The sequence below is a fragment of the Rossellomorea aquimaris genome, assembly GCF_020171925.1.
In the GTDB taxonomy this organism is placed as follows: Bacteria; Bacillota; Bacilli; order Bacillales; family Bacillaceae_B; genus Rossellomorea; species Rossellomorea aquimaris_F.
Window position 1 is genome coordinate 57,672 of record NZ_JAIVAR010000004.1, and the last position, 115,343, is coordinate 173,014.

The window sequence follows — 115,343 nt, forward strand, 5'->3', positions numbered from 1 at the left end:
AGAGCATTTTTTCATCAGCAACGGGTACCCTTCTAACCAACATCACACCCAAATCCCGCTTCACTCCTACCCAACTCTCATAAAAATCCCCATTTCATCATTTCCATTAACAGTAATCAAACAAAAAAAGAAAGAAACCCCGAATAGAGTTTCTTCCTCAAAAATCAATCAGCTTACTTCTACAATCTTCACGCTCATTTCGCCGCCTGGAGTCTGAACAGAGACCTTTTCTCCGACTTTGTGGCCAAGCAGGCTCTTTGCGATCGGGGAATCATTGGAGATTTTCCCTTCGAATGGATCTGCTTCTGCACTTCCGACGATTGTGTATGTTTCTTCGTCTCCATCCGGCAGTTCCACAAACGTAACTTTTTTCCCTAATTGTACGGTATCTGAATTCATGTCATTTTCTTGGATGATCTTTGCGTTACGGATCATATTTTCGAGCGTAGAGATGCGGCCTTCCACGAATGCCTGCTCATCTTTCGCTGCATCGTATTCAGAGTTCTCGGATAAATCACCGAAGCTCCTTGCAATCTTGATGCGTTCCACGACCTCTTTACGTTTTACCGTCTTAAGGTTTTCTAATTCTTTCTCTAATTTTTCCTTACCCTCTAATGTCATCGGGTATACTTTTTCTGTACTCATGACCCTCTTCACTCCTTAACTGTCTTAGAGCTTCCCATGCTCCTTATGTAGTCATACTTGATGTTACGCTAATGTAAAGGCAGGGAATGGAGGGAACGACCTTATCCTCCATTCCCCGATTCCAATACATTGATGGGAATTTAACCTATATATGTTTATCTATGTTATCGTATTACAAAAATGACTTTTGTTCAAGAATTGTTTGAATTTTTGTTACCATTAAATCGATTGCCACGTGATTATGCCCACCTTCAGGGATGATCACATCTGCGTAACGCTTTGTTGGTTCAATGAATTGATTGTGCATCGGGCGGACCACGGTGATGTATTGATCGATCACAGAATCGATGGAACGTCCCCTTTCTTTGATATCGCGGAGCATCCTTCTGATGATGCGAAGATCTGCATCGGTATCGACATAGAGCTTGATATCCATTAAGTTGCGCAATCTTTCATCTTCTAATACTAAAATTCCTTCTAAAATGATAACATCCTTCGGCTCTACCAAAATGGTTTCATCGGATCGAGTGTGCATTTTATAATCATAGACCGGTTTTTCTACCGCCTGGTGATTCAATAACCCGTTCAGATGCTCAATGAGAAGATCATTGTCGAATGCCAACGGGTGATCATAATTCGTTTTCAATCGTTCCTCAAATGGAAGGTTCGATTGATCTTTATAATAATAATCTTGTTGCAGCATGAGGATCGAATGTCCTTGGAATTGTTCGTAGATCGCTTTTGTCACGCTTGTTTTTCCTGATCCGGATCCTCCTGCTACACCAATAACAACCGGTTTATGTTTCATAAGTTTTATATGTTCTCCTTTCGCATCATGTTGTCAGGATATACTCTCTGATCAACCTTGAATTTCACGATTTGCAACGGGTGACGCGCAACATCCAGCTCGTTCCCTTTTTCATCCCACATCTTGCCGACTACCTGTGTGAAATTTGAAATTTCCGGTCCGAAGAATTCCACTTCCTGTCCGGATTTAAAATGATTTCTTTGCTGAAGGGTGACCATACCGGACTCTTCATCATAATCAAGCACCAGTCCGACAAATTCAAAATTCGTATTCTTCTTATCATGCACGCCGAACATTTGCTCTTTGAAGCCCGGCACCCCTTCGAAGAATGCAGGCGCAGTTTCACGATTAGCGCATTTTTCAAGCTCATGGAGCCATTCTTCCTTGATGCTGAAATTGTCAGGATCCGCGCAATATGCATCGATGACTTTACGGTAAACACTCACAACGGTGGCAACATAGTGGATCGACTTCATGCGGCCTTCGATTTTCAAGCTGTCGATTCCAAGTTCGATCATTCTCGGAATGGACTCGACAAGCTTCAAATCTTTCGGACTCATGGCGAAAGGAGCATCTCCATCACTGTAAAGGGCCTGTTCATTTCCCTCTTCAAGTTGATATAAGTCATAATCCCAACGGCAGGACTGACAGCAGCCACCCCTGTTGGAATCACGCGCCGTCATATGATTGCTCAATGTACAGCGTCCTGAATATGCGATACACATCGCACCGTGGATGAATGTTTCAATCTCGATATCCACTTTTTCCTTCATCTCACGGATTTCCTCGCCACTCGTTTCACGGGCAAGCACAACGCGATCCAGCCCTTCCTCTTTCCAGAACTCGACCGCTTTCCAGTTCGACAGACTTTGTTGTGTGCTTAAGTGTACCTCGACTTTCGGAGCGACCCGTCTGCACGTCTCGATGATTAAAGGATCGGCCACGATGATCCCGGCAATCCCGGCTTCTTGAAGGCCCATTAAGTATTCTTCGAGCCCGTCCATATTCTCATTATGGGCATAAATGTTTGTGGTTACATAAATCTTCGCCCCGTACTTCTTGGCAAACTCTACGCCCTCTTTCATTTCCGCCAATGTAAAGTTTCCGGCGTTTGAGCGGAGACCATATTCCTGGCCACCGATATAGACAGCATCCGCACCGTAGTGTACGGCAATTTTCAATTTTTCAAGGTTACCGGCAGGAGCCAGTAACTCAGGCTTTTTCACAATCACACGTTTACCGTCTATAACTTTTGCGATAGGGTCTTTTACAACCATGGTCAACGTTACTCCTCCGTTCTATTCATCTATCTTGACTATAATGGGATTGATTTCATATAAGCATCAATAGACCGTTTCTTTAAAGAAAAATCCAGTATCGAGAGGACGATTATCAGGTTGCAGCTGTTTAGCCTCTTCTAACAGCTCATCCTTTTGCTCATCATATTGGTCTTCGTCACTGACGAACAGATCGATGGCTTTACGGTAAAGCTTTGTGATCTCGATCATGTATTGAGTTGATTTCAACACTCCGTCAATTTTGAAAGAATCGACTCCGGCCTCGATCATCTCGCCAAGTTCATCAATGATGCACATGTCGTTCGGGCTCATGATATGTGTTCCATTCTCATCTTCAAAGATCGGATATTTATTATGACGTTCCTTGTCATGCAAGAACATATTCTTCTGCTGCTTGCGGTTTTCGATTTCCATGACTTTTCCTTGGTATTCAAAATAGTTCCCGAGCAAGGAACGTTTCGATTGGAACATACAAGTCATCCCGTGTACCTGTACCTCTATCTCCACTTCCGCATGTTCCTTAATTTCTACAATCGAATCCATGCTCAGTTCCCGGGCAAGGACGGCGCGCTTTGCCCCTTTTCTCCCCCAATAATTGCATGTATACCAATTGGTCGCTGTCGTTTCCGTGTTCCAGTGCAGCTTCATATCCGGTGCTGAGGTCCTTGCAGCCATGAGGACTGCAGGGTCGCCGAACACGATGGCGTCTGCTCCTGCTTCTTTAAGAAAAGAAATGTAATCTTCAAGCTCGGCAATTTTGTCATTATGAAAAATCGCGTTCATGGCGACATATACTTTTTTACCACGTTCATGGGCGGTTTGAATGGCCTTCTTCACATCATCCTTTGGGAATTCACCCGCCAGGCGCAATCCGAATTTCTGCTCTCCGATTATGAAGGCGTCTGCCCCGGCACTTGCCAAAGGCTCGATATCCGAAAGGGATGTCGGAGTCACTAATAGCTCCGGCTTATTCATTTCCTTCACCTCTTCTTCTACTAATGGCAATCCCATCCCCTACAGGCAGGATGGATGTGTCGTAATCTTCATGGTTCATCAGCCACACATTATAATTCTGAAGCTTCTTCACCATGTTCCTGATTCTCTTCTGTTCGATTTCTTCTTCTGCTACCAAACCTTTGAATAAGACATTGTCGGAATACACAACACCATTTTCAGAAAGCATGGTTGAATAGATATCGAAGAATTTTTGGTACTGCCCTTTAGCCGCATCAATGAAAATCGCGTCGAATGGACCATATTCAGCGACCTGATCCTGTAACTCAAGTGCATCGCCAAAAAGAGTGTGGATCTGCTCGCGGTGTTCGGAACGTGAAAGAAACTCTTGTGCCGCCCCATACCGTTCTTCGTCACGCTCGATCGTCGTGATTTCCGTACCTGGCAGGGCTTCCGCCATCCTCAAGGCAGAATATCCAATCGCCGTCCCGATCTCGAGTATGCGGGCTGGCCGTTGGATGGTCAGAATGCCAAGGAGGGTTTCGATTCCCACCAACTCCATGATGGGAACATTATGTTCTGCTGCATACTTCTCCATTTCATCCACCAATGGAGAACGCTTCTTTATGATTGATTCTATATAGTTGATCACCTGTTCGTTCATCATATCATTTCACAATCCTCATCTATAAACTGCTATGATGCGTCACAACATGAAAAGAAGAAAGCTGCCTTGAGCTTTCTACTTCGTTTCAGATATCCATATAGTAAACGCACTTGTTAAAAATAACTTGTATTATTTTATCACAAACCGAAGGAGAAGGCGAATACTTCTTTTCCCTTCTCCTCTGGTTGAAATCACGGTATTTATTCTGATTTGTTCGTGATGTACTTGGCTTTCTTTTCATTATGCTCTTCAAGTGTTTCCGAATAATAAACAGAACCATTTGAAGAAGCAAGGAAGTAATAATAGTCCGTGTCATCAGGTTGAAGGGCTGCCTCGATTGATGAAATTCCTGCATTCGCAATCGGACCAGGCGGGAGTCCTTTGACTTTATACGTATTGTATGGGGAATCCACTTTTAAGTCATCATAGTTCGTACGGGATTTATGTTCCCCAAGTGCATAAAGGACTGTTGGATCGGTTTGAAGGGGCATATCCTCCTCCATACGGTTGTAGAATACGCTTGAGATCTTACCTCTATCGGCTTTTTCGGTTGCTTCTTCTTCAATCAAGGAAGACAGCGTCAGTAACTGATGCGCAGTATATTGCTTATCCTTCATTGATGCCTGATATTGTGCCAGTACTTCATCCGTCTGAGCAATCATTTTCTTCAGGATCTCCTCTAATGAAGGTTCCTTTTCATAGAAGGGATAGGTCGCTGGGTAAAGGTACCCTTCGAGCGGCCTCTTGATCTCTTTATTAAGTATTTCGTCTGTTACCAAATTCGGATATTCCTTTTTTAGTTGCTCGAGCCATTTCTTATCATTCAGCTTCTTTTCTATTTCATCTTTTTTATATGGTGTTTTATCTGCGATGATTTTTGCGATTTGATCAAGTTGAAGTCCTTCAGGCACAGTGATCTTGAATTCAGCCTTTCTCATGACTTTACCTGTCTTCAGACTGTTGACAATTTCATTCAACGTCATGGAAGGTGTCAGATCATATGAGCCTGCCTGGAATCCGGCTTCATTATTGAACTTCACATAATATTTGAACACCGTTGCATTCTTTACAATGCCGTTCTCTTCAAGGATGTTTCCAATGGAAGTGACCCCGGAACCGATCGGGATTTCCACTTTCACCGGTTTCGTATCATCGGGATCAACAGGCTTCAGGGCTGACTTTACATAGAGATATCCTCCCACTGCCGTGCCCCCGATTATGATAATGAGAGATAGCAGGATAAGTCCGACGATCTTCCGTATCACTTTCGCCTCTTCCTGTCTTTCTAACAATTTCTTCATTAGCGTCTCTTTCATATTCTTTCTATCTTCCATCCTTCATTCCCCCCTTCGAGCAAAAAAGCGGGATATCCGTCAAATTGATTTTCGACATCATCCTCCCTATTATACAATATTTTGCACAAAGTGAAACAGGGACCGACAAAAAGGATAGATTTTATCCTTTTGCCGGTCCCTGTTATTCATGATCTTATTCGCCTTCTTCTTCATCAAGGAACGTATTCAGCATTTCCTCGATCATGTCCCATTCTTCCTCGGTCTCGATCGGCTTCAATTCGCCTTCTTCACCTTCGTCACCAGGTACGAATGCAGAAGCGTGGATTTCAATTTCTTCTTCGTCGTTTTCATCTGCCCCTAGTGGATAATAAAGGACATATGATTTGTTAAATTTATCTGATTCAAATGTGAACAAAACCTCACAAAGCTGTTCATTTCCTTGTTCGTCCACTACTGTGATTTGCTTTTCTCCGTGTTCCATTAATCATTCACCTCATTATTTTTGACTGTCCAAATATCCTTGAAGGATCATGACTGCAGCCATCTTATCGATCACTTTTTTTCGTTTCTTCCTGCTGACGTCCGCTTCGAGGAGGACCCTTTCAGCAGCCATCGTACTTAATCGTTCATCCCAATACTTAACCGGTATGGATAATTCAGTTTGAATTAATTCGCCGTAAGCTTTCGAAGCCTCTCCTCGAGGTCCGATCGTATTGTTCATGTTCTTCGGTAGTCCGACAATGATCGTATCGACTTCGTATTCTTCGGCTAATTCCTTTATGCGGTCAATACGGAAATCGCCTTCTTCTTCATTGATCCTGACTGTTTCGATTCCCTGTGCAGTCCAGCCCAGGGCGTCGCTGATCGCAACGCCTACAGTTCTCGAACCAACGTCCAATCCCATTACTCGCATCCATTATCCCTCTTTATGCTGTTTCAAATACGATTTGACTAATTCTTCGATGATTTCATCACGTTCCAAGCGACGGATGATATTCCTGGCGTCTTGATGTCTTGGGATATAGGCAGGATCCCCAGATAATAAGTACCCAACAATTTGATTGATCGGGTTATACCCTTTTTCTTGAAGCGCATCATGAACTTGAAGCAGTACTTCCTTGACATCATGTTCAAATGGCTCGTCAGAAAAATCAAATCGCATCGTTTTGTCAAAAGAACTCATTCTTTGCACCTCTCTTCAGGCTTGTCTTTCAAACAAACGAATTGTTAATCGTTACCTACATTGTACACCACTTTATCGTAGAGTTAAACGGATTTCACCCATTCTTCTACAAATTGCAATGCTTCCTCAAGTTTTTCGGGGTTCTTACCGCCAGCCTGTGCCATATCAGGACGGCCGCCGCCTCCTCCGCCGCAGCGGGATGCTACTTCTTTCACGAGTTTTCCGGCATGATAGCCTTTGTCGACCAAATCCTTGGTGACCCCTGCGATGACGTTCACTTTTCCATCTCCTGCTGTACCGAGGACGATGACAGCGGAACCGAGCTTCTGCTTAAGATCATCCATCATCGTGCGAAGCGCATTGCTGTCGCCTGCTCCGACTTTTGCCGCCAATACATTGACACCATCGACCACTTTCACTCGATCGGTTAGACTTCCTGCTTCTATGTTAGACAACTTCGCCTTTAATGATTCATTTTCCCTTTGTAATTCCTTCATTTCCATTGTCAGGGCATCTACACGAGTGACAATATCTTTAGGATTCGACTTTAATTTATCTGCAGCTTCATTCAATAGCGCGACTTTGCCATTCAAGAGCTTGTATGCATTTTCCCCGGAAACAGCTTCGATACGACGAGTTCCGGCTCCGATTCCGCTCTCGGAAACGATTTTGAACAATCCGATTTCCGAAGTGTTTGATACGTGACAGCCGCCGCAAAGTTCCAGGCTGTAATCCCCGATTGAAACAACACGGACAACGTCGCCGTATTTCTCACCGAATAAAGCCATTGCTCCCATGTCTTTTGCTTCTGACAGTGACTTTACATCTGTATTGACTGAGATCGCTTTCCAAACTTGCTCATTCACGATGCTCTCAATCTTCTCCATTTCTTCATCCGTTACAGAACCGAAGTGCGAGAAATCGAATCGCAGACGGTCAGGCTCAACGAGGGAACCAGCCTGATTGACATGCTCTCCCAACACATCCTTCAACGCTCTATGAAGAAGATGCGTGGCTGTGTGGTTCTTCTCCACTTTCTTCCTAGCGTCGCGCGATACTGTAGCCATGACCTTTTGTCCTTTTTCAAGGGTCCCTTCTTCAACGATGGCTGTGTGAAGGTTTTGACCGTTAGGCGCTTTTTTTACATCGGTGACATACACCCTTACTCCTTCGCCTTCAAGGTATCCCTTATCCCCGATTTGACCTCCGCTTTCTGCGTAGAATGGAGTCTTGTCGAGGATGAACTGGAATTCCTGACCCTTGTCGGCTTTCGGCTGTCGTTCTTTATCAACGAGAACTTCGAGGACCGTCGCAGACGCTTCAAGGTTTTCGTATCCGACAAATTCACTTTCCGTTGTAATATCGCTCAGGATGCCTCCTTGCACCTGCATGCTTCCTACATCCTGACGTGCAGCACGCGCCCTCTCACGCTGACCTTCCATTTCCTTTTCAAAGCCTTCATGGTCGACCGATAGACCTTCTTCTTCTGCGTACTCTTCCGTCAATTCAACCGGGAATCCATACGTATCATAAAGCCTGAACACATCTTCACCAGGGATGATCGTGCTTCCTTCCTTCTTCTCACGCTCGATGATGGAAGAAAGAATCGCCAATCCTTCATTCAATGTTTCATGGAAGCGTTCTTCTTCATTTTTCACCACTTTTTGGATGAATTCCGCTTTTTCCTTCACTTCCGGATAGAAATCAACCATGATTTCAGAGACAACTGGTACCAATTCATACATGAATGGGCGATTGATTTCGATTTGCTTCGCGAAACGGACCGCACGACGCAATAATCGTCTCAGTACATAACCGCGCCCCTCATTCGAAGGGAGTGCACCATCACCGATTGCGAATGAAACAGTCCTGACATGGTCTGCAATCACTTTGAAAGCGACATCGGTTTCTTCATTCTGTCCATAGACCCTTCCAGAAATCCCTTCAACGGCTTTCATGATTGGCATGAACAAATCTGTATCGAAGTTCGTAGGCACTTCCTGAACGACGCAAGCCATCCGTTCAAGTCCCATACCCGTATCGATGTTTTTCTTTGGAAGGGGTGTGTATGTTCCATCAGGGTTATGGTTGAATTGAGAGAACACCAGGTTCCAGACCTCAAGGTAGCGGTCATTTTCTCCGCCTGGATATAATTCAGGATCTTTCGGATCGTTTCCGTACTCTGGACCGCGATCATAGAAGATTTCAGTATTCGGACCACTTGGACCCTCACCGATATCCCAGTAGTTTCCTTCAATTCGGATGATTCGCTCCGCAGGGACGCCTACTTTATTGTTCCAGATTTCAAACGCTTCTTCATCTTCAGGATGGATTGTCACGGATAGTTTCTCGGGATCGAATCCAATCCATTTCTCATCCGTCAGGAATTCCCACGCCCACTCGATGGACTCAACCTTGAAGTAATCACCGATGGAGAAATTCCCAAGCATTTCGAAGAATGTGTGGTGTCTAGCCGTTTTCCCGACATTCTCGATGTCATTCGTACGGATTGATTTCTGTGCATTTACGATTCTCGGATTCTGCGGGATGACGCGGCCGTCAAAGTATTTCTTCAACGTCGCCACACCACTGTTGATCCATAATAATGAAGGATCTTCATGCGGCACAAGGGAGGCACTAGGTTCCACACCATGGCCTTTTTCTTTAAAGAAATCTAAAAACATTTGTCGTATCTGTGCTCCGGTTAGTTTGTTCATGTAACTTCCTCCTTAAAATTATGTATTTGGCTCCACTGAAAAACATCGCTATCGGGAGACGCCAGTGCTAAAAAAGCATACAAAAAAAGCCCTCATCCCCATGACAGGGACGAGAGCTCTACTCGCGGTACCACCCTGGTTGTGAATAAAAAAATCCTATTCACCCCTCAAACACCTTAACGCGGCTAGACGGCAGGGTTCTCCTGCACTCTGGATTAGCATTCGGTCATCCTTCATCTGGAATTTCTTTCAGCCTTGGAAATTCCTCTCTTGCGTACATCTGTACTCAGATGGACTATAACCTACTGGATCCTTCATCATGTTCGCTTATAGCTTATATGTTGGATTATAGAAACATTCAATCCTTTTGTCAATGTTATCAATCAGTTTTTTGCATGAATGAAATGTTTTCTGCCGTGCAGAAAGGCAACCTTCAAGACAGCAAGCACCGGAACGGCCACAATCAACCCGATGATCCCTCCCATTTCCCCTCCGATAATCAATGCACCCATGATGAATAGTGGATGCATATGAAGGCTTTTCCCGACAATCAATGGGGATAGAATGTTCCCTTCAAGAAATTGCAGGACAATCACCAGAATGACGACATAGAGGATCATATTCAGGGACATGGTACTTGCAACAAGAACAGCGGGGATTGCCCCGATGATCGGCCCGAAATAAGGGATCACATTGGTGACCCCCATGATGACCCCAAGGATGAGTGGATACTTGATACCAAGAAACCATAATACCCCTGCAGAAAGAGCGCCGATGATCAAGCAAACCAACAGCTGCCCCCTGATATAACCACCAAGTGATTCATCCACATCCCGGGAGAACCTCAGAGCACTATCCCTCCATTTTCTCGGAGTCAATTCCCAAAAGAACTTTTTCACTTTCTCTATGTCCTTTAATAAATAGAAGGAAACAAAAGGGACAATTGCAATGATCAGCAGACTATTCATGAGCTTTAATAGGATCGCCAGTGCAGCTGCCACAAGACCCGTCAGCCAGGCTTCCATTCCTTCGATCCTTTCATCCAATTGCGATTGGATCCCGTCCGGCCATGTTGACGTTTCACTTTGGATGAACTGGAGCCACTTCTGGTATTGCGCCGTGAAAAGTGGTGCGTTTTCAGAAAGGTCCCTCAATTGGTGGATGATGACCGGGATCCCTTTATAAATGGTGTATCCCAACCCGCCAAAAAACAGGACATAAATAAGGGTGATGGCAATCCCCCTGTGAATCCCTGCCTCATGGATTTTCTCTACTAATGGATGAAGTAAATAGGCGATGAATCCCCCGACTATGAAAGGCAGTAGGGAGAGGACGGTCACCTCCAGGATGGGATGCCAGACAGGCTTGAGCAAAAAGAGTATGTAAAGAAATAATGACACAACCAAAGCGATCGACAGTCTGTAAAGCCATTTGGCATAATTTCGTGTTTCCATCCGACACCCCTCCTTTCCTACTTATTGTTAGAAGTTGGGGGAGGTTTTTATACATGGGTCTTTTTCGGGAGATAGTTCGTTGCATCCATAGGTAAAAACACAACCTTCAGTGCTTAAAAATAAAACTGACTCCCCAGTAGGAGAGTCAGCCAAAGAATTGTGTCTTAAAACATTTTCTTCATTTGTTTACGAAGTCGTTTCATTTGTTTACGATTCATCATGTTGGATCGCTGTGAATAGATCGATGCGGCGATTCCCGCTCCAAATCCAACAATCGATGCAAATGTTCTGTTCAAGAAAGACACCCTCTTTTCTAAATTAATTGGCGGTCTTCCTCATCAAACAAGTCGTCTAAAGAGCTCAACGATCCATCTTCTTCCACTTGATGGGTATGAATGACCCCTTTTGACAAGGAAAGCTCGATAAAGCAACCCCAACAATAATATTGGTTGATGCCGATCTTCCCTATATCTTTGCTCTGACAGTTTGGACATTTCATCGTAAGGTTCACCTCGATTACACCATATAAATTGGTGATTATTCCCTACCATCATGTCCACTCAGGGTCAATCATATACTTATCCGACAAGAAACACGCCTGAATGGTTTACCCATTCTTATTTAGTGTGGGACATTTCTTGCATTTCATGAGGAGATACTTTTTCCATTGAACATTCATTACATACCTGAACATGATCTGTCATTCGCAATCATAACCTCCACAACGCCTCTTCAAAAAAGCTGTTCTCGTAAACATTGTGCTTAAAAAGTGTCAAGAACCAAAGAAAAAACGGACGAAACCATCGCTTCATCCGCTCACTTTTAAAAATATTAACTCTGCTATACCAATTGTTCAGCACTGATTTCGTTCACGTAGTCGATTTCAAAACCAAGGTCCTTAAGCATTTGATGGTCGGCCGTTTCCTCTTGACCGGCTGTTGTCAGATAATCCCCTACAAAGATGGAATTGGCTGCATAAAGTCCAAGAGGTTGAAGGCTCCGTAAATTCACTTCGCGTCCTCCTGAGATCCTGATTTCCTTCGTTGGATTGATGAACCTCATCAAGCACAGGACCTTCAAGCAATACCTTGGATCGAGTTCATTCGTTCCCTCCAAAGGCGTTCCATCGATGGCATGAAGGAAGTTGACCGGTATTGAATCGGCGTCAAGTGCCCTCAGGCTTCTCGCCATGTCCACCACATCCTGAAGACTCTCCTTCATGCCGACGATGATGCCGGAGCATGGTGAAATCCCCTGCTTTTTGGCCACTTCCACCGTATTTACACGATCCTGATATGTATGAGAGGTTGTGATTCGTTCATGGTGGTTTTCAGAAGTGTTGAGGTTGTGATTGTATCGGTCGACCCCGGCTTCTTTAAGTTTCTGTGCCTGTTCTTCCTTCAACAGTCCCAGGCAGGCACACACTTTCATATCGTAGGTTTCTTTGATTTCTTTCACTGCCGAAACGACCTTGTCAACATCGCGGTTTGTCGGTCCCCTCCCGCTTGCAACGATGCAGTATGTCCCCACATTCAAGCGGTGCGCTCTTTCTGCGCCTTTCAAGATCGTGTCTTTATCGACCATCGCATATTTCTCAATAGGAGCCTTTGATACGATGGATTGTGAGCAATATCCGCAATTTTCAGGACAGAGTCCAGACTTCGTATTAATGATCATATTGAGTTTTACTTTATTGCCATAATAATGCTTTCTAATCTGATACGCTCCGTTCAGAAGCAGGAGTAGCTCTTCATCAGGACTTTGTAACATGGATAATGCTTCATCATCACTGATTTCTTTACCATCCAGAACTTCACTGGCCAACGTGGTCCATGTTTTATTCATTCTCTTCCCCCTTTGTTCGTTTTAAGCCGCTCGATTTACATTCCTGAATGTGCTCTTTGATAACACTGATTTCTCGAGACGGTGAGCCATGATCCCTGCGCATACCGCCAATATGATATCTTTAGGTAGCGGCACCATCATCCACGACCAGACCAGGCCATATGTCAAGCCATCCGGAGCTGCGGCCCAAAGCTTATATGCTGCATACATCCAGTTGGTTCCTACCACATAATTCACAACCATCCCGACAAGCGCTGCCACGATATATACGTTAACCCCTTTGTTCCTTTCAACAATCTTTCCGGTTATATAAGCCGTGAAGATAAACGAAACGATAAATCCAAATGTAGGACTGACGATCGAAGAAAGACCTGCACCGAATCTTGCAAAGACTGGCACACCTACAAGTCCTACAAGCGCATAGACAGCCATGGAAATTGCACCGATCCGACTTCCCAATAGTGCACCCGCCAGAATTGCAAAGAATGTCTGGAGCGTAATCGGCACACCTCCGATGACCAAAAACGGCACGAATGAGGTGATGTTCGCTCCCACTGCCATCAACGCTACAAACATCGCTGCAAGTGTCAAATCGATTGTTCTTAACTTTTTGTTCATTTCTCTCATCCCCTAAATCTAAAGTTGTTTTACTATTTAAGAATATCGTTGTCCCTTTCTTTATGTCAACCTAATTTTATTTTAAGTTTACAAAAGAAGAGACACTGCCGTGCATGTAGAAGCGACTAGTAGTCGGGTTGCGCTTCAGGTGCCTCGCCCCTTCATGAAACTACCAAAATAAAAAAAGGTTAACAAAAACCCACTATGGTCTTCGTTAACCTTTTCATTCAACTTCCATGAAGTCATAAGGAGTGACGCCATCCATCCCGATCAACGGATCTTCTTTCATCAATTGATCAGCCATTGACAGTTCTTCTTCTGGAACCTTTTCATCATTCTCACCGATTAAGCCGGAAAGCTTCTCACACAATGTTGTTTTGCGCATGAAATCATCTTCCCGTTCTACTCCGAGCTTGAATGCATCGAATTCACCGCAAAGGATCAGAAATTGCTTACTCCTCGTAATGGCAGTGTATAAGAGATTCCTGCGCAACATACGGAAATAACTTTTCACAACAGGTAAGATGACGATTGGAAATTCACTTCCCTGTGATTTATGGATGCTGCAGCAATAAGCGTGGGTGATTTGAGTAAGATCCTGTCTTGTATAGGTCACTTCAATTCCATCATACGAAACAATGATCATGTCTTGTTTTTCTGTGTTCTCTTTTGCATAGAAAATCGAAACGATTTCCCCGATATCGCCATTGAACACGTTGTTCTCAGGCTGATTCACGAGCTGGAGGACTTTGTCCCCGATCCGGTAATGAACATCACCAAAGGAAATTTCCTTCCTCGTCCCATCGTTGCTGTTGAAAATCTCCTGCATTAGCTTGTTCAGATTATCAATACCCGCCGGACCCCTGTACATCGGCGCGAGGACTTGGATATCCTTCGGCGTATATCCTTTTTTCTTCGCGTTTTCAACCACCTTACGGACTACTTCTGAAATCTGGTTGGTCTTACAAGGGAAGAAAGAACGATCCTTCTGCTGCTTAGTCAGATCTGCAGGTACTTGCCCGCTCTTCATCTGGTGGGCAAGCTCAATGATGGATGAACCTTCCTCCTGACGGTAAATATCCGTGAGTCTCACGGTAGGGATCGCCCTTGAAAGGAGCAGGTCCTTTAGCACCTGTCCAGGTCCAACGGATGGAAGCTGATCTTCGTCTCCGACGAAAATGACCTGAATGTCGTCAGGAAGTGCCTTCAAGAGCTGATGGGCGAGCCACGTATCGACCATCGACACTTCATCTACGATCAACAGTTTTCCTTCGATCGACCTGTCTTCATCGTTTTGAAACCCTTCCTGACCGTTCCATCCAAGCAAACGATGAATGGTCATGGCAGGAAGTCCAGTCGATTCGGTCATTCGTTTTGCCGCACGTCCCGTAGGTGCAGTCAATAACACCGGGAAAGGCTCATCTTTATAGTCTTTTGGATCAAGAGAGCAACCATGAAGGTCCGCAAATAGCTCGACGATCCCATTGATGACCGTTGTCTTTCCCGTTCCGGGCCCACCGGTGAGCAACAGCATGGGGGACATCAAAGCGGTCTCGATGGCTTCACGCTGGGAGGGGGCATATTGAACGCCCAGCCTGTCTTCGAGAGCACCCAATGCGAGCAGGAACTCGGATTGCGGGAACTGATCTTCATATTGTGTTTGAGAAAGGATGCTCTCGATACTTGTCACTATGCCCTTCTCAGAGAAGTACAGGGAAGGGACATACACTTTGGTACCCTCACCGATGACCTTTCCTTCTTCCTCCAAGGAAACCAACTGACTTGAAATATCAGTATAGTCGATGGTTTCAGGCTGACTCTTCTCCAACAGTTCCTTGACTGTGACAATTAATTCTTCCGCTTCAAGATATACGTGTCCCTGCTTAACACATACCTGTTCAAGTGAATAAAGGCATCCCGCCTTGATCCTGTCAGGATGGCTGCCGGTGATCCCGATTTTCGAACCAAGTTCATCTGCTCGTGTGAAGCCTACACCTTCAATATCTTCGACCAGCTTGTACGGATTATTCTGGATGATCTCCAGGGCCTGCTCTTTATAGGCTTGATAGATCTTCATCGAAATTTGGGGCCCGAATCCAAGATCGTTCAATACGATCATCACCCGTTCCAAGCCCTGGTGTTCGGTCAATGTATCATAAATGGTTTTTGCTTTATCGGGTGGGAGCTTAGGGACCTCGTCCAATACAGATGGATTTTCAAGAATCTTTGAGATGGCATTTTCGCCGATATGCTCCACGATTTTCTCGGCTGTTTTCTTTCCGATCCCTTTAAAGAGATCACTGGACAGGTAATGGACGACACCTTGGGTGGTATGTGGGATTTCCTTCTTGAAATGCTTGGCGAGAAATTGCATGCCGAACTTCGGATGCTCTTGGAAGCGTCCGTAAAACACATACGTTTCTTCTTCATGTATGCGTGGGAAATGCCCCGTGATCACTGCTTCCTTTTCATCGTACGCATCATCATTTGTTTCATCGACCCTGATCCTTACAACGGTATATAAGTTATCCTCGTTATGAAAAATCGTCACAAGGTGCCTGCCCTTGATATATCGTTCCTCGTCTCCAAACAGCTTCATGGAATCTTGTTGGCTCAACGTATTTGATCCCCCTGACTATTCACTCTTCATTTTTTCGATCATCTTGATGCCGTAACCCGCCAGCATATGGTCAGGTTGGACCTCTATCGCTTTATTAAAGAACTCAAGTGCTTTGTCGGCATCGTCTTTATAACCTGCATACGCTACCCCGAGGTTATAGTAGGCATCTGCATGTTCAGGATCCTTCTCGATCACCTTTTCGAGGTGCCCGATGGATTCTTCATATGCTTCAGCCTGGGCAAGACTTAATCCCAGTTGGAATCTTGCTTCGGTGTCTTCTTCATTCAATTCCACACTTCTTTGCAGATAAGGCACGGCAAATTTGGGCTGTTCCAAGTTGATCAGACTCACACCCAGCATGAAGAATACATCTGAGTTTTCCATACCTTTTTGTACTGCTTTCTCAAATTGGGTTTTCGAGGACTCGTAGTCACCTTCATTGAAGTATAGATTTCCAAGTGAATAATAGGCGGTTGCTGCATCCTCATCAACCGAAACCGCCCTTTCGAAGAATGACTTCGCCTTGTCGTTGTCTCCGACCGACAGAAGGACATTCCCGAAGTTGATATATCCAACGGGATCTTTCGGATTTTCTTCAATGGCTTCCGTGAATAGTTTGACTGCTTCCTCCAGCTTCCCTTCTTGCAATAACTCGATTCCTTTTAGATTCTTATCCATATTAGCACCTCTATTATGTAGTCATTTTTACGAATTTGTTTTTTTATTTCTATCATATCATAGTTGCACATGTAAAAAGAGCGCAAAGAAGGACTGGGATGAAGGAATCATTCATTCGCTTCGTCTCAGTCCTTATGCTTTCATGCCGTCATCAGCCGACATACGTCAATTGTTTTTCATCTTTATAAATGGTGTCGATCGTTCCGCCTCCGAGGCAGACATCCCCATCATAGAATACAACTGCCTGACCAGGCGTCACGGCACGGATCGGCTCTTCAAAGACCACTTTTGCACGGCCATCTTCAAGAGGGATCACTGTGACCGCATTATCAGCCTGACGATAGCGGAATTTAGCGGTGCATTTGAATTCTGACGGTTTTTCCCCATTGGAAGTCCAGTGGACATCCGTTGCGAGAATGGAATCTGAATACAACGCAGGGTGTTCAAACCCTTGTCCGACGTAAAGGACGTTTCGCTCAAGATCCTTCCCAATGGCGAACCATGGATCACCGGCGCCGCCGATCCCCAGTCCGTGGCGTTGTCCGATTGTATAGTACATGAGGCCATCATGTTTCCCCATGACCTTCCCATCCATGGTTTCCATGTTCCCGGGTTGTGCAGGTAGGTAATTGCCCAGAAATTCCTTGAAATTCCGTTCACCGATGAAGCAAATACCCGTACTGTCTTTTTTAGTGGCCGTTGCTAGGCCGGCTTCCTTGGCGATTTCCCTTACCTTTTTCTTATCGATTCCACCTAGAGGGAACATGACTTTTTCAAGCTGTTCCTGTCCGAGCTGGTTGAGGAAGTAGGTCTGATCTTTATTATTGTCGACGCCGCGGAGCATTTTGTACTCTCCATCGCGGTACTCGACCTGTGCATAGTGACCCGTCGCCAGATAATCGGCTCCGAGCTTCATGGCATGCTCAAGGAAAGCCTTGAATTTGATTTCCTTGTTGCACATCACATCAGGATTCGGCGTTCTTCCTGCTTTATATTCATCCAGGAAATAAGTGAATACTTTATCCCAATATTGTTTTTCAAAATTGACAGCGTAGTAAGGGATCCCGATTTGATTACATACTCGAATGACGTCATTGTAGTCTTCGGTCGCGGTACACACTCCATTTTCATCTGTATCATCCCAGTTTTTCATAAAAATGCCGATGACTTCATACCCTTGCTGCTTCAATAATAAAGCTGCAACCGATGAATCCACTCCTCCGGACATCCCGACGACCACTCTCGTATCTTTAGGTTCCTTTTTCATTTACGCCACCTCCTTCATGCATTCATATTTATGATAGCCATCTCTTCTATTCGGAAACAGCTTTTTAAGCAATTGCCTTTATGAAGTCAATCTCTTGACTACCTTGGAAACTTCATTGGCAGCCCGTACGATTTGATCTTCTGTATTCCCAAGACCGAAGCTGAAGCGAATCGAATTCTTGGTACGCTCCGATCCTTTACCGAACATGGCAACGAGGACATGGGAGGGTTCAATCGATCCCGCTGTGCAGGCAGAACCGCTTGAAACGGCAATTCCGGCCATATCCAAGTTCATCAGCATCGATTCCACATCGGTGCCGGGAAAGCTTAAGTTTAGCACATGGGGCAATCCGTGCTCAAGAGATCCGTTCTCATGGAAACTTACACTATTTTCCACAAGAGTCTCCTTGAACAAACGCTTGAAGCCATTGTACATTTCACTCTTTTCATCGCAGCCTGCGCGCGCAAGTTCCACCGCTTTACCCAATCCTGCAATGGCTGGTACATTCTCAGTACCTGCCCGCCTCTTTCGTTCCTGTTCGCCGCCGAATGTACCAGGCTGCAGATTCACTTCCCTCCGGCAATATAGAAACCCAATTCCTTTTGGACCATTGATTTTATGACCGGAAACGGACAGCATATCGACCCCCAGCTCCTTCACGTCAAGGTCGACCAATCCGAATGCCTGGACAGCATCTGTATGAAAATAGGCATCATGATCTTTCAAAAGCTGTCCGATTTCCCGGATGGGCTGAATGGTCCCGACTTCATTGTTCCCATACATGATGGTGACCAGGATCGTGTCAGGGCGAAGGGCATTCTCCACATCAGTCAAAGAAACTCTCCCTGTTTCATCTACAGGCAGATACGTGACTTCGAACCCCTCCGATTCAAGGTGTCCACATGCATGAAGGACAGCATGATGTTCCAGCGCTGTCGTAATGATGTGATTTCCCCGCGTCCTATTTGCATGCGCTGTACCGATTATGGCTAAATTATCGGCTTCCGTTCCGCCACTTGTAAAGATGATGTCATTGTAATCGGCGTTCAAGCTTCCTGCAATCTTCATCCGTGCCTGGTCAACGAGATGACGTGCAGAACGTCCGAATGAATGGATGCTTGATGGATTGCCGAACACCTCTTTCATGACAGAGGTCATTTCTTCGATCACATCAGCATCCATAGGGGAGGTTGCCGCATGATCCATGTAGATTCTATCCATCTTATAAGTACCTCCTAGATATAAAACATATATGCGTCAGACTCACCGTCGTCTGTATGACTGGCTAAGTCTTCAATCGTCGTGTTATCCAGCACGTCCTTCACCGCATCCCTGATCCTGATCCACAGTTCCCTCTTTGCGGGTTCTTCATCTTCGATTCCTTCCACAGGGCTGATCGGCCCTTCTAGAATCCTTATGATGTCCCCTGCCGTGATCTCGGATGGTTCATGCCCAAGTACGTATCCTCCGTAAGCGCCTCTGATACTCCTCACCAAACCGCCGTTCCTGAGCGGCGCCACAAGCTGTTCAAGGTAGTGTTCGGAAAGCTCATGCTGCTGAGCGATGGTTTTCAGGGAAGTTGGTCCTTCTCCATGTCGCTTCGCCAATTCAATCATGATGGTTAATCCATAACGGCCTTTAGTTGAAATCTTCATTTTCACAGCACCTCTAACATTCTTTATATGTTGAGCAATTGGGGGCGGGTATGATCATCCACTCTGATTTCAATCATCATACAATCCAACCCAACCTGCTCAATATCAAATCTATCTATACCATCCGTTGAAATGAATGGTTTATTTACCCCTGTCATTATAGCATATCCGCCTATGCACTGTGAAAAGGATCGTTCGCTCCCCCTTTGGACGGAATCATTTCCTATTGAACTTTCCCTATGATAAAGTAATAGTACGCGAGAACATCAGTTTGGAGAGATGGATATGTCAATTAAACCACTTGCCTATAAGATGAGGCCCAGAACCATTGACGAAATCATCGGCCAGCAGCATTTGGTCGGTGAAGGAAAAATCATCGATCGCATGGTGAAGGCAAAACAGCTTTCCTCCATGATCTTATATGGCCCTCCCGGTATAGGAAAAACCTCGATCGCGAGTGCCATTGCCGGTAGTACGAAATACCGGTTCAAAACACTGAATGCCGTCACAAATAATAAAAAGGATATACAAATCGTTGCAGAAGAAGCAAAAATGTCAGGGAAGGTCATCCTCCTACTCGATGAGGTCCATCGCCTGGATAAAGGGAAGCAGGACTTTCTCCTTCCTTATTTAGAGAATGGAATGATCACGCTCATCGGGGCGACGACCAGCAACCCTTATCATGCCATAAATCCCGCCATCAGAAGCAGGTGTCAGATCTTCGAATTGAAGCCTCTTACCACTGAAGAAATGAAAACGGCTCTAAATAGGGCAATCGAAGACAAGGATCGGGGGTTGGGGGATTATTCCCTGGATATATCTGATCGCGCAGTGGAACATTTCGCAAGCAGCAGTTTCGGGGATGTCAGAAGCTCCTTGAACGCGCTTGAATTGGCTGTATTGTCGACATCACCCGATGAAGAAGGAACGATCCACATCGATGTGGGCATCGCGGAGGAGTGTCTACAGAAGAAAAGCTTCTCTCATGATAAGGATGGCGATGCCCATTATGATGTGTTAAGTGCTTTTCAAAAATCGATACGGGGCAGCGATGTCAACGCTGCGCTTCATTATTTAGGCAGACTTGTCGAAGCGGGTGATTTACCCAGCATTTCTCGCCGGTTGCTCGTCATCGCCTATGAGGACATCGGCCTTGCCAATCCCGGGGCGGGATCAAGGACTCTCGCTGCCGTTGAAACGGCTGAGAAGATCGGGTTCCCTGAAGCACGGATCCCGCTCGCCAATGCCATCATCGAACTGTGCCTTTCCCCAAAGTCAAATTCTGCCATCTCAGCAATCGACAGCGCATTGGCTGACATACGTAAAGGGAAGAGCGGAGAAGTTCCCGACCACTTAAAAGATGCCCACTATAAGGGAGCAAGCGAGTTGGGAAGAGGGGTAGAATACAAATTCCCGCATGATTATGAGTCAGGATGGGTCGCACAAACGTATCTGCCTGACCGATTGAAGAATGCCCGCTACTATAACCCGAAATCAACGGGTAAATTTGAACAGGCCATGGCAGGGATATACGAAAAGATCAATAAGCAAATGAAATGATATCGTGATAGGGTCCGAATTTTTCGGGCCTTTTTTAATTGGTGAAGAACTCGTTTGGATGAAAGTTCCAGACTGTGTGTCCCATACATACACTGATAAAAACTCCTCGGAGGTTTCGCCGATGATTATACTGAATGACGGCTCTTCCACCAATGGCTTAAAAGGGTCATCCCCGACAGAAACGATGATCCTGAATGCCCTTGAAAAAAGCAAGATACGCTATGAATATACTGATTTAAAAGAGCTCGCATTTGAACTGAAAGTAAGGGATAGAATCATAACGAACAGCCGCATCCTAAACGATAGTGCCGCAATATTTGCCACATTCCCCAACTCCTCCTTCAATCCCTATTATTGGATCAAAACAATGAGTGGTTACCGGCTCCGCCCAGGCATGCGACCATCCGCTGCCATAAGGGATGTATTCGAACACTCATATCTATATAGTTTCGAGTGTGTGACAACGGTTGTCCTTGTTTACTATAAGAGCATCCTCGATACAATCCGCACCGATTATTTCGACCGGTTGTATTCACCCATGATTATTTGGGGACATAACTTTAACGATGCCATGCACATGGTGACGTATGAGGGGATCGACAACATCCCCGGAGACGTCTATTACTTCTCTAATCCCGATTACGAAGATCCGATCTGGATGGGGGAGAACTCCGTGTTCCTTGAAAAGAATCAATACTTCGGGCATGGGATCGGGATTGTGACTCATCAAAAGATGATCGAAGCACTGAATACACTGAGGAAACCGAATGCCACAAGGTCGGCGTTTCAACTGAATCAGACGACCAGACTCGATTTCGCTGCACTCTATAAGTACACATAAAAAATGACGGCCTTCACCGAGACCGTCATTTTTTATTAGGCTGTTTTCGTAAACATTGTCGCTTTAGAAGGCGAAAGGAGTGGTTGATTTCCGCTCCAGGTGCTCGCTTTCCACGGGGCGTGAGTTGAGCCTCCTCGGTCAAATGCCCTGCGGGGTCTCAACTTCCCAGCAATTCCTGCAGGAGTCGAACACCTTCCACCTCAATCAACTGCACTGTTCAAAAGAGACATCCCAAGAACCAAACTTTGCGCTTTTTAATCTAGATTGTATCGACTCACCTTATGCAGCTACATCACGCTTGTTGAACACAAGGAATGCCAGGAGTTGGAAGAGCACGAAATAGATGATCAACATGGTGATCGAGAAGCCCATCGTCATGCCCTCTACAAGGGGCTGACCGAATCCTGTATATTGAGTCAGATCTGTGTTGGCAAAAAGGCTGTACTTCGCCCAATCAAATTTCATCGCCAATAACCCTGTCGCATTGGCACCCATGAACAAGAGGAATAAAGAAATCCCGATTGCCAGGGAAGAACTTCTGAATACAGTTGAGATCATGAATGCCATCGTGGCCATCATCGTGACATCGATCGATTTCAGTAAATAATTCTTGATCAGGAATCCAATCATGTTCTGCTCAACGACCTTACCATCGATATACGCAAGGTGGACGGATTGTCCGGTGCCCCCGAACAAGATCAAACCGACCAGGAATGAGACGGCGAAAAGAACCGCAAGCATCATCACCCCATAAAGGATGACCGTGATATATTTAGAAAGCAGGATCTTCGTCCTTGAAATCGGACGTATCAATAACAGCTTGATCGTCCCCCAGGAGAATTCCCCTGCCACAATACCTGCTGCGACTATGATCGCAAACAACCCTACAAGCGTCACCGCAAACCCATTCGTTTCAACAAACGTCCAGACTGTTTCTTTCGAATTCGGTTGAATATCGTTTTCGATCCTATATTCATTGAGTGCAATATTTTGTTCAATCCTGCTTTTACTGAATTTATCTATACCTTCTTGGGATAACGCTTTTTTATCCCCTTCGATTTGCATGGATAGCTCCTGCTTCCAGTTCTCCGATTCTTTCACTTTTGAATCATCGTATTTCTCAAATGCCCCCACGATCCCGATAATCAGAATCAACAAGCCAAGCATGACATAGGTACCGGCACGTTTATGAATCTTCATCCATTCATTCCTTACCAGATTAAGCATGAAGCACCTCTCCCTTCTCATTCGTTATCTCTAGGAAGCGATCCTCCAATGACTTCGCCACTTGCATGACCCCGAAGAGCTCCACATCCTGTTCAACGAATGCTTTGATCAAGTGAGGGACCCTTTCCTTCGGTAAGCTTGTTTGTAACTTGTTATTTTTCACATCGAATACTAGGGAGGAGTCGAAAGTTTTCATGACGGAAATGGCTTTCTTCTCATCATTCACTTCAAACTGATAGACGAGTTCATTTCCTCCGACAAAATCATGGACGGTTTGTACATCGACAAGCTTTCCTTTCTGGATGATCCCGATCCGGTCACACATCATTTCCATTTCTGAAAGCAGATGGCTTGAGACGATGACAGCCATTCCTTCTTCCTGTGCAAGTTTCCGGACATACGCACGGATTTCCCTTATACCGGCCGGGTCAAGTCCATTAGTCGGTTCATCAAGGATGAGGATCTTCGGTTTATGGAGCAGGCACTGCGCAAGCCCCAGACGTTGTCTCATCCCCAATGAGTAGGTTTTGACCTTATCATGGATCCGTTCAGATAAACCGACCAGTTCCACTACCTCCTTGATTCTCTCGTCCGTTATCCCATTTTGCATGCGGGCAAAATGCTTCAGGTTCTTATAGCCGGACATGAATTTATACAGCTCTGGATTTTCGACAATCGCTCCCACGGAGGCAATCGCACCTTCGAAATCCTTCTTGATGCTTTTACCTGAAATCAGGACATCTCCTTCTGAAATGCTCATCAGCCCCACAATCATCCTGATGGTCGTTGTCTTTCCTGCCCCATTCGGTCCCAGGAACCCAAATACTTCTCCCTCGTACACATCAAACGAAAGATCATCGATGATCTTTTGACCTTTGATGACTTTAGAGACGTTTTGTAACTTCACGATCGTATTCATTTTTCACTACTCCCTCCAGCCGTCGTTTTTTTTAACCATTGAAGCACTGATAATCCTTCTTCTTCCCTCAGCTTCTCCACTTCGCAATGACCTTCGATTCTGCCGTTATGGATGATATAGGCTTCATCCAGGATGGCTTCGATTTCGTCGATTTCATGCGTTGCGATGATGACCGTCTGATTGCCAAATTCGATGAATGAGATCAAGCTTTTCACGATGGAATCGCGCACCATCGGATCCAATCCGGAAAATGGCTCGTCTAATAAAAGCACCTCTGTATTACGTGACAAGGCGAGGATAAGTTTCAATCTTCCACGATTTCCCTTTGATAAGTGTTTGATTTTTTTATCTGCATCAAGTTGCATGAAAGCCAAAAGTTCATTTGCCTTATCCATATCGAAATCCCGGAATTGGGAGGCGTAGAAGCGGATCATCCCGTCGACGGTAAACGCATCATAAAACATATCCAGTTCAGTGAGGTAAGCAACTTTATTGGCGATTTTCCTGTTAACCTCCGACCCATTCACAATCACTTCTCCACTCGTCGGGAGCACCAGGCCAGCAATCATTTTAAGTGTGGTTGATTTCCCGCTACCATTCGGTCCGAGGATGCCATAAATCCTTCCTTTTTCAAAGGTGATCGACGCTTTTTCTAGCGCTGCCTCCTGACCGTATTTTTTCGTAACTTCCTGAAATCGTATCATTTCTCATTCCTCCCCGTCCTGTGATTCTCTATAGTTTCTGAGGCTCTCGATCATCTGTGTTTTTGATAAGCCAAGCTCCTTCATATTCCGGACGAACTGACCGACTACTTCTTGTTGCATTCTTTCATTAAGCACAATGAGCACTTCTTCATCTTCCGTCACAAATGTCCCCTGCCCCCTCCTGGTTTCCACGATACCCTTCCTTTCAAGCTCACTGTAGGTCCTCTGTATGGTGTTCGGATTCACACCCGATTGAATGGCCATCTCCCTTACCGAGGGAAGCTTTTCTCCCAGGTTCAGCTCCCTTCTGACGATTTCCCTTATGATCCGATCTGCAATCTGAATGTATATCGGTTTTGATGCTGCATATTCTTCTGTCATTCCTTACACCTCTACTTTACGGTCTAATAACCAGCACGACACCACAAAAAGGCCAGCCATGAGCAATCCCTCAAGAATGAAAGCAAGGACCGGGAACGGGATCATCTCCGACTGAAATCCAAACTCCGCACTTCCCTGGCCGACTGAGAATAAGATCCCGGCAGGAATGTCGATTGTAAAGGATGAAAATAGATCCTGTGCCCATTTGAAGCTCATGAAGAGGGATGTCATACTTTGATACGCAATGATGATGCCAGCTACGAGCAGCCAACGGATATGTTTAATGGAAGGGAACTTCGCCAATGCATGGTAAAAAGTCCATAAGAATATGGTCCACACCGTGAAGTAAAGGGCAACCACCGTAATCCCGAGATTGAACAAGATCCCTTCTTTCACCGGCCAATACGAAAAGAAAGCCCCTTGTGGTAATCGAGATAAACTGATCATCCCAAGAACATCAACGAGTACAAAGGAAAGGGTGGAATATAGGAAGGCTACAATGATTTTTGGGAAGAGCAGGACCATCCCGCTCTGAGGGCTATGAAGCCAGAGCTGAGTCTTGCCCTCCAGCCTGAGCATGGATACGACAATAACCGGTATCACGGCTACATGACAGGCACCGAGCATGAAAATGAAGACAACTGGGATCGTCCCTTCACCCGTCACCTCCGCAACGATCAGCGCTAAAACATAAATGAGCAGGATGATTCCAATCCACCCAAAAAACCAGACCTTGGAGGTTTTAAAGTCTTTTTTCAGCAGTCCTTTAAAAGCATTCATAAATTTTACTCTCCTTAAGTGTTTTAGTGTTCTAGTTAGATAGTACACTAAGACACAAAGAAGCGTCAATCACTTTTACATAAAATGGGTTCATTTATTTCTTTAAATGTGCCAAGCTATTAAAAAAGACTGAGAGGAGGACTCTTATGACGCATGTCAAAAGAGGATGGACGCAAGCGGAAGAGAAGCTGTTGATGGATCTTGTAGAATCTTATTCAGCTGAGGGTCATTCGAAGAAAGAGGCGTTTGAAGCGGTTTCCACACAAGTAAGCCGTTCTCCATCCACCTGTTCCCGCCATTATTATGCTCTTAGGAAAAAAAAGTCGCCGTCCTCTGAAGAAAGACCCATCACAATGGAGGATTGCATTCACTACCTGGAAAACCAACCATTTCAAATCAAAAGAACCATTACCGAAAACAATTCCTTAAAGAAGGAAAAAGAAGAGCTCATAGTGGTACAGAAGAAGTTGAAGGAAAGGTGTACAAAACTGATGGAACAACAGAAGAAACTTCAACAGCTGCTCACCATCATCAAGGAGTCCGAAAAGTTTTCAGACTCCTCTCCTTCATCACCGTTGATGCATTGAAACCATAAAAAAGAGGCCCGTAAAACGGGCCTTCCTTACTTATCCTTCACTCGTTTGACTTCAATATGGGAAAGCATCTGATTGATTACGTGGCTTGCTGCAATCAGACCTGCGACGGAAGGGACAAATGCATTGGAAGAAGGCGGAAGCTGCGCTTTCCTGATCTTCGCATCATCTTTTCCAACTTCTTTGCGGACGTCTTCACGGATGACGATTGGACTTTCATCAGAGAAAACGACGGTTACGCCTTTTTTGATTCCTTCTTTCTTTAAGCGGGTACGGATGACCTTCGCAATCGGATCCGTGTGAGTTTTACTGATATCGGCAATTTGAAAGCGGGTAGGATCGGTTTTATTTGCCGCACCCATACTGGAGATCAAAGGGATTCCCCGTTCGATACATTGCTTCATCAAATGGATTTTATAAGAAATTGTATCGGATGCGTCAATGACATAATCCAATCCATAGTTAAAGAACTCTTCATATGTTTCTTCTGTATAGAACATTTTGAGGGAGATCACTTCACACTCCGGGTTTATATCTTTAATGCGATCGCGCATCAAATCGGCTTTCGGCTGTCCTACTGTAGACAGGAGGGCATGGATCTGTCTGTTCACATTCGTGATATCGACATCATCCTTGTCCACTAGTACAAGACGTCCTACACCTGATCGAGCGAGAGCCTCCGCAGCAAAGGAGCCGACTCCTCCGATACCAAGCACGGCCACCGTACTGTTCTTCAACGTATCGAGGCCTTCCTTTCCGATCGCTAGTTCATTTCTGGAAAACTGGTGTAGCAATTGAATCAACTCCATTATAAGTATTCGACTAGGTTTATACTGAATTAGAATAAAGGATAGCGGGTAGAAAATCAACTTGAAATCTTTTCTGATCTTGTTTTCATCTTCTCCATAGAAGATGCCATCAAAGCAAATATATTCATGTCGGGTCGGGGGATTTCAAGAATTGAGCCTTCCGCATTTGAAAATCAAGGCTTTGCTTTCCGCTATTCCCCTTTCGAAACAATTGTTTCTTACTCTAAAATGCGCTTTGTTCTTATTGTTCTGTTATCCCCAAAAATGATTTGATAAAAACATAAGCAAAGCAGTGAACACAAAAAACCAGACTGAAATCAGTCTGGTTTGTATACTCATATAAGGTTTGTCGAGAAAAGAACAAGTCCCAATCGTGCCGTCGCTGCGATTCCATTGTTTTGAACCCGCTCTCGGCAGGTGGGTGCTTTGCTCTGTTAGTTGTTAGTCCTCTAGATGAGGCGTGAACGCGTAACGGAAACGACAAGCTCCCAAAGTTATAAGTGTTCGGTCAAAACGATTAGGGTAAACGTCGTACACATCAGGACTTGTTTGTTATTGATTAAATCATACCATATGGATGTTCACTTTTCAACGAGCACCCCTTGGGAATTTTTACTCAATCTTCTACATCAAGCGACAAGGATAACTCATTCAGTTGAGCTTCACTTACCCCGCCCGGCGCTTCTGTCAACTGACAGCTTGCACTTGCCGTTTTCGGGAACGCGATCGTGTCACGCAAGTTCGTGCGTCCGGCAAGGAGCATGACCACCCGGTCCAGTCCAAGTGCGATTCCGCCATGAGGTGGTGTCCCATATTCGAATGCCTCCAAGAGGAAACCGAATTGCTCTTCTGCTTCTTCCTTAGAGAAGCCGAGTACCTTGAACATCTTTTCTTGGATGTCACGTTCATAGATACGGAGCGATCCTCCGCCCAACTCATATCCATTCAACACAAGGTCATACGCCTCTGCACGTACTTCTGCAGGGTTTGTATCGAATTTCTCAAGATCTTCCCGTACAGGCATTGTAAATGGATGATGAGCGGCATAGTAGCGGTTCTCTTCTTCATCGAATTCAAGGAGCGGCCAGTCCGTCACCCATAGGAAGTTAAATTTACTTTCATCGATCAGCTTGAGTTCTTTTCCAAGTTTCAAGCGGAGAGCACCCAGCGCGTCTGCGACAACGGACTTCTTGTCTGCCACGAATAACAGGAGATCCCCTGTTTCAGCTTCAGCGGCTGCCGAGATCCCGGAAGCATCTTCTTCCGTGACAAACTTCGAGATCGGCCCCTTCAACCCTTCTTCTTCCACTTTCAACCACGCAAGTCCCTTCGCTCCGTAGCGTGAAACAAATTCTGTCAATGCGTCGATGTCCTTACGTGAATAAGTAGAAGCAGCACCTTTCACATTGATCAGTTTCACCTGCCCACCTGAACTTACGGCACTTGAAAATACCTTGAATCCTGATTCCTTCACGATTTCGGACACATCGATGAGTTCCATCCCGAAGCGGGTGTCCGGCTTATCTGATCCATAGCGGCTCATGGCCTCGTCATATGTCATGCGCGGGAGTGGTGTTTCGATCGTTAATCCCTTTACATCGATCATCAGTTTTTTCATCATATCTTCAACCAGTGCCATGATTTCTTCCTTGTCCATGAAGCTCATTTCCATATCGATCTGAGTGAACTCCGGCTGGCGGTCTGCACGTAAGTCCTCATCGCGGAAGCAGCGTGCAATTTGATAGTAACGGTCAAATCCTGAGACCATCAGCAATTGCTTAAAGATCTGTGGAGATTGTGGGAGCGCATAGAATTCTCCTGGATGCACACGGCTTGGAACAAGATAGTCACGTGCGCCTTCTGGTGTACTCTTCGTCAGGATCGGCGTTTCGACATCAAGGAATCCATTTTCATTCAAGAATGAACGGAACGATGTTGTTACATTATGACGCATTCTGAATGTGTCTGCCATCGCTGGGCGTCGAAGGTCGATGTACCTGTACTTTAAGCGGACATCTTCCGACACTTCGTTTTGGTCATCGATCATGAATGGAGGTGTTTTGGCTTCATTGATGATTTCAACCTGATCAACCTGGATCTCGACTTTACCAGTCTTCAGATTTTTATTGACTGTCCCTTCCCCACGTTCCACTACGGTTCCGGTCAGACTCAACACATATTCGTTCCGGATCGTTTCAGCGATCGACAGCGCTTCTTCGGAGTGATCCGGATTGAAGACCGCCTGGACGATTCCTTCCCTGTCCCTGAGGTCGATGAAGATCAAGCCGCCCAAGTCTCTTCTCTTTTGTACCCATCCTTTGATGGTCACTTTTTGACCGATGTATGCCTCTGTAATCTCACCGCAGTATGCTGTTCGTTTTGTCATTGTGTTCTCCTCCTTGATCATCCTGAATCTATTCTTTCGATAATTTATCTTTGATTGCCTCGATGAACCGGTCAAGATTGACTTCTTCTTGTTCTCCAGTTGCCATATCCTTGACATTGATTTTGTTTTCCTTCAACTCATTGTCCCCGATAACGGCAACAAATTTGGCTTGATGTCGATCGGCTGCCTTGAATTGCGCTTTCAACTTACGGTCCAGGTAATCTTTTTCAGAAGAGATTCCCTCTTTTCTTGCATTGTGCAGAAGCTTGACTGCATAGTCCTTCGCTTCATCACCTAGCGACACGATGAAAAGGTCGATCCCTTCTTCGATCGGGAGGTTGACTCCTTCTGCTTCCAGAGCGGACAATAATCTCTCAATACTGAAGGCAAAGCCGATCCCCGGTGTTTCAGGTCCGCCTATTTCCTCTACAAGACCGTTATAGCGGCCTCCTCCGCATAGCGTTGTGATTGCTCCGAATCCTTCAGCGTCACTCATGATTTCAAAGGCGGTGTGATTGTAATAGTCCAAGCCCCTCACAAGCGTCGGATCGACCACGAATTCCACATCCATGTCCTTCAGATAGCGCTGAACTTTCTCAAAGTATTCCTTTGACTCTTCATTTAAATAATCAAGGATTGACGGCGCAGTCGCCATCAATTCGTGATCTCGGTCCTTTTTGCAATCCAGGATACGTAATGGGTTCTTCTCCAACCTGTTTTGGCAATCGCCGCAGAATTCATCGATTCTTGGTTTGAAGTGATTGATGAGTGCCTCTCTGTGCGCATTTCGGCTTCCTGTATCACCAAGGCTGTTGATGACAAGCTTCAGCTGCTTCAAGCCTAATTCTTTGTAAATGCTCATGGCCAGGGAAAGCACTTCCGCATCAATCGCTGGATCTTCACTTCCAAGCGCTTCGACTCCGAATTGCACAAATTGTCTATATCGACCTGCCTGAGGGCGCTCATAGCGGAACATCGGCCCTGAATAATACAGCTTTACCGGCTGATTCGCATTTCCGAACATCTTGTTCCCGACAAAGGATCTTACAACGGATGCTGTGCCTTCGGGTCTTAGGGCAAGGCTCCTTCCGCCCCTATCTTCAAACATATACATTTCCTTCTGGACGATGTCCGTTGTATCACCGACACCTCTCGTGAATAACTCGCTTGACTCAAAGATCGGTGTCCGGATTTCTTTATACTGATAGGCATGGCATAGATTTTTAGCCACTTCCTCTACGTACTGCCACTTTTCAACCTCTCCAGGTAGAATATCCTGTGTACCTCTTGGTATTTGAATGGACAAGTTCTATTCCTCCTTTAAAAAACACATTATGTAAATAAAAAAAGCCCTCGTCCCTTGTTTTAAAAAAACAAGGGACGAGAGCTGTTATTCCCGTGGTGCCACCCTAATTGAGGTCAAAAAGAGACCTCCACTCATCCAGTTAACGCCTGGTACGTCCATCTCCTACTTGCGTAGCGTTCAGAGCGAAGCCTTCCCGAGTGTTCATTCACTAAGTCACGTTGCGGAATGCTTTCAGCCTAGGCAATTCCTCTCTTATCCAAGTGTCCTCTTAGCTACTATTCTCGATCATCGGTTTTAAAAAATGTTATTTTATTTCTATAATGATACGGATGGCACAAGTTCATGTCAAGGGGATGAGCGAAAAATTTATCATGATCTCTCCATTTTCTTTTTCAATAGCCTGACTTCCCTGATCGATAGGCCGAATTCAGAGGCAAGTTCGACGTTCACAGCATCCTTCTCACGCTCTACAAAATGGTGAAAATCAATTCCAAACAGCTGATTTTCGCCATTGCTATTCATAAAATGTTTATCACTGGCTCTCATGCACACCACCCTTTCCACTCTTCATATTCATTAGCATTTCCAATTACCCAATTTTCTTTCGTTTTGAAGGATTTTTTATTTTTTTATCGTATTTAACGGTAATGACAATTTCTATCGGGAGAATAAACGTTTCATGAAAGCCTCCGATAATAAGGAAGTAAGTAAAACCATCCAAAAGGCGGTGAAAGCAATCAAAAGGTTTTCAGCAATTTTCCTTGCATTATTACTAATCTTCCCCACCCTACCCGCCGGCTCAGGCGATGCTTATGCAGAACAGGGCAAAGTGACAATCAGTACTGATGGCTTGAACGTCCGAAAAGGACCTGGCCTTAGTTTTCCAGTCTTGACACAAGTACATAGAAATCAATCATTCAGAGTGGTAGATTCCAAAGGGGACTGGTACAAGATTTCAACTGATTCAGGTGACGGCTGGGTGGCAAATTGGTTCGTCACCACAGAATCCACTGAGTCAGCCGAAACGGTGGAGGGCGGCACCGTCAACACCGATGGGCTCCGATTAAGGAAAGGACCTAGCACATCCGATTCCATCGTCTCCGTTTTGAAAAAAGGGGAAAAGGTGACAATCACAGAAGTGAAAGGGAATTGGCTCTCTATTAATACAGGGAGCATGAGCGGCTGGGTTCATAAGGATTACGTCGATCCTTCTTCCAGTCAGACCCCCCTCCCTTCCACTGAAAGCAACAAGAAAGCGGAAGCGAAGCAAGGGGTCATAACGGCAGGCACCTTGAACGTGAGAAAATCCCCTTCTTCAGGGAGTCCGATTGCAGGTGCGGTGCACAAAGGAAATAAAGTATCGATAACGGGAAGTGTTTCAGGGTGGTATGAAATCCAGTTCGGGAACACAAAGGCTTGGATTTCGGATGATTATGTGGAGGTTTCAAGCGGTACAGCTGATGTTCCTTCCTCTTCCAACTTCACGGCAATGATCACCGTGCAATCTTTAAATGTCCGAAGTGAGGATTCACTGAATGGCAAGGTCATTGGCAAAGTGAAAAAAGGGGAAACATACACGATTTTGACAGAGCGGAACAATTGGTACGAAATTAAGCTATCGGGCGGGGATTCAGGTTGGATCGCAGGGTGGTATGCCCAGAAAACGGTTGGAAGTGCACAAAAGAAAACCGATCCCCCCCCTTCCAAGACTTCAGGAGAAAAGGTGACGATTCTCTATAACGGCACCAACATACGAAATGGTGCAGATGTACAGTCAAACGTCGTGAAAAGGGCACAAAGCGGCGAAACCTTTCCTGTCACAGGACAAGAGGGTGACTGGTATCAAATTCGATTAGAGGATGGACAGACCGCGTTTGTGGCAGGGTGGATCGTTTCCATCCGTTCCGGCAGCGGATCCGAAACTTCCCCTTCAAGGAACTCAAGTGGGGGGATCGGCGATAAGGTCATCGTCATCGACCCGGGACATGGTGGGCGAGACAGCGGAACGACCGGCGCAAGAGGAACACTTGAAAAGCTTATTACATTGAAGACCGGACAACTTCTGGCTGATAAGCTGGAAAGCGCGGGTGCAAAGGTGGTCCTTACCAGGAAGAACGATGACTATGTGTCACTGCCATCACGTGTATCATTGTCTCATTATTACGATGCTGATGCCTTTATCTCAATCCACTTTGATAGCATCCATGATGGCAGTGTATCGGGTCATACAACCTTTTATAATAAAAGCTATCAAATGGAATTAGCGGAAGACGTGCACCAAAGTCTTGCAAGCCGTCTTCCAACCAGAGACCGCGGAGTACGGATGGGGGATTATCACGTCATCCGTGAGAATAAGCAGGCAGCGATTCTATTGGAGCTTGGGTTCCTAAGTAATGCTACTGAAGAAGCGAATATGACTTCGCATTATTATCAGGACTTAGCCGCTTCAGCCGTTTATCAAGGGTTGAATGAGTATTTCTCTGACTAACAAGTCTATATTCACGATGGCCCATGCGAGATGAGTGGCTTATGTGAAACGTGTCCAGCTCACAACCGATAGACAGAGCTACTATCTTACAGTCCAGCAAGAAATTAAAAACCCGTCTTAATTTGCATCTTATCATGCAAATTAAGACGGGTTTTACTTTGTCCCGGTTTGGGTCATTTACTTTCTACGATCAATGTCACTGGTCCATCATTGATCAAGTCGACATCCATCATTTCCCCGAATACACCCGTTTCCACTTTCACACCTTTTTCTTTCAATACTTCATTGAAGTATTCATAAAGAGGGCGGGCTTGTTGAGGCTTTGCCGCATCCATGAAGTTTGGCCTTCTCCCTTTTCGGCAGTCACCATATAGTGTGAACTGTGAAACAGAAAGGATTTCCCCCTCTACATCCAGCAGGGAATGATTCATCTTGCCTTCTTCGTCTTCAAAGACTCTTACATTCACAATCTTATCAGCAAGATAGCGGGCATCTTCTTCTGTATCCTCATGGGTGATGCCGACGAGCAGGACGAACCCAGATTGAATCCTTCCCGTTATTTCCCCACCGACGGTCACCGATGCTTCTTTGCTTCTCTGAAGGACGACTCTCATGAAGATCCCTCCTTAATTCATGATTCTCCGGACGGCGTACACATCAGAGATCTGTTTGATCCTCTCGACCACTTTGTGAAGGTGAGAAATGTTTTGTATCGAGATGGACATATTGATGGTAGCCATTTTATTGCGGTCAGACTTCCCGCTTACAGCAGTGATGTTCGTCTTTGTTTCATTCACTGCCTGAAGCACTTCATTCAACAGGCCTCTGCGATCATAGCCAGATATTTCGATATCGACATTATATTCTTTACGATCCTGTCCATCACCCTCCCATGAAACATCGATCAGACGCTGTTCCACTTCTTCCGTCTGCACATTCGTACAGTCTGCACGGTGTACCGAGACACCACGGCCTTTTGTGATGAATCCTACGATTTCATCACCGGGTACGGGACTGCAGCATCTTGATAAACGGATAAGGAGATTGTCGATTCCCTTAACTTGAACGCCAGCATCCTTTTTCCGTTTGACGGGCTGGGCATTCAGTTCCTTCATCGTTTCTTCGAGCTTATCTTCCTGTTCCCGCTTCTTCCTATCTTTCTCTGTCAAACGGTTGGCGATTTGCGCAGCGGTGATCCCATTGTAGCCGACTGCCGCATACATATCATCTTCGTTTGAGAAATTGAACTTTTCGGAAACACGTTTGATGTTTTCAGCAGTCAAAATTTCTTTCAGGTCGAAATCCTGGTTTTTAATTTCTTTTTCAACCAGCTCGCGGCCCTTTTCAATATTCTCTTCCCGTCTCTGCTTTTTGAAGAATTGTTTGATTTTATTCTTCGCCTGTGAGGTCTGAGCCAACTTCAGCCAGTCCTGGCTCGGACCATAGGAATGCTTAGAGGTGAGAATTTCAACGATGTCGCCCGTTTTAAGCTTATAATCGAGCGTTACCATCTTACCGTTCACCTTTGCCCCGATCGTTTTATTCCCGATTTCCGAATGGATGCGATACGAGAAATCAATCGGCACAGAACCTGAAGGTAATTCAAGCACATCCCCTTTTGGGGTGAACACAAATACCATATCTGAAAATAAATCGATCTTCAGTGATTCCATGAATTCTTCAGCATTGGCTGATTCATTCTGGAACTCAAGGATTTCCCTGAACCACGTGAGTTTCTTTTCAAAGGATACCTTATCATCCAAGGTCTTTCCTTCTTTATAAGCCCAATGTGCTGCTACCCCGTATTCAGCGATCTGATGCATATCAAGTGTCCTGATTTGCACTTCAAGCGGATCTCCCTTTGGACCTATGACAGTCGTATGGAGAGATTGATACATATTGGGCTTCGGCATGGCGATATAATCCTTGAAGCGTCCAGGCATCGGCTTCCAACACGTATGGATGATGCCAAGCACTGCATAACAATCTTTAATGCTATCTACCACGATGCGGACGGCGAGGAGATCATAGATTTCATTGAACTGCTTATTCTGAAGGGCCATCTTGCGATATATGCTGTAAATATGCTTCGGTCTCCCGGAAATTTCCGCGTCGATTTCCACTTCACCAAGACGATCCTTCACTTCATTCACAACATCATCAAGATACTCTTCACGTTCTGCACGCTTCTTCTTCATCAAGTTGACGATCCGGTAATATTGCTGCGGATTCAAATACCTTAAAGAAGTGTCTTCAAGTTCCCATTTGATCTTTGAGATCCCCAACCGATGTGCAAGCGGGGCGAAGATCTCAAGCGTCTCATTTGCAATCCGTCGCTGTTTCTCCTGAGGCAGGTGTTTAAGGGTCCTCATGTTATGCAGTCTGTCTGCCAGCTTGATCAGGATGACCCTGATATCCTGCGCCATCGCAACGAACATCTTACGGTGGTTTTCTGCTTGCTGCTCTTCCTGGGATTTATATTTGATCTTTCCGAGCTTTGTGACCCCATCGACGAGCATGCTGACCTCAGCATTGAATGCCTCCTCGATTTCGGCAAGGGAGATTTCGGTGTCTTCGACCACATCATGAAGAAAGCCCGCCGCTACCGTGGAAGGGTCCATCTCAAGGTCGGCCAGGATCCCTGCGACTTGGATGGGGTGGATGATATAAGGCTCTCCGGATTTACGGTATTGTTCCTTATGGGCTTCCTTGGCAAAATCGTAGGCTTTCTGTACCATCTGCACGTGTTCATCGTTCAAATATTCTTTTGTTCTATCAATAACCTGTTCAGGAGTTAGTACTTGATCTTTGGACATGATCAAAATCACCTTTATATAGAAATTTTCAGTGCTTGTTCAATTTTAATGATTGTTACTATTATCAAAAAAAATTAAGGTTCTGTAAAGTGTTTACGGTAAAATTCTCAGATTTCCTCAAAGTTTGTCGAAATTAGTCGATAAACTTTCAACTTAATCGCCGCTGTTGATCTCCGTGGAAGACTTCGCTTTCCGCGGGTAGCAGGAGTCTACGTCTTCCACTCCAGTCAACAGCTGGAAAGGTTAAAAATCATTTTTATATCTATGCTCATAGCGTGGAATGTTCCTTGCACTATATAACCTACAGTTCACAATATCACGCTAATTAAATAAATCTACTTATATAAAAAAGGGCTGACATTTCTTCATGTCAGTCCCTTGTGGTTGGTTGTGTTTGTTGTTGAGTGTTGGATTAGTATTGCATTAGTGTAAGGACGTCGTATCCTTCAAGTTTTTCACGGCCATCGAGGTAGGTCAGTTCGATGAGGAATGCCGCTCCCGCCACGATGCCCCCAAGTTCTTCCACGAGGTTGATCGTTGCTTCGATTGTACCGCCTGTAGCAAGTAGGTCATCTGTGATGAGTACACGTTGACCAGGTTTGATGGCATCCTTGTGGATCGTCAAAGCATCTTTTCCGTATTCCAGGCCATACTCTTTCTTGATCGTTTCACGAGGCAATTTCCCCGGCTTGCGCACTGGGGCGAATCCTACACCCAATGCATAGGCAACAGGGCATCCAATGATGAATCCACGTGCTTCGGGTCCCACTACGAGATCGATCTCTTTTTCTTTTGCGTATTCGACGATTTGGTCTGTTGCATATTTATAAGCATCACCATTGTCCATCAATGTTGTGATGTCTTTAAATTTAATTCCTTCTTTAGGCCAGTTTTCGACGATTGTAACATATTGTTTTAAGTCCATGCTTCTATTTCCTCCTCAAATGGTTCGGACTCTTTTATCCTATCATCAAACCAAGCCTTCAATTCGCCGTAAGAAGAATATAACAGCTCGTTCTCAAGCTCATACTGCTGCTGCTTCTTCTGATAAGCCTTGGACTCTGACAAGTCTTTCTTGGTTTTGACAGGATTAAGAGAAATAAATCCATTGTCTATTGTAACAAAATTCAATTCAAAAAACACCTGTGACATAAAATCGATTGTTTCTTTCGACCAGCCCTTATATTTCGCCAGTTCATCCCCATGCTTATTCAAGTCAAAAGAACCACGTTTTGATAAGAACGCATAATACCATTTAAAGTGATCCCTCGTTGGCATCGTACTGAAGAAATGGTCTTCATCCTGGAAGAAGTGGGCATAGATCCGGTGAGGCTTCCCTTTGCCGACGATGGCCTGCACTGTATCCACCGAGTCAGGCATATCAAGGAAAACGATGCTCGCACCTTCAATCGTCAACTCCTCAATGGTATCCATGTGCTGGATCAAGTGGATATCGTCACGATCTTTAAGTTCCAACTTATCCAGTGTAGAAGGATGAAAACAAACGATCACTTTATTCTGATCGGGAACCTGCTTTTCCCATTTGTCAATTTGCTTGATACCCCGCACATCGAAGAGTTGCCAATCGTCAATCCGAATATCATGAAGGAAGATTTGCGGTTTCTTGCGATTATTCCATTCATTGATTGATAATTCTCCGATGATCGATGCATCAGAGAAAGGTGTGATATGATCGGCAATCTCACCCAAGCCGAAACCGACTCCATCCAATTTATTCCCATCGCAACCAAGTACGACTTTCAAATGATTCTGATTAGATCCGATCTTCTTATAATGATCGATGGAAACATCCTTGATCATCCACTTCGGTTTAGGGTTATGCATGCCGAACGGTGCCAAGAGTTCAAGCTTCTCAATTGACTCGATTGACACCTCTTCAAGGCTAACCGCTGCATCCAACATCGTGACGGGGATGAAATCTTCTTCCGTCAATTCATCATGTGCGATTTCGTTCAACCTTTCACGAAGCTGACCTACATGGTCCAGTTCGAGCGTCATACCCGCCGCCATAGGGTGTCCGCCGAAATGGGGCAGAATATCCCTGCATTTTGATAGACTCTTAAATAAATCAAACCCCTCAATGCTTCTTGCAGAGCCTTTCGCCTTGCCCTTTTCTGAATCATAGCTCAGCACGATCGTCGGACGATAAAATTTATCAACCAGTCTGGAAGCGACAATCCCGACGACACCTGAATTCCAGCCTTCTTTTCCGATCACCAGAACGGCATTTTCGTCTAAAGGAAAATCCTTCTCGACCATTTCAATCGCTTCCTGTGTCATTGTATTGACGATGGACTGCCTTTCCTTGTTCAGCGCATCGATCTCTTGAGCCAGTGCCCTGGCTTCATCTGTATCTTCCGTCAACATCAGATCAACAGCGGGATCGGCATCGCCAAGACGTCCAACTGCATTGATCCGCGGTGCGATCATAAAGCCGATTGTCTCTTCCGTCATGTCTTGCTGCTCAGAATTCGCTACCTTGCATAAAGCCTTGATTCCTTTTCTTTCCGTCACTCTCAGCCTCGCAATTCCACGCTTTGCCAGAAGCCGATTTTCTCCGCGCAATGGAACGAGATCGGCAATGGTCCCGATGGCAGCAAGGTCAAGGAGATGGACAGGGAGTTCACCATAAAGTGCATGTGCTAACTTAAATGCGACCCCGACTCCAGCGAGCTCTTCAAAAGGATACGTTGAACCTTCGATTTTAGGATGAATGATGGAATGTGCCTCAGGCAAAGCTGGTCCAGGCTCATGGTGATCAGTGATGATCAAATCAATGCCCAATTCCTTGGCGATTTGTGCTTCATTCACCGCTGAAATCCCTGTATCCACCGTGATGATCAGAGAAAAACCTTCATCCTTTGCCCAGCGGAAAGCAGCTTCATTGGGGCCATACCCCTCTGTGAAGCGGTTCGGTATATAAAACTCCACTATTGCCCCCAGATCACGGAGAACCGTCATCATGACAGACGTACTACTAACCCCATCTGCGTCGTAATCACCGAAAACGAGAATTTTCTCCCCTTCGGTTATCCCGATACGAATCCGGTCGACCGCTCTCTGCATATCGTTGAATAAATATGGATCGTGAAACGAATGACCTTCGTCAAATAAAAAATCCCGAGCTTCTTCTAAATCTTCCAAGTCCCGGTTAAATAATAATTTCGCAACAAGCGATGGTATTTTCAATTCTTTTTCAAGTTTTTCGATCTTCTGCTGGTCAGGTTCTGCAATCTTCCAGCGTGTTTTAGAATTTAGCATACGTTCACTCCTCAGACTTATTCATTATACAAAATTGAGGGGGTTGTTTCAATCTTTGCATTGACCCGAGCGTCCTGATCACTTTACCTGAGCCAACCGCATGTATCCATATGTAAACCTCCATAAAAAAACCAGCGGCATTCGCCACTGGTTACCTACTCACCTGTCTCGCCGATGGAATCGGGGGCCCGTTTTTTCAAAGGAGCTTCCTGCTTCTTATCATGTTGCACCTTGTCAATCTGCTCCTTCAAGAGCAGGTTTTCCTTTTCAAGCGACCTGACCTTCCTTTGTACGACATACAACCGGAATAGCCCGACCGAGCCAATGATGATCCCGCCCATCAATACAGATCCCAGGATTACCAGGATAAGCGGCCACTCGGCTTCCCCGAATAAATAATTCACCGTTACAGGATCCACATTGATCACCGCAAAGATCGCAACGACCAAGGCAAAGAAGATCCCCAACAACAACGTCCATTGAAACTTCATACTATCCCCTCCTACATTAAATCAACCGAATCCCCGGAATCCCCTTCCATAGGATTATATGGGTTGATGTGAACAAATACGTCATTTACATTTGATTCTTCCATCAGCTTCTCTTTTACCCTTTTGCCGACACGATGGCCGTCTTCCACCGTCATAAAGGGATCGACGCTGATCTTCAGATCGATGATCACGTAATGACCATGCTCCCTTGCATGCAATTCATTGATTTCTTTCACGTCCGGCACGGACTCCACGATCTTCCTCAGGGGGAGGATATCCTCTTCGTGAAGGACATGATCCAACGTATTATGTATGGACTCCTTCCCAAGGTGCCATGCCATCTTCAAAACAAGCAATGCGACAAAAAGCCCCGCTACCGGATCTGCGTACACGAGCCAGCCAATCTCCAATTTCCCGCCAATGATCGATGCCGAAATCCCGATTAAGGCGGCAATCGAAGAAAATACATCGGATCGATGTTCGTACGCATTCACAATCAATGCATCACTCTTTAATTTCTTACCCAATCGATATTTATATTGAAACATGGCTTCCTTCACAATAATGGAAAAGATCACCGCATAGATCGCAATCATTCCAGGTGGTGAGAGCGGATGGAAGAATGATTCTATGGATGATTTGCCAATCTCGATTCCTACTAAAAATAATAAAACAGCTACGATGATGGCTGCAATCGATTCTGCTTTTCCGTGACCGTATGGGTGGTCTTGATCAGGTGGCTGCTTCGCTGCGCGCAACCCGATGAAGACAGCAAGTGACCCGGCTACATCCGAGGCGGAATGCACGGCATCGGCGATGAGCGCCCGGCTATTACCTGCAGCCCCCGCTCCCCACTTGACGAGTGCGAGAAGAATATTTCCCACTACCCCGATCATGGCGGCAAATTCAGCTTTTTTAAAACGATCCTCAGGATTCATCAAAACGCCTCCTTCTCGTGCTTTTACTATTGTACCCAACACTGTAAAAAAACGCGACGAAAAATCGGCGATTCCCCCTTAAAAGAAAAAATGGTCCAGGGGAACCCTGGACCATTCTACATCCTATTAAACTTGAGGCTCGTCTGACCATTTCTTTTTCTCTTTCACCGTTTTGATTGTACCCTTTTTCTTCAGTTCTTTTTTCTTCATGACCAGCCAGAGCTGGGATGCGATAAAGATTGAAGAGTAAGTACCTGCAATCAACCCGACCAATAACGCAATCGAGAAATTCAAGATTGATTCACTTCCGAAAACCAATAGGGCAACGGCTGCAATGACAACCGTCAATACAGTGTTAACAGAACGTCCCATCGTCTGACGAAGACTCTGATTGACAACATCCTCAATATCCTCTTCCGTTTTCAGACGGCGTTTCTTATGAAGATTTTCCCTTATCCGGTCAAACGTTACGATCGTATCATTGATCGAGTACCCGACAATCGTCAACACGGCCGCGATGAAGGTGATGTCAACTTCCAGCCTCGTTAAGCTGAAGAAGGCAATGATAAAGAATGCATCGTGCAGGAGTGCAGCAATCGCAGCAAGCGCCATTCTCCACTCAAATCGTAAAGTAACATAAATAATGATCCCAATTGATGCGATGGCAACAGCAATCATCGCATTCTTCGCAAGCTCTTTACCGATCACCGGCGAAACCGTACTGATACTCGGCTCAGCCCCATAAAGTTTATTGAAGTGATCCTTCAAATTAGCAATATCCCCTTTATCGAGGTCTTCCGTGTAACGAACAACTGCTATATTCTCTTTATCACCAGAAATGACGATATCATCTGAAGGTAATTTCACTTCTTCCAGTTCACTTTTCACTTCTTCGGTCGTCAGGCTTTCATCCGCAAGGATCTGCATTCTTGAACCACTGACGAAGTCAATGCCGAGATTCAGCCTGAAGATAAGCAGTACCAGGATCCCTGCTGAAATCAAAATGCCTGAGATGGCGAAGAATTTCTTGCGCTGCTTCGCAAAATCAAAGCGATCGAATCTAGTCGGCAGGTCAAGCGTATCATAATTTTCGGCAAGATCCTTGATCTCGCTCTTTTTCACACCGAACCAGCCCGGTTTTTTATTAAAGAATTTACTGTGTACCCATAGGGACAATAGTAAACGTGATCCCCATACAGCTGTGATGAAGCTTGTCAGGATACTGACAATCAGCATCGTGGCGAATCCTTTTACAGAGCTTGTCCCGTACACAAACAGGACAGTGGCTGCTAAAATGGTGGTGACATTCGCATCCAGGATTGTCAGGAAGGACGATTTATTCCCTGCCTGGAAAGCGGATCGAATCGGTTTTCCGACTCTCATTTCTTCTTTTATTCGTTCGTACGTTATGATATTGGCATCGACAGCCATCCCGACACCGAGAATGACAGCGGCGATACCAGGCAGTGTCAATACCCCGTTCATTAAATCGAAAATAAGCAGAACGAGATAGATATAAACAGACAAGGTAATAGTGGCAATCAATCCAGGGAAGCGGTAATACGCAATCATGAATAAGAAGATGATTGCAATCCCGATGATCCCCGCAAGGACAGTCTTATCAAGGGCCTGCTGGCCGAACTGTGCACCGACGGAAGTCGAATAAATTTCATCAAGTTTGACAGGCAGTGCACCGGCATTCAACAGCGATGCCAGATTCTGCGCTTCCTCGACTGTGAAGTTACCTTCGATGATGACTTCATCCGAGTTGATTGGCTTGCTTACCGCAGGAGCGGATAAGAATTTCGGATCCTGCTTACCTGCCTCTTCCTTATAAGAATCTTTTCCCTCTTCATAGTCGAGCCAGATGACAAGCTGATTCTCTGGCGCCATGGCAAGGATGTCTTTCGTTAATTGATAGAATTTCTCACGGTCCTTCAATTTCAAGGAGACGATCGGGTTATTCTGTTCATTGAAGGTTTGTTTCGCCGCTCCCGATACGAGATCGGAACCGTCAAGGCGAACCTTGTCATTTACATCACGGAAGGTCAGATTTGCCTGTGTCGACAGGATCTCCCGCGCTTGATTCTGGTCCTCAACGCCTGCTAATTGGACACGGATGCGGTTTCCGTCTTCAATCTGGATGTTCGGTTCACTGACACCCAGGACGTTGATCCTTTTGTCCAGTGCGTCTGCCGTATTGGAGACCGTTTCTTTCGTTACCGGTTTCCCATCCTCTTTCAGTGGCTGAACTTCATAAAGGACTTCGAAACCACCTTGTAGATCTAACCCTAATTTAATGTTATCCAGGATGTTCTTTGCTGTTCCTCCAATTGTACCTGCAAGAACCAATACAAGTAAAAAGAAGGCGATTATTCTGCCGCGCTTTACCATTATGTATAAATCCTCCTTGCCATTTTCACCACATGTTAAAAATGTTTATTTCGATACTCTCTATAAATCCATACTCATTATCTATTACATTGATAAGGGTGTCAATTAAATTTCAGACTATTCCCCTTTTCTTCCGGGGTGCAGGAGTGCATTCAATTCATCTTCATTGATCTCTTCGAACCAATTTGGCGAACGGTATGCTTCCACAGTTTCAAAGCTCATATAATCTCCCGGTTTCACTGTCATTACATCACTCACCAGCTCATATAGCTTCACGTCCACCTCAGGCTTCTTCCACTTCTTTTTCGTCAGATACGCCCAGAGCCTCTCTACATTCGCCTTACCATATCCCAACAGTTCAAATTCGTCCACCTTGCTAAGTAGTGCTGGTTCTAATGAATCATAAAAACGATCATAAGGATGTTGATTCGTTTTCATTCCCTGTCACCGCCTGGGGCTAACTTATCACAATTAGCCAGAATTATGTACAACTTGTCATGCTTTGTCCACATGCCTGCATATACATTATTGTATACGATTATACCAATTTTGAGAAGGCAGGGAATTTTATGTCAAAGTTTCTTAAAGGGACAATCATCCTGATGGTTGCAGCCTTTATTACAAGGATATTGGGATTTGTCAACCGAATCGTCGTCGCCAGGTTCATCGGTGAAGAAGGTGTCGGCCTGTTCATGATGGCATTCCCCACCTTGATCCTCGTGATCACGATCACACAGCTCGGACTCCCTGTAGCCATCTCGAAAAATGTAGCGGAGGCAGAAGCAAAAGGGGACACACGTAAGGTTAAAAAGATTCTGGTCGTTTCCTTGTCCACGACACTGCTCCTCTCTGTGATTTTCACCCCCGCACTCATTTTGCTCGCTCCTTATTTAACGGAGACCCTGTTCACGGATGAACGCATTTACTATCCCCTTGTTGCCATAGCACCGATCATCCCGATCGTTGCCATTTCATCTGTCATCCGGGGTTACTTCCAGGGACGGCAGAATATGAAACCATCCGCTATTTCACAAGTCATCGAGCAGGTCGTACGCATCACCCTGATTGCCGTATTGACGAAGACTTTCCTTCCTTACGGGATCGAATACGCAGCTGCTGCAGCCATGGCGGCTTCCGTCTTGGGTGAATTGGCTTCCCTACTTTATCTGTTCGCAAGCTTTAAGTTACGGAAGAAATTCAGGATCAGAAAAAATTTCTTTACGTCCATCAAGGATGGGCGTGAAACATTCAAGGAATTGATGGGTGTCGCACTTCCAACGACCGGTAGCAGAATGATCGGTTCGGTCGCTTGGTTCTTCGAGCCGATCGTTGTCGCACACAGTCTTGCGATCTCCGGAGTGGCGGCTTCGATGGCGACAAAACAGTACGGTTCACTTACCGGGTATGCCCTGCCCCTATTGTTTCTTCCTTCATTCGTCACATTATCACTATCTCAATCACTCGTGCCGGCGATAAGTGAAGCGAATTCGAATAAAGACTATAAATTGATTGAACACAGACTTCAGCAAGCACTGCGCTTTTGTCTGATCACTGGCGGCATCTCGGTTGTTATTCTCTATATATACGCAAAGCCACTGATGCAAATCATGTATGGAAGTGAAAGCGGAGCGACCTTCCTGATGATCATGGCCCCGTTCTTTCTGTTTTATTACTACCAGGGCCCACTTCAAGCCGTGCTGCAAGCCTTGAACCTCGCAAGGGCTGCGATGATCAATAGTCTCATCGGGGCGGTTGTCAAAACAGCGGTGATCTTCGTCTTGGCATCACAGCCTGCATTTGGGATAAATGGAGCGGCACTCGGCATCGTGATCGGGTTCATGCTTGTTACACTCCTGCACTTCATGACGATCCTGAAATATATCCCGATGACCATCTATCTCCGCGATTACTTAAAAATCATCCTGGTCCTAGCTGTATCCGGATTCTGGGCACATTATTCCTATATCACGCTGTTTACCGGCGAGGCACTTGCTCTCAGGCTCGTCTTCGGAGTGATTTCGACGACGATCGTATATACGGCCTTCTCCCTTGCCTTGAAACTGATCATCAAAAATGACTTGAAGCGGATCCCGTTCATACGGAGGTACATCCTATAATAGGGAAAGATGCTGGGAAAGAACTAAGAACTCTACTAATAAAGACGAAGAATATCAGTATCATAAATTAATACCGCTAATGGTTTCCGTACAACGGCTAGACAGATGTGAAATTCAAACGTATAGTGATACAGATCGTTAAAAACCCGAACGAATTTGCCATCCAACAGACAAATTCGCTCGGGTTTCACTTTGTCTAAAACACTTTTGTCCCAGACTGTCCCTCATTTAACCAAGCTTATCATGCATTATTTATCAATCGTATCGATATAAAATTGACCATTGTGAAAACTGCAGAATGAAATCTCCGACAGTTCTTTATATCCTCTTTGCCGCAGCTCTTTTCGCAGCCAGAAAGAGGTCTTCCCCATCATTTCCAGATGAGTCGACTGCACCTGACCATCGAGGATCAGCGGAAGGGTCAGTGATCCAGTAGACTTTTTTTCTTTCTTCAGGACGGATAGGCTCCCTGATGGTTCAAGGACGGCAAATTCCACATCCGCAATATTGAATACATCCTTCTCACGCAGCTGAAGCAATAAATCATCATAATTATACCGCTGCCTCTTCATCTCTTTCTCGTCTATTTTCCCATTATGGATCAGCACGGTCGGTTTCCCGTCAACAAATTCCCTGAACGACTTAGAACGCAACGAAAACCACGCTGTGATGAATTGGACGATCACCATGACGCTCATGGGAAGGATAGTATGTATGATCGGATCGGTGGGCTCTTCGATCGCAAGTACCGCCATTTCGGCGATCATGATGAATACGACCAAATCCAATATACTCAATTCCCCAATCTCTCTTTTCCCCATGATCCGGAAGATGAAAATGATCGTTAAATATAGAAATACCGTACGTAAGATTATGAGTCCGTATTCCTCCACAGCTCTCCCCCCTAAAAGAAAACATTTCACTCATAGTATGAACGGGAGGAAAGGAATAAATGTGAAGGAATATTTATCCACCCAAAAACGGACGAAGATATTTAAAATAAACATATACAGTGGAAACTGCCAGTGAAATAAGTGTGATGGGGATGCCAATCAGCAGGTATTGATAAAACTTGATATGTACACTCTCTTTCGATGCCAGCCCTGCAATGACCAAGTTGGATGAGGATCCCAGAAGTGTGCCGTTCCCACCTAGACAAGCACCAAGGGCAAGCGACCACCACACCGGGTCCATATTGACCATTCCGAATTCCCCGAATTCCTGGATGACCGGAATCATGGCGGCTACAAAAGGGATATTGTCGACCACGGCGGACAGGATCCCAGTACCCCAAAGGATGACAAAAGACGTTTTCTGCATGTCCCCATCCGTCGCCCTGATGATCTCACGGGCGATTTCATCAATGAATCCCGCTTCCTCAATACCCCCTACGAGAAGGAATAGTCCTATAAAGAAGAACAATGTGCCCCACTCCACTTCTTTAAGGATACTCTCGGGCGGATATCTCTTTTCAAGCAGAAGCATCAGAAGCACAGCCCCGGCAATCGCCACAGTCGTGACATCAAGATGGAACATCGGATACAGGGAGAATCCTGCAAGGACCAATGTCAGAACGGAAATCGATTGAAACAGCCCATTGTCCCCCACCAGGTAATCCTTTGCAGCCACACCTTCGAGAAGAAGTTTCCTGTCCTCTTTCACATGAAGTGAATCCTTGTACAAGACCCCCATAATCAATAACGTGACAATATACACGATCGATACAACCGGAAGGAGATTTTCAATGAATGCATTAAATGTAAAGTGCTTTACTGCCTGGCCGATCATCATGTTCGGTGGATCGCCAATCAAGGTGGCAGTCCCCCCGATATTGCATGCGAGGATCGTCATGATCAAATAAGGGATGGGAGGAAGATCCAGTAATTTCGTCAGTTTGAAAAGGATGGGCACAAGAAGCATGGCAATCGTCACATTTGCAAGAAACGCTGATCCCACTGCTGCAAGCAGTGAGAAGAGAATGAGCAAAGCAAGACCATTCCCCTTTACCGCCTGCGCAAGCCGGATTGCGATATATTCAAAGAACCCCGTCTTACTGGTCATGGTGACGATGATCATCATGGAAAATAATAATGCGATCGTTTTCCAATCAATATACGTAAACAGCGCCTTTTCAATCGGGAATGCCCCGATCAGGAGCATGGCTGCTCCACCGGCCATGGCTGCGAGCACGCGGTTCCATTTTTCGGTGATTAATAGAATATAGACAAGAATGAAGATGATCAATACAAAAGTCGGTGACATAATCAAGCTCCTTTGAGCAGAAGTCAAGTTTCATAATAAGTCTATGAAGCTTGGCCGAGAAAAATTTCTAGTCTTTTTATCTCGGTCCATGAATATGCTTGTACTAGTAGATTTTAAATATGGGAGTAAGAAAGGGGAGGACCATCATCGAAGCGAAGAAAATAGGAGGTGCCGTACTTTACGGGACTTTAACCATTTTTTTAATAGCCGTCTTGGCAAGCTTTGTCTTTTCAATGATGCTTCGATTCACTGAGCTGACCGAGAATTCAATTTCATTATTCATCACGATTGTCTCATTCCTGGCTTTATTCATCGGGGGCTTCATGTCTGGCGGGAAAGGAAAGATGAAGGGATGGATGCTCGGGGGAGCCACTGGATCCATCTATACAATCATTGTTCTACTGTTTCAATATTTAGGGCATGACAGCCTCTTCTCAGTCGAACAGATGGTCTATCATGGCTGCTATATCGTCACAGCGATGATGGGAGGCATTCTCGGGGTCAATTTAAGCGGCGGCCCTTCAAGGGATTGAACCTAGTGAATAGTGAAAAAAGCAAAGAGGCTGCCCGGTTGTGAATCCACAACCGGGCAGCCTCTTCTCAATCCATTATGCAGTCACTACTTCTCTAATTGCATTGCGATCATATGTAAGTCGGCTGCCGTCTCCACAAAGGATGACTACCTTGCCTTCTTCAATGGCATCAATCGTTCCGTGCAATCCGCCGATCGTGATAATGCGATCGCCCTTCGCCAATTCATTCTGCATCTTCGAGATGGCTTTTTGGCGCTTTTGCTGCGGACGGATCAATAAGAAGTAAAATAGCACGAACATAAGAATCAATGGTAAAATCGTACCTAAACTCTCCATTCCTTGTCCCCTCCTTTCAGTTCAGTTTAGCTTAGAAGTTTTTCGCATCTGGACGGTTAAAGCCATATCGTTCGAAAAATTCTTCTCTAAAGTCCCCCAGACGATCTTCTCGAATCGCTTGTCTGACCTGCTCCATTAAGTTTAACAGAAAATGAAGATTATGATAAGTCGTAAGGCGTATCCCGAATGTTTCATCACATTTGATGAGATGACGGATATATGCCCTGCTGTAATTCTTGCACGTATAACAGTCGCAGTTTTCATCGATCGGCCTGAAATCCCTCGCATACTTCGCGTTCTTCACGACCAGTCGCCCCTCACTTGTCATAAGGGTTCCGTTACGTGCAATACGTGTAGGAAGCACACAATCGAACATATCGATCCCCCTGATCGAACCATCAATCAATGAGTCCGGGGATCCCACACCCATCAAGTAACGAGGTTTATCTGACGGTAGATGAGGTGTCGTGAATTCAAGCACCCTGTTCATGACATCCTTCGGCTCACCGACTGAAAGTCCTCCGACGGCGTATCCCGGGAAGTCGAGTGACACAAGGTCACGGGCACTTTGCTTACGCAGTTCTTCGTATTCACCGCCCTGTACGATTCCGAACAAGCCTTGATCATGTGGCCTTTGGTGAGCGGACAGGCATCTTTCGGCCCATCTCGATGTCCTCTCGACTGAGCTCTTCATGTAGTCGAATTCAGCTGGATAAGGTGGACATTCATCGAACGCCATCATGATGTCCGATCCAAGGGCGTTCTGGATTTCCATAGCCTTTTCAGGGCTGAGGAATAACTTGTCACCATTCAAGTGATGGCGGAAGTGGACACCCTCTTCCTCGATTTGGCGAAGCTTGCTTAAGCTGAACACCTGGAATCCACCGGAATCAGTCAGGATGGCACGGTCCCAGTTCATAAATTTATGAAGGCCGCCCGCTTCCCTTATGATTTCATGTCCTGGACGGAGCCATAAATGATACGTATTGCTTAAGATGATGCCCGCATCCATCGATTTCAGGTCTTCGGGGGACATCGTTTTAACAGTGGCAAGCGTTCCTACCGGCATGAAAACCGGTGTCTCGAAGCTACCATGAGGTGTATGGACACGACCGAGCCTCGCCCCTGTTTGTTTACAGGTTTTGATCAATTCATATTTTATTGCAGTCAAGATGGTGATTCTCCTTCCAATTTAGGTAAAGCGATTGGTTACTTAATGAACATTGCATCGCCGAAGCTAAAGAATCTGTATTGTTCCTTTACGGCTGTGTTATATGCATGCAACACGTTTTCTCTCCCGGCCAGTGCACTGACCAACATGATCAACGTCGATTTAGGCAGATGAAAATTCGTGATCAGACCATCGATCCCTTTGAATTCATAGCCGGGATAGATGAAGATATTCGTCCAACCGTTTTCCTCGACGAACTCCCCATGCTTTGAGGCGATGGTCTCAAGTGTACGTGTGGATGTCGTACCGACCGTGATGATCCGTCCCCCATTCGCCCTTACTTCATTCAGAAGGCGAGCTGTCCCTTCTGAAACCTGATAGAACTCTGCATGCATATCATGGTCTTCAATGTTATCGACAGAAACGGGCCTGAACGTGCCGAGGCCGACATGAAGGGTGATGAAAGCGATATGTACCCCTTTTGCTTTCAATTCCTCCAGAAGCTCTTCCGTAAAATGGAGACCGGCAGTCGGCGCTGCAGCGGATCCCCTTTCCTTGGCAAATACCGTTTGATAACGGTCCTGTTCATCGAGGCGTTCACGGATATAAGGCGGCAGGGGCATTTCCCCCAGTTCATCCAGCACTTCGTAGAAAATGCCTTCATAAGAGAATTCCAGGATTCTCCCACCATGCTCCTTCAACCCTGTACAAGTCGCTTTTAGCTTTCCGTCACCGAAGACGATCTCCGTCCCGACCCGCACACGTTTAGCCGGCTTGACGAGCGTTTCCCACTGATCGCCGTCTTCCTGTTTAAGGAGAAGTACTTCTAAATTCGCACCCGTATCCTGTTTCTGGCCGAAAAGCCTTGCAGGAAGGACTCTCGTATCATTCAACACGAGGCAATCCCCTTCATCAAGGAAGTCGACGATATTCTTGAATTTATGATGGGCGATCGACCCTTCTTCTTTATCCAAAACCATCAGCCTGCTCTCTGAACGATGCTCAAGCGGTGTCTGAGCAATCAGTTCCTCAGGCAGATGAAAATCAAAATCTTCTACATTCACTACAATTCACCCTGCTTTTCAATCTCACTTATGAGTTTATTTGAATCGTCCTATCAAATAAAAGACAAGAGAAAGTATAACACTTAACAAGATAGAAGTCATAAGCGGAAAATAAAATGTTGTGTTCTCTTTTTTTATCACGATGTCACCGGGCAGCTTCCCGATCTTGATAAATTGCATCAGGAATCCGATGATCAGGATGATGCCTCCTAATATCATCAAGAGCTTCGGCAATCCCGTCACTTCGCAGGCACCTCCAGCTGAAAATGTTCATAGACAAGATGGGTCACGATCCTGCCCCTAGGGGTACGCTGTATGAATCCGATCTGCAAGAGATACGGTTCATAGACATCTTCGATCGTATGGGACTCTTCCCCGATGCTTGCGGCTATGGTATCCAGTCCAACCGGCCCACCCCTGAACCGCTCGATGATCCCTAGGAGTAATTTATGATCGATATGATCAAGCCCCAGTTTATCAACTTGAAGAAGCTCAAGCGCTTCTCTCGAAAGTTCAGTCGTGATATCGCCGTTGCCTTTGACCTGCGCAAAATCCCTCACCCTGCGAAGCAATCGGTTCGCGATACGGGGAGTCCCCCTTGAACGCCTTGCCAGTTCCTCTGAAGCCTTCCCCTCGATTTTCGTATCCAGGATTGCGGCTGTCCTTTGGACAATTTCATTCAATTGTTCCTCATTATAGTATTCCAAACGGCATAAGACCCCAAACCTGTCCCTTAATGGGGCTGAAAGGGCACCCGCCCTCGTCGTCGCTCCGACAAGGGTGAAAGGCGGAAGATCTAAGCGGACCGACCGTGCACTCGGGCCATTTCCGATCACGATATCAAGACAGAAGTCTTCCATCGCCGGATATAGCACTTCCTCGATCGCCCGAGGGAGACGGTGTATTTCATCTATGAATAGTACATCCCCGGGTTCAAGCGCAGTCAGGACGGCGGCAAGGTCCCCCGGGCGTTCGATCGCCGGACCTGAAGTTGTACGAAGGTTCACACCCATTTCATTGGCAATGACGGCGGCCAGTGTGGTTTTCCCCAGTCCCGGTGGTCCATATAACAAAACATGATCCAGTGTTTCACGTCGCATTTTTGCCGCTTCGATGAACACTTCGAGATTGTGCTTGACCTTATCCTGACCGATATATTGCTTGATCGTCTGTGGCCTCAATGAATATTCAAAGGAATCCTCATTGAATTCAGATTCACCTGATACCAGCCTTTCTTCCATTTAGCCTTCCTCCTTTCTTTGTCTGTGATTATTTCAATAAAAGCTGCAAAGCTTTCCGGATGATTTCATCCGAGGATAAGCCCTGTCCTTCCAGTTTTGGTTTCACTTTCTTGATTTCCCTGTCGGAGTATCCTAGCGCCTTAAGAGCAAGGATCCCTTCTTCAAACGCTTCATCCTTGTCTCCTGTTCCGGTGGTTTGACTTTCCTCGTTGAACAGATTCGGGAAGTAATCGGGAACAACATCCTGCAGCTTCCCTTTCAGATCAAGGATCATCTGGCGTGCGGTTTTCTTACCGACTCCAGGGAATTTCGTCAGGAAGCTTTCATTTTCTTCCTCGATCGCCGAGATGACCTGCTGAGGTGCACCGGAGGCGAGGATCGCGAGTGCCCCTTTCGGACCGATCCCTGACACATTCAAGAGCTTCATGAACAATAGCTTTTCTTCAAGTGCAAGAAATCCGTATAATGCAATCAGATCCTCCCGCACATGCTGATATGTATAAATCTGCATCTCTTGATTTTGATATTTCGAATAAAGGAATGGATTGGCTGTATACAATTGATAGCCGATCCCATTATTTTCAACAACGACATACTCAGGACCCACTTGGCTCACGGTCCCTTTTATATATTCATACATAAAGTTCTCTCCCTATCATTAAATACTCATTGTATCATATTTTAATGGATCAAGGCGGTAAATAACTTCTCGAACAGAGAAACACCTGTTCCTATTTTAGCAAAAAATGATCGTCTGTGTATGAAAAAAGGGAAAGTATTTTTCATGTGTTGTTCCGCTCCATCCGCATGATCAAATGGATAGAAAAAAACAACCGGAAAAATGCCTCTTCCTGGTTGTTTTATGTTTTCCGTCACTGAGTTTCATTTTGATACAGAATATTGCTTAAAGCTTTCCAATACTTCCTCGAACTTTTGCTTCGATTTCACAGGGATGCCTTTCAGCAAGCTTTCATGGCTTGTGCTCTCGAGCTTTTCAATATCGATTTGGAAGAAAGACTGAATGATCTCCGCCTGACCCGGCTTGCCGTTGAAAATGGATAGGACACCATCTTCTGAAATACCGAAATAGCCATTTGTCTTTAAGAGAGGGGAAATATCATCCACTTGCTTCTGGAAAGTGACTTCTTCCTCAGTCATATCGATCAACTGCCAGTCCCTGTATTCAGCCCAGAAATCTTCCATGCTCCAAATCGTTTCCTGCACAATCTCCTCACTGACCTCTCCGTCGAGATACACCCGCTCGAGTTTCACCATGACGGTATGTGCAGATGCCACATCGACAAGGGAATCATCGATTTTCTCTACTCCCTCACCGTCGGCAGCATGCTTTTCTTCTGTGTAAAAAAAGGTGAAATAAAAAGCACCCAGAAGCAACATTACCATAAACACGATTCGAATCTTCATCGTCATCGTGATCACCTCGTACTCATTTTGTGTTATTCTCCATTCATTATTGTGGCCAAACCCTGCTAAGAATATCCAATATGTAAAAATTTTTCACAAAAAAAGACCACCAAAAGAGCTTCCTCTTTTAGTGATCTTCCCCTTTAATCTTTATTCTTCAATGACTTGAACATATCGTTGATATCAAGGTTGATGCCTTCAAATGGCCCGCCGTCACGTAGATCATTATCGATATTCCTGACTCGGCTGAACGTCCCTTCATCTGTCACGACTGAAACGGAACGGCCATCAAGATATGGTTTTACAGCTTTCTTTATCCTTGCTTTCGTTTCTTCTTCTTTCTCTTTGCTGTGATCCCTAAGTTCTACCGCAATCAGCACATCGGTTCCATATGCAACTGCACGGACGTCACTTACATTCTTGACGTTTCCAGTGACATCACCGATTTTCTCGGCAAGATCTCCTTCATACGCTGTATAGTAAGACCTGTTCGCTTTTCGTGTATTATCATCTAAATGCCCGTGATAATTTGCGTCCCCATGACTCGCACGTCCATCCTGTTCGAAATAACTCTTGTCATAGTCAGCAAGTGGGGCAGAAGGATTTCGCGGATTGCCATTTTCGTCCTTCACTTGAAGGTACTCACGTTTTTTCTGGCGTATATCCTTTCCTTCCTTCCCGATCGGAGAATGATCATACATCTCTGTCAACGGGCCGTCTCTTTCATCCCGTTTATCCCCGCCGTGGCCTTCATTGGAATAATACCCTAATGGCTCATAGGAATCAGTATACGGATTCTGTGCTTCTTCCTCTCCTGTGTTACAAGCTGCCAGACCGATCGTCATGACGGCCGCCATCGGTACCATGAATAATCGTTTATTCAATGGGGCTTCCTCCTTCAACCAGCTGATTGAGCATATGATATGCTCATCTTTAGGTTGTGGAGGAGCACCTTTCTTCATTCCACCAAGTAGTTGGAGGCTTCTCCTACATTATGGATTCAGGAGTCGATTGATTTCTTGTTGAAGTTCTTGGCAGAACTGCATCCTCTCAGGAAATTGCTGGACCGTTAAATGGATGAGGTAATTCCAGGAGCGTTGTTTATAATCAATGCCTTCCCTGAAAAAACGGTTCCACTCCCTAAAGACGTCCGTAGGGTACAATAAACCAAGATAAAAATAGAGATGATCATGATATTGGCGGTATTGTTCGAGCTGCTTTATTTCGTTCAGGGACCAATCGATGAACGGAAGGATCCTGTTGCAGAACTGCAGATCATCCATTAATGGGGTGGAAAGAGCGATCAGATCAAAGTCGATCATATAAACAACCCCATTTTTCCCCCTTAAAAAATTATGATGAGCGACATCTCCATGTGTGACACATGTCGGTTTTTTATTCATATTCAACGCTTCCAATTGCTCGACCGTCCGTTTTCCCCACTCAAGATAAGTATAAAGATAATAAGGCTGTATGAAGGATTGAAGAAAGGGGATATTATGCTCAAACTGAATCAATCGTTTCTTCCACTTCTTAAGCCATTTGAATTTAGGCAGGCTTTCAAGCCATTTCCCCTCCATGTTCCCAGTGCACGCGTGAAACCTTTTAAGTACGGTCAGAACGTCCTTTCTGTCCCGTTCTTTTGCATAGCTGATGGGTTCACTTGTTTCAAGCCATGCCGTCAGTCCGATGGGATGCCCTTCAAAAATCAATATTTCTCTCTGGTGGATGGGGTGAAAGGGAATGACGTGGGTGAAATTTTGCCGGATCAACATTCTCGTCAGTGTTTCCTGCATAATGAACCTGCTCTGATTTGGATACCGTTTCACAAACCATTTCATACCACGAGTGTTCAACACCCATTTCCCTTCTTTTATTTCAGTCAAGGACATGGAATAATCATTTAGCTTATTCATCAAAAAAGAAAGGAGACGATAGGTATAATCGTCTCCTCCGGGATATTGATCAGCCGTCAAGATCATCATCTTGGAAGTTCGGCATGAAGAAATTCCTCGGTCCATACATCCCTTGACCCATCATACCAGGACCGTATCCGTATGGAGCTTGCATTCCTTGATTCATTCCTGGCATCATCCCATGTCCTTTAGGACCTCCACAGCCACAATCTTCTTGGTCGCTTGCTCCCATCACGCCGGATGGTTGACCCATCGGGGATTGTGCTCCCATCACGCCGGACGGGTGACCCATCGGCCATTGTGCTCCCATCACACCCGACGGTTGACCCATTGGGGATTGCGCTCCCATCACACCGGACGGGTGACCCATTGGGGATTGTGCTCCCATCACGCCGGACGGGTGACCCATTGGGGATTGTGCTCCCATCACGCCGGACGGGTGACCCATTGGGGATTGTGCTCCCATCACACCAGACGGTTGACCCATCGGCCATTGTGCTCCCATCACACCGGACGGGTGACCCATCGGGGACTGCGCTCCCATCACACCGGACGGTTGACCCATCGGGGACTGTGCTCCCATCCAATGGCTTGATGAAGGGGATTCGTCCATTGCACCCTGTACCTGACCCTGGTTCCATAGAGGCTGAGCAGGCATGCCTCCATGGAATCCCGATCCTGGCATAACCGGAGATACTGGATAGCAATTTTCATACGGCATCCATTGAGCCGGCAACGTTTGTGGAGGCATCTGTCCAGGCATCTGCACGGACGGATATTCATTGTCTTCATCGGAAGCTCCCATCACACCAGATGGCTGACCCATTTGGGACTGTGCTCCCATCACACCAGATGGCTGACCCATTTGGGACTGTGCTCCCATCACACCGGATGGCTGACCCATCGGCGCTTGTGCTCCCATCACGCCGGATGGCTGACCCATTGGCCATTGCGCTCCCATCACGCCGGACGGTTGACCCATCGGGGACTGTGCTCCCATCACGCCGGATGGTTGACCCATCGGCCATTGCGCTCCCATCACACCGGACGGCTGACCCATTGGGGATTGCGCTCCCATCACGCCGGATGGTTGACCCATCGGACTCTGATTAGGCATAAACGGCATCATGGAAGATGATTCTTCATACTGACCACCCATACCATGCATCATTGGCATTTGGTGCATTCCAGGCATCATGGCTCCTTGCACCTGTCCGCCGGGACCCATCGGCATTCCGTATCCCGGATGCATTCCTTGTGGTCCAAAGCCGGAACCAGGCATCACTGGGGAAACTGGTACGCAATTATACGGATTGAAATACATAGGCTGATTATACCCTCCTTGTGGTTGAGACGGTGCAGTAGGCATTTGCAAGCTTTCTTCTTCGTCCTGTACACCTTTGACATTCGTTTGTTTAGGCTTTTCAGCTTTAGGTTCTTTTTTCTCTTGGAATTGTGGAAGAACATTGGAAGGTTTAGGCGGCATCTTTGGCTGTTCTTTCATTTTAGGCTGGGTTTTCGGTTGTGGTTTTGGCTGCTGGACTGGTTTTTGCATCGGCTGTTGCATTGGCTGCTGCATTGGCTGCTGCATTTGCATATTGGCCATATTCATCATGTAATAATTGTTAATATCGATTTCCGGGATGACCGGTTTCGGCATCTTCGGCGTGAACGGTTTTTGTGCTTCCTTTGGCTTTTCTTTCTTCGGTTGCTCCGCTACAGGCTGCGTGATCGGCTTCTGCTCTTTAAAAGGATGCTCAGCTTTTGGCATCTCTTTCATCGGCATTTCCTTCTTTGGTGCTTCTTTAGATCCGAATTTTATCTGTGCTTCTTTTTTTACGGATCCACCTGTCGTCGGAACTTTGATTTTCATACCCGGCATTATCATATCTGGGTTGGACAACTGGGCATTCATCTGTTTTAACTCTTCGAAATTCACACCATATTTCTTGGCGATTTTCCAAAGAGTGTCCCCTTTTTGAACAATATGGATTTTCACTCTTTTTCCCTCCTCAGGCATAAGTCTATATATCCTATGACAAGATAGGCAAATTGCTAATCATCTACATAAAAACTTATGAATGATGAAAAAAAAATATACCTGAAGGGAGTCTAATGTCCTTTACATAGGCTTTGAATATCAACATCTGTTAAACACCGCTGCCCGATTTCCGTGCAAAACTTCGATTTCCGCGGGCGTTTGGTGAGCCTCCTCGTCGCATTCGCTCCTGTGGGTCCGAAAAACGGAAGTGGGCGTTTTGCTCCCTTTGAAAAATGTTCTTCGTCTTTAGAGGCGTTTTTTGCCTCAAAAGTCGAAGGTTAATTTTCAAACGGGAGCAGACCACTGGAGTTAGACACGTCTCACCTAACTCGCTTTTCCCGCAGGAGTCTTCGTTTTGCACTCCAATCAACCGCTGGAATCGGTTATGAATAATGATAAGCCTACACACCTTAATTTGAATAAAGTTTGTAGTTTAGTTCTTAGTGAACCTCGAAACGGATCCATGGACAATCCCCTACCAAGAAGCTAGTTTCGTTCATGATAACTCGGTCATGGGGAGAAAATTGTCAAGCTCCATTTCACAGCTAGAGATGGGTTAAAATAGAAAACTTTGTATAAATGAGCGAAATAAAAAACAAGCAGGATTTTTTTCATCCTGCTTGTTTTCCTAAAGTGGTGTACATGTAGAGCAACTCCCGGTTACGCCCGGGCTAACATCCTGTCTAATGCCAATATAGCATTTGCAGATACATCCTCATCCACTGTTATGATATTTTTCGGATGTCCATCGATTATGTTCTCCAGTGACCAAAGCAGGTGGGGCAGGTCGATCCTGTTCATGGTAAGGCACGGACACATATAAGGATTCAGGGAGATGATCTTTTTATCCATATGTTCGTTGATGAGGCGTTTCACAAGGTTCATTTCTGTCCCGATTGCCCATGAGGAACCCGGTGGCGCTTGGCTGATGGTTTCTATGATGAACTTGGTACTTCCGTTATAGTCAGATTTCTCAACTACTTCCCTTCTGCATTCGGGATGTACGATGATATTCATATCCGGGTACTTACCCCGTACATCATCAATGTTCTTCAACGTGAAGTTTTCATGGACAGAGCAATGCCCTTTCCACAGGATGACCTTAACGTCCTTTATTTCCCCTTCATAGATCAGTTTATGTTGAATAGGGTCCCAAACCGCCATTTCATCCAGCCTCACGCCAAGGTCTGCCGCCGTATTCCTGCCAAGGTGCTGATCTGGGAGGAACAAGATCCTTTCCTTTTCACTCAATGCCCATTTAACCATCCCATGCGCATTGGAAGATGTGACTGTTGCCCCGCCATTTTTTCCTACAAAGCTTTTGATGGCAGCCGTTGAATTGACGTATGTCAGCGGGATGATGGTATCCCCGATTAAATCCCCGAGCGTTTTCCATGCAGATTCCGTTTGATGGATATCGGCCATATCAGCCATTGAACAGCCAGCCCTCATATCCGGCAGGATCACTTGCTGATGATTCCCGGTCAAAATATCGGCTGTTTCCGCCATAAAGTGAACGCCACAGAATACGATGTAGTCAGCTTCTTGATTCCTGGATGAAATTTGCGCCAATTGAAGCGAGTCGCCGACAGCATCTGCAAATTGAATGACCTCATCTTTCTGATAGTGGTGAGCTGGTATAAAAAGCCTCTTCCCAAGTGTTTTCTTTATTTCCCATACCCTGTTCTTCATTTCTTCCGTGGAGAGCTTTAAGATCGATTCTGGAATACTGACCGTATCCGCTGTCAATTCTTCAAGTAATCCCATTATAAATCCCCCTCTTCTGCTAGTACCCTTGCGCTGATGTCCAAAGACTTAATCGAGTGAGTAAGGTAACCGAGTGAAATGTAGTGAACCCCCGATTGCGCATACTCTCTCACGTTATCCTCCGTGATCCCTCCGGAAGCCTCCGTAATGATGTGGGAAGGTACATGATGGATCCATCCCTTGATTTCTTGTGGCGTGCAGTTATCAAACATGATGATGTCCGCTCCGCTTTCAACCGCTTCAATCAATCCATTTTCACTTTCGATTTCCACTTCGATTTTCACCGTGTGGCCGCACTGTTTCCTTGCTTTCTTCACGGCACTCGTTATGGATCCTGCAAATGAGATGTGATTATCCTTCAACATCACTGCGTCATAAAGTCCGAAGCGGTGATTATAGCCCCCACCTGTCCTGACAGCATATTTTTCAAGCATACGCAGGCCAGGAGTGGTTTTTCTCGTATCACAGATCCTGACACCGCTTCCCTCTACCTTGCGGACTGCCCGGTTCACTGTTGTCGCTATGCCGCTCATCCGCTGGATCAGATTCAGTACAACCCGCTCACCTTGAAGGAGGGTCCTCATCCCTCCTGTCACTTTGGCGATGAGTTCCCCTTCTTTCACACTGTCTCCATCTTCGGCATACACTTCAACCTCCGCTTCGTCACCCAACAATGGGAAAGCGAGTTCAATGATTTTTCTGCCGCAGAAAATCCCTGCTTCCTTCGCAATGAGATGAAACGTTCCCTTTTCGCCTTCAGTGAAAATACTCTCTGAGGAAAGATCTCCGTCACCGATATCTTCTTTATAAAATTCTTCAAGCATAGATTTCAATCTGATGTTGTTCATCGTGGACCACCTTCAATTGATGATTATCTTTCAGTAACCCTATCGTGCGTTTATACCAATGCACATTATTTTCTTCAGGGAAGTCGGAGCGGATATGGGCACCCCTCGACTCCGTCCTCGAAAATGCAGCCTGCGTGATCAGCGTGCTGACCACCCACATTAAGTATGATTGGATCTCTTTTTGTGATAACCGTTCGAGATTTGCCTGAAATGATAGCTTTTGTGATTTCAGCCACTTCATATGACGTGTCAACCCGTGTCCGCTTCGGATGATTCCGACATCCATCATCATTCGTTCTTTCAGTTCCTGAGGATCAAAACGGATGTCGGGTGTTTCACATGCTGGCCGAGGATATCTTATTTCTTCCACTGGTAGGCCAGGCTCACTGACACCTTTCAAGTAAGAGGCCAGCCTTTCACCATAAACCAAGCCTTCTAGAAGGGAGTTGGAAGCGAGCCTGTTTGCACCATGAAGACCGGTACACGCTACTTCGCCGATTGCGTACAGTCCTTTGACGGAAGTCCGCCCATATTCATCCGTCACGACTCCCCCCATCGTGAAGTGACAGCCTGGTGAAACGGGGATTTTCCCCATTGCTAGAGAGATACCATGTTGTTCACACATCCTCGTGATGGATGGGAACTTCGTTTCGAAAGCCTTTACAGGTGTGATGTCGAGAAACACCTCTCTTCCTGCCAATCGCTCACTGTTAATCTTTTCCGCCACAATATGACGCGGTGCAAGCTCGAGCTGGCTGTGCACTCCTTCCATGATCCGTTCCCCTGCATCGTTCAAAAGGAGTGCCCCTTCTCCGCGTACGGCCTCAGAAACAAGACCGACCCCATGCTGATCCACGGTTAGAAGGGTAGGATGGAACTGAATGAATTCCATGTCGGCAAGAACCGCCCCCGCCCGAAAGGCAAGCGCCAGCCCATCACCCGTCACGACAGGTGCATTGCTGCTGATGGAATAAATAGCGCCTGCACCTCCTGTGGCAAGTACGACGTGCGTTGCCATATGAACACGAACCGATCCGTCTTCACATTTGGTCCTGACTCCGGTACAGCGTCCCTTCTCATTTGTCAAAAGTTCAAATGCCATTTCCCCCTGTACGAGGCGGACTTTGTCATTCAACGCTTCCATCAAGTAATCGATCATGAGCTTTCCAGTCTGATCTCCCCCGCTATGAAGGATCCTCGCCATGCTGTGTGCACCTTCCATCCCGAGAGAAAGCTCCCCATCATCATTTCTGTCAAAGGGTGCTCCCTCCCTGATCAGTTCAGCGACGATCCGCTTTCCGTCGCGGATCGCATCCTTTACGACACTTTCCAATTGATGGCCGCAGCCAGCCGTAATCGTATCCCTTGCATGAAGCCCGACTTTATCACCGGTGCCGATCGGAGCAGCAATGCCTCCTTGGGCAAGATATGAGTTGCTATCTTTCATTTTATTCTTTGTGATAATCATCACATTCAGATGCCCCTGAAGATGGCGGGCAAGCTGTAAAGCAGAAATCCCGCTTCCAATAATGATTACATCGCTGTTTGTCATGATTATTTCCTCCTGAACATTTACAGGTGTCTTGACACATATATTTACACATAATTAAACTAATGACAAGAGTTTTTTATAGATTACTAATTTTGAAAGATTTAAAGGAGAATGGGAAATGCTTTATTTTGATTACGCGTCAACAACACCGGTCGATCCCGAATGTTTACGTATTTATACAAAAGTCAGTGAAGACTATTGGGGAAACACAAGCTCTCTCCATGATACTGGAGGAAAGGCGAAACTCCTGCTCGAAAACTGCAGGACGAAGCTCGGCACGATCTTGGGTGTCCCTCCTGCTGGCATCCATTTCACGTCAGGGGGGACGGAAGGAAATCACCTTGCCCTCCTTTCCCTTGCTTTCAGTTATAAAGAAAAAGGGAAGCATATCATCATCGGCGGGGCTGAACATTCGTCCATCCATAGCGCGGCACAATTCCTTGAAGGCCAGGGCTTCAGCGTTTCCAAGATTCCATTCACATCCCAAGGACTAGTGAACCTGCAAGCACTCCAAGATGCAATCACAGAGCACACAACCGTCGTCTCCATCTGTCACGTGAATGGAGAAATCGGTTCCATCCAGCCCCTTCATGAAATCAAAGGCATCCTAGAAGGGAAGGATATACTTCTTCACAGTGATATGGTACAGTCCTTCGGCAAACTGGATATCCAAGAAGCAGCAGCCATCGTGGACAGCTTCACCATTTCCTCACATAAAATTTATGGACCTAAAGGAATCGGTGCCGTCTATATCCATCCTCGGTCAACACTCCTTCCATATATGCCCCAGCAGACGCATGAGCACGGATTCCGTGGAGGGACTGTCAACCTTCCGGCCATTGCCGGATTTGTGTCGGCAGCAGCAAAAACCGAACCAGTGAAGGAAACCCAGCGTGTTATCGGCCTCAGGAAGCATTTCTTGGAATTGATGGATGAGGCATTCGGCGACAATCATACGATTTACAGCGCTCCCGATGACAACCAACTCCCCCATGTGGTCGGTCTCAGGATCCATGGTATAGAAGGCCAATGGGCGATGCTAGAGTGCAATCGGCGGGGGATTCATATCTCGACAGGAAGTGCCTGTCAGAACGGAAAACAAGCGACCCCGAAGACGCTCTCAGCAATGGGAGCCGAGGAAAGGGAAGGAAAGGAGTTCATCCGGATCTCCTTCGGGAAGGATACGAGTCATGAGCAAGTGGAAGAATTGGCTTCAGCCCTCGCAAAGATTGGGCATGGGTCCTATATATCTTAACTTGAAGAAACGATTATGATATGATTTCCTATATCAAACGTACGGAGGAGATAATTTTGGCAGGGAAAAAAATTTTAGGTGATGAAAGAAGGAGCGTCATTCTTGATCATCTCATGACAGAACAAATCCCGATTACAGGAGGGGATCTCGCAAAGCTTGCCAACGTGAGCAGACAGGTCATCGTCAGTGATATTACCTTATTGAAGGCAAAAGGGGAGCCCATCATCGCCACAAGCCAAGGGTACCTCTACATGCCAAGTACGAACAGGGACTCCATGGCCGAACGGATCGTTGCCTGTCAGCACCCCCCGGACAGAGCGGAAGAAGAGCTTTTATTATTGGTGGATCACGGTGTCACCGTGAAGGATGTCAAGATCGAACACGGTGTTTACGGGGACCTGACCGCATCCATCATGGTCTCCAACCGGAAGGAAGTTGAACAGTTCCTCTCCAAAATCAGGAAAACGAACGCATCATTCCTGTCAGAATTAACGGACGGCGTGCATTTGCATACACTCATGGCACCCAATGAGGACGCTTTGGTGAAAGCTGTGGATGCACTGAAGCAAGCAGGCTTCTTAATAGAATCCCATAACTGAGAAAATTCCCCTGCCTAAAAGCGGACAGGGGAATTTTTTTTGTAAAGTCGAATCGATTGCTGATCTATTCAGCTAGTAAATAGGAAGCATACGTACCGATCATCTTCACTTCACAGCCGAGTGCCTCCATTTCACTGATTGCTCCCGGAAGAAGGACATCATCCATGCCTTGCGCTACATCGATCAAGAAGAAATAATCACCAAGTCCCGTCTTCAACGGTCTGGATTCAATCTTGCTTAAATTAAGCTGCCTCCATGCAAATGTGGAAAGAACTTGATGAAGTGCTCCCGAGCGATCTTTCGGTAGTGTCACCATGAGCGTTGTTTTGTCTCCAGATCTTTCTTGATCAACTTCCAGCATGTCTCTTTGTTTATGCAACACGATGAAACGGGTATGATTATAAGCAAAATCATGGATGTTTTCGTGGATGATCGTCAGCCCATACTCCCGAGCGGCCAACTCATTGCCAATCGCTGCAAGCGGCTCGTCCCTATGTTCACTCACAAACTTTGCTGCGGCCGCCGTTGACGTCGTCTGCTCCAAGGATGTGCCACGATACGACTGATGAAGGAATTTATGGCACTGCGCCAGAGCATGGGAGTGAGAGAGGATCTTCTTCACCTTCCCTGCACTGCTATCATTGTCGGGATGTACCATCAGATGCTGCTCGATCGGCGAAGTGAGCTCAGCAACGATTGATAAGTCCGCTTCATGAAATAAGTAATCGACTGTAATATGTACAGATCCTTCCAACGCGTTTTCCAGAGGGACCACTGCATAGTCCACTTCTCCCTCCACAACCGCTTCGATACAATCTGGGATTGTGACGCATGGTACTTGTTGTTCCCCTGGGAAGGCCTTTCTCACTGCAAGATCGGTGAAAGAAGCCTGGGGGCCTAAATAAGCAATTTTCAATGGGGTTCTTCCTCTCGAGAAATTTATTGAACATTCTAACACGCCTTGAACTATTTTGTATATACATCTTTTTAAAAAAATCAAATTGGATCGAAGCATAAGCCATCTGTTATGGAATAAGTCGGTTTCAGCCGTTGATTGATGTGTAAGGCGAGATTCCTGCTTGGAGACCGAGATCCCGACGAAAAAACACACAGGCTCCCCGCGGTTGCACGGAAATCAACAGCCCTGTTTAACAGAAACAAAAAAAGAAGTGTCAGGCTCCAGAGCCCAACACTTCCACTTTTTCTACAAATTCCAGTCGTCTTAACTTTGCCAATAGTTCTTCTAAACCGACGGTAAGATCCGTTACGTTCAGGGAGAGTGTCACATTCGCTCTCCCCTGCAGCGGAATCGTCTGGTGAATGGTCAATATATTGCATCCGTGCTTTGCCGTTTCACTGAGAAGATGCGACAACGTACCCGAACGGTCTTCAAGATGAAAGAAAAGTGTGATGATCCTCTCTTTCACCACCGTATGGAACGGAAAGACCGTATCACGGTATTTATAGAATGCACTCCTGCTCAGATCGACCCGGTTGACGGCTTCCCATACCGATTCAGCCTTCCCTCTCTCGATCAACTCTTTCGCATCGAGCGTCTTTTTCATCGCTTCAGGCAGGACATCTTCACGGACAAGATAAAACTTACCGTCCTGAAATTTTTTTCCCAACGATAACTCCTCCAATACGAGGCTTAATCTACAAATTCAAATTCATATTTCAACAAGCGGATGGTATCGCCATTTTCAGCACCGCGTTCACGTAGTGCATCATCCACCCCATATGAACGGAGCTGTCTGGCGAAGCGTCTGACAGAATCTTCACGGGAGAAGTCGGTCATCTTGAAGAGACGTTCGATCTTCGCACCGCTGACGACGAATGTTCCATCAGGGTCACGTGTGATTTCAAAGTCTTTCTGCTCTTCTTCATGACGATATACGACACGGTGGACACCCGTTTCCTCTTCTTCCTGGATAGGGAATTCCTCCGTTGTCTCCAGCTTGTCTGCAACCGCAAATAACAGCTCTTTCAAGCCTTGCTGCGTGAATGCGGAGATCGGGAAGACCGGATAATCATCTTCTAGCTTTTCCTTGAAGATGTTCAAGTTCTCTTCCGATTCCGGCATGTCCATCTTGTTCGCCACGATGATCTGCGGGCGTTCTGTAAGACGGAGATTATATTGCTTCAACTCTTCGTTGATTGTCAGATAATCCTCATAAGGGTCGCGCCCTTCCATACCGCTCATATCGATTACATGCACGATGACACGCGTTCTCTCGATATGACGGAGGAATTGATGTCCGAGTCCGACACCTTCATGTGCCCCCTCGATCAATCCCGGCAAATCGGCCATGACAAAGCTTCTGCCATCAGCCGTTTCAACCATCCCAAGATTCGGGACGATCGTCGTGAAGTGATAGGATGCAATCTTCGGTTTCGCTGCCGATACGACGGATAATAATGTCGATTTCCCTACACTCGGGAATCCGACAAGGCCGACGTCCGCAAGTAATTTCAATTCCATCACGATATAGCGCTCCTGTCCAGGCTCCCCTTTCTCAGAAAGCTCCGGTGCAGGATTCGCAGGTGTCGCGAACCGGGTATTCCCGCGGCCTCCACGTCCACCTTTCGTAATGACGGCACGCTGTCCATGCTGAGTCAAATCAGCAATCGTCTCACCCGTATCATCATCTTTCACAACGGTACCCGGCGGCACCTTCACAATCATGTCTTCCGCATTTCTTCCATGCTGGTTCTTACTCATGCCATGCTCCCCGCGAGGTGCCTTGAAATGGCGCTGATAACGGAAATCCATCAATGTCCGCAGTCCTTCATCCACTTCAAAAATGACATCTGCACCATGACCGCCGTCCCCGCCTGCAGGACCGCCCTTAGGTACATATTTTTCACGGCGGAAAGCAACCATTCCGTTACCACCGTCTCCGCCTTTTGTATAAATCTTGACCTGATCGACAAACATACTTTCACACTCCTAACTTATCCATCCCGTCGAATACGGTTCATTCAACAGAAAGATGAATCACGAACGCTTCCTTTTGAAGCAGTTCCGTCTCTACTTTATTTCCGTTCTTTTGCTGTATTTCAATCCATCGTTCCAAAACATCCGTTTCTTTTAGTATACCTGTGAAATCAAATATGAAACGAGGATGTTCCTCAGAAAAATCGATGATCATCGAAAGCTGGTTTTCCGCACTGGATTCCACAGTGGTTTCAAGAAGTTCCATCAATCCCTTACAGATATGGACGAGCCTTTCATCATCCAGGTATCCTGAATACCCTGCAGCCCCCACCTCAAACTCCAGCTTCACCATATGCGTGGACCAGTTATATGTTAAGATCCATTCAGCCAATAATGGAAGTCTCAAATTACATAGTTTCGATTCATTCTGTGCTGTAATCACCATGGTATCGATGACTTGTTTCGCACGCTCAACCCGGTTCAATTCAAGATTGCCCTTGATCAATTGAAGATCGTTCATCCAATCATGCCGAGCATGTCTAAGTGCGTCCAGAATACCCCTATTATCGCTCATATCATAACCCCTATACTTTAAGTGCTACTAGTTAGTATATCAAACATGGGCCTTCTACGTATATTGTTTATGAAAAAAGTGTCGAAGGGGCAGGGTTTTGGGGTATGGAGTTGGCGGTGGGCGGGTTTTTAGTTGGCTTTCTGGATTGGAGGTGTGGTGGGATGGGGTGTTAGGGTAGATGAACTGAACGGAGGGGGGCACCTCGTTACGATGGATACGTGGCTCGAACGGGGTGTGGCACCTCATCACGATGAATACCCGGCTAGATGAGGCAGCACCTTTTCACGATAAATAGTGTTTTTGCCTGTAAAAACACTATTTTTGTGAAAAAACAGAGGTTTTTTAGTCGGATCTGAACAAAATCGATAAAAAACACGATAATCACAAGTTTTGAACCCTATTTTAGCGAAATCGTAAGGCCATTGGACCAGATATTATCAAAAACAAGGTACTTATTATCAAAAAACCAATATTTATTATCAAAATTCAAGGTTTTATTATCGAAAATCAAGGTTTTATTATCAAATCCGAGTTTCCACTTCGTATATACCCCTACACCTACACCCATTTCCATCATCCATACTAATTCCATGGCCATCACCATTACTAATTTCATTTCCATCAACAACAACCCTACAACTACCATCACCAATCCCAATACAATCCCCAACCCTTAACCACCACACCAAAGCCTAATCCCTTATCAAAAAATAAAACTCTAACCGAAAGTCGGTTAGAGTTTTCGTTAAAGATATGCGATTAAGCTTCATTCGCAACAGGGTATACGCTCACTTTTTTCTTATCACGACCCATGCGTTCGAAACGAACAACACCGTCTGTTTTAGCAAAAAGTGTATCGTCACCACCACGGCCTACGTTCAAACCTGGGTAGATCTTTGTACCGCGTTGACGGTAAAGGATCGATCCACCTGTAACCATTTGACCGTCTGCACGCTTAGCACCAAGACGCTTAGCAATAGAGTCACGACCGTTTTTAGTCGAACCTACTCCTTTTTTAGACGCGAAAAACTGAAGGTCTAATCTTAACATTTGTTCCACCTCCTACTTTTTGAAGGTTATTTTAATGAAATCACGATAGTCTCTTTCAATTGTTTGCAGGCTGATCACCATGCCACTAAGTAGCAGCTGGACCTTCTTATCCGTTTCTTCGGGTAAGTCGTCAGGAAAGACGCAACTGAAATATCCCCCATCGGCAGATTGCTCGATATCGGGTTCAATCCCGGTCAATGACATGATGGCATTGACACTTCCAAAAGAAACAGCAGAGGCACCGGCACAAACGATATCTTGCCCGTGTTCGGCAAAATCTGCATGACCGTCCATTGAGAAAGAACGAATTCTTTCGCCGGTCTTCTTAACGTAAACGTTAATCATTCAATCACGCCTTACGCGTTGATTTGGTCAATTACAACTTTAGTGTAAGGTTGACGGTGACCTTGCTTACGACGGTAGTTCTTCTTAGGCTTGTACTTGAATACTACAAGCTTTTTCGCGCGGCCTTGTTTTTCAACCTTCGCTGTTACAGTAGCTCCATCCACTAATGGACTTCCTACTTTCACATCGTCACCACCAACGAAAAGAACCTTGTCGAATGTAACTGTATCACCTTCGTTTGCGTTTAGCTTCTCGATGTAGATCTCTTGACCAGCTTCTACACGGATTTGCTTACCACCTGTTTCGATAATTGCGTACATAATCGCACCTCCTTAATAAACTCAGACTCGCCAATCACAGGTGTTGGAATGCTCCATCCTTTAAGACCTGTTCTGAGCGGTTGTAGCACGGGTGCTACAATCAATAACATTAGAATCCTATCACAGAATCGAATAGAGTGTCAATATAATTCATGAAATTCATCTCATCTTTCCGATTTGATAAAAGGGATGTGGATGCTCGCTCACCTGAAGGTCGAGCTTCACCTTCAATGCCTTCTCCAATCTCTGCACATGAGTATGACCGATTCCGGCAAATACATCAAGTACCTCTTTCGTACCTTCTATATGGATCTCCTCTAAATCGCTCCCCTGATATTCCCACAGTTCTCGCTCCAGCTGGAACGCCTTGCTTTCAGGACTGATGACGCGGCCCGTCCCGCTGCAGACCGGGCAAGGCACCGTTAGATAGTCATTCAAGCTTGGCCTGGACCGCTTCCTGGTCAGTTCAAGGACACCGAGCTCCGTGAACCCCAATACGGTCGTACGCTGGGAATCATCTTGAAGGGCCCTTTGGAAGGTAGCCACCACTTCCTGGCGGTGACTTTCCCGTTTCATATCGATGAAATCTATCAGGATGATCCCGCTGATATTCCTTAGAACCAGCTGCTTTGCAATTTCTTTGGCTGCCGACACATTCGTTTTCAGGACGGTCTGTTCAAGGTCATCCTTCCCGGTGAATTTTCCTGAATTGACGTCGATCACGGTGAGGGCTTCCGTTGATTCCACTAGAAGGAATGCACCGCTATCAAGCCACACGACTTTTTTGAGGGCATTTTTCCAAACGGAAGAGACTTCAAAATGCCGGAAAATATTTTCCTTCCCCTGATACAGCTCAATCGACCACTTCTTATCATGGTGCGTGACAATCCAATCCTGCAGCTGATGAAAACTCTCCTGATCATCAACATAAACTCTTCCGCCCGCTCCTTTTTCCAATTGCACTTGCAGATCCTTTAAGAATGGATCCTCTTTAAACAGGAGGGATGGTGCCTTTTTTCGCCTGCTCATTGATTCAAGGCGCTGAAAGTTCTTCCTCAATCCGTCCAGTTCTTCAACCAGCGCTTCTTTTCCTGCACTGGAAGCTTTTGTACGGAAAACGACTCCTTCCGATTCGTCTTTCCATTCCCTTCCGGTGCGTTTCAACTCGCGCCTTACATCGTCATCCAATTTTTTCGAAACGGCAACATAATGTCCCTCCGGCATGTATACAAGATGTTCACCCTTCAGCTCGATGACGGCAGACAATTTCGGTCCCTTCGTCCCAACAGCATCCTTCGTCACCTGCACAAGGATTTTCTGACCTTCATGCACACATTTCGATATTGGTAGAGCTGCCTCACCACTTTGGTAAGCCGCAACATTTTGAGGAAAATCCTTTTCATGTAGGTAGCCGTTCTTATCGTAGCCGATATCAACGAATGCGGCACCGAGGCCTTTCTGTACCTTGACCACTTTCGCAAAATAAATATTTCCTGTCAGTGTTTCTTCTTGTGGCTGATAGGTGTACAGCCCGGCGACCTTTTGATCTTTCTTCAGAACCCAGCGTTTTTCCCTGCCTTTTCCGTGCACAATGATCTCTTCCAACGGGGACTCCCTCTTTTCTATATAAACGTCACTTATACCTCCACAAAAAAGAAAAGGAATGACACGAAGTCAAACCTTTTGAGTAGTTTCCACTATTCACTTTATACAGTCTCACGGTTTTCGTCAATAAAGGTAGAGAAGATCCTTCGTTTTTGCATTCGTCATCTTTTCAGCAAAAAATGCATGAAGGAGTTCATATTCATCAAGCTTCCCGACTTCCGTTCCCTGTTCCAGGACAACGAGCGGATGCTTCACGCCGCGTTGAAACCGTTCGACGACCGTGATCAACGTTTCATCCCCATCAATCGGAAGAGGTTTTAAGTCCCTGAATTGATGACTGTTCCCGTAGTACCGCTCCAACAGGAATTTCATGAAGTTATATCTTCTCTGCTTCCAATCCGTCCATAATGAAAAGTACAAGAACGAGAGCACGATCCATAAATTCAGATGAAACGGTGCAATCAACAGGATCGAAAGGTGAAACAGTATGAGAAGGAAGAGGGAGCTGACCAGCGTGATTTCATATGCTTTCAAATAATTGAACTTAAGCGAAAGGAGCAATGAGATGAGCTTCCCTCCATCGAGCGGCCAGATCGGCAGCAGGTTGAAGAGCAGGACCATCAGATTCAACTGAAGGAACAATACGTAGACATCCCCGCTGATGACACCGCCTTTCAGCAAGAGCCAGCCCGCCAGTACGAGCCAGGCATGCTGAAGGGGACCCGATGCAATCACCCAGAACTCTTCACGTAGGGAACGATTTCCGTGTTCGTCCATTTCAGCCACTCCCCCGAATGGGAGAAGGGAGATCCTTTTCACTCTCCATGAAAAATAATGAGCCATTACCCCATGCCCGAGCTCATGGATGGTAATGATCAAAAGCAGCATGATCAACTCCATGAAGTGGGCGGTCGCAATGCCTATGGCCATCACAAGCCAGAGCAATGGATGAATATAGAGCTTCTTTACTGCCGAAGTGAAATTAGTCAAATGATATCACCTGTATCGGGTCGACGAATTCATCACCCATTTTGATGGCAAAATAAAATTCCCCTGAAACATTGCTTTCACTGCTGGTAGATACTTTTCCGACCGCAGTGCCTTTATCCACATATTCATATTGATTCACGTCAATGGATTCAAGATGACCATACCATGATTCAGACTTATCTTTATGCTGGATGACCACCGTATTCCCGAGCTTATCTTTCTTTCCGGCAAATATGATCAATCCCCCTTTCATCGCCGCCACGTCTTCACCGAATTCGGTCTGAAGCATGATTCCCTGCCCGTTGGTTTTAAAATTTTCCACCACTTTCCCTGATACCGGTCTTGCATATTCGTCCGTTTCAACGACTGTCTGTGAACCTTCATCTTTCGTCGAGCCAGGGAGCAAGGCAAGCGGCTTTCCGAATTGCTCTTCATACCACGAGGAAATGGAAGCAAATTGGAATTCAGATTCCATCGTTCGGTTCACTACCGTTTTTGCATCATCAAAAACCGGAGAAGGACTTTTAAACATGATTGCCGTGAGGAGGACCATGATGCCCGCCCCCAACACTTTCATGATGAATGCCTCTTTCTTGAATAAAGGATGAAAGCCTTCTGGCGGTGGGCCACCTTCAAAGCTCGAATACCGCTCTGCCCCGTAGCGCTCTTCATCACTAGGTAGGAAATAAGACCCATTGTTGTAGCTCCGCTTCGAACTCATTTGATTCGTTCTCTTCCTCTTTGCGATCTGCCTTCTGATCTCATCCGCTCGATTCCCCATGAACACCATTCCTTTTTATTAGATATTGTCCGGCTCCGCGCCAAACGAACCTGTTCTATTCGCATGCTACAATGTATGACTTGTCCGAAGGGATTATTCACGAATGTGGACAAAATTTGTGTTGGACGGTGGCGGGCTGTAGGCGGGTATTACGGGAGTAGAGAGTGGAGCCATTCCCTCTCTTTTGTTGTGCCAGGCACAAATCACCCCGTTTGTGCCTGGCTCAAATCAACCCTTTTGTGCCTGGCTCAAATCAACCCTTTTGTGCCTGGCTCAAATCAACCCTTTTGTGCCTGGCTCAAACCATCCCTTTTGTGCCTGGCACCAAACATCACCCCACCCGCCCGAACATTCCAAATAAAAAACCGACAGTATCCAAAGGACACTGCCGGTTATTGAAAAGTCTATTAAACTGTCAAGCTTTGACGCCGAATAGTTTTTTGATTTTAGTAAACATGCCTGTTTTGTTTTCATCGAGCGATTGCAGCGGGACGGATTCGCCGAGGATGCGCCTCGCGATATTCCGGTAGGCAATCGACGCTTTGCTTGAGGCATCCAGTGCGATCGGCTCCCCTTTATTGGACGACTTGATGACATTGTCATCGTCGGCGACGATCCCGAGGAGATCGATTGATAGATGCGCAGTGATTTCATCGACATCGAGCATTTCACCATTTTTCATCATGTGGCTGCGGATCCGGTTGATGACCAACTTTGGCGGTTCGATGTCTTCTTTTTCAAGAAGTCCGATGATCCGGTCTGCATCACGGACGGCGGAAATTTCAGGGGTGGTGACGACGATGGCACGGTCGGCACCTGCCACTGCATTTTTGTATCCCTGTTCGATTCCTGCCGGACAGTCGATTATGATGTAATCATAATCCTGCTTCAAGTCCGTGACCAGCTTCTTCATCTGTTCAGGATTGACGGCAGATTTATCACTCGTCTGGGCGGCAGGCAGAAGGAACAGCTTGTCCTCGAACCGTTTGTCCTTCACGAGCGCCTGATGGATCTTACAGCGCCCTTCGACAACATCGACTAAATCATAAATGATCCGGTTTTCGAGTCCCATGATGACATCGAGGTTCCTGAGACCGATATCCGTATCAATCAGGCAGACTTTTTTTCCTTGTAGAGCTAATGCTGTACCAACATTGGCAGAAGTCGTGGTCTTACCCACTCCACCTTTACCTGAAGTAACAACTATGGCTTCACCCACATTAGCTTCCTCCTTTAAAACTCGTAATATTGGGTCTAAGATGCTTTAATACTTGAAGGCGATCGACCACGATCTGGCCTTCTTCATCTATATAGGCACATTCCATATCATGCTGGTCCTCATCAAGGGGACGATCAGGGGCGCGGTTCAAACAGTCTGCGATGCGCAGCTGCGAGGGGAGCATTTTTGAAGCCACGATGACGGCTTCCCCTTTCCCGTTACAGCCCGCATGAGCGATGCCTTTTAAAGCACCCATTATGTAGATATTTCCTCCTGCATTGATCCTGCCTCCGGGATTCACATCCCCGATGATCAGCATATCCCCAGGGGTCTCAATCACCTGACCCGAGCGGATGACACCTGTCAGGGTGTCTATATTTCTCTCATTCATTAATTTTTCTGCTTCATTTTTTGTGACAACATTGCTCCATACTTCATTCACTACCAGATTGCGTTTTTGCCTGACAATTTCCTTCAGCTCTTCTGTTTGATCCTCTGTCAAATAGCGGTTGCCTGCTTGGATATTTACCGTGAGCAAAGGGGTTCCCTCTGTTTCGCGGTAATGGGCAGACAGCTTTTCGTCCAGCTCCTTCTTAACATCGTCGAACGAGCATTGATCATTGAGATGAAGGGTGAGTCCTTCTTTCGTACCCTTAATCATTACGTTTGGTTTCTTTTTCATTGCGCTATTTTTCACCTCAGTCGTGTACAAATTCGACATAAGTATGTATATTTCCTCTTTTTTAAACGTCTAATTACAAAACTTTCTTACTAGATGAACGAGCCTATTAAACACCGCACGTTCCGCATCCCCCCAAGGGAGTGTACGAGGGACGTGCGGAGCTTGGGCAAGTGATTCTATCAATCTTCAAGAAGCTGCTTCTGCTTGCGCTGGAGGAACAGCTTGAAGGGATAGGAAAATACGATATAAAAGACTGCATTAAGCGCAAGTGTTGGCCATAATCGTGAATCCGCGAACTGAATGAGTGTCATATCCGTACGCTGGATGATGACGTTGATCTGGTAAACCAGAAATTCAAGCACGGTTAGATTCACGAGTACAATGATCCCGAATACAAAGAGGTTGTTGTGCAAGACTTTCATCATTGCATGTGTGAGAAACACGACAAACGGAAAGAACACGAGATAGATTCCGTTGATCTCGGTGTAAAAGATATCAAACATGAAACCAAAGATAAATGCATAAATCAGGGCAGTCCTGTATTGAAAGAAACCACAAATGAAAAGGATGAAGATAATCAGAAAGTGAGGTACCAGTATACGTTGATCCGCGAATTCAACATCCGGGAAGAGCATGACGAACAGGCTTTCACTATAAAAAATGAGAAGCGTGACAAAAGGAAGGATGAGCCGGTTGATCATTGCTCTTCCTCCTTATCATCCTCTTCTTTCGGATCTTCTACACCTTTAATATCCCGGTCGATCACCATCACATGTTCCAAATGATAGAAGTCGGCTGCTGGTTTGATATAGGCCGTCTGAGTGAGTCCATACTGATCGGATTTGACCTCTCTGACTTCACCGACAACGAGTCCTTTAGGGAATACGCCGCCCAAGCCGGACGTGATGACTTTCGATCCCTTCTCCACCTTCAGGTCGTTCGGGATCCTCTTGACAAGGATTTCTTTTTTATCAGTGTCATAGCCTTCAATCCAACCGTTCACATCCTGTTCACCCTGAATGACGGTGGATATGCGGTTCTTCGTGTTATTGGTCGATATCAATTCAATGGTTGATGAAAATTCATTCACACTTTTGACTTTCCCGATCAATCCGGCAGAAGAGATGACTGCCATATCGGATTTGATTCCGTTCACTTCACCTTTATCAATCGTGATGAGCTCTTGCCATCTATCAGGATTCCGTGCGATGACCGTTGCCTGGATCGTATCATAGCTTCTTAAATCTTCTTTCTTTTCCAGAACCGCTCTCAACTCTTCATTATCCTGTTTAAGGTCCCTGACCTGCGTCTCTAGTTTTACGAGCTCATCGAGGCGGGATTTCAGTTTTTCATTTTCAGTGTATGTATTTTGAAGGTCCTTGACGTTCTCGATTACTTCTCCTGTGTAATTGACTGGCTTTGATACCAATGATTGTCCGAATCCTACCATATCTTTCACAAACTGCTCCGGCCAGCTGATGCTGTCCCTTTCCCGTAATGAGAAGCCGATCAGGGCTACGAGGACGATGGTGCTGACGAGCAGGATGATCAGTCGTTTGTTCAGGAAGAATTGTGGCATGCTGTACACCTCAACCTTTATTAATTCTTGGTCTGTTAAGCACCGCTCCCTAGTTTCCGTAAGAACAGCTACTACTAACTGTAAGCATTAACAGATCCTAATTCTATTAAATACTATATCAAAATCTTTTCGATATTGATATCATTCCAAATTATTTACTTTTTCGACATCCATGAAGCGAAAAAAGAAGGGGACGCCTTCATGTACTTTGGTGAAGTACTTTAAGGAACAGTCCCCACTTCATATAAACTGATTATTTACCGCGGTTCTTGAATAAGTGAATGTGATCAAGCGCTTTACCGGTACCGATTGCCACGCAATCGAGTGGCTCTTCTGCGATCAGGACTGGCATTTTCGTTTCATCACTGATGACAGTGTCCATATTTCTAAGAAGTGCGCCTCCCCCTGTCAACACGATTCCTCTGTCCATGATGTCGGCAGCAAGTTCAGGAGGTGTCTTCTCAAGCGTGCTCTTGACGGCATCGACAATGGCATAGACGGTATCATGCAGCGCGGAAGCAATCTCTGCTGCCGTTACTTCAATCGTTTTCGGAAGCCCGGTCAACAGGTCACGTCCCCTGATTTCCATGCTATCGATGCCTTCAGGATTCCCAGCAGAACCTACTTCCATCTTGATGGCCTCAGCCGTACGGTCACCGATCATCAGGTTATACGTTTTACGGATGTAATTAATGATGCTGTCATCCATTTCATCCCCCGCCACGCGGATCGACTGACTTGTCACGATGCCTCCAAGGGAAATGATGGCTACTTCGGTCGTACCTCCACCGATATCCACGACCATGCTTCCCGTCGGTTCCCAGACTGGAAGATTGGCACCGATGGCCGCTGCAAATGGTTCTTCGATCGTGTAGGCATCACGGGCGCCCGCCTGTCTTGTCGCATCGATGACGGCACGCTCTTCCACACCAGTGATTCCTGATGGGACACATACCATCACATAAGGCTTTCTTGAAAAAGCACTCTTGTTCTTGGTCGCCTGCTTTATGTAGTATTTCATCATGGTCGCAGTCGTCTCGTAATCCGCAATGACTCCATCTTTCATCGGACGAAGGGCCACTACATTCCCCGGTGTCCTTCCGATCATATTCTTCGCATCGTTCCCGACCGCTACGATTTGTTTATTGTCGGTTTGCAGTGCAACAACGGAAGGTTCGCGAACAACGATCCCCTTTCCTTTGACGTACACAAGTGTGTTAGCCGTTCCTAAGTCAATTCCTAAATCCTTCGTTCCAAACATTAATGGTATCTCCCTTTCTGATACAAATTGGCTGGTTTATATTTGACTGAACAGGAGAGTTGTCCAACTCTTCATCGTCGAATGTTTTTTACATAGTTGATGCTTCATGACATAACGAAAAGACTCATCCCTTCAGAGATTGACTCTTTTTAATGAGCTACGTTGTTGGATCAGCATATAGTGCGTAAAAATCATAAGGATAATTATATCGTAACCATTAAAAAAATCCTAGTGTCATAAATACCCTTTTTCCTTTAAACTGATAAATTTTTTCTCCCCTATGATCAGATGATCGAGAATGTCGATTCCGATGATCCTGCCGCATTCCACCAATCTCTTTGTCACCTCGATATCTTCCCTGCTCGGTGTCGGATCTCCGGATGGATGGTTATGGACACAGATGATCGATGCTGCCGATCTTCTGAACGCCTCTTTGAACACCTCTCTCGGATGGACGATCGATGCATTGAGACTGCCGATGAAAATGGTCTGTTTGTGGAGGACTTGATTTTTTGTGTTGAGGTAAAGGCAAACGAAGTGTTCCTGAGCGAGGAACCTCATGTCATTCATGACATAATTGGCTCCATCTTCAGGGGAGCGGATGCTGTATCGGTCATCAAAGCCGAGGTTGCCGATCCTTCTGCCAAGCTCGACGGCCGCCATGATCTGCACCGCCTTTGCAAGACCGACCCCTTTCGTCTTAGTGATTTCTTCGAGGGAAGCATCCTTCAAGAGGTTCAGCCCGTCAAAATTTGTGAGCAGTCTGTTAGAAAGCTGCAGGACCGATTCCGACCTGGTGCCGGTCCTGAGCAGGATCGCCAATAATTCCTGATTCGAGAGACTGGTTGCACCACTTTGGATCATCCGTTCCCTCGGTCTTTCATCCTGGGGGTAATCCCGGATCATCAGGGTTTTTTCTTTTTCCGTTAGTTTCTCCATAGGTCCTCCTTTTTTTCGTCAAAGGAGCGGATTCTTACCGGAGATATCCCATTTCACGAAGCACCCGGTACACCCTTGAAAGGGGCAATCCGACAACGGAGAAATAATCTCCCTGGATTTCCTTGACGAGTTTGGCCCCGAGTCCCTGGATCCCATAGGAGCCCGCTTTGTCAAACGGTTCCCCGGAAGCGATGTATTCGTCGATTTCCCGAGGTGATAGCTCCCAGAACGTAACATCTGTTTTTTCATAAAACAATGATTGGTTGTCACCCTTTACGATGGCGACACCTGTATAGACGGAGTGTGTTTCACCGGATAGCATGGACAGCATCGTCCTTGCTTCTTCTGCCGAATTGGGTTTTCCGAGGATGAGGTCGCCTTTGGTCACCACTGTATCAGAGCCCAAAACGTATGACTCAGCATGTGTTTGCGAAATTACCCTCGCTTTCCTCAAGGCGAGTTCCATTACCACATCATGGGGTCTCATATGAGGGGCAAATGATTCATTGACATCGCTTTTCATGACCGAGAAAGAAAGTTGAATTTGTTGAAGAAGTTCTTTTCGTCGAGGGGATTGTGAAGCAAGAATGAGGTTGGACATAAATCATTCCAGTCCTTTCATGTATAGAATGAGAGATACAGACTAATAGTACCAAATACTTCCTGCCTAAACAAGCAAAAGGCGACAAGCAGATTCACGCTTGTCGCCTGGGTAATTATTTCCTAGAAAATAGTCGCATTTCCCCGCTTATTGTAAGCTGCTGTATATTTCAAGATAAGTGAGCAGTTCACCCTGGATTTCAGCCGCTTCCTCCGATGTCTTTATTGCGAGTGTCTGACTGGAGGCATGTTCGATTGCTTCTTTCATCTTCACGATCGGCTCCTGGCCGACCTTCAGTCCCTGGATTTCTTTCAAGCCTGATTGAATCGTTGCCGCCGCCGACTCATTCACCTTGCCGTTCACCACACCGGTGCTGCTTTCTTCTGCGAGGATCGCAAACAGACCGCCGGCTTTTTCTAGAAACGCTTTTTCCCCTTCACTTGCCTTAATCTCTTTGGCACTCAACTGAAAGTCCTTCGCATAGACATCTGTGCCATTTTCCTTCAATTTTTCACCGAGGAGCTTCGCCGTCTCAACATCAGCCGACACTCCGAGCAATAAGAACCATTGCCCATCCTTTTCAATCGATGCACTGTTGATCCCTTTTGCCGACAAAGAATCCCTCATGGCAGCCAGTGACTCCTTGGTCGAGAAGACACCCCCCTGCAGGACTGGAGTCGAAATTTCCTTCAGCTGAACTGGGGCTCTCGTTTCATTCCCACCTGTATCACCTGCAGCGGTCCCATCCTGCAACACAGCGGCCGGTGCCGCTTCGCCGTCCGTATTGGTGATGACCTTCAAGGTCCCGAACCCGAGCACGGCCCCGACAACCACCGCCCCGATGATTGACATGATTAGGTTCATCGATTCATTGAAAGGATGATTGAATGATTTCGGCTTCTTTTTTTTCTTTCCGTTGACATAGTTGATTTTTTTGTATTCTTTTGGAGGCACGGAAGCATCATCCGGCAGGTTCCAATCAAAGCCTGTATCTTCAAGTTTCTCTTCGCCCGCAGCACTTTCTTCTTTTCCGAGCTTCCAATCATGGACATGGAGATCTTCTTCGAATTTTGTGTTTTCACCATTTATTTTGATGGAAATTTGTTTATTCCGGTCTGGCTTGTCCACCATCGCCACCCTCCTTCATCTATTTTTTTCCATCCTATCACACCCCATAAAAAAAAGAACAAGACTTTTGTCGTCTTGTCCCAAGAGGTTTTCGTCAAATTTTTCACTAGAGTTCTGATAGATTTAAGCACAGGTATTTTTTGAGATTGCGAATGTGGAGAGCAGCTACTCACTTTCATCAGAAAATTGCGGGAAAGGATCCTTTTTCAGGGAAGGCATCGGACTTTGAATCCTAGGCACGGCATCCACCAGGTCTTGAAGGTCTGGTAGATAGAATGCCGAAGCCACCACTTCGAACGTGATGACATCCTCACTGTAGCCTTCCATGCTTTCCTTCAACTCTTCTTCTCCTTCAAAATAGAGACCGTCCACTTCGACTATGCGCTGGAGTCCTTCAATCTGCTCTAGGAACGCTTCCATTTCGAAATAGGAAGGTGATTCCACCACTATCGTCATCCCAATCCGTTTTAGCTGTGGCGGGATCACGTCGTCCGTTGCATTTCCATCTGTTTCTGGATTTCCTTCCGCTTCAGGAGCCTCTTCCGACTGCTCGAACACAATCGATTGAATGCTGCTGCCTGACACGAGTTCCGCCTGTTCCAAGTCGAGTATCAGACTTTCCGTCATTGGTTCAACCGGGATTTTCTTTTGCAGGGAAGTGGAATCCACCGGCTCATCCGCCCCGAGGCTGTTCACTTTTTCCTCGACCGCCTCTTGCAATTTCACCTGAATGCCGAGTTCATCCTGTTTGTACTCTAGTCTTTTCTCTGCAGGTTGAAGATAAAAGACATTCACCCCAACCAAAATGAACAGGGCGCATAATGTACTCGAGATCAGGATGGTCCACTGTTTCTTCGAAAAATCGATTTTCATCCTTCTCCCCCCTCTTCCTCAAGAAGTTCCTGGAATTTTTCTGGGTCAAGGTGCAGGGAGTAAGATGCAAGATACCTTGGCAGGACATCTTCTTCAGCGGAATCGTCCAGCTGCTCGGTCGTGATTTCCAATATGTCACACTTCAAGAGCCATTTCTCTTCCTTCAGGTGGGACAAATAGTAGGCCGCTTCCCTGGAGGAATCAAATTGGACGGTCAAATTGATCAGATCCCTGTCAACATATTCGAATTGCTGGATGAATCCCCTTTGTGGCAGAAGGGAAATGAGCTTGTTTAGGATCGGGACCGTTTTGACAGGATAATCAATCATCTCCTGTACAGTCTTGGATAGTTTCCCGACACTATTGGAAGCTTCTGCACCAAGGACCTTTGTCTGCTGGGCCTCGATGACCTTTTTCGTCATCTCAATTCTTTCATCCGTCCTTTTTGTTTCCTTGACGGTGCTCTGCCATGAAAGCGTCATAAACATCAAAATGAGGATGAATAATGCAGCGGTCCCCATCATGCTGTATGTAAAAGCATTCCGTTTTCGTTCTTTCTGTGGAAGCAGATTGATATCAATAAGTTTCACTGAGCTGCACCTCTTTTAAAGCAAGACCCAACGCGATAATGTATCCCGATGGGACCTTCTCATCCTGTAGAGTCGTGACGTTGTTCATCTGAAGGTTTTCAACGGGAATCGCAACCCTTTCCTGCAGCTCTTTTTTCAACTGCTGAACGCGAGGATGCCCTCCGCTCACGACCACCTTCTCGACGGATTGTTCCCCTTTATTCAAGGAATACCGGTAAAAATTCATCACTTTCTCAATTTCCTTCAATGTATCCTGAAGCATATTCACTTCATAACCACCTTGAGTCGCCCGATCCTCCATTTCGGCTTCGAGGACGATCGGCCTTGTGAATATCGGTTCGTGTTGATGAAAGATCGATACGGTCAAAAGAAGCTCGTCCATATGAAGGAGCATTGTATGCTGATTCACCGACACCTTCCCTTCATTGAGCACGGTTCGGTACAGTGCAAGAGGGGCAATGTCAGCGGCGACGGGCTTTAGCTTCGCATCCTCAAGAAGTCCTTTATAGCTCTCGACGATTTCTTCCTGAGATGCGACCAATAACACTTCCCGCTTCTCCCCCCGTGTATCCAATGGGGAATAATCGAAAACAGGATCTTCAAAAGGAAGGTGAATGCTTGATCCGATTTCCAAAAAGAGATAGCCCTCCAATTCATCTTCCCGGATATCGGAAGGAATGGATATTTTCCTTACCACCACAAATGGATCCGGCACCACAAAGCGGACTGGCCGGCGTCTGATCTTCCAATCCTCAATGCATTCTTCCAAAATGAAAAGCAAGGTTTCCCGGTCGATGATCTTCCCCCCTCTGATCACCCCTTCGGGAAGGGAACGCTCGTCAAATGATGAGACGATGAGCGGAGAAGGTGATTTCAGCTCGAGAAACCGGATGCAATGATCGGTGAAGATGATATTCGCTGTTTTATGAGACTGTGAGAGAAATGATAGAAAACCCATGAACCGGATCCTTTCTTTGCGGAAAAGTGTTTAATAGAAACTTGAAAGATAAAGAGAAATAATGGTGTCACCATATAAATAAGCAAGTACCGTCCCAGCAGCGATGAATGGGCCGAAGGGAATCGGCTTACCCCTTTCAATCAACTTGAAGGCAAGGGCCGTCAGTCCGACGACTGCACCCAGGAATGTCGCGATCATAAAGGAAAGAATGGTGACCTTGACCCCCACAGCGAGCCCGATGACGCCGTATAATTTAATATCGCCGCCACCCATGCCGCCTTTGCTGATGACCGCGATCAGTAGAAGCAGTCCGAACCCAAGTGCCCCGCCTGCCAGGCTGTCCCACCAAGGCGAGAGCGGGATGAAGATGCGTTCAATGATGATCAGCACAAGGAAAAAGAGCAGGACTTTATCCGGGATGACCATATATTTCAAGTCGGACACCGTGATGATGACAAGCATCGAGACTAGCGTCCAGGCGACAAGCACCTCCCATTCCATCCCGATTTGAAGATAAACCAGGACAAATAGCACAGCGTTCAACGCTTCCATAAATGGATATAAAGGAGAAATGCCTCCTTTGCACTGGCGGCATTTCCCCTTTTGGATGAGATATGAAAAGACAGGTATGAGCTCAATAGCCGTCAACTGATGACGACAGTATTGGCAGCTCGACCTAGGTTTGACAATTGATTTCTTCATGGGCACCCTCAGGCCGACTACGTTGTAGAAGGAGCCTAGGAGGAGTGCGTAGAGGGTGATGATTAGTATCATTTAATCAATTGTTTTATCACTATCACTGTATTCATAAGTGTTAATTTTACTTACAGTAGCATCAGTAAAAGTAATTGTAACATTTCCTTTAGTTGCTACTCCATTTAATTTCAGATCTGGAGATACAGTAAACGCTGTATCCCATGTGACCCCACCATTCTCAGTCAAATATTCTGTTAAGTTAGAAGATGCAAGAGTTGTACCATCTGCTATCGGCCCTTCAGCTGTCATATACAATTTCGCAGCATTCAGAACTTGAACTCCCTCAGCTTTCACTGCATCGGCCCGTGACTTCTCAATAATATTCCCAATACTCGGCACCGCAATCGCCGCAATAATCCCCAAAATCACAATAACAGCAAGCAACTCGACAAGAGTCAATCCCTTATCATTTTTCAAAAACTTTTTCAACATGTTTCTTCCTCCCATTTTGATTAATATGTAGTACTTTTGTACTCTAGGAATCTAGTATTAATTATACACCAGAATCCTGCGAGAAATAGTCAGAATGTGTAAAATCTTATCATATTTTCTAGAAATTTTGCACATTGTTAAACATTTCAAACATCGGCACCATGATGGCCGTGACGATGGTCCCGACAAGACCTGCGAGGACGACGATCATGAGCGGCTCGATCAGTGATTTGAGCTGATCGGTCGTGTTCTCCACTTCTTTTTCATAGAAATCGGCGACCTTCGATAGCATGCCATCGAGTGAGCCGGTTTCCTCCCCGATGGAGATCATGTGGGAGACGAGCGGCGGGATCGCCCAGTGATCTTTCATCGGCTCCGTCAGTGATCCGCCGCTTTCAAGAGAATCCCTTGATGCCCTGATCACGCGTGCGATCACTTCATTTTCCACCACCCTCTCGAGGATCACCATCGACTGAAGGATGGGAACGGAACTTGAAAATAACGAACTGAAAGTCCTGGTCATCCGTGCAAGAACCGCTTTTTGGATGAGGCTCCCGAAGACCGGGATCCGCAAGATCGCATAGTCGAGATAGTATTTCGTTTCTTTCTTTCGCCTGATGAGCGTTATTCCCAAAACAATGAATATGACAAGCAGCGCCAGAAGATACCAATAGGTTTGCACGATTTCACTGGCTCCGAGCACCACCCTTGTGATCAATGGGAGTTCACTTCCCATATCGGCAAACATATCCACAAACGTTGGGACGACCGCGAGCAAGAGGAAGATGACGACGCCGATGGAGATGACCCCGACGACAGCGGGATATGACAGGGCGGCAATCACCTTCTGACGGGTGGTATGCTGCTTTTCAAAATGATCGCCGAGCCGTTCGAGCGTTTCATCCAAACTCCCCGTGGCTTCCCCTGCTTTCAGCATATTGATGAACAGGGGCTCAAAGATTTTGCGGTGTTTGGCGAAGGCCTCCGACAATGGGTTCCCTTCTTTCAACTCGATCTCTATTTCCGACAGGACCTTTGACAGCGCCTTGCTGCTCGTCTGGGTCGAAAGGATCCTTGTCGCATCGACAACGGTCACCCCTGCCTTCAATAGTGTTGAAAACTGACGCAGGAAGACGACCATCTGCTGAAGCTTCACAGGGTTCCCGAGTGTGATCTCCTTTGTCAGCAAGGTTTCCGGAATTTCTTCTGCAGAGATGACGCGGATCCCTTGATTTTTCAGCCTCATCATCGCTTCCTTTTTGGAAGGTGCGGTAATGACACCACGTTTCCTGCCGCTCCTATCCCTACCTTCATATCGGAACCGTGTCATAGGGAACCATGCTCCTGCATGAACGGCTGGGCGACTTCAGCGGAAATGATCCCATTATCGACGTACGATTTGACCGTCGACTGCAGGAGCTCCATCCCCATTGACCTTGAAGTCTGCATCACACTCGGGATCTGATGGATCTTCTCGGAGCGGATCAGGTTCGCCACCGCTGAATTATTAAGGAGCACCTCGGTTGCGGCCACGCGACCCTGTTTATCAATCGTCGGCAGCAGCCTCTGTGCGATGATGCCTTGCAGGACGGAAGCAAGCTGGACCCTGATCTGTGATTGCTGGACTGACGGGAATACATCGATGATGCGCTCGATTGTCGAAACCGCGCTCGATGTATGCAGGGTACCGAGTACAAGGTGCCCGGTCTCGGCCGCCGTGATGGCGGTATGGATCGTCTCGAGGTCGCGCATCTCGCCGACCAGAATGACATCCGGATCCTGCCTCAAGGCACTCCTGAGTCCGTATGCGAATGACTTTGTATCGAATCCGACTTCCCGCTGGTCGATGATGGATGAACCATGCTTATGTAAGTACTCGATCGGATCCTCGAGCGTGATGATATGCTTTCTCATCGTCTGATTCATATATTGGATCATCGCTGCGAGTGTCGTTGATTTCCCGCTTCCGGTCGGACCCGTGACGAGCACAAGCCCTTGAGGCTTCTCGGCAATTTTCTTCAGCACGCCAGGCAGGGCCAATTCGTCGAGCGTCGGGATTTTCGTTGGGACGACACGGAGTGCGATGGAGATGCATGATCTCTGGTGGTAGGCATTGACACGAAATCGCGAAACACCTGGAATGGCATAAGAAAGATCAAGCTCTCCTCGTTCCTTGAATTCCGTCCACATGTCTTCAGGGATGACCGCCTTTGCCATGGATTCTGTATCGGCTGGCTTCAGGACCTCCTGACCGTACCTTTTCAGATCTCCGTGGATCCGGAAGATCGGGGGAGATCCGACCGTGAGATGGATATCGGATGCTTTTAAATCAAATGCCGCCCGTAATAATTGGTTGATGCGTTCTTTCATATTGTCCACCTTCTTTACTCGATTGCAACCCGGAGGATTTCCTCTGTCGTGGTGATTCCCTGCTTCACTTTTAGCAAACCATCATCCAATAGGAAGATGGTTTTAGATTTATATGCCGCTTCCCGCAAGGTAGAAAGGGGTTCATTATTCATGATGATCTTCTTCATTTCATCATTGATGACGAGTACCTCGTGGATTGCGAGCCTTCCTTTATATCCCGTCATGTTGCAGGCAGCACAGCCTTTTCCCCGACTGACTTTATCAATCGTCAATCCCCTTCGCTTGAAGATGTCGATCTCCCTTTTGGTAGGGGCTTCTTCCTCAACACAGTCCCTGCACACTTTCCTCACGAGCCTCTGTGCGACGATTCCACTTAAGGACGTTGCCACGAGGAACGGTTCGACACCCATATCAATCAAACGGGTGACCGTCGTCAGGGAATCATTCGTATGGATCGTGCTTAATACTAAATGCCCTGTCAGGGAAGCCCTTATTGCCACTTCAACCGTTTCCTTATCCCGGATTTCACCGACCATGATGATATTCGGGTCTTGTCGGAGGATTGAGCGCAAGCCTTTTGCAAAAGTCAATCCGACATTGGCATTCACTTGGATCTGGTTGATCCCTTCAAGCTGATACTCGACGGGATCTTCGACGGTGATGATATTCACTTCTTCACTATTGAGCTTATTCAACGCCGCATAAAGCGTGGAAGATTTCCCCGATCCGGTCGGCCCCGTGATGAGTACGATGCCCGTCGGACGGTCGATCAGGGATTGAAATCGTTTCATGTTCAACGTGTTGAACCCGAGCTGCCCGAGGTCGTTGAGCGATGAGCTCAAATCCAGGATCCTGAGTACCATCTTCTCCCCATAAATCGTCGGCAGAGTGGATACCCTGAGATCCACCGGCCGGAAATCGATGTTGGTCTTAATGCGCCCATCCTGGGGGACTCTGTGCTCCGTGATATCCAGCTGTGACATAATCTTGATCCTCGCTGTCAGCATGCCCTGCATATGTTTCGGGATCGCCCGTTCTGTACGGAGGATGCCGTCCACGCGGTACCTTATGAGCACCCTGGTTTCCTGAGGATCGATATGGATGTCACTGGCCTTCTGTGTTACCGCATTCGATAAGATCTGGTTGACGAGCCTCGCAATCGGGGAGTCCTGGTCCAGATTGGTCTCATCTTGTTCGGCCTGGGATTCTTTCCCCAAGGCGTTCAGTTCCTCAAAACTTTCATCCATATCGTAGTATTTATTGATCGACCTAAGGATGTCATCTTTGGTGGCAATCGCTGTTTCAATGAAAAAGCCCGTCGATAGACGGAGATCCTCTATCACATAGAAGTCCATCGGATCGGCCATGGCGACAAATAATTTGTCTCCTTCCTTTTTCAATGGAATGATCAAGTTACGCTTCGCCACATCCTTCGGGATCAAGTGAAATAGATTATGATCGAATGGATATCGAAACAAGCTTACATGTGGGATGCCGAGCTGAAACTCGAGCACCTCGATCAATTGCTGTTCCGTGATGTATCCCTTTTGAAGGATGGCATCCCCGAGCTTTTGATCTTTGCTTTTCTCTTTCAGGGCTTGCTGAAGCTTTTCCTCTGTCAAAAGGCCGGCCTCAACTAATAAATCACCCAATCGTTTTCGTTCTTGTGCCATGCTAATCCACCCCATTTTACAGCTATTACTTCATTTCGAGATCCGGCTTGTCCTCACTTGAAGGGGCAACAGGCTCCGCACTGTCCGGTTCCTTTCGTCCCGCTCCTTCTTCTACATCTCCGTTCCCCTCACTGACGTCATCCGATTCTTCTGCGGTTTCATCTGTTGTGGAGGGATCTGGTGCATTCACCTCTTCCGTTTCCGGTGTTCCCGCTGTATTTTCACCCGACTGAGCCTGCTGGCTATTCAGGTAATCGGAGAGACTCACGAGCTCTTCCCGGTGTACAGGAGGATAATAATCCCGCGAAATCATCTCCTGTTTCAGTACCCTACCATCTGAATCCACCATACTCCTCCACACTTCAACCTGGACGCCGTCCTTACCCTCGGTCTTGATTTTCACTTGTCCTGAGGTGACATATGGCGTATATTGTTTGATCACCCTATGCTTCACTGGTTGCTTTTCCCCTAGGGATAACTCCACCCCATAAGGGAGTTCCTCACCTTCTAGCACGAACCGAAGACGGTCGCCAACCATTTCCAAGTGGAGCTTGTACGATGTATCATCAGGGTTCACAAATACGAAATCCTGAAGGTGTTCCCGGTCTACCCTTGCTTCAAAACCAAGTTTTGCATATTCAGGAAGTGTAGTGCCATGATGCCTCTGTATGACCTGTAGTCCGGATTGAAGGACCAATTTATATAACCCTGTTGAAATGATGCTCAGTTCGTCATTTGTCATTGACGTCATCTGTTGATTCTCCGTAAAGTTCAGGATTGAAAAGGACGATAGGGGCTCTATGACAATTTCAGGGACTGAAGATAGAAACTCCTGCAGTTCAGGGGTCCGGGCGACCGAGCTGATTTCATGTTCAGCGAGTATCGTCACGCCCTCTTTTCTTTCCAAGTAGTCTACGAGTGCAAATTCCTTCTCTTCCATATTCAATTTGGATGCCTGCTCCATGAGCTCGTTCTTCAAGTTATGTATCTGTATCCGATCGGCTTCGATGCCAAGGGAAGTGACTGTCTCGAGAAGCTTTTTTTCGTCCACTGCGAGAAGCAGCGGCGCATCTTCACCATCGGTTGATCCTATCATGGTTCCCTCGACATCGAATTGAAACACGTCTGAAGGGATATGTTCTTTCCGGTCAATGTAGGTGACAAACAGCTTCTGTCCCTTCTCCCACACCTCGATTTGCTGTTGAAGATCAGTTGCATTGGAAATTTTCATGCCGGCCACCATTGCATCACTTGGAGAAACGGAATGAAAGAATCGATCATACCAATAGGACCCTACGTAAGCAGAACCGAAGAGATATGCCGTGCATAGGACTAAGAAAACGGTACTGGAATATGATGACTTCTTCAACGCGGGAACCTCCTGTCTGACTTCATTTCAACTCATTTCTTCCGGCAAACAACCGGTTGTACTCTTCTTCCTCATCCTGGATGGTGGACGACTCACTGTCTTCAATATGGGCCTCGAGAACGGGGATTTCCACTTCACCCCTATATCCTTCTGGATCACGTACAGCAAGTGATTCTTCTTCATTCGAAATTATCCCTTGTTCATCCACTAAGTCTAGCTCTTCTATATAGTCATTTTGACCTACCTCAACATGGTCGTCTTCTGACTCAGTCATAAGCCCAATCTCGGGATCATCTACTGCAACAGTTTCGTGATCATCTTGTTCAAAAGGCAATTCGTTCTTGTCGATAGGATGATGCAAGGCGGCGGGAGGATCTTTTTCTGGCTGAAGGACGGTGCTGACAGGCATGACGGGCGAGACTCTTGATTCGACGAAGTATGAAATCAATCCAACAATCAAAAGCAGGATGATCAGTACACTTGATACTGGCAGAAACTCGGTGCTTGCCAAAGCCAGGATCGCAACAAGAAAAGATAAGAAGGCGAGAATGATTCTATGTTTAAAAGACATCTTCATTGGGATCAGCGCCAAAATGGGCAGCAAGAAGACAAATGCTGCTGCGGCGATTAGATATTGGGTCATCACTACCTCCTGATTCCGACTGATATCGCTAGTAAAATACAAATTTCTACTATTACTATTCTATTACAAAAGGCGGTGAATTGAAACATTGCGAACATATTAAATATAAATTATGTCATTTATGCGAAAGAATCCCTCTTCTTGTTTGCTGACACCTCTTGCAAGTAATGTACACTAAAAAACACCTTCATCCCAGAAGGTGTTTTCAGCTTATTTCACATATTTTGCCACACGATTCCGCCCTGCTTGCTTTGCACCGGTGTAAAGTGCCCTGTCGGCATGTCTGATCAACGTCATTGTGTCATCTGCATCTTCAGGAGCCGACGATACCCCGATACTTGCCGTAATTCTCACCATCAGCTTCCTATTTGAAGCCTGAAGCGAATCATGCAGTACAAATGGCCGATTGGCGATTGCCTTCCTGACGCGTTCCGCAAGCATCATCGCTTCAGGCCTTTCAGTATCGGGAAGGAGGATGACAAATTCCTCTCCTCCGTATCTCGCAACCGTACCCTTTGAACCAATGAGCTTGCATAATCTGTCGGCAAGCTCAACCAGGATCTCATTTCCGCTCTGGTGACCGTAATTATCATTGATGACCTTGAAGTGATCAAGATCCAGCATGATCAAGGATAAAGAAGTCCTGCCTCCACGTTCGAGCTCGTTGAATTCGAGCGACAGCATATCTTCAAAGTATCGATAATTATACAGGTTGGTAAGCGCGCAGCGTTCGCTGTTCTTCTTCGTTTTTTCATGATGCCTCGCATTCTCGATGGCAACCCCGAAATAAGAACATAGGATTTCCACGATCATCAACTGGAACTTTTCATATGCACGCTTCTTCGATGACGCCAAAAGAAGGATCCCCCGGACCTTTTGACTCCTTACAATCGGGACACAAAGGATACTTTCAACTCCAGGCGGCATATAACCATCGGCCAGTGTGGCCCATTCAGAACGCGAATCATAGATCACCGATCGTCCTGACTTCCATACCCTGCCGCTAATGCCTTTCCCTTTTTTCAATACAGGGAATCGATCCAAGTCCTTCCCTTTGCTTTCGACTCGTCTCAGAAGGACAAGCTCATCCCCCTTGCAGTCAAGTATGTAAGCATGTTCCACTGGAAGGGTCTCGATGATTTTCTCGAGGAAGATATCGAGAACTTCATCCACTTTCAGGCTTTCGGTCAGCTGATGTCCGATTTCACCTGCTTTTTGCAGGTATTCATTGATTTTTTCGGATGAATTATACATCTTTAACATAAGCGATAGGCTGATGAACGGGATCCCGATCAATAACGATGCATACGGTCCGATTTGAAAGGTAAGGAAATAAAGCGAAAGCGACATCGGGAACATGATCATATTCGAGATGAAATCCCAAATAAAGTCCTTCGTGTAGAACCTGGTCTCGCTCACAACGAAATAACGCTGATACGCTAGCAGTAAATATGCATTGATCATGATGGATGCCACCTGGTAGCTCAGGGCGGCAGGCAGGATGTCCCCGATTTTCTCCGCTCCGATTTCCCCTCCGACGAGGAAATAAACCAATCCACTCGATACTGATACGAGAAAAAACATCAGTGAGTTCAAAGGGATCCTATGCCAATCCGATTTTGACACCTTGATCCTGAAGAGGAGAGGGATGATCGAAAATTGCATCAACACAATCTCAACAAACAATCCATATTTCAAGAACCCCACGAGGGTCACCCATTGGATGAAGAAGATGGTGGCTCCATTGATGACGATCGGCATGAGCGGGATGAGTGCTGCAAACAAGATGAGTGCCAGCAATTCCCAGCCGTGTCCTGCCACATTTTGAGGAGGATAGAATTGATAAGTAAAATATAGGCCAGCCGGCACGACGGCGAGCCAGGCATATAATAACGTAAATTTCTTCCTGCGTGAAAGCTGCATTTCTATCCCCCTTCAATAGCAATGGATAAATGAGATTCTCTCATAGTTAAATAGTCACAAGTTTAAGAATATTTTATCAGAGCGACGGATTAAAGTCACTTATTTTTTCTGGAATTTTCTAACTTTTCTACTAGATACGGCTTCACTTCTGAAAGAAAATAAAGCGAGCCCGTGATGAACAATGTTTCATTCTCTTCCATACCGTCCAATTTATCTTCTATATATCGCTTCCAATCGCTTGCTTCCCCTTTACGTGGGTGATTGGATAGGGAAAGCAGCTCGTCAGACCCCGCCGCTCTTGGAAACGAAAACGTGGTGAACACGATGCTCGATGCCGGTTCTTCAAGTAATGAAATCATATTCTTCAGTTCCTTATCCTTTAGCGCCGAGAACAGGATGGTCACTTTATCGGTCGGGAATCGTTCGTGGATCGACTTTACAAGTGCACGTATCCCTTCCGGATTATGGGCTCCATCGAGGATGACCGTGGGATTCACGTTGACCATCTCCATCCTTCCCGGCCAGAAGGCACTCTTCAAGCCTGTTTGGAGATGGGTTTCCGTATAGGAAATCTCATTCAGATCACGCAGGCATTCGACTGTCTTCAAAGCAAGCGCCGCGTTTTGAACCTGATGTTCGCCCATCATGGTGATTTCATAGGTGCCTTCGTTAGTCTGTGATTGAAATTGGAATCGCTCCCCTCTTTCCAATACCATCAGACGCTGTGCACCAAAGTCCCTGCCCGCTTGATAGAACTTACTCCCTCTTTCCGCCGCTGTCCTCATCAACACCTCTTTCGCTTCCCTTTGAGTGGCACCGGAGACAACAGGAACTCCCTGCTTTATGATCCCTGCCTTCTCATAGGAGATCTCTTCAATCGTATCGCCTAAAAATTGCATATGATCCATGCCGATACTTGTGATGACTGAAACAAGGGGGGTGATGACATTAGTTGAATCGAGCCTTCCCCCAAGTCCAACTTCATAGAGGACAAAGTCGGGCTTGATCTCGGCAAAATACATCATGCTCATCGCAGTGATGACTTCAAATTCTGACGGTTCCCCCCATTCGCTATCCTTCATCCCTTCAGCAATCGGCTTTATGAGCGCTACGAGGGAAAGAAGTTCTTCATCGGGTATGGGGTGTCCGTTCAAGGATATCCTTTCATTGAATCGTTCAAAATAGGGGGAGGTAAAGGTACCGATCGTATATCCTGCCTCTTGAAGGATATTACGCAAAAAGGTGACCGTCGACCCCTTCCCATTCGTCCCCCCGATGTGGACGGATTTTATTTTATCCTGGGGATTATCCAAGGCATCCAACAGGTGTTTCATCCGTTCAAGACCCGGTTTGATCCCGAGCCTTAGCCTTGCATGAATCCACTCTACCGCTTCTTCATATGTATTCATCCTTCATCACTCCCATCAAAAAAAGCCTGGAAGGGAGCCCCGCTGCTTCAGGGTGGTCCCCCTTTACCAGTAGACTCCTTCTCCAAGCCTTATCCTTTTTTCTTATACAGTTTTCAGTTCAGAGATTCTTGCTTTCACTGTAGCCTGTTTTTCAAGATAATCTTGTTCCTTTGCTTTTTCTTCGTCCACCACTTTTTGAGGTGCTTTGCTGACGAATTTTTCATTTTTTAGCTTCCCTTGAACCCTGGATACTTCTTTTGTCCATTTTTCAAGTTCTTTCTCCAGACGGGCAATTTCTTCATCAATATTGATGAGTCCCTGTAATGGAAGGAATAATTCCACTCCCGTCACAACGGCAGTCATCGCTTTTTCCGGAGGGGTGATGTCTGTTCCCATATCCAATTGTTCAGGATTACAGAAACGTTCGATGTACGCCTTATTCTTTGCAAGCATAGCCAGGACTTTTTCATCCTTTGCTTTAAGCATCAGTTTGATTTGCTTACTCATCGGCGTATTTACTTCTGCACGGACATTCCGTACGGCACGGATGATTTCAACGAGCAGCTTCATTTCTTCAGCAGCGTCCGCGTCAGACAAGTCTTCCTTCACTTCTGGCCAAGCAGCGACAGTGATCGATTCGCCTTTATGCGGCAGGTTCTGCCATATTTCCTCGGTAATAAACGGCATGAACGGGTGAAGCAGTCGCATCGTGTTGTCGAGTACGTAAGCAAGGATTGAACGCGTCGTCTTCTTCGCCGCTTCATCTTCCCCATATAGAGGAAGCTTCGCCATCTCGATGTACCAGTCACAGAAGTCATCCCAAATGAAGTTATAAAGAAGTCGGCCGACTTCACCAAACTCATAACGATCTGCCAGACGGGTCACGCTCTCGATGGTTTCATTCAAACGAGTCAGGATCCATTTATCCGCAACGGATTTTTCACCGCTCAAGTCGATTTCGTCATACGTCATACCATCCATGTTCATCAGTGCGAAACGGGAGGCATTCCAGATCTTGTTGGCAAAGTTCCATACGGATTCAACTTTTTCAACCGAGAATCTCAGGTCCTGGCCAGGTGAACTTCCCGTTGATAAGAAGTAACGAAGGGAATCTGCCCCGTACTTCTCGATGACATCCATCGGGTCGACTCCGTTGCCGAGGGATTTACTCATTTTACGTCCATCTTCTGCGCGAACGAGACCGTGGATAAGGACATCCTTGAACGGGCGCTCTCCTGTGAATTCAAGGCCTTGGAAGATCATACGGGATACCCAGAAACCGATGATATCGTAACCCGTGACAAGCGTGCTCGTCGGATAATATCTCTTATAATCTTCACTGTCCGTGTCCGGCCAGCCCATTGTGGAGAACGGCCATAGTGCAGAGCTGAACCATGTATCCAATACATCTTCTTCCTGCGTCCAGTTTTCAGTATCAGATGGTGCGTCATTTCCTACATATACTTCACCCGTCTCGTTATGGTACCAAGCAGGGATGCGGTGTCCCCACCACAACTGGCGTGAGATACACCAATCACGCGTGTTCTCCATCCAACGAAGATAAGACGTTTCGAAACGGTCTGGCACAAAGTTGACTTTATCCCCTTCATCCTCTTGGATCTTGATCGCTTCCTGAGCAAGTGGATCCATTTTTACGAACCACTGTGTGGACAAGTACGGTTCCACAACGGCTCCGCTACGTTCAGAGTGACCTACGGAGTGCATATGCTCCTCGATTTTGAATAATACGCCAGACTCCTGAAGATCTTTTACGATCTGTTTGCGGCAGTCGAAGCGGTCCATGCCTTTATATTTATCGGCATTTTCATTCATCGTTCCGTCTTCATTCATAACAAGGATACGCTCCAGGTTATGGCGGTTGCCGATTTCAAAGTCATTAGGGTCGTGGGCAGGAGTGATTTTCACTGCACCAGATCCGAATTCCATATCAACGTAGTCATCACCGACAATCGGGATTTCACGGCCTACGATCGGAAGGGTCACTGTTTTTCCAATCAAGTGCTTGTAACGGTCATCTTCCGGATGTACAGCTACCGCTGTGTCCCCGAGCATCGTTTCAGGCCGTGTTGTCGCGATTTCGATACTACCGCTTCCATCAGCCAATGGATAACGCATATGGTAGAATGCACCCTGGACATCCTGATGGATGACTTCGATATCGGAAAGGGCCGTTTTCGTAGCCGGATCCCAGTTGATGATGTATTCGCCGCGGTAAATCAAGCCTTTGTTGTAAAGGTCGACGAATACCTTTTGGACCGCATCCGATAATCCGTTGTCCAACGTAAACCGTTCACGGCTGTAATCGAGTCCAAGACCGATTTTCGCCCACTGTTGACGGATATGCTCAGCATATTCTTCTTTCCATTTCCATGTTTCTTCAACGAATTTCTCACGTCCAAGGTCATGCCTTGAGATTCCTTGGTTACGAAGCTTTTCATCCACTTTCGCCTGTGTCGCAATCCCGGCATGGTCCATGCCCGGCAGCCATAGCACGTCGTATCCTTGCATGCGCTTCATCCTGGTAAGGATGTCTTGAAGCGTTGTGTCCCACGCATGACCAAGATGAAGTTTCCCCGTTACGTTCGGCGGCGGGATGACAATGGAATAGGGTTCTTTGTCTTTCTCGCTTTTCGCTTCGAAGAATTTCCCTTCAAGCCACCATTTGTATCTCCCCTGCTCAATGCTATTCGGATCGTATTTGGTCGGCATCGATAATTGATCTTGAGTTTCCATTTCTTTTCCTCCTCTATTCTAAAGCGTTCATTTCAGATTTTTTGTGATGAACACAAAAAATCCCCCGTCCTGTAAAAGGACGAAGGATTCGTTTCGCGGTACCACCTTTTTTCTCAGAAGACGCATGAACACAGCTCTTCTGAACTCTCAATGAACCATAACGGCTTTTAACCGGCTTCCACTACTGATTTCATGGGAGCAGCTCTGCAGGCGACCTTCCATCGTCTTCGCTTGAAAAATCTCTCAGCAACCGATTTTCCTCTCTGAAAGCGGGGGGCAATGTACTCTTCCTGTTCAACGCTTTTAAAATATTTTATGTATCATTATAGTATAGGATTCACTGAACTTTCGTCAATCATTATCGCCCATTTTGCTGAAAAATATTCGGGTTGTACGGGGAAAATCGGGTGAAGAACCAATTTTTTTTCTTTTCATAGGATATAGTAGTGAATCCACCTAGAAAGCGAGTGACACTCATGCGTCGATACAACCCTTACACACTGCCCCCATGGCTACGGAATATCCGGTTGATATGCAAGCAGTTCATCATCCCATTCTCTGTGTTTCAAGCCATCCGTACCATCTTGCTTCCCACTACATTTGACGTTCTCCTTTTGACCGTTTTCATCGGCATCGCCCTGGCCATTTATTTTGACTGGTTATAAGGACTGACGAAACATGGACTTTCGGTTTTCGTCAGTCCTTCCTTTATGCTTCCGCTTCCTCGGCTTCTTTCTTCTTGCGCTCGATTTCGTCGAGCCTCATGACCACGTATTCTGTATTCTTCAGCAGCCAATAATGACGCTGCAATTTCTTGAGCGATTTCAGTTCATTCCGATTTGCTTTCGTCGTATGAAAGTACTTCTCTGTGATTGCAATCATCGAACTCGGATAGGCAAGATAACACATGAACAGGAGCCTTTCTTCTTTGCGTACCGTGAAATGCTGAAAGTACGTTTCAAGCCACTCGACGCACTCGTCATAGTATTTCGGATACGTCTTCAATGTCCTTGACAGGAATGGCAGCAAATCATGAAAAGGGGAGGACACTTTGGAGTTTTCGAAATTGTGGAAGTAACCAAGCCCCCTGTCATCAAAGAGAAAGTGTTCTGTCGACAACTTGCCGTGGATGATGACCGTCCTGACTTTCTCAAGATCCTTCGTACTTTCATACCATTCATCGAGCATTTTCCGGGAAAATTTCAGAGCCTGGGACACATCTTTATAAAACATACAGAAGTGATATTGAAAAGGGGACATATACTCCGTCTTCTCACAGACTTCTACATATTCATCGAGGAATTCTTGTTCCTTATCCCATCGCGAAGTCAACTGTTCGTAATGGGATTCACGGTCCTCTTTGTTTATTTTTACATCCTGGGAAGAAATCGTATGAAGCCTCGCAAGCTCTCGGAACAGTTTCTGATGCTTTTCAAAGCGCCCTTCTTTATCCTGATTGCTCATCCAAGGCATCACATAAAACAGTTCGCCTTCATGCCAGACTGCATACCTTCCATCCATGGTCGGAAAAATAGGCACGATCCGGTTATACCCCCGCTGGAATAGGGTTTGCACATTCCTGACAAAGTCGACTCCAGTCTGGGCTGGAATATGCTTGACAGCAAGTGTCCCTTTATTGGAGTAGACCCTGCACACGTTTCCGGTATCCTCGACGAAGTGGGGTTCTACCCCGTACGGCTGCAGGACCGGACGTAGACTATCGACGGTTTGCATGTTTGTTCACCTCCCCTTTTTATAAAGTTTAACCAGGGTACGATTTCTCGAAGTGTACCCTGTCAACACCAGCTGCCCGAAATCCGATCGAGGGCGGTTGGCGCATTCACTGATCCATTCAGTACTCACATTTTTCCCGCAAGTTCTAGCCAATCAACATCCTGAAAAACAGATCCTTATAAAAAAGAACGGACTGCCCCCAGAAAAAATGGTGTCAGTCCTGATTCAACGAAATTATTCAAGTGGATCTGCTTCTTAAGCTTTGAACACCGGTTCTTCATTCGGAATGTAAAGCACCTGGCCATTATATACATCCTGATTGGCTTCCAAGTTATTGACCCTGAGAAGCTGGGCAACCGTGAGATCATACTTTTCGGCGATATGGTCGAGGGTCTCCCCATCCTGTACGATGCACACCCTCAACTTCGCAGCATGCTCTTCTTCTTTCCTTGCAAAGAAATCCGTCAAGGAAATGGATTCGTACTTTTTCTTTCCTTTGAACTTCTTCTTCTGTTCCGAAGATTCTTCAGCTGAACTAGAGCTTTCCTCCTCCATTTCAGCTTCGACTGCAGAGGATTCCTCTTCTTCTTCAACCTCCTGGACCGGTTTCTGCTCTTGCATCTTCACCGGTTCCTTCTGCGCCTCCGATACTTCCTGTTCCTGTGAGGACTCACTCAGTTCATGTTCTGGAAGCTCGAATACGTTTTCTTTCCTGTAGTACGGTTCCTCCTGCGGTGTATGAGAATCGTACTGAATGTGAACAGGGATCTCATCCTCTTCCTCTGCAGGCGGTGTCCTTCCTTCCAACGAAAACGGCTCATATTCATCTTCCTCTGAAGCTTCTGCCGATTCATCTACTTGCACTTCATTTGCTTCTGCTTCATACTCTTCTTCCTCATCTCCCTGGAAGTACGAAGGTCTTTCTTCTTCCTCTTCCACTTCATTTTCCCCGTAGTAATAAGGTTGTTCCTCTTCTGTTTCTTCTTCTACAACAGCCGAGGAGCGATAAAGGGGAGCATGAAGCTCTTCCTGCTGGTATTCGTAAGGAGTATGCGTCTGCTGCTCGCCATAAATCCCTGTGATCGTCAAATCCGCATTCAGCTTCAAGCATGCATTCTCCGGAACGACATAGTCAAAGGATTCAACATAGACATCAATATCCCCGAGATTGGCAATCCTGTTTTTCGGGATGGTTACATCGACCGGGAAACGGTGCACAAATTCGTTCTCACCTTTTTCCCTTTTTTCCACCGTTTGGACGAATTTGCCGATTGCTTCAAATCCGTCTTCTTCTTCCTCCTCACCACGTGGGGTGCTCGGTAAGTATTCTCCAGATAGATCGAGCGTCCCCCTGATGAGGACATATTGTTCTTGTTCTTGAATCGTTATATGTGGATCTAAGGAGATGGATAGCAATTCTTCAACTTCCTGTCCTTTTTTGAACCAAATGGATTCTTCCAAAGAAAATCGCAGGCACGATTGTTGATCTTGTGACAAAGAAATTCCTCCTTTCAAGTTCCAAACCTAAGAAATATATGACAATGTCATTATCACTTTATGAAACGCAAAAGAGAATTATGATAATGTTGCAGAAGTTTTGAAAAATCTATTGCTTGTGGAAGTGCTTTTAGTGGTTTGGGATTGGGGTTGTGGGGAGTGCATGGTTTGGGTTCGTTCGTCGCAGGGGATGGGGTTCGGCATGGTGCTGGGGAGCGTGGTGTTGCCGGGTGGCGTTGGAGCCGCGGGGTCGCCGATGATGAGTGGCGGTCGGCGGTCGGCCGTAATGTCGCCCGTTTCACATTTATCTGCCATTTTTAAAATTTATCTGCCGTTTTTTCATTTTATCTTCCATTTTATTTTTTTATCGGCCAAAATCCAGATTTATCTGCCAAAATGTCACGTTTATCTGCCATTCACCAAAAAACCACCCCTTCACTTCAAAACCAGCACCCCCGCCGTAAACCCGCTCAGCGCGCCCGCCGAAAGCAAACCAACACGTCACAACAAAAAAAAGCCGGCCCCCAACTAGAGGCCGACAATCATTTGATCATTTCTTACTAATCTTTTGGAATGCTTTTTCCGCTGCTTCGATCGTCTTTGTGATGTCTTCATCGCTATGGGCGGTGGAGAGGAAGAGTCCTTCGAATTGGGAAGGAGGTAAAAATACTCCCTGCTCGGCCATTTCGCGATAATAGTCTGCGAACATTTCCAGGTCGGAGGATTTTGCACCTTCGTAGTTCTTCACTTCTTCATTGGTGAAGAATAGTCCCACCATCGAACCTGCACGGTTGATTGTATGAGGGATCTCATATTTTTCAGCCGCTTTCTTCAAGCCTTCTTCAAGTAGGTCGGCTTTGCGTCCGAATTCCTCATAGCTCTCAGGTGTCAATTGACTGAGTGTCTCGTAACCAGCCGTCATCGCTAGTGGATTCCCGGACAGTGTGCCCGCTTGATAAATCGGACCGCTCGGAGCGATTCGTTCCATGATTTCCGCTTTTCCGCCGTATGCGCCGACAGGGAGTCCGCCGCCGATTACTTTCCCAAGACAAGTCAAGTCAGGTGTGACGCCGAAATATCCTTGTGCACAGCCATAGCCGACACGGAACCCTGTCATGACTTCATCGAAGATCAATAAGGAACCGTGCTGCTCGGTGATTTCACGCAATCCTTCCAGGAAGCCTGGCTGCGGAGGCACGACGCCCATGTTCCCTGCGACTGGTTCCACGATCACACCAGCGATATCGTCGCCGTATTGTTCAAACGCATATCGGATGCTTTCGAGATCATTATATGGGACCGTGATGGTGTTCTGCGCCACGCCCTCAGGTACTCCGGGACTGTCAGGGAGTCCAAGCGTCGCGACACCGGATCCCGCCTTGATCAAGAGTGAATCTCCGTGTCCGTGGTAGCAGCCTTCGAACTTGATGATCTTATTCCGTCCTGTATATCCACGTGCGAGGCGCAGGGCACTCATTGTGGCTTCCGTACCGGAAGAGACCATGCGCACGATTTCGATGCTCGGTACGCGGTCGATGACCAATTGGGCGAGTTTGTTTTCGATTTCCGTCGGGGCACCGAAGCTTGTCCCGCTTTCAGCCACCTTTTTAATTGCTTCCACAACGCGGTCATTGCTGTGTCCGAGGATTAAAGGACCCCATGACAGCACGTAATCGATGTATTCATTTCCGTCGATATCATAGATCTTGGATCCCTTCCCTCTTTCCATGAAGATCGGATCCATCTTGACTGATTTAAATGCACGGACCGGACTATTTACTCCGCCCGGCATCAATTTCTTTGCTTCTTTAAATGCTTCTTGTGATTTTTCAAATGAACGCAATGGGTGTTCCTCCTTTAAAATGATTAGGGAGTGGTTAACGCTGTATTAGGAAAGCCAGCCTGCAACGTCCTTTGCAAAATACGTGATGATCAGGTCTGCTCCTGCACGTTTCATGCTTGTCAGCTTCTCCATCACAATTTCCTTTTCATTTACCCAGCCGTTTTCTGCGGCTGCTTTGACCATGCTGTATTCTCCACTTACATTATAGGCAACAACCGGTGCGTTGAAACGGTCTTTCACTTCCCTCATGATATCCATGTAAGAAAGTGCCGGCTTGACGATGAGGAAATCGGCTCCTTCGTCGATGTCGGATTGTGCTTCGCGCAGCGCTTCCAGTCGGTTTGCAGGGTCCATTTGATACGTTCTCCTGTCCCCGAATTGAGGTGTTGAATGGGCTGCATCACGGAACGGACCGTAGAAGCTGGAAGAGTACTTCACCGCGTATGACATAATCGGCACATCGGTATATCCTGCTTCATCCAAGCCGTGGCGGATGGCAGCGACGAATCCGTCCATCATGTTTGAAGGTGCGATGATATCAGCGCCTGCTTCCGCCTGACTGACGGCTGTTTTTGCAAGTAGATCAAGGGTCGGATCGTTGAGGATTTTTCCGTCCTCCACGATCCCGCAGTGCCCGTGGCTCGTATACTGACATAGGCATGTATCCGCAACGACGACCATTTCAGGATAAAGTTCCTTTACAAAGCGAGTCGCTCTTTGAACGATTCCATGTTCATGGTAAGCCTGCTTCCCGAGCTCATCTTTTTCTGCAGGGACACCGAACAGGATGATCGATTTGATCCCCAGTGAGACGATTTCGTCCATCTCAGCCTTAAGGTTGTCCATCGAAATATGGAACACACCCGGCATGGATGGGACTGCCTTGCGGATGTTTTCGCCTTCTACAACAAATAATGGGTAAATTAAATCTTCTTTGCGAAGATGAGTTTCTCGTACCAATGAACGCATGTTTTCAGTCTGTCTTAGACGACGGTGACGATTAAATGTTAGATCTTTCACGTTAAAACCTCCAATAGATCGGTATGTTTATGATTCATCCTTCTTCATGGATGCATACTGGATGATACTTGAGACCATTTCATCTACAGTATACGTGTTTGGGCACATTTTTACATGTAATCCGTACTGCTCTGCCGTTTTTTTCGTCAGCGGTCCGATGCAAGCCGCCGGGAGGTACTCTACCTTTTCTTGGAGGGAATGCTGTTCGATGACCTTCATGAAGTGATGCACAGTGGAAGAGCTGGTGAAGGTAAGGATATCTACTCCCTCTTCATCAATCATTCTCTTAAGCTTCTCCTCACTCTCTGCCGGAAGGAAGGTTTCATAGACAATCCACTCATCACATTCAATCCCGGCATCGGTCAATCCTGTTGCAATGACATTCCTTGCAAGGTTCCCCTTTGGGACCAACACATTCCCCGAAGGTTTCATGTCGGTGATGAATCTCGTGGCCAACTCATCTCCGGTGAACTCCTCAGGTACATACGAAACGGACAGCCCGAATTTTTCACAATACGAGCGGGTTTTTGTCCCGACCGCCGCGAATTTGGCAGGGAGTGAAGCTGGGTTAATCGAGTGATTTTTTAGTTTTTCCAGAAAAAATGCAACACCATTTTTACTAGTAAAGATCACCCATTCATAGTTATGTATAGATTTGATATATAACGGTTCATCTGAATCGTTAGTTGTCTTGAAGCCAAGGAGGGGAATTACTACCGGAATCCCTCCATAACCTTCAATGAGGGAGCTCAAATCCTTGGCTCCCTCTTTCCCCCGGGTGATGAGTACCTTTAAGTGTTTTAAAGGCCGATCACAGCTCATTATTGATCAAGCTCCTCTTTCACCTTGTCGATCAGTGCTTTGGCGCCAAGCTTCGTCAAGCTTTCTGCGACTTTCTCGCCAACGGCTTGAGGATCGGCACCTGTCATGTATTCTTTATAGATCGTATTTCCATCCGGTGATGCCACTAGGCCAGTCAGCGCGATTTCACCGTTGTCTCTGACTTCGGCGTATCCCGCAATCGGAACCTGACAACCGCCCTCCATCTTGTGAAGGAATGCTCTTTCGGCCGTCACGGTCTTTGTCGTTTCTTCATCCGAGAATCGGTGCAGTAGATCAAGTAGCTCCTTATCATCCTCACGGCATTCAATCGACAACGCACCTTGACCGACTGCCGGAAGACAAAGGTCTGGATCAAGGAATTCCGTCACGACATCACTTGTCCAGCCCATGCGGGAAAGACCCGCTGCTGCCAGGATGATCGCATCATAGTCTTCATTTTGAAGCTTTGCAAGGCGTGTATCGATATTGCCCCGAATCCATTTAATTTCAAGGTCAGGTCGTACGGAGAGGATCTGAGCCCCTCTGCGCAGGCTACTTGTACCTACAATCGCACCCGATGGAAGGTCCTTCAATGCTACATGATTTTTACTGATGAATGCATCACGGTGATCTTCACGTTCTGGTATACATCCAATCGTAAGCCCTTCAGGAAGTACAGCCGGCATATCCTTCATGCTGTGGACCGCCATATCGATCGTTTTATCCAGCATCGCTTGCTCGATTTCCTTCACGAACAAACCTTTCCCGCCTACTTTTGAAAGGGTGACATCAAGGATTTGATCGCCTTTGGTCACGATTTCTTTTACCTCAAAGTCATAGGAGGAATCGATCGCCTTCAGCTGATCGATCACCCAATTTGTTTGTGTCAGTGCTAATTTACTGCGTCTAGATCCTACAATGATTTTTCTCATGATTACCTCCTGAAAGCTTATGAATACCAGAAATGAAAGGATGAAAGCCGGCTTCCGAGAAAGAAGTTGATCAAGATGATCAAGAAAGCCGCCGTGTTAAGCATGGCCAAAGATTTGCCGAATAGGTTCTTTTTGATTCTTAAGTATAAGTAAGTGCTATATAAAATTAATACAATGAATGAACCGATAATTTTTGGATCGTACAGGATGAAGTCAGGCAATTTAATATACGCCCACTGCATGCCCAGGATCAGAGCTAGAAGGAGCATCGCAACCCCGATCGAGTTCAGGATATAAGAGATCTTATCAAGCTTGGACAAGTCACTGATCCTCCACAGCCTCTGCCCCCATTTCTTCTCTTTGAGCAGCTTGTGTTGCAGCAGATAGAGGAGGGAGAACACAAATGACAGCGAAAAGGCACCATATGAAAGAATCGCCATTGTGATGTGAATCAACAAAAGCTCTGACACCATCTGCTCCGCCATTGCCTGTGATTCGACCTGAACGGGTGCGAACGTATGGATGGCCATGATGATGAAACCGAGTACATTTGTAAAGAACACAGTGAAATCGACCCTTAGGAGCCTGTTGATCACCAAGGACAGCGTAATCAACACCCACGCATAAAAATAGAGCCCCTCAAAAATCGTGAGGACCGGTAACCTTCCTGTATCGATCATGTAAAGAAATAAAAAAATTGTTTGAAGGACCCAAACAATTGCAAGTAACCAGAAGGCAAAAAGATTTGCCTTCCGGTTTTTGTTTAAGAAATCTATAAAGTAAAACAGGATACTAATAGCATACAGAACAATCATCAGTTCGTGCAGCCTAGTCATCGTTTGTTCAAACATAGACAATAACCTCACTTACGCATGAAAAGAAGGTTGTGGAGTGAAACTTCCTTTGCTTTCACTCTTTTCATTGGCTGCTTTTAGTTGTGTCTGTTCTTGCACTTGTTTTTCAATGTTGAAGATCGACACGAACAGATCGAGTTTATCTTCTGCATCAGGCAGGGCAGCAAGTTCTTTCGCCTGTGAAATCGGGTCTTTCAACAGTTGATTGATGATGCTTTTCGTATGTTTGTTCAACACTTTACGTTCACGGTCTGTCAAGTCCGGCATTTTGCGTTCGATGCTTTCCATCGTCTCTGCCTGGATCGACAGCGCCTTTTGTCTCAGCGCCGAGATGACAGGGACAACCCCAAGCATGTTCAGCCAATCCTTGAATGCAACGATTTCAGCTTCAATCATCAATTCAATCTGTTCGGCTGCTTTCTTGCGCTCGGCAAGGTTCGCTTGAACGATGCCTTCAAGATCATCGATATCATAGAGGAAGATGCTCTCTAATTCTCCGATGGAAGGATCGAGGTCACGTGGGACGGCAATGTCCACCATGAAAAGGGGACGTCCTTTTCTCATGCTCTCGACATGTTGCATCGTCTCTTTCGAAATGACAAAATCCTTCGCTCCTGTAGAGCTGATCAGGATATCCGCTTCAACCAAGGCACAGTTCAACTCTTGCAAGGTCTTGGCCTTCCCTTCGAAGCGCTCTGCAAGGGTCTGTGCTTTTTCATAGGTACGGTTGATGACCGTTACCTTCGTTGCACCGCTTCCGTGCAGGTTCTTGATGGCAAGCTCGCCCATCTTACCTGCCCCGAGGATCAACACGTGCTTCTGATCAAGTGACCCGAAGACCTTTTTGGCAAGCTCGACCGCTGCATAGCTGACCGATACCGCATTTGAACCGATCTCCGTATCCGAGTGGGCTTTCTTCGCCACCGTCACAGCCTGCTTGAACAGATGATTGAATACCGTTCCAGTTGTCCCCGCTTCCTGTGCGGTCAAGAAGCTTGTACGGATCTGACCGAGGATCTGGGTTTCCCCCAATACCATCGAGTTCAAACCGCAGGACACTTTAAAAAGGTGTTCGACCGCTCCTTCTTGTTCATAGATGAACAAGTACGGGGTGAACTCCTCTTTATCTATATTGAACCATTGTGATAAGAAATCTTTTATATAATAACGACCTGTGTGAAGCTGATCGACTACTGCATATACTTCCGTTCTATTGCAAGTGGAAACAATCACATTCTCCAGAATGCTCTTCTTTTCCTTCAATGCTCTCATAGCAAATGGCAGATCAGTTTCATTGAATGATAAACGTTCACGAATCTCAACAGGGGCCGTTTTATAATTCAAACCAACGACGATTGTATACATGCTATGCACTACACCCCCAATAAAATCTTACCCTTATTATAACATGTCCAAGGAGAACCTTTGCCCGTAAATGTGAACAGAAATTGAAACCTGGCTGAATGGTGCATGTAATGAAAGCCGTTTCATTTCTATCATCTCTCGACAATTCCTACTAATGTAGGTTATCAAAACAAGCTGAAAGAATCAAGTAATGGAAAGGATTCACATGATTTAGGGCGTATATAGTATGAGATGATCTCTTCTTACTTTCATTTTTCCTAAAACGTTGTAAAATAAACCATATTCCTCACCCTGGAGTGGGTTGGATATGGTTTAATGACAGTATATGAACTTCTTGTTTAGGTTGGATGAGCGAGGGTATATGAAACCCCCTCTCCGTCTGTCCACTTTCATTTCCTTGCACGAATAAAATACATATCTACCAATGGGACACAAAAATCTTTCATAATGGAGGTTATATATGAAACAGCAAAAATATTTCCCCGGATTGATCCTGATCGGATTCGGGTTATACTTTTATCTACAGCAAGCGAATATCGTCCTGTTCCAGAATTTCTTCACTTGGCCGACCCTTTTACTCATTGTCGGAATCGCCTTCCTTGGTCAAGGGTATGCTGGCAGGGACTATGAAGCCATCCTTCCTGGTACGATCCTCGTCGGTTTCGGCATTCATTTTCACGTCGTGAACAAGCTGGAACTATGGCCGGATCATATGGGGACCTTCATCCTCATCATCTCACTGGGGTTTCTGTTGCGGTATCAGAAGACAGGGAATGGTTTGTTCCAGGGGATCCTCTTTCTTGCCCTGTCTGTCATTCTCTTATTCTCTGACAGGGCAGCCGTATGGTTGGGATTGATTGAAGGCCGTGTCGGTTCAGCCTGGGAATTCTGGCCGATCGTCATCATCCTAACCGGTGCTTACTTGTTATTCATAAGGAAAAAGTAGAATCTCCCCGTTAACGGGGAGGGAAGGGGCAACATTGCCCCTTCCCTCAATCTTTATCAAGCATCATTTCTTCCAACTTCTGCTTTTGGTCGTCCGGCCACCATGCCCCGCACTCCTTGGAAACGATACAGGCAGCGCACTTCTCCAAATCATATACTTTCATCCCTTCTATCGGGGGCGAATACAAATGAAGCGTAACGAGGGGATCATTTCCTTCCCGTTTCATTTTGTGGATTCCATTCCTTGGGGCAAAGAAATACGATCCTTTATGATGGACTTTATTGAACAATTCTTTAGGCAAATGTCCGTCGTCCACTTCGAATACCGTATTCAGAGAGCTCCCACCCATGACTTTGATCCACCCTTTTGAATCACCGTGGTCATGCGGTGCACATTCAATATCGGACCAATTCATCACCAGTAGTTCCACTTCCTCATTTTGATATAAAAGACGGCGATAATACGGTTTCCCACTTGAAGTGCGAAGCAGGGGTGCAAGTTCCTCAAGGGTGATGGACAATGATTCTAATGCAGACCTCAGCTCTCCATTTGATGGAGATACCAGCCCATCCAGTCTCTCTTTGATCCGTTCATACATCGTCATAACACTCTTCCTTTCAGTCAGTATTTTACGACCGTGCTGACAAACGATACATCAATTCATTTCCTTCTCCAGATCAAGTGATTGAAGGCCGATATTGCTTGCCCATTCACCATGGTGACCCCCAAGATGATGATGCCCCCTCCAAGGATACTGACGAACAAAATCTTCTCATGTAAGAGGAGGACGGCTGCAATGAGTGTAACCAAAGGCTCAAGGTATAGGAACATCGACACTTTCGAAGCATCCATCACTTCCAGCGCCTTTCCCCAATACCAATAGCCCACACCCGAGACAAAAACGCCGAGAAATAAAATATGTGCCCACTCACCTTGCGAAAGGAGAGTCATATGTTCCCACCCCCTGCTCCTGAGAAGAAACGGCATGGTCAGTAAACACCCCACCAGGCTCATATAAAAAGTGACGACCAGGGACGGGAGGGGGATCCTCAGTTTCTTCAGTAAAACGGAATAGACCGCCCAGTTCAACGTACTGAGAATCATCAATAAATAGCCCATGCTCATAACGAAATCAGGACCCTTCCCACTTCCGCCATTCGTCACCATCAATACTCCGGCAATGGCCAGAAGCATGCCTGCCGTACGGATGAAGGTCATTTTCTCATGCAAAAAAATCATGGAAAGGATGACCGTGAATACAGGTGAGAAGGAGATCATCCAGCCCGCAGCAGAAGCATCGATGGTGATTAATGCCGTCGCTTGGATGACTTGATGCACGAATACGCCCAGAACACCAAGGACGATCAGATGAGGGAGGTAACGAAGGGGGAAAAACAGCGGATATCGTTTTAACACGAGTACCATAAACAGAAACAATGCCCCTATCGCAAACCTCAAGACGAGAAGCGTGTAGGGATCGATCGTATCGACAACCGCCTTTGTTGATACAAATGAGATTCCCCAGAAGCTGATTGACATGCTGGCATAAAAAGAGGCGGCGATGGTTGCCTTATTCTTACTCATTGGCATGGATTCCTTTCAGCGCTTTTTACCATACTATGCATGTCCATTCAGAACATGTGAGAAGGCAGTATAAATTTTGCGTAAAAGGCTACACGAAGAGTAAAAATCAAAAAAACAACAACAAAAGCGCCCCATGACTTTGAGGCGCTTTTTCGCGTAGTATTATAAAACAGAATCAAGGAATTCCTTGGTTCTTTGCTGTTTCGGATTCGAGAACATTTCTTTCGGATAACCTTCCTCTACGATCCTACCGTCATGCATATACACGACCCGGTCCCCGACTTCGCGAGCGAAGCCCATTTCATGCGTGACGACGACCATCGTCATCCCCTCAAGTGCGAGCTCCTTCATCGTTGCCAGGACCTCGCCGACTAGTTCGGGATCGAGTGCCGAGGTCGGTTCATCAAACAGCATGATATCCGGTTTCATTGCAAGAGCCCTCGCAATGGCCACACGCTGCTTCTGTCCCCCTGATAATTTTGAAGGATACACATTTTCTTTTTCGGCCAGCCCGACTTTCTTCAAGAGCTCCTTTGCATCCTTCTTTGCTTCAGCTTTTGATATACCCTTTACGTGAACCGGTGCTTCCATCACATTCTCCAACACCGTCATATGGGGGAACAGGTAGAAATGCTGGAACACCATCCCCACTTTCTGACGGATTTTATTCAGATCATGTGTATCTTGATTCACTTCTTCCCCTTCAAAAATGACCCTGCCGTTGTCCTTCAGTTCAAGGAAGTTCAAACAGCGGAGCAGGGTACTTTTCCCCGATCCACTGGCACCGATCAAGCAGACCACTTCACTTTCATTCACACTCATATCGATATCCTTCAGAACATGCAAGTCCCCGAAGGATTTATTCAGCTTTTCAACCTTTATCATTTCCTGACTCATCTTCATCCCTCCTAGAATCGATTTAATCACTAGCAGACATACGCTTTTCGATGATGTTCACAATAGTCGAGAATACCAGCACTAAAATCAGGTAGTAGACTGCGACAATCAATAGATATGTCATATAGTCAAAATTATTTGATCCCAAGGTCGTCGCTACACTGAAGAGTTCAAACATACCGATAAAGGATGCAAGCGAGGAATCCTTCAGCGCGATGATGAACTGATTGCCAAGTGGTGGAAGGGCCCTTCTGAATGCCTGAGGCAAAATGATCCTTCTCATTGTCAATCCATTCGACATCCCAAGGGAACGACCCGCTTCCATCTGGCCACGGTCAATCGATTGAATGGCTCCCCTGAAGATTTCAGCGATATACGCACCGTTATGAAAGGCTAGACCCAAGACAACGGACCAGAACCCGGAAATATGCAGAGCGGTCAGTCCGAAATAAAAGATAAAGATCTGTACGATCAATGGCGTCCCGCGGACGACGAAGATATATAAATCTGCCAGCAGCTCAAGTGGCTTTACTTTGGAAATTTTCAAAAAGGCAAAGAATAGTCCGATTACAATGGCGATCAGTACGGATACGACCGTCAATTGGAATGTCAGAAGCATCCCTTTCAGAAAGATATCATATGTATCTGCAAATGTTTCGAGAAAATGCATGCATGTCCCTCCATTCAACTATTTGCTAACCTTAAGACCTTGCGCTACCGTAAAAAAGCGAATGTGCAACGAAGCACATTCGCTTTCCATCATGCTGCGCTTACTCTTCTGGGTCTGTTGTGATGTCTGTATTAAAGTACTTTTCACTGATTTCCTTCAGCGTTCCATCTTCTCTCAGCTTTTCAAGTGCTTTATTGATTTCCTTAAGCAGTGCTTCATTCTCTTTGCTTACGGCAATTGCCTGTTCGCTGCGCCCGATCAGTTCACGCGCTTCGATCTTCAAGCCTGAAGCGATTGCTTCTTTACCAGTGATGAAATCCGTGATGACCGCATCGTGCTTCCCTTTGCTCAACGCTTCAAGCGCCACGACGTCACTGTCATATTGCTGGATATTATCAGTCACTTCCCCTGCGGTATCCGCATACGTAGAACCTTTGGAAACAGCGATCTCTTTCCCTTCAAGGTCATCCAGTGTTTCAACTGAACTATCGGAACGCACGAAGATCTGCGGACCAGAGTAATAGTATGGCGTGGAGAAATCCACTTCTTTCAGTCGCTCCTCCGTAATCGTATGACTCGCTACCGCTGCATCGAATCGACCGGACTTGACGCCTTCCACAATCCCGGCAAACTTGAACTTCTTCTGTTCAGGTTCAAGCCCCAATTCTTTGGCTACGGCCTCCGCTACTTCAATATCGAACCCTGACATCGTACCGTCACCTTCAGTCACACTGAACGGCTTGAACTCACCGGAAGCGGCATATACGAATTTCCCGTCCTCCACAAGCTCTGCTCCACTTTCAGTCGTTGCTTTCCCTCCGCATGCTGAAAGGATCAGCACCAATGCTAATAGAAGTAATCCTGTCAATTTCTTCACTCTTTGAAGTCCCCCTTTAATATGTATTTCTTGTATATCTTTCACAATTGTAACAACAAAAGAGAAAATTCTCAAAATTCAAATATCACTATAATTATTCATATTGTTGCATAATGAAAGCTGTCGTTAACTGGGCTTGGATATATTCAAGTATGCACCGCGATCCTTTTATATGCTTCATGATACTCGCACCACCTAGGCATTAGTGCCCTCTATATACAGCTCATACAAAAAAGAACTGCTTCAATAGTTTGCTTTTCACTATTGAAGCAGTTCTTTTTTATTAGTTATTTATAAAAAGATTTAATCGCATCCCAAGCTTTGTCTTTACCAAGACCGGTTTCTGATGAGAACATGATCAGTTCGTCTCCTTCTTCTAGGTCGAAGGTTTCTTTTGTGACTTTAAGATGCTTTTGCCATTTGCTTTTCGGTATTTTATCTGCTTTGGTTGCAATGATGATGCAAGGGATGCCGTAGTGCTTAAGAAAGTCATACATCATGACGTCATCACTTGTCGGCGGATGACGGAGATCGACGATGAGGATGACGGCTCTCAGCTGATCGCGTGACGTGATGTACGTCTCGATCATCTTCCCCCAAGCTTCACGTTCTTTCTTGGATACTTTCGCATAGCCGTATCCAGGAACATCCACATAATAAAGTGTTTCTTCGATTTTATAAAAATTCAGCGTCTGGGTTTTCCCCGGCTTGGATGAAATCCTCGCCATGCTGTTCCGGCCGATCATTTTATTGATGAAGGATGATTTCCCCACATTCGAACGCCCTGCCAGTGCAAACTCAGGCAGGTCCCCTTCTGGATATTGCTCCGGACGGACCGCACTGATGACTAATTCAACTTGGTTTACTTTCACTTATTCTCACCTACTAATGCTTTCTCTAAGACCTCATCAATATGGGATACAAGAATGAAAGTCAAATCTCCCCTTACACTTTCAGGAATATCATCAATGTCTTTCTCGTTATCCTTCGGCAGGATAATCGTTTTGATTCCAGCACGATGGGCGCTTAATGATTTTTCTTTTAGACCTCCGATCGGAAGGACTCTTCCGCGAAGGGTGATTTCACCTGTCATCCCAACTTCCCTATTGACATATTTACCAGTCAGGGCAGATACAAGGGCTGTCGTGATGGTGATCCCTGCTGATGGGCCATCTTTAGGTACCGCTCCTTCAGGGACGTGGATGTGAATATCCCATTTCTCATGGAAGTCTTCCTCGATTCCGAGCTCTTTGGCTTTGGATCTTACGTAACTGAAGGCAGTCTGGGCAGATTCCTTCATCACATCCCCAAGCTTTCCTGTAAGGACGAGCTTTCCTTTACCTGGCGCAAGCGACACTTCAATCTGCAGCGTGTCACCCCCGACGGATGTGTAAGCGAGACCGGTCGAAACCCCGATCTGATTCTCCACTTCCGCCTGTCCGTATCGAAATTTCTTCTTACCGAGGAACTCTTCTATATTTCCACTCGTGATTACGACGCGCTTTTTCTCACCAGATACGATGATCTTCGCCGTTTTCCTGCATAGGGAAGCCAGTTGACGCTCGAGGCTTCTGACACCTGCTTCGCGTGTGTAATAACGGACGATATCGACAATCGCTTCATCCCTTACCTGAAGCTGATTTTTCGTCAAGCCATGTTCCTTGATCTGTTTGGTCAACAGGTGATGCTTGGCGATATTCATCTTCTCTAATTCGGTATAACCTGCAATCGTGATGATTTCCATACGGTCTCTTAGCGGGCCAGGGATCGTGGACAGATCATTCGCCGTTGCAATGAACATTACCTTGGATAAATCGTAGGTCTCCTCGATGTAATGATCACTGAAATTAGAGTTCTGCTCTGGGTCCAAGACCTCGAGCATCGCTGATGAAGGGTCGCCTCTGAAATCACTGGACATCTTGTCGATTTCATCAAGCAGGAAAACCGGGTTGACCGTTCCGGCTTTTTTCATCCCTTGGATGATCCTTCCCGGCATCGCCCCAACATAGGTACGGCGGTGTCCCCTGATTTCAGACTCATCCCTTACACCCCCGAGGGAGATCCGGACGAAATTCCTACCAAGTGACTCTGCGACTGACCGTGCGAGACTCGTTTTCCCGACACCCGGAGGCCCTGCAAGACAGAGAATCGGTCCTTTTAACGATTTTGTCAGCTGCTGGACTGCAAGGTATTCCAATACGCGTTCTTTCACCTTCTCAAGACCATAGTGGTCACGGTTCAGGATCGTTTCTGAACGTTTGATGTCCAGCTGGTCCTTTGTTTCTGTCGACCACGGCAAGGAAACAAGCCACTCGATGTAGTTCCTGATAACAGAGCTCTCAGCGGAACTTGAAGGCACTTTTTCATAACGCGCGAGCTCTTTGAGGGCAGTCTTCTCCACATCTTCGGGCATATCAGCCTGTTCGATCTTTGCCGTCAGATCTTCAATTTCTCCCGTTTTTCCTTCTTTATCCCCAAGTTCCTTCTGGATCGCTTTCATCTGTTCGCGAAGGTAATATTCCTTTTGGGTCCGTTCCATCGACCTCTTCACACGCTGGCCGATTTTCTTTTCCAGACTCAATACTTCTTTTTCATTATTGATGGTTTCAATGACCATTTGAAGTCGTTTCTTGATATCAAGGGTCTCCAATACGGATTGCTTTTCCTTCATCTTCAATGGAAGATGGGATGCGACAATATCAGCAAGTCTTCCCGGCTCATCTATGTCCGAGACAGTCGAATATGTTTCTGCAGATACTTTCTTGGAAAGCTTTATGTATTGTTCAAAATAATTCAGGAGCGTCCTCATCAACGCATCTGTCTCCGATTCCTTTTCTAGTGAATCATGAAGCTCTTCCACTTCGACTTCATAATACTCTTCTTCATCGGTAAACGACGTAATTGATGCACGATTCAATCCTTCCACGAGCACCCGGATCGTCCCATTAGGCAATTTAAGCATTTGCTTGACCTTCGTGAGAGTCCCCATTTCATAGAAATCTTCTTGTTCGGGCTCATCTATATTCATGTCTTTTTGGGTGGTTAGAAAAATTAAATGGTTATCCATCATGGCTTTTTCCAAAGCCTGAACAGAGCGTTCACGGCCAACATCTAAATGCAAGACCATTGTTGGATAAACAAGTAAGCCTCTTAATGGAAGGAGGGGCACCGTAATTTTCTTTTGTTCTGACAAATCTAACACCTCCAAAATTAGGCTCTTAGCCTTTGTACAATTCTAACTTATTTACTAGGTAGTGTCTATTAAATAGGTACGCTGCAAGGGATATCAGTATGCCGGATTCTTCTATTTAAAGGGGGGCATGTCTTTTAGAATGGGTTTATCATAAACAAACCGATTCGGATTGACCCGAATCGGTCATGGTCTACACGCTTTTCTTATTTGACTCATCCATCATTGAGGTTTCGCTTGTACTCAACTGATCTTTGATCAGAGCAATATCAAGCACTTCCTTCAGATGTTTCACGGGGATCACTTCAATCCCTTCAATTTCATTCATCATCGATTGCTGGTTCTCAAACGGGATGATGGCTGCTTCGGCACCTGCCAACCTTGCCGCTTTCACTTTCGGGAACACTCCTCCAACAGGCTTCACAAATCCATGAATGCTGATTTCACCCGTCAAAGCAAGATTGTGTTTGATCGGGAGTCGATAAATCGCTGAGTAGATTCCCAGTGCCATCGCAATTCCCGCTGAAGGACCATCAACCGGGATCCCGCCAGGAAAGTTGACGTGGATGTCATATTGATCTGCCGGTACACCCATTGATCGCAGGACCGTGATGACATTTTCAATCGATCCTTTGGCCATGCTTTTTCTCCTGATCGATTTGCTTCGGTCACCGATACTTTCTTCTTCAACGATTCCCGTCACGTTGATCTGTCCTTTATCCTGGGCCGGGATGACGGTCACTTCGATTTCTAACAATGAACCGGTATTAGGACCTGTGACTGCCAGTCCGTTCACGACGCCGATTGAAGCTTCTTCATTGATTTTCTTCTGATACCGAGGGGATAACTGTGAAGAGTGGATGATCCATTCCAACTCATGATCATAGATTTCCGTTCTATTTTCATTGATTGCCACACCCGCTGCAATTTGGACCATATTGACCGCTTCCCGGCCGTTCCTTGAATAGGAAGCCAGAGTGTCAAGTCCTTCATCACTGAGGGTCATGTTGATTTTATCAACCGCACGTGCTGCCACTTTCTTCACTTCATCCTGCTCAAGCTCCCTGAAGAACACTTCCATGCAGCGTGAACGAATCGCAGGCGGAATCTCATTCGGCGTCCTTGTCGTTGCCCCGATCAGCCTGAAATCAGCCGGAAGGCCATTTTTGAAAATATCATGGATATGCGTAGGGATTTGATGATTTTCTTCGTTATAATAGGCACTCTCAAGAAAAACTTTCCGGTCTTCCAAGACCTTCAATAATTTATTCATCTGGATGGGATGCAGTTCACCGATCTCGTCGATAAACAACACACCGCCATGTGCATTCGTCACCGCTCCCTGCTTCGGCTGAGGGATCCCCGCCTGTCCCATTGCACCCGCACCTTGATAGATCGGGTCATGCACGGATCCGATCAATGGATCGGCAATCCCCCTTTCATCAAAACGTGCCGTGGTGGCATCCAGTTCGACAAACACCGCTCCTGGTTTAAATGGAGATTTAAAGTTCTTCTTCGCTTCTTCCAAAACGAGTCGAGCGGCAGCCGTTTTCCCGACCCCGGGAGGACCATAGATGATCACATGCTGGGGATTGGGACTGCAA

Annotated in this window: 111 protein-coding genes, 1 other RNA gene and 3 other annotated features (1 of these 115 only partly in view); of the genes, 11 read left to right on the forward strand and 101 right to left on the reverse strand. The window is 46.2% G+C overall.

From position 1 onward, the window contains the following. Window positions 1-168: 168 nt before the first annotated feature. The 20 genes from greA to cymR form a co-directional block, all read right to left on the reverse strand. Complete coding sequence (gene greA, locus LCM10_RS14665) at window positions 169-645, reverse strand: transcription elongation factor GreA (protein ID WP_224877048.1); 477 nt, start codon at window positions 643-645, stop codon at window positions 169-171. 172 nt (window positions 646-817) lie between these two features. Further along, entirely contained in the window at window positions 818-1,453 is a 636-nt protein-coding gene (gene udk / locus LCM10_RS14670; RefSeq protein WP_224877049.1) for a uridine kinase, read from the reverse strand. Window positions 1,454-1,458: 5 nt separating this feature from the next. Beyond that, window positions 1,459-2,730: a peptidase U32 family protein gene (locus LCM10_RS14675; RefSeq protein WP_224877205.1), complete on the reverse strand. Its 1,272-nt coding sequence runs from the start codon at window positions 2,728-2,730 to the stop codon at window positions 1,459-1,461. 66 nt (window positions 2,731-2,796) lie between these two features. Further along, window positions 2,797-3,726 (reverse strand): peptidase U32 family protein, encoded by a 930-nt coding sequence (locus LCM10_RS14680; protein ID WP_224877206.1) that lies wholly within the window; start codon window positions 3,724-3,726, stop codon window positions 2,797-2,799. Further along, window positions 3,719-4,372 (reverse strand): O-methyltransferase, encoded by a 654-nt coding sequence (locus LCM10_RS14685; protein ID WP_224877050.1) that lies wholly within the window; start codon window positions 4,370-4,372, stop codon window positions 3,719-3,721. Before LCM10_RS14685 ends, LCM10_RS14680 begins: the two co-directional genes overlap by 8 nt. Before the next feature lie 200 nt (window positions 4,373-4,572). Further along, window positions 4,573-5,706 carry an endolytic transglycosylase MltG gene (gene mltG / locus LCM10_RS14690; RefSeq protein ID WP_224877051.1) on the reverse strand — a complete coding sequence of 378 codons (1,134 nt, stop codon included), beginning with the start codon at window positions 5,704-5,706 and terminating at the stop codon, window positions 4,573-4,575. Window positions 5,707-5,860: 154 nt separating this feature from the next. Next, window positions 5,861-6,148 carry a DUF1292 domain-containing protein gene (locus tag LCM10_RS14695; protein WP_032087548.1) on the reverse strand — a complete coding sequence of 96 codons (288 nt, stop codon included), beginning with the start codon at window positions 6,146-6,148 and terminating at the stop codon, window positions 5,861-5,863. 15 nt (window positions 6,149-6,163) lie between these two features. Beyond that, the gene (ruvX, locus tag LCM10_RS14700) at window positions 6,164-6,580 is read right to left on the reverse strand and encodes a Holliday junction resolvase RuvX (protein ID WP_224877052.1); all 417 of its coding nucleotides are present in this window, start codon (window positions 6,578-6,580) and stop codon (window positions 6,164-6,166) included. Window positions 6,581-6,583: 3 nt separating this feature from the next. After that, window positions 6,584-6,850, reverse strand: coding sequence for an IreB family regulatory phosphoprotein (locus LCM10_RS14705; protein WP_071619018.1), 267 nt, complete (start codon window positions 6,848-6,850; stop codon window positions 6,584-6,586). An 83-nt stretch (window positions 6,851-6,933) separates the two neighbouring features. Beyond that, the gene (alaS, locus tag LCM10_RS14710; protein ID WP_224877053.1) at window positions 6,934-9,567 is read right to left on the reverse strand and encodes an alanine--tRNA ligase; all 2,634 of its coding nucleotides are present in this window, start codon (window positions 9,565-9,567) and stop codon (window positions 6,934-6,936) included. A 383-nt stretch (window positions 9,568-9,950) separates the two neighbouring features. After that, complete coding sequence (locus tag LCM10_RS14715) at window positions 9,951-11,021, reverse strand: AI-2E family transporter (protein WP_224877054.1); 1,071 nt, start codon at window positions 11,019-11,021, stop codon at window positions 9,951-9,953. A gap of 164 nt (window positions 11,022-11,185) precedes the next feature. Further along, window positions 11,186-11,317, reverse strand: a complete 132-nt coding sequence (locus LCM10_RS14720; RefSeq protein ID WP_263621522.1) for a YrzQ family protein — start codon at window positions 11,315-11,317, stop codon at window positions 11,186-11,188. Between the two features lie 17 nt (window positions 11,318-11,334). Further along, the gene (locus LCM10_RS14725) at window positions 11,335-11,520 is read right to left on the reverse strand and encodes a hypothetical protein (RefSeq protein ID WP_071619022.1); all 186 of its coding nucleotides are present in this window, start codon (window positions 11,518-11,520) and stop codon (window positions 11,335-11,337) included. Window positions 11,521-11,861: 341 nt separating this feature from the next. Next, window positions 11,862-12,866: a biotin synthase BioB gene (gene bioB / locus LCM10_RS14730; protein ID WP_224877056.1), complete on the reverse strand. Its 1,005-nt coding sequence runs from the start codon at window positions 12,864-12,866 to the stop codon at window positions 11,862-11,864. A 21-nt stretch (window positions 12,867-12,887) separates the two neighbouring features. Further along, window positions 12,888-13,484 (reverse strand): biotin transporter BioY, encoded by a 597-nt coding sequence (locus LCM10_RS14735; RefSeq protein ID WP_224877057.1) that lies wholly within the window; start codon window positions 13,482-13,484, stop codon window positions 12,888-12,890. Between the two features lie 223 nt (window positions 13,485-13,707). Beyond that, window positions 13,708-16,101, reverse strand: a complete 2,394-nt coding sequence (locus tag LCM10_RS14740; protein ID WP_224877058.1) for an ATP-dependent RecD-like DNA helicase — start codon at window positions 16,099-16,101, stop codon at window positions 13,708-13,710. Window positions 16,102-16,119: 18 nt separating this feature from the next. Beyond that, window positions 16,120-16,782 carry a tetratricopeptide repeat protein gene (locus tag LCM10_RS14745; RefSeq protein ID WP_224877059.1) on the reverse strand — a complete coding sequence of 221 codons (663 nt, stop codon included), beginning with the start codon at window positions 16,780-16,782 and terminating at the stop codon, window positions 16,120-16,122. Window positions 16,783-16,933: 151 nt separating this feature from the next. After that, window positions 16,934-18,049: a tRNA 2-thiouridine(34) synthase MnmA gene (gene mnmA / locus LCM10_RS14750; protein ID WP_224877060.1), complete on the reverse strand. Its 1,116-nt coding sequence runs from the start codon at window positions 18,047-18,049 to the stop codon at window positions 16,934-16,936. A gap of 78 nt (window positions 18,050-18,127) precedes the next feature. Next, window positions 18,128-19,270, reverse strand: coding sequence for a cysteine desulfurase family protein (locus LCM10_RS14755; RefSeq protein WP_224877061.1), 1,143 nt, complete (start codon window positions 19,268-19,270; stop codon window positions 18,128-18,130). A 14-nt stretch (window positions 19,271-19,284) separates the two neighbouring features. Further along, window positions 19,285-19,704, reverse strand: a complete 420-nt coding sequence (gene cymR / locus LCM10_RS14760) for a cysteine metabolism transcriptional regulator CymR (protein WP_224877062.1) — start codon at window positions 19,702-19,704, stop codon at window positions 19,285-19,287. Window positions 19,705-19,989: 285 nt separating this feature from the next. Here cymR and LCM10_RS14765 point away from each other — a divergent pair, with 285 nt between their 5' ends. Together LCM10_RS14765 and LCM10_RS14770 are read left to right on the forward strand one after the other, a co-directional pair. Continuing rightward, the gene (locus LCM10_RS14765; protein WP_224877063.1) at window positions 19,990-21,264 is read left to right on the forward strand and encodes a replication-associated recombination protein A; all 1,275 of its coding nucleotides are present in this window, start codon (window positions 19,990-19,992) and stop codon (window positions 21,262-21,264) included. A gap of 121 nt (window positions 21,265-21,385) precedes the next feature. Next, complete coding sequence (locus LCM10_RS14770; protein WP_224877064.1) at window positions 21,386-22,105, forward strand: protein-glutamine gamma-glutamyltransferase; 720 nt, start codon at window positions 21,386-21,388, stop codon at window positions 22,103-22,105. Window positions 22,106-22,384: 279 nt separating this feature from the next. On the opposite strand, the gene LCM10_RS14775 is transcribed toward LCM10_RS14770, so the two are convergent. From LCM10_RS14775 to LCM10_RS14795, 5 genes are read right to left on the reverse strand one after another with little or no spacing between them, the layout of a single operon-like run. Then, the gene (locus tag LCM10_RS14775; protein ID WP_224877065.1) at window positions 22,385-23,332 is read right to left on the reverse strand and encodes an ABC transporter permease; all 948 of its coding nucleotides are present in this window, start codon (window positions 23,330-23,332) and stop codon (window positions 22,385-22,387) included. Further along, window positions 23,325-24,251, reverse strand: a complete 927-nt coding sequence (locus LCM10_RS14780) for an ABC transporter ATP-binding protein (protein WP_224877066.1) — start codon at window positions 24,249-24,251, stop codon at window positions 23,325-23,327. The genes LCM10_RS14775 and LCM10_RS14780 overlap by 8 nt, the downstream gene beginning before the upstream one ends. Continuing rightward, window positions 24,248-24,955 carry an ABC transporter ATP-binding protein gene (locus LCM10_RS14785; RefSeq protein ID WP_224877067.1) on the reverse strand — a complete coding sequence of 236 codons (708 nt, stop codon included), beginning with the start codon at window positions 24,953-24,955 and terminating at the stop codon, window positions 24,248-24,250. The genes LCM10_RS14780 and LCM10_RS14785 overlap by 4 nt, the downstream gene beginning before the upstream one ends. Before the next feature lie 3 nt (window positions 24,956-24,958). Beyond that, window positions 24,959-25,336 (reverse strand): GntR family transcriptional regulator, encoded by a 378-nt coding sequence (locus LCM10_RS14790; RefSeq protein WP_224877068.1) that lies wholly within the window; start codon window positions 25,334-25,336, stop codon window positions 24,959-24,961. Between the two features lie 3 nt (window positions 25,337-25,339). Further along, complete coding sequence (locus tag LCM10_RS14795; protein WP_224877069.1) at window positions 25,340-26,116, reverse strand: hypothetical protein; 777 nt, start codon at window positions 26,114-26,116, stop codon at window positions 25,340-25,342. A gap of 146 nt (window positions 26,117-26,262) precedes the next feature. Between LCM10_RS14795 and LCM10_RS14800 the strand changes: the two genes are divergently transcribed. Then, window positions 26,263-26,703, forward strand: a complete 441-nt coding sequence (locus tag LCM10_RS14800; protein ID WP_224877070.1) for a hypothetical protein — start codon at window positions 26,263-26,265, stop codon at window positions 26,701-26,703. Window positions 26,704-26,738: 35 nt separating this feature from the next. Here the strand turns inward: LCM10_RS14800 and LCM10_RS14805 are convergent, their stop codons facing one another. The 5 genes from LCM10_RS14805 to LCM10_RS14825 all read right to left on the reverse strand — a co-directional run bounded on the left by LCM10_RS14805 (window position 26,739) and on the right by LCM10_RS14825 (window position 31,756). Beyond that, window positions 26,739-27,503 carry a ThiF family adenylyltransferase gene (locus LCM10_RS14805; protein ID WP_224877071.1) on the reverse strand — a complete coding sequence of 255 codons (765 nt, stop codon included), beginning with the start codon at window positions 27,501-27,503 and terminating at the stop codon, window positions 26,739-26,741. Between the two features lie 375 nt (window positions 27,504-27,878). Then, a non-coding RNA gene (gene ssrS / locus LCM10_RS14810) (6S RNA) lies at window positions 27,879-28,066 on the reverse strand. Between the two features lie 68 nt (window positions 28,067-28,134). Continuing rightward, window positions 28,135-29,904 carry an aspartate--tRNA ligase gene (aspS, locus tag LCM10_RS14815; RefSeq protein ID WP_224877072.1) on the reverse strand — a complete coding sequence of 590 codons (1,770 nt, stop codon included), beginning with the start codon at window positions 29,902-29,904 and terminating at the stop codon, window positions 28,135-28,137. Window positions 29,905-29,932: 28 nt separating this feature from the next. Further along, window positions 29,933-31,210, reverse strand: a complete 1,278-nt coding sequence (gene hisS, locus LCM10_RS14820; RefSeq protein ID WP_224877073.1) for a histidine--tRNA ligase — start codon at window positions 31,208-31,210, stop codon at window positions 29,933-29,935. 67 nt (window positions 31,211-31,277) lie between these two features. Next, window positions 31,278-31,508: a binding site (T-box leader), on the reverse strand. A 71-nt stretch (window positions 31,509-31,579) separates the two neighbouring features. Further along, on the reverse strand, window positions 31,580-31,756 hold the full coding sequence (locus LCM10_RS14825) for an RNA polymerase subunit sigma-70 (RefSeq protein WP_224877074.1): 177 nt from the start codon (window positions 31,754-31,756) through the stop codon (window positions 31,580-31,582). 133 nt (window positions 31,757-31,889) lie between these two features. Between LCM10_RS14825 and LCM10_RS14830 the strand changes: the two genes are divergently transcribed. Then, the gene (locus LCM10_RS14830; RefSeq protein WP_224877075.1) at window positions 31,890-33,698 is read left to right on the forward strand and encodes an SH3 domain-containing protein; all 1,809 of its coding nucleotides are present in this window, start codon (window positions 31,890-31,892) and stop codon (window positions 33,696-33,698) included. Window positions 33,699-33,871: 173 nt separating this feature from the next. On the opposite strand, the gene dtd is transcribed toward LCM10_RS14830, so the two are convergent. The 8 genes from dtd to LCM10_RS14870 all read right to left on the reverse strand — a co-directional run bounded on the left by dtd (window position 33,872) and on the right by LCM10_RS14870 (window position 44,057). Further along, window positions 33,872-34,312 carry a D-aminoacyl-tRNA deacylase gene (gene dtd / locus LCM10_RS14835; protein WP_224877076.1) on the reverse strand — a complete coding sequence of 147 codons (441 nt, stop codon included), beginning with the start codon at window positions 34,310-34,312 and terminating at the stop codon, window positions 33,872-33,874. Window positions 34,313-34,324: 12 nt separating this feature from the next. Then, on the reverse strand, window positions 34,325-36,514 hold the full coding sequence (locus LCM10_RS14840) for a RelA/SpoT family protein (RefSeq protein ID WP_224877077.1): 2,190 nt from the start codon (window positions 36,512-36,514) through the stop codon (window positions 34,325-34,327). Window positions 36,515-36,926: 412 nt separating this feature from the next. After that, on the reverse strand, window positions 36,927-37,439 hold the full coding sequence (locus LCM10_RS14845) for an adenine phosphoribosyltransferase (protein ID WP_224877078.1): 513 nt from the start codon (window positions 37,437-37,439) through the stop codon (window positions 36,927-36,929). Beyond that, complete coding sequence (gene recJ / locus LCM10_RS14850) at window positions 37,430-39,796, reverse strand: single-stranded-DNA-specific exonuclease RecJ (protein WP_224877079.1); 2,367 nt, start codon at window positions 39,794-39,796, stop codon at window positions 37,430-37,432. Before recJ ends, LCM10_RS14845 begins: the two co-directional genes overlap by 10 nt. Window positions 39,797-39,951: 155 nt before the next feature. After that, the gene (locus tag LCM10_RS14855) at window positions 39,952-40,287 is read right to left on the reverse strand and encodes a lipopolysaccharide assembly LapA domain-containing protein (protein ID WP_224877080.1); all 336 of its coding nucleotides are present in this window, start codon (window positions 40,285-40,287) and stop codon (window positions 39,952-39,954) included. 11 nt (window positions 40,288-40,298) lie between these two features. After that, the gene (locus tag LCM10_RS14860; RefSeq protein WP_224877081.1) at window positions 40,299-41,225 is read right to left on the reverse strand and encodes a cation diffusion facilitator family transporter; all 927 of its coding nucleotides are present in this window, start codon (window positions 41,223-41,225) and stop codon (window positions 40,299-40,301) included. 126 nt (window positions 41,226-41,351) lie between these two features. Then, the gene (gene secDF, locus LCM10_RS14865) at window positions 41,352-43,619 is read right to left on the reverse strand and encodes a protein translocase subunit SecDF (RefSeq protein ID WP_224877082.1); all 2,268 of its coding nucleotides are present in this window, start codon (window positions 43,617-43,619) and stop codon (window positions 41,352-41,354) included. A 117-nt stretch (window positions 43,620-43,736) separates the two neighbouring features. Further along, complete coding sequence (locus LCM10_RS14870) at window positions 43,737-44,057, reverse strand: post-transcriptional regulator (RefSeq protein ID WP_224877083.1); 321 nt, start codon at window positions 44,055-44,057, stop codon at window positions 43,737-43,739. Window positions 44,058-44,188: 131 nt separating this feature from the next. On the opposite strand from LCM10_RS14870, the gene spoVB reads away from it, so the two are divergent. Next, window positions 44,189-45,736, forward strand: a complete 1,548-nt coding sequence (spoVB, locus tag LCM10_RS14875; RefSeq protein ID WP_224877084.1) for a stage V sporulation protein B — start codon at window positions 44,189-44,191, stop codon at window positions 45,734-45,736. Window positions 45,737-45,984: 248 nt separating this feature from the next. On the opposite strand, the gene LCM10_RS14880 is transcribed toward spoVB, so the two are convergent. Further along, entirely contained in the window at window positions 45,985-46,629 is a 645-nt protein-coding gene (locus LCM10_RS14880) for a DUF421 domain-containing protein (protein ID WP_224877085.1), read from the reverse strand. Between the two features lie 73 nt (window positions 46,630-46,702). After that, complete coding sequence (locus tag LCM10_RS14885; protein WP_224877086.1) at window positions 46,703-47,998, reverse strand: ArsB/NhaD family transporter; 1,296 nt, start codon at window positions 47,996-47,998, stop codon at window positions 46,703-46,705. 119 nt (window positions 47,999-48,117) lie between these two features. Here LCM10_RS14885 and LCM10_RS14890 point away from each other — a divergent pair, with 119 nt between their 5' ends. Next, window positions 48,118-48,531, forward strand: coding sequence for a TIGR04086 family membrane protein (locus tag LCM10_RS14890; RefSeq protein ID WP_224877087.1), 414 nt, complete (start codon window positions 48,118-48,120; stop codon window positions 48,529-48,531). Between the two features lie 75 nt (window positions 48,532-48,606). On the opposite strand, the gene yajC is transcribed toward LCM10_RS14890, so the two are convergent. The 13 genes from yajC to nadB form a co-directional block, all read right to left on the reverse strand. After that, window positions 48,607-48,867 carry a preprotein translocase subunit YajC gene (gene yajC / locus LCM10_RS14895; RefSeq protein WP_224877088.1) on the reverse strand — a complete coding sequence of 87 codons (261 nt, stop codon included), beginning with the start codon at window positions 48,865-48,867 and terminating at the stop codon, window positions 48,607-48,609. Window positions 48,868-48,898: 31 nt separating this feature from the next. Continuing rightward, on the reverse strand, window positions 48,899-50,038 hold the full coding sequence (gene tgt / locus LCM10_RS14900; protein ID WP_224877089.1) for a tRNA guanosine(34) transglycosylase Tgt: 1,140 nt from the start codon (window positions 50,036-50,038) through the stop codon (window positions 48,899-48,901). A 38-nt stretch (window positions 50,039-50,076) separates the two neighbouring features. Next, window positions 50,077-51,102, reverse strand: a complete 1,026-nt coding sequence (queA, locus tag LCM10_RS14905) for a tRNA preQ1(34) S-adenosylmethionine ribosyltransferase-isomerase QueA (RefSeq protein WP_224877090.1) — start codon at window positions 51,100-51,102, stop codon at window positions 50,077-50,079. Window positions 51,103-51,138: 36 nt separating this feature from the next. Then, complete coding sequence (locus LCM10_RS14910; protein ID WP_224877091.1) at window positions 51,139-51,345, reverse strand: DUF2905 domain-containing protein; 207 nt, start codon at window positions 51,343-51,345, stop codon at window positions 51,139-51,141. After that, entirely contained in the window at window positions 51,342-52,343 is a 1,002-nt protein-coding gene (gene ruvB / locus LCM10_RS14915; RefSeq protein ID WP_224877092.1) for a Holliday junction branch migration DNA helicase RuvB, read from the reverse strand. The genes LCM10_RS14910 and ruvB overlap by 4 nt, the downstream gene beginning before the upstream one ends. Before the next feature lie 28 nt (window positions 52,344-52,371). Further along, on the reverse strand, window positions 52,372-52,983 hold the full coding sequence (gene ruvA, locus LCM10_RS14920; RefSeq protein ID WP_224877093.1) for a Holliday junction branch migration protein RuvA: 612 nt from the start codon (window positions 52,981-52,983) through the stop codon (window positions 52,372-52,374). Between the two features lie 242 nt (window positions 52,984-53,225). Beyond that, on the reverse strand, window positions 53,226-53,774 hold the full coding sequence (locus LCM10_RS14925) for an intercompartmental signaling factor BofC (protein WP_224877094.1): 549 nt from the start codon (window positions 53,772-53,774) through the stop codon (window positions 53,226-53,228). A gap of 137 nt (window positions 53,775-53,911) precedes the next feature. Continuing rightward, window positions 53,912-54,652, reverse strand: coding sequence for a YhcN/YlaJ family sporulation lipoprotein (locus tag LCM10_RS14930; protein ID WP_224877095.1), 741 nt, complete (start codon window positions 54,650-54,652; stop codon window positions 53,912-53,914). 108 nt (window positions 54,653-54,760) lie between these two features. Beyond that, the gene (locus LCM10_RS14935; RefSeq protein ID WP_224877096.1) at window positions 54,761-55,744 is read right to left on the reverse strand and encodes a phosphotransferase; all 984 of its coding nucleotides are present in this window, start codon (window positions 55,742-55,744) and stop codon (window positions 54,761-54,763) included. Then, window positions 55,734-57,683 carry a SafA/ExsA family spore coat assembly protein gene (gene safA / locus LCM10_RS14940; RefSeq protein ID WP_224877097.1) on the reverse strand — a complete coding sequence of 650 codons (1,950 nt, stop codon included), beginning with the start codon at window positions 57,681-57,683 and terminating at the stop codon, window positions 55,734-55,736. Before safA ends, LCM10_RS14935 begins: the two co-directional genes overlap by 11 nt. Before the next feature lie 702 nt (window positions 57,684-58,385). Then, entirely contained in the window at window positions 58,386-59,492 is a 1,107-nt protein-coding gene (nadA, locus tag LCM10_RS14945; protein WP_224877098.1) for a quinolinate synthase NadA, read from the reverse strand. Further along, window positions 59,492-60,340 carry a carboxylating nicotinate-nucleotide diphosphorylase gene (gene nadC / locus LCM10_RS14950; protein WP_224877099.1) on the reverse strand — a complete coding sequence of 283 codons (849 nt, stop codon included), beginning with the start codon at window positions 60,338-60,340 and terminating at the stop codon, window positions 59,492-59,494. The genes nadA and nadC overlap by 1 nt, the downstream gene beginning before the upstream one ends. Further along, the gene (nadB, locus tag LCM10_RS14955; protein WP_224877100.1) at window positions 60,309-61,892 is read right to left on the reverse strand and encodes an L-aspartate oxidase; all 1,584 of its coding nucleotides are present in this window, start codon (window positions 61,890-61,892) and stop codon (window positions 60,309-60,311) included. Before nadB ends, nadC begins: the two co-directional genes overlap by 32 nt. A gap of 118 nt (window positions 61,893-62,010) precedes the next feature. Here nadB and LCM10_RS14960 point away from each other — a divergent pair, with 118 nt between their 5' ends. Both LCM10_RS14960 and LCM10_RS14965 read left to right on the forward strand, forming a co-directional pair. Then, window positions 62,011-63,147: an IscS subfamily cysteine desulfurase gene (locus LCM10_RS14960; protein WP_224877101.1), complete on the forward strand. Its 1,137-nt coding sequence runs from the start codon at window positions 62,011-62,013 to the stop codon at window positions 63,145-63,147. 20 nt (window positions 63,148-63,167) lie between these two features. Continuing rightward, window positions 63,168-63,746: a transcription repressor NadR gene (locus tag LCM10_RS14965; protein ID WP_263621524.1), complete on the forward strand. Its 579-nt coding sequence runs from the start codon at window positions 63,168-63,170 to the stop codon at window positions 63,744-63,746. A gap of 64 nt (window positions 63,747-63,810) precedes the next feature. Here LCM10_RS14965 and pheA read toward each other — a convergent pair whose 3' ends face one another. The 32 genes from pheA to LCM10_RS15125 all read right to left on the reverse strand — a co-directional run bounded on the left by pheA (window position 63,811) and on the right by LCM10_RS15125 (window position 95,508). Further along, complete coding sequence (pheA, locus tag LCM10_RS14970) at window positions 63,811-64,662, reverse strand: prephenate dehydratase (RefSeq protein ID WP_224877102.1); 852 nt, start codon at window positions 64,660-64,662, stop codon at window positions 63,811-63,813. Between the two features lie 256 nt (window positions 64,663-64,918). After that, entirely contained in the window at window positions 64,919-65,374 is a 456-nt protein-coding gene (locus tag LCM10_RS14975) for an ACT domain-containing protein (RefSeq protein WP_224877103.1), read from the reverse strand. Window positions 65,375-65,397: 23 nt separating this feature from the next. Continuing rightward, the gene (obgE, locus tag LCM10_RS14980) at window positions 65,398-66,684 is read right to left on the reverse strand and encodes a GTPase ObgE (protein ID WP_224877104.1); all 1,287 of its coding nucleotides are present in this window, start codon (window positions 66,682-66,684) and stop codon (window positions 65,398-65,400) included. A gap of 40 nt (window positions 66,685-66,724) precedes the next feature. Then, window positions 66,725-67,258, reverse strand: coding sequence for a Spo0B C-terminal domain-containing protein (locus LCM10_RS14985; RefSeq protein WP_224877105.1), 534 nt, complete (start codon window positions 67,256-67,258; stop codon window positions 66,725-66,727). A gap of 397 nt (window positions 67,259-67,655) precedes the next feature. Beyond that, window positions 67,656-67,928 (reverse strand): hypothetical protein, encoded by a 273-nt coding sequence (locus tag LCM10_RS14990; RefSeq protein WP_224877106.1) that lies wholly within the window; start codon window positions 67,926-67,928, stop codon window positions 67,656-67,658. Between the two features lie 89 nt (window positions 67,929-68,017). Further along, entirely contained in the window at window positions 68,018-68,308 is a 291-nt protein-coding gene (gene rpmA, locus LCM10_RS14995) for a 50S ribosomal protein L27 (protein WP_032087495.1), read from the reverse strand. Between the two features lie 12 nt (window positions 68,309-68,320). After that, on the reverse strand, window positions 68,321-68,653 hold the full coding sequence (locus tag LCM10_RS15000; protein ID WP_224877107.1) for a ribosomal-processing cysteine protease Prp: 333 nt from the start codon (window positions 68,651-68,653) through the stop codon (window positions 68,321-68,323). An 11-nt stretch (window positions 68,654-68,664) separates the two neighbouring features. Next, window positions 68,665-68,973, reverse strand: coding sequence for a 50S ribosomal protein L21 (gene rplU, locus LCM10_RS15005; RefSeq protein ID WP_224877108.1), 309 nt, complete (start codon window positions 68,971-68,973; stop codon window positions 68,665-68,667). A gap of 13 nt (window positions 68,974-68,986) precedes the next feature. Beyond that, window positions 68,987-69,065: a sequence feature (ribosomal protein L21 leader region), on the reverse strand. Window positions 69,066-69,132: 67 nt separating this feature from the next. Then, on the reverse strand, window positions 69,133-70,578 hold the full coding sequence (locus LCM10_RS15010; RefSeq protein WP_224877109.1) for an Rne/Rng family ribonuclease: 1,446 nt from the start codon (window positions 70,576-70,578) through the stop codon (window positions 69,133-69,135). A gap of 123 nt (window positions 70,579-70,701) precedes the next feature. After that, complete coding sequence (locus LCM10_RS15015; RefSeq protein WP_224877110.1) at window positions 70,702-71,568, reverse strand: M50 family metallopeptidase; 867 nt, start codon at window positions 71,566-71,568, stop codon at window positions 70,702-70,704. Continuing rightward, window positions 71,561-72,349, reverse strand: a complete 789-nt coding sequence (locus tag LCM10_RS15020; RefSeq protein WP_224877111.1) for a M23 family metallopeptidase — start codon at window positions 72,347-72,349, stop codon at window positions 71,561-71,563. The genes LCM10_RS15015 and LCM10_RS15020 overlap by 8 nt, the downstream gene beginning before the upstream one ends. Before the next feature lie 415 nt (window positions 72,350-72,764). Continuing rightward, window positions 72,765-73,568, reverse strand: coding sequence for a septum site-determining protein MinD (gene minD / locus LCM10_RS15025; RefSeq protein WP_224877112.1), 804 nt, complete (start codon window positions 73,566-73,568; stop codon window positions 72,765-72,767). Between the two features lies 1 nt (window position 73,569). Beyond that, window positions 73,570-74,250, reverse strand: a complete 681-nt coding sequence (gene minC / locus LCM10_RS15030; RefSeq protein WP_224877113.1) for a septum site-determining protein MinC — start codon at window positions 74,248-74,250, stop codon at window positions 73,570-73,572. A 179-nt stretch (window positions 74,251-74,429) separates the two neighbouring features. Next, window positions 74,430-74,951, reverse strand: a complete 522-nt coding sequence (gene mreD, locus LCM10_RS15035; protein ID WP_224877114.1) for a rod shape-determining protein MreD — start codon at window positions 74,949-74,951, stop codon at window positions 74,430-74,432. Next, complete coding sequence (gene mreC, locus LCM10_RS15040) at window positions 74,948-75,829, reverse strand: rod shape-determining protein MreC (RefSeq protein ID WP_224877115.1); 882 nt, start codon at window positions 75,827-75,829, stop codon at window positions 74,948-74,950. The genes mreD and mreC overlap by 4 nt, the downstream gene beginning before the upstream one ends. A 253-nt stretch (window positions 75,830-76,082) precedes the next feature. Further along, a complete protein-coding gene (locus tag LCM10_RS15045) occupies window positions 76,083-77,090 on the reverse strand; it encodes a rod shape-determining protein (protein ID WP_224877116.1) in 1,008 nt (335 codons plus the stop codon). A gap of 234 nt (window positions 77,091-77,324) precedes the next feature. Beyond that, complete coding sequence (gene radC, locus LCM10_RS15050) at window positions 77,325-78,029, reverse strand: RadC family protein (protein WP_318247500.1); 705 nt, start codon at window positions 78,027-78,029, stop codon at window positions 77,325-77,327. Between the two features lie 34 nt (window positions 78,030-78,063). Further along, entirely contained in the window at window positions 78,064-78,630 is a 567-nt protein-coding gene (locus LCM10_RS15055; RefSeq protein ID WP_224877117.1) for a Maf family protein, read from the reverse strand. Between the two features lie 147 nt (window positions 78,631-78,777). Beyond that, the gene (locus tag LCM10_RS15060) at window positions 78,778-79,761 is read right to left on the reverse strand and encodes an SPOR domain-containing protein (RefSeq protein WP_224877118.1); all 984 of its coding nucleotides are present in this window, start codon (window positions 79,759-79,761) and stop codon (window positions 78,778-78,780) included. Window positions 79,762-79,923: 162 nt separating this feature from the next. Then, the gene (locus LCM10_RS15065) at window positions 79,924-80,631 is read right to left on the reverse strand and encodes a hypothetical protein (RefSeq protein WP_224877119.1); all 708 of its coding nucleotides are present in this window, start codon (window positions 80,629-80,631) and stop codon (window positions 79,924-79,926) included. Next, window positions 80,628-81,221: a hypothetical protein gene (locus tag LCM10_RS15070; RefSeq protein WP_224877120.1), complete on the reverse strand. Its 594-nt coding sequence runs from the start codon at window positions 81,219-81,221 to the stop codon at window positions 80,628-80,630. The genes LCM10_RS15065 and LCM10_RS15070 overlap by 4 nt, the downstream gene beginning before the upstream one ends. Beyond that, on the reverse strand, window positions 81,208-82,179 hold the full coding sequence (gene pilM, locus LCM10_RS15075; RefSeq protein WP_224877121.1) for a type IV pilus biogenesis protein PilM: 972 nt from the start codon (window positions 82,177-82,179) through the stop codon (window positions 81,208-81,210). Before pilM ends, LCM10_RS15070 begins: the two co-directional genes overlap by 14 nt. Window positions 82,180-82,209: 30 nt before the next feature. Then, a complete protein-coding gene (locus LCM10_RS15080) occupies window positions 82,210-82,953 on the reverse strand; it encodes a prepilin peptidase (RefSeq protein WP_224877122.1) in 744 nt (247 codons plus the stop codon). Next, the gene (locus tag LCM10_RS15085) at window positions 82,954-83,367 is read right to left on the reverse strand and encodes a type IV pilin protein (protein WP_224877123.1); all 414 of its coding nucleotides are present in this window, start codon (window positions 83,365-83,367) and stop codon (window positions 82,954-82,956) included. A gap of 118 nt (window positions 83,368-83,485) precedes the next feature. After that, window positions 83,486-84,697: a type II secretion system F family protein gene (locus LCM10_RS15090; RefSeq protein WP_224877124.1), complete on the reverse strand. Its 1,212-nt coding sequence runs from the start codon at window positions 84,695-84,697 to the stop codon at window positions 83,486-83,488. Beyond that, window positions 84,694-85,737: a type IV pilus twitching motility protein PilT gene (locus LCM10_RS15095; RefSeq protein WP_224877125.1), complete on the reverse strand. Its 1,044-nt coding sequence runs from the start codon at window positions 85,735-85,737 to the stop codon at window positions 84,694-84,696. The genes LCM10_RS15090 and LCM10_RS15095 overlap by 4 nt, the downstream gene beginning before the upstream one ends. 14 nt (window positions 85,738-85,751) lie before the next feature. After that, window positions 85,752-87,410, reverse strand: coding sequence for a GspE/PulE family protein (locus LCM10_RS15100; RefSeq protein WP_224877126.1), 1,659 nt, complete (start codon window positions 87,408-87,410; stop codon window positions 85,752-85,754). A gap of 25 nt (window positions 87,411-87,435) precedes the next feature. Further along, entirely contained in the window at window positions 87,436-88,779 is a 1,344-nt protein-coding gene (locus LCM10_RS15105) for a VanW family protein (protein ID WP_224877127.1), read from the reverse strand. Window positions 88,780-88,801: 22 nt separating this feature from the next. Next, a complete protein-coding gene (locus tag LCM10_RS15110) occupies window positions 88,802-89,422 on the reverse strand; it encodes a hypothetical protein (protein ID WP_224877128.1) in 621 nt (206 codons plus the stop codon). Window positions 89,423-89,632: 210 nt separating this feature from the next. After that, entirely contained in the window at window positions 89,633-91,345 is a 1,713-nt protein-coding gene (locus tag LCM10_RS15115; protein ID WP_224877129.1) for a sensor domain-containing diguanylate cyclase, read from the reverse strand. Window positions 91,346-91,440: 95 nt separating this feature from the next. Continuing rightward, the gene (locus tag LCM10_RS15120) at window positions 91,441-92,754 is read right to left on the reverse strand and encodes a bifunctional folylpolyglutamate synthase/dihydrofolate synthase (RefSeq protein WP_224877130.1); all 1,314 of its coding nucleotides are present in this window, start codon (window positions 92,752-92,754) and stop codon (window positions 91,441-91,443) included. A gap of 102 nt (window positions 92,755-92,856) precedes the next feature. Beyond that, window positions 92,857-95,508 (reverse strand): valine--tRNA ligase, encoded by a 2,652-nt coding sequence (locus LCM10_RS15125; RefSeq protein ID WP_224877131.1) that lies wholly within the window; start codon window positions 95,506-95,508, stop codon window positions 92,857-92,859. Window positions 95,509-95,580: 72 nt separating this feature from the next. Continuing rightward, window positions 95,581-95,815: a binding site (T-box leader), on the reverse strand. 169 nt (window positions 95,816-95,984) lie between these two features. On the opposite strand from LCM10_RS15125, the gene LCM10_RS15130 reads away from it, so the two are divergent. Next, window positions 95,985-96,173, forward strand: a complete 189-nt coding sequence (locus tag LCM10_RS15130; protein ID WP_224877132.1) for a hypothetical protein — start codon at window positions 95,985-95,987, stop codon at window positions 96,171-96,173. 43 nt (window positions 96,174-96,216) lie between these two features. Here LCM10_RS15130 and ysxE read toward each other — a convergent pair whose 3' ends face one another. Beyond that, on the reverse strand, window positions 96,217-97,242 hold the full coding sequence (ysxE, locus tag LCM10_RS15135) for a spore coat protein YsxE (protein ID WP_224877133.1): 1,026 nt from the start codon (window positions 97,240-97,242) through the stop codon (window positions 96,217-96,219). Between the two features lie 255 nt (window positions 97,243-97,497). Next, window positions 97,498-98,739: a stage VI sporulation protein D gene (spoVID, locus tag LCM10_RS15140; protein ID WP_224877134.1), complete on the reverse strand. Its 1,242-nt coding sequence runs from the start codon at window positions 98,737-98,739 to the stop codon at window positions 97,498-97,500. Window positions 98,740-98,839: 100 nt separating this feature from the next. Between spoVID and LCM10_RS15145 the strand changes: the two genes are divergently transcribed. Beyond that, a complete protein-coding gene (locus tag LCM10_RS15145; protein ID WP_224877135.1) occupies window positions 98,840-99,271 on the forward strand; it encodes a hypothetical protein in 432 nt (143 codons plus the stop codon). An 18-nt stretch (window positions 99,272-99,289) separates the two neighbouring features. Here the strand turns inward: LCM10_RS15145 and hemL are convergent, their stop codons facing one another. From hemL to hemA, 6 genes are read right to left on the reverse strand one after another with little or no spacing between them, the layout of a single operon-like run. Continuing rightward, window positions 99,290-100,582, reverse strand: a complete 1,293-nt coding sequence (gene hemL / locus LCM10_RS15150; RefSeq protein ID WP_224877136.1) for a glutamate-1-semialdehyde 2,1-aminomutase — start codon at window positions 100,580-100,582, stop codon at window positions 99,290-99,292. A gap of 45 nt (window positions 100,583-100,627) precedes the next feature. Continuing rightward, window positions 100,628-101,602 (reverse strand): porphobilinogen synthase, encoded by a 975-nt coding sequence (hemB, locus tag LCM10_RS15155; protein WP_224877137.1) that lies wholly within the window; start codon window positions 101,600-101,602, stop codon window positions 100,628-100,630. A 27-nt stretch (window positions 101,603-101,629) separates the two neighbouring features. Then, complete coding sequence (locus tag LCM10_RS15160) at window positions 101,630-102,424, reverse strand: uroporphyrinogen-III synthase (RefSeq protein ID WP_224877138.1); 795 nt, start codon at window positions 102,422-102,424, stop codon at window positions 101,630-101,632. Continuing rightward, window positions 102,424-103,356: a hydroxymethylbilane synthase gene (hemC, locus tag LCM10_RS15165; protein ID WP_224877139.1), complete on the reverse strand. Its 933-nt coding sequence runs from the start codon at window positions 103,354-103,356 to the stop codon at window positions 102,424-102,426. Before hemC ends, LCM10_RS15160 begins: the two co-directional genes overlap by 1 nt. A gap of 17 nt (window positions 103,357-103,373) precedes the next feature. Further along, complete coding sequence (locus tag LCM10_RS15170) at window positions 103,374-104,207, reverse strand: inner membrane protein YpjD (protein WP_224877140.1); 834 nt, start codon at window positions 104,205-104,207, stop codon at window positions 103,374-103,376. A gap of 15 nt (window positions 104,208-104,222) precedes the next feature. Continuing rightward, window positions 104,223-105,575, reverse strand: coding sequence for a glutamyl-tRNA reductase (gene hemA / locus LCM10_RS15175; RefSeq protein WP_224877141.1), 1,353 nt, complete (start codon window positions 105,573-105,575; stop codon window positions 104,223-104,225). A gap of 460 nt (window positions 105,576-106,035) precedes the next feature. Here hemA and LCM10_RS15180 point away from each other — a divergent pair, with 460 nt between their 5' ends. After that, window positions 106,036-106,521: a LiaI-LiaF-like domain-containing protein gene (locus LCM10_RS15180; RefSeq protein ID WP_224877142.1), complete on the forward strand. Its 486-nt coding sequence runs from the start codon at window positions 106,036-106,038 to the stop codon at window positions 106,519-106,521. Between the two features lie 46 nt (window positions 106,522-106,567). Here the strand turns inward: LCM10_RS15180 and LCM10_RS15185 are convergent, their stop codons facing one another. The 8 genes from LCM10_RS15185 to lonB form a co-directional block, all read right to left on the reverse strand. Then, entirely contained in the window at window positions 106,568-107,125 is a 558-nt protein-coding gene (locus LCM10_RS15185) for a cysteine dioxygenase (RefSeq protein ID WP_224877143.1), read from the reverse strand. A gap of 56 nt (window positions 107,126-107,181) precedes the next feature. Then, the gene (locus tag LCM10_RS15190) at window positions 107,182-108,105 is read right to left on the reverse strand and encodes a DMT family transporter (RefSeq protein WP_412103409.1); all 924 of its coding nucleotides are present in this window, start codon (window positions 108,103-108,105) and stop codon (window positions 107,182-107,184) included. A gap of 162 nt (window positions 108,106-108,267) precedes the next feature. Then, window positions 108,268-109,002 (reverse strand): amino acid ABC transporter ATP-binding protein, encoded by a 735-nt coding sequence (locus tag LCM10_RS15195; RefSeq protein WP_318247501.1) that lies wholly within the window; start codon window positions 109,000-109,002, stop codon window positions 108,268-108,270. Between the two features lie 22 nt (window positions 109,003-109,024). Beyond that, a complete protein-coding gene (locus LCM10_RS15200) occupies window positions 109,025-109,672 on the reverse strand; it encodes an amino acid ABC transporter permease (RefSeq protein WP_224877145.1) in 648 nt (215 codons plus the stop codon). 100 nt (window positions 109,673-109,772) lie between these two features. Next, window positions 109,773-110,549 (reverse strand): transporter substrate-binding domain-containing protein, encoded by a 777-nt coding sequence (locus LCM10_RS15205; RefSeq protein ID WP_224877146.1) that lies wholly within the window; start codon window positions 110,547-110,549, stop codon window positions 109,773-109,775. A gap of 287 nt (window positions 110,550-110,836) precedes the next feature. Continuing rightward, complete coding sequence (gene yihA / locus LCM10_RS15210) at window positions 110,837-111,421, reverse strand: ribosome biogenesis GTP-binding protein YihA/YsxC (protein WP_224877147.1); 585 nt, start codon at window positions 111,419-111,421, stop codon at window positions 110,837-110,839. Then, window positions 111,418-113,742 carry an endopeptidase La gene (lon, locus tag LCM10_RS15215; protein ID WP_224877148.1) on the reverse strand — a complete coding sequence of 775 codons (2,325 nt, stop codon included), beginning with the start codon at window positions 113,740-113,742 and terminating at the stop codon, window positions 111,418-111,420. The genes yihA and lon overlap by 4 nt, the downstream gene beginning before the upstream one ends. 190 nt (window positions 113,743-113,932) lie before the next feature. Beyond that, window positions 113,933-115,343, reverse strand: the 3' portion of a protein-coding gene (gene lonB / locus LCM10_RS15220) for an ATP-dependent protease LonB (protein ID WP_224877149.1). 254 nt of this gene lie beyond the right edge of the window; only the last 1,411 of its 1,665 coding nucleotides appear in the window; the start codon falls outside the window, past its right edge — the gene reads right to left on this strand; its stop codon occupies window positions 113,933-113,935.

What these genes read in the sequence shown, in the direction of transcription:
- greA (WP_224877048.1), bottom strand. Translation starts at nt 645, where the DNA reads ATGAGTACAGAAAAAGTATACCCGATGACATTAGAGGGTAAGGAAAAA.
- udk (WP_224877049.1), bottom strand. Translation starts at nt 1,453, where the DNA reads ATGAAACATAAACCGGTTGTTATTGGTGTAGCAGGAGGATCCGGATCA.
- LCM10_RS14675 (WP_224877205.1), bottom strand. Translation starts at nt 2,730, where the DNA reads ATGGTTGTAAAAGACCCTATCGCAAAAGTTATAGACGGTAAACGTGTG.
- LCM10_RS14680 (WP_224877206.1), bottom strand. Translation starts at nt 3,726, where the DNA reads ATGAATAAGCCGGAGCTATTAGTGACTCCGACATCCCTTTCGGATATC.
- LCM10_RS14685 (WP_224877050.1), bottom strand. Translation starts at nt 4,372, where the DNA reads ATGATGAACGAACAGGTGATCAACTATATAGAATCAATCATAAAGAAG.
- mltG (WP_224877051.1), bottom strand. Translation starts at nt 5,706, where the DNA reads ATGGAAGATAGAAAGAATATGAAAGAGACGCTAATGAAGAAATTGTTA.
- LCM10_RS14695 (WP_032087548.1), bottom strand. Translation starts at nt 6,148, where the DNA reads ATGGAACACGGAGAAAAGCAAATCACAGTAGTGGACGAACAAGGAAAT.
- ruvX (WP_224877052.1), bottom strand. Translation starts at nt 6,580, where the DNA reads ATGCGAGTAATGGGATTGGACGTTGGTTCGAGAACTGTAGGCGTTGCG.
- LCM10_RS14705 (WP_071619018.1), bottom strand. Translation starts at nt 6,850, where the DNA reads ATGAGTTCTTTTGACAAAACGATGCGATTTGATTTTTCTGACGAGCCA.
- alaS (WP_224877053.1), bottom strand. Translation starts at nt 9,567, where the DNA reads ATGAACAAACTAACCGGAGCACAGATACGACAAATGTTTTTAGATTTC.
- LCM10_RS14715 (WP_224877054.1), bottom strand. Translation starts at nt 11,021, where the DNA reads ATGGAAACACGAAATTATGCCAAATGGCTTTACAGACTGTCGATCGCT.
- LCM10_RS14725 (WP_071619022.1), bottom strand. Translation starts at nt 11,520, where the DNA reads ATGAAATGTCCAAACTGTCAGAGCAAAGATATAGGGAAGATCGGCATC.
- bioB (WP_224877056.1), bottom strand. Translation starts at nt 12,866, where the DNA reads ATGAATAAAACATGGACCACGTTGGCCAGTGAAGTTCTGGATGGTAAA.
- LCM10_RS14735 (WP_224877057.1), bottom strand. Translation starts at nt 13,484, where the DNA reads ATGAACAAAAAGTTAAGAACAATCGATTTGACACTTGCAGCGATGTTT.
- LCM10_RS14745 (WP_224877059.1), bottom strand. Translation starts at nt 16,782, where the DNA reads ATGGATAAGAATCTAAAAGGAATCGAGTTATTGCAAGAAGGGAAGCTG.
- mnmA (WP_224877060.1), bottom strand. Translation starts at nt 18,049, where the DNA reads ATGAAAAAGGAACCTAAAGATACGAGAGTGGTCGTCGGGATGTCCGGA.
- LCM10_RS14755 (WP_224877061.1), bottom strand. Translation starts at nt 19,270, where the DNA reads ATGGATAGAATCTACATGGATCATGCGGCAACCTCCCCTATGGATGCT.
- cymR (WP_224877062.1), bottom strand. Translation starts at nt 19,704, where the DNA reads ATGAAGATTTCAACTAAAGGCCGTTATGGATTAACCATCATGATTGAA.
- LCM10_RS14765 (WP_224877063.1), top strand. Translation starts at nt 19,990, where the DNA reads ATGTCAATTAAACCACTTGCCTATAAGATGAGGCCCAGAACCATTGAC.
- LCM10_RS14770 (WP_224877064.1), top strand. Translation starts at nt 21,386, where the DNA reads ATGATTATACTGAATGACGGCTCTTCCACCAATGGCTTAAAAGGGTCA.
- LCM10_RS14775 (WP_224877065.1), bottom strand. Translation starts at nt 23,332, where the DNA reads ATGCTTAATCTGGTAAGGAATGAATGGATGAAGATTCATAAACGTGCC.
- LCM10_RS14780 (WP_224877066.1), bottom strand. Translation starts at nt 24,251, where the DNA reads ATGAATACGATCGTGAAGTTACAAAACGTCTCTAAAGTCATCAAAGGT.
- LCM10_RS14785 (WP_224877067.1), bottom strand. Translation starts at nt 24,955, where the DNA reads ATGATACGATTTCAGGAAGTTACGAAAAAATACGGTCAGGAGGCAGCG.
- LCM10_RS14790 (WP_224877068.1), bottom strand. Translation starts at nt 25,336, where the DNA reads ATGACAGAAGAATATGCAGCATCAAAACCGATATACATTCAGATTGCA.
- LCM10_RS14795 (WP_224877069.1), bottom strand. Translation starts at nt 26,116, where the DNA reads ATGAATGCTTTTAAAGGACTGCTGAAAAAAGACTTTAAAACCTCCAAG.
- LCM10_RS14800 (WP_224877070.1), top strand. Translation starts at nt 26,263, where the DNA reads ATGACGCATGTCAAAAGAGGATGGACGCAAGCGGAAGAGAAGCTGTTG.
- aspS (WP_224877072.1), bottom strand. Translation starts at nt 29,904, where the DNA reads ATGACAAAACGAACAGCATACTGCGGTGAGATTACAGAGGCATACATC.
- LCM10_RS14825 (WP_224877074.1), bottom strand. Translation starts at nt 31,756, where the DNA reads ATGAGAGCCAGTGATAAACATTTTATGAATAGCAATGGCGAAAATCAG.
- LCM10_RS14830 (WP_224877075.1), top strand. Translation starts at nt 31,890, where the DNA reads ATGAAAGCCTCCGATAATAAGGAAGTAAGTAAAACCATCCAAAAGGCG.
- dtd (WP_224877076.1), bottom strand. Translation starts at nt 34,312, where the DNA reads ATGAGAGTCGTCCTTCAGAGAAGCAAAGAAGCATCGGTGACCGTCGGT.
- LCM10_RS14840 (WP_224877077.1), bottom strand. Translation starts at nt 36,514, where the DNA reads ATGTCCAAAGATCAAGTACTAACTCCTGAACAGGTTATTGATAGAACA.
- LCM10_RS14845 (WP_224877078.1), bottom strand. Translation starts at nt 37,439, where the DNA reads ATGGACTTAAAACAATATGTTACAATCGTCGAAAACTGGCCTAAAGAA.
- recJ (WP_224877079.1), bottom strand. Translation starts at nt 39,796, where the DNA reads ATGCTAAATTCTAAAACACGCTGGAAGATTGCAGAACCTGACCAGCAG.
- LCM10_RS14855 (WP_224877080.1), bottom strand. Translation starts at nt 40,287, where the DNA reads ATGAAGTTTCAATGGACGTTGTTGTTGGGGATCTTCTTTGCCTTGGTC.
- LCM10_RS14860 (WP_224877081.1), bottom strand. Translation starts at nt 41,225, where the DNA reads ATGAATCCTGAGGATCGTTTTAAAAAAGCTGAATTTGCCGCCATGATC.
- secDF (WP_224877082.1), bottom strand. Translation starts at nt 43,619, where the DNA reads ATGGTAAAGCGCGGCAGAATAATCGCCTTCTTTTTACTTGTATTGGTT.
- LCM10_RS14870 (WP_224877083.1), bottom strand. Translation starts at nt 44,057, where the DNA reads ATGAAAACGAATCAACATCCTTATGATCGTTTTTATGATTCATTAGAA.
- spoVB (WP_224877084.1), top strand. Translation starts at nt 44,189, where the DNA reads ATGTCAAAGTTTCTTAAAGGGACAATCATCCTGATGGTTGCAGCCTTT.
- LCM10_RS14885 (WP_224877086.1), bottom strand. Translation starts at nt 47,998, where the DNA reads ATGTCACCGACTTTTGTATTGATCATCTTCATTCTTGTCTATATTCTA.
- LCM10_RS14890 (WP_224877087.1), top strand. Translation starts at nt 48,118, where the DNA reads ATGGGAGTAAGAAAGGGGAGGACCATCATCGAAGCGAAGAAAATAGGA.
- yajC (WP_224877088.1), bottom strand. Translation starts at nt 48,867, where the DNA reads ATGGAGAGTTTAGGTACGATTTTACCATTGATTCTTATGTTCGTGCTA.
- ruvB (WP_224877092.1), bottom strand. Translation starts at nt 52,343, where the DNA reads ATGGAAGAAAGGCTGGTATCAGGTGAATCTGAATTCAATGAGGATTCC.
- ruvA (WP_224877093.1), bottom strand. Translation starts at nt 52,983, where the DNA reads ATGTATGAATATATAAAAGGGACCGTGAGCCAAGTGGGTCCTGAGTAT.
- LCM10_RS14925 (WP_224877094.1), bottom strand. Translation starts at nt 53,774, where the DNA reads ATGACGATGAAGATTCGAATCGTGTTTATGGTAATGTTGCTTCTGGGT.
- nadA (WP_224877098.1), bottom strand. Translation starts at nt 59,492, where the DNA reads ATGGGATTACTTGAAGAATTGACAGCGGATACGGTCAGTATTCCAGAA.
- nadC (WP_224877099.1), bottom strand. Translation starts at nt 60,340, where the DNA reads ATGAACAACATCAGATTGAAATCTATGCTTGAAGAATTTTATAAAGAA.
- nadB (WP_224877100.1), bottom strand. Translation starts at nt 61,892, where the DNA reads ATGACAAACAGCGATGTAATCATTATTGGAAGCGGGATTTCTGCTTTA.
- LCM10_RS14960 (WP_224877101.1), top strand. Translation starts at nt 62,011, where the DNA reads ATGCTTTATTTTGATTACGCGTCAACAACACCGGTCGATCCCGAATGT.
- LCM10_RS14965 (WP_263621524.1), top strand. Translation starts at nt 63,168, where the DNA reads ATGATTTCCTATATCAAACGTACGGAGGAGATAATTTTGGCAGGGAAA.
- obgE (WP_224877104.1), bottom strand. Translation starts at nt 66,684, where the DNA reads ATGTTTGTCGATCAGGTCAAGATTTATACAAAAGGCGGAGACGGTGGT.
- LCM10_RS14985 (WP_224877105.1), bottom strand. Translation starts at nt 67,258, where the DNA reads ATGAGCGATAATAGGGGTATTCTGGACGCACTTAGACATGCTCGGCAT.
- rpmA (WP_032087495.1), bottom strand. Translation starts at nt 68,308, where the DNA reads ATGTTAAGATTAGACCTTCAGTTTTTCGCGTCTAAAAAAGGAGTAGGT.
- LCM10_RS15000 (WP_224877107.1), bottom strand. Translation starts at nt 68,653, where the DNA reads ATGATTAACGTTTACGTTAAGAAGACCGGCGAAAGAATTCGTTCTTTC.
- rplU (WP_224877108.1), bottom strand. Translation starts at nt 68,973, where the DNA reads ATGTACGCAATTATCGAAACAGGTGGTAAGCAAATCCGTGTAGAAGCT.
- LCM10_RS15020 (WP_224877111.1), bottom strand. Translation starts at nt 72,349, where the DNA reads ATGGGGAATCGAGCGGATGAGATCAGAAGGCAGATCGCAAAGAGGAAG.
- minC (WP_224877113.1), bottom strand. Translation starts at nt 74,250, where the DNA reads ATGAAAAAGAAACCAAACGTAATGATTAAGGGTACGAAAGAAGGACTC.
- mreD (WP_224877114.1), bottom strand. Translation starts at nt 74,951, where the DNA reads ATGATCAACCGGCTCATCCTTCCTTTTGTCACGCTTCTCATTTTTTAT.
- mreC (WP_224877115.1), bottom strand. Translation starts at nt 75,829, where the DNA reads ATGCCACAATTCTTCCTGAACAAACGACTGATCATCCTGCTCGTCAGC.
- LCM10_RS15045 (WP_224877116.1), bottom strand. Translation starts at nt 77,090, where the DNA reads ATGTTTGGAACGAAGGATTTAGGAATTGACTTAGGAACGGCTAACACA.
- radC (WP_318247500.1), bottom strand. Translation starts at nt 78,029, where the DNA reads ATGGAGAAACTAACGGAAAAAGAAAAAACCCTGATGATCCGGGATTAC.
- LCM10_RS15055 (WP_224877117.1), bottom strand. Translation starts at nt 78,630, where the DNA reads ATGTCCAACCTCATTCTTGCTTCACAATCCCCTCGACGAAAAGAACTT.
- LCM10_RS15060 (WP_224877118.1), bottom strand. Translation starts at nt 79,761, where the DNA reads ATGGTGGACAAGCCAGACCGGAATAAACAAATTTCCATCAAAATAAAT.
- LCM10_RS15065 (WP_224877119.1), bottom strand. Translation starts at nt 80,631, where the DNA reads ATGAAAATCGATTTTTCGAAGAAACAGTGGACCATCCTGATCTCGAGT.
- pilM (WP_224877121.1), bottom strand. Translation starts at nt 82,179, where the DNA reads ATGGGTTTTCTATCATTTCTCTCACAGTCTCATAAAACAGCGAATATC.
- LCM10_RS15080 (WP_224877122.1), bottom strand. Translation starts at nt 82,953, where the DNA reads ATGATACTAATCATCACCCTCTACGCACTCCTCCTAGGCTCCTTCTAC.
- LCM10_RS15085 (WP_224877123.1), bottom strand. Translation starts at nt 83,367, where the DNA reads ATGTTGAAAAAGTTTTTGAAAAATGATAAGGGATTGACTCTTGTCGAG.
- LCM10_RS15090 (WP_224877124.1), bottom strand. Translation starts at nt 84,697, where the DNA reads ATGACACGGTTCCGATATGAAGGTAGGGATAGGAGCGGCAGGAAACGT.
- LCM10_RS15095 (WP_224877125.1), bottom strand. Translation starts at nt 85,737, where the DNA reads ATGAAAGAACGCATCAACCAATTATTACGGGCGGCATTTGATTTAAAA.
- LCM10_RS15100 (WP_224877126.1), bottom strand. Translation starts at nt 87,410, where the DNA reads ATGGCACAAGAACGAAAACGATTGGGTGATTTATTAGTTGAGGCCGGC.
- LCM10_RS15110 (WP_224877128.1), bottom strand. Translation starts at nt 89,422, where the DNA reads ATGACCCAATATCTAATCGCCGCAGCAGCATTTGTCTTCTTGCTGCCC.
- LCM10_RS15115 (WP_224877129.1), bottom strand. Translation starts at nt 91,345, where the DNA reads ATGCAGCTTTCACGCAGGAAGAAATTTACGTTATTATATGCCTGGCTC.
- LCM10_RS15120 (WP_224877130.1), bottom strand. Translation starts at nt 92,754, where the DNA reads ATGAATACATATGAAGAAGCGGTAGAGTGGATTCATGCAAGGCTAAGG.
- LCM10_RS15125 (WP_224877131.1), bottom strand. Translation starts at nt 95,508, where the DNA reads ATGGAAACTCAAGATCAATTATCGATGCCGACCAAATACGATCCGAAT.
- LCM10_RS15130 (WP_224877132.1), top strand. Translation starts at nt 95,985, where the DNA reads ATGCGTCGATACAACCCTTACACACTGCCCCCATGGCTACGGAATATC.
- ysxE (WP_224877133.1), bottom strand. Translation starts at nt 97,242, where the DNA reads ATGCAAACCGTCGATAGTCTACGTCCGGTCCTGCAGCCGTACGGGGTA.
- LCM10_RS15160 (WP_224877138.1), bottom strand. Translation starts at nt 102,424, where the DNA reads ATGAGCTGTGATCGGCCTTTAAAACACTTAAAGGTACTCATCACCCGG.
- hemC (WP_224877139.1), bottom strand. Translation starts at nt 103,356, where the DNA reads ATGAGAAAAATCATTGTAGGATCTAGACGCAGTAAATTAGCACTGACA.
- LCM10_RS15170 (WP_224877140.1), bottom strand. Translation starts at nt 104,207, where the DNA reads ATGTTTGAACAAACGATGACTAGGCTGCACGAACTGATGATTGTTCTG.
- hemA (WP_224877141.1), bottom strand. Translation starts at nt 105,575, where the DNA reads ATGTATACAATCGTCGTTGGTTTGAATTATAAAACGGCCCCTGTTGAG.
- LCM10_RS15180 (WP_224877142.1), top strand. Translation starts at nt 106,036, where the DNA reads ATGAAACAGCAAAAATATTTCCCCGGATTGATCCTGATCGGATTCGGG.
- LCM10_RS15185 (WP_224877143.1), bottom strand. Translation starts at nt 107,125, where the DNA reads ATGACGATGTATGAACGGATCAAAGAGAGACTGGATGGGCTGGTATCT.
- LCM10_RS15190 (WP_412103409.1), bottom strand. Translation starts at nt 108,105, where the DNA reads ATGAGTAAGAATAAGGCAACCATCGCCGCCTCTTTTTATGCCAGCATG.
- LCM10_RS15195 (WP_318247501.1), bottom strand. Translation starts at nt 109,002, where the DNA reads ATGAGTCAGGAAATGATAAAGGTTGAAAAGCTGAATAAATCCTTCGGG.
- LCM10_RS15200 (WP_224877145.1), bottom strand. Translation starts at nt 109,672, where the DNA reads ATGCATTTTCTCGAAACATTTGCAGATACATATGATATCTTTCTGAAA.